We start from the raw sequence: 115,343 nt of genomic DNA on the forward strand, positions 1-115,343 counted from the left end.
CGGCGAGGACCTCGGTGACCTGCCCGGCGACGGGACTCTGGAGCAGATAGGTGCCCTCGGCGTGGGCCCGCCGTCCCGGCCGGGACGGCGGGCGCGCCGCGTGCGGAGCCCCGGTCAGAAGCCGTCCGCGTGGGACCCGGCCTCCTCGTCCGACTTCTTCATGGTGTCGGACGTCTCCTTGCCCGCCTCCGTCACCATGCCCAGTCGCTTGGTGACGTACGAGAGGGTCTCGGTCAGGTTCTCCGTGGGCCGGTCGACCTGCTTGTGGTACGTCTTGCCGATCTCGTCCTGGCCCGCCGACTCCTTGTTGATCCTGTTGATCTCCACGATCGTCCGGCTCAGGTCGCTGAGACAGCGCTGGTAGTCCTCGTAGTGGGAGAACTTGTTCTTGAGGTCGCTCAGGACCTTCAGGTCGTCAGCCATGGAACTCCTCCTGCTTCCCGGTGGGGATACGGCTCTCGGCCTCGGCCTCGAACTCGTCCTGCTTCGCCTTCTGTTCGGAGGCCCTGAGGGCGGCCTCCTCCTCGGCGGCGAACTCCTCCTGCCGGGACGCCTTCAGTTCCTCCAGGGACTCCTCCTGGCCGAAGGCGGGGGCCATCGCCCGCAGCGGCTTGAGGAGTTCGTCCATCTCGACCGGCGTGCCGACGAGCCCCGTCACGCTGCGCAGGTGGCCGCTGAAGTCCTGGAAGCCCTTGATGCGTTCGATGACCTCGCTGCCCATCCTGGCCCGCGCCTCGTTGAGGACGGTGACGAGGGCGGTGGCCAGTTCGGCCGGTGCCATCGACTGGTACGCCTTGGTGTGGAAGGTCATCGAGACCACCTGGCCCTGGGGGCCGACCGTCACGGACACCATGCGGTCCTTGGAGGTGGCGGACGCGCTCGCCGCGTCCAGTTCGCGCTTGGCCTCCAGCATCTTGTCCCGCTGCTCGTGCAGGGCGGACATCGCGTCCTTGAGGATGCTCTCGAAGTCCATGGCCATGGGGCCGCCTTTCATGGGGAAGAGGGGTCGTTCGGCGTGGGCGGGCGGGGTCAGCGTCCGATGACCCCGCTGACGGAGCCGGTGTCGGTGCCCCAGGTGTCCTCGTCCTCGGTGAGCCAGGTGGTGCGCTGCCGGTCCTTGCCCTGGTTGGGCTGGCCGCCACCGGCCGCGCCGGGGTTCATCGGCGGCATCATCGGGGACTGCGCGGTCTGCGGTCCGCCCGCGCCCGCGCCGCCGCCCGCGCCGGCACCCGCACCCGTACCCTTACCGCTTCCGGAGCCGGTGCCCGTGCCGCCGGCGGAGGCGGTGCCGCCGGAGCCCGCGGAGGAACCGGTGGGGCGGCCCGCCGGGTCCAGGAACGCGGTGGAGCCGCCGGTCGCCAGGCCGGGGATGCGCTTCGGCGCGCCGCCCGCGCCGCCGCTTCCGCCGCTTCCGCCGCCCAGCTGGTCCAGCAGCTTGTTGTGGCTGCCGCCGCCCGTCCCGCTGCCGGTCGTGGGGTGCGGCACGGGACGGGAGTTGATGGCGTGCTCGGCATTGGTGAGGAGCTGGTAGGTCCGGCTGAGGGGCTTGCCGTCCGCGCCCACGACGACGCCGTCCTTGAGCGTGGCGCCCTTGGGCAGCGCGTAGGGATTGCCGTTGGAGTCGAGGAGCGGCTTGCCCTTGGCGTCGACGACGGAGCCGTCCGGCAGGACCTTCGCCCCCTCGGGCAGCCGGATCTGGTCGAAGCCGGACCCCGGCAGCCGACCCGGCGTCTCCTCGGGGGCGGGCTGCGCCTGCCCCACTTTGGCGCCGGGCGGGGCGACGATCTGCTTGCCGTTCGAGCCCATGACGGGCTTGCCGTTCGCGTCGTAGACCTTGCCGTCCTTGCCGATGCGGGAGCCCGGCGGCAGGACGACGGGCTTGCCGTCCGCACCCATGACGGGTTTGCCGTTCTTGTCGAGCAGCGGTGCGCCCCCGCCCGGCGAACCGGTCCCCGGCCTGGTCGGCGGCGGGGTCCCGGGCAGCCCGCCGGTCCCGCTCCCGGGCAGCGTCGGGGGGAGGGGGGGCTTCTTCGTGCCGCCCGTCCCGTCACCGCCCTTGTCGAGCGGGTTCTTGCCGTCGCCGATGCCGCCCTTGCCGCCGCCGGCTCCTCCGATGCCGCCGCCGGCCCCTCCGCCCGCGCCCCCGGTACCCGGTCCGCCGGCCCCTCCGCCCGCGCCCGACCCGCCGCCCGGCGGCATCTCGGGGCCGCCCGCGCCGCCGCCGGTGGGCATCTGGAGACGGGGCTGGTAGATGCCCTCGCGCAGGGCGCCCGCGAGCGTGAGGTACGAGGTGTCCACCTTGCCCATGGAGGTCTCCGCCGCCTTGTCGAGCGGAGACAGGTGCTCCAGCCACGACTTCTTGGCGGCCAGTTCGATCTTCTCCAGCCAGGCGCTCTGACTGACGTCCATCCCCGAGCCGTCCACGACCTTGGCGTTCTCGGGGGTGTAGACCGGCTCGCCGTTGCTTCCGTCGCTGCTGGTGATGGTCCGCCAGGTGAACGAGCACGTGGCGTTGGCCATGGCCGCGTTGAGCGCCGTCCGCATGCGCCAGACCGGACTGGCCTCGAAGGTCAGCGCCTTGGCGCCCGGTAGTCTCCACCAGTTCACCAGCGCGGCCCACAGCACGCCGAGTGCCCTGTTCAGCTCGATCTGGGCGTTGTAGATGAGCGTCTCGTAGCCGCTGCCCTTGGAGTAGTCGATCGTGTCCGGGTACCCGGTGGCACCCTCCACGGGCTGCGGCTGGGCCAGGTCGAGCTGGACCTTGCTCATCTCCGTGGAGATGACGTCGAGGAACTTCCTGAAGGCCCCGGCCGCACTGCCCTTCCACTCGCTCTCGTCGGCGTCGACGCTCTCCTCCCACCGCCTCAGGACGGGAACCCACTTCGCCAGCCAGGCGTGCACGCCGTGCACCAGCTCGATCGCGGCGTCGAAGGAGGCGTAGCTCACTGCCCCCGTGTTGTGCGTGGAGGCGAACAGCAGCTCTTCCAGGGGCTTGAGCGCGTCACTGTGGAAGAGATTGAACTTGGACTGGGCGTTGTCCAGGACGTTCGGCCAGTCGAGCTGGAACCCGACCACGCACGAGTGCTGCCCGCCGTCGGTGCCGAGCGGGGTGAGGGGGATGACGAAGGAGACGTCGTAGCCCTCGGACTCCTTCTTTCCGTCGCCGGAGACGAGCTTGAGGTCGGGGGTGTCCTGACGCCTCCACTTCTCGGCCGTCACCGCCTCGCGGTTCGTCAGGGTGTTGGTGTCGGGGAGGAGGACCTTGATGGCCTGTTCCCAGGTGAAAGCTGCCATGGGGGTGCGGGGGCTCCTTCCGGGAGCTTCGGCTTCCGCTAGTTGCCGGTCGAGGGACCGCCGCCGGTACCGCCGCCGCCGGTACCGCCACCGCCACCGGCGTCGCGCTGGATGTTGTTGAGGATCTCCCACATCTCGGTGGTGTCCACGGAGTCGTCGCTGGCGTTCTGGAAGGTCTCCTTGACGAACATGAGGTCGAGGTTGGCCGCCTTGGCGATCTTGCGGAACGTATCCAGTGCGCTGTTGAGGTCCTTGGCCAGCGAGGCGAACCCCAGCTGCACGGCCTCGGCGCTCACCATCTGCTTGGGGTTCCCGGGCAGGATCTTGCTGTTGCCGGTCCCCTTCTCCCAGGAGAGCAGCGCCATCACGGACGGGTCCTGGAAGTCCTGGAGCAGCGTGCTGAACTTCCACGCGTAGTCGCGCAGTACGTCGTCCGTGATCGACGTGACGGTCTCGTCGCTCGGGGTCGTCATGAGTGCTCTCCTGCCGAAGTCGGGGTGGTACGTCGTCCGGGTCGTCCGACAGGGAGAACGCGGCCCCCGCCCGGCGGGGTTCAGCCCGGTCCGGGCACGGCGGAACCCGGCGCGCCTGCGAGGGACGGGCCGGGTTCCTGGCGGGGCGGGGCTCAGCGCTGGAACAGGTAGGCGCTCTTGCGGTCGCCGTTGCGGATGATGCCGTGGGCGTCCGCCAGCAGGTCCGCGCCCTTGTCGAACTGGTGCGACAGCGTGGAGTCCAGGTCGTGCACGACCTGCTTGAACTCCTCGAACTCCTTGGCCGCCTCACCGGTGAACTCCGACTGGATGGCGCTGAGGCGCCCCACGATGGTTTGCACGGCCGCGCTCATGGCGGCCGCGACCTGCTTCATCTGGTCGTTGGCGTCCTGGAGGGCGCCGTGCTTGATGTCCATGTCCATGGGGTCCATGCGCGTTCCTTACGGCAGAGGGGAGGAGGGGAGGGGAAGGGGAGCGGGAGACGGAGGGGACGCTCCGCCTCGATCACTTGCTGAGGATGTCGTAGACGTCGCCGTCCCACATGTCCATGTTGGACTCGGCCTCGCCGGCCGTGTCCGACATGACCTTGCTGGTCATGCCGACGGCCTCCACGAGGTCCTTGTACTCGGCCATCACCGTGCGGTAGCCGCGCTGCCAGTTCTCGATCTTCGCGATGAACTTGGTGCCGGCGGCGGACTTCATGCTGTCCCCGACCTGCCCCGCGATGTCCTCGGACTGGGTGTAGGACCGCTCCATCGTCTGGAGGTGCTCCTCCAGCTCGTTGAGGGTCTGGGTGAGTACCGCTGACGAGACCTTGAGGTTGGCGTTGGGCGCGTCGGTCACCTGAACTCCTTTGTCGTACGGGCTGGGTGGTTCCCGGCAGGAAGAACGGGCGCCTCAGGGAGCCGGGTTCACCAGCCGCTCGGCGTCGGTGGCCGTCCCCTTCGCCACCCGTACGCCCTTCACGGCCTTCCCGTCCTTCAGTTCCTCCCCGGGGCAGACCGGTGCCGGCACGCCCGCCGTCACGTCGACGACCCCCGCCGACGTCAGCGCCGACGGGTCCAGGGCCGGGCCCGCCGGCAGCAGGGACAGCAGGGTCGCCGGCACGCCCACGCCCACCGCGCCCGCGTAGCCGAGGGCCTTCGCGGAACCCGCCGTCGGCAGCGGGTACTTCACGCCGTTGTCCGCGACCAGATACGTCGTCCCGGCCGCGCCCGCCCCGGACAGTGCCCGGACCAGCGCGCCGCCGCCGGGCGGTACGGAGACCAGGTCCGCCGCGCCGCACGCTGCCGTCACGCCTGGCTGGGGCGACACCGGACGGCCCGCGACCGCCGCCGCGTCGGCCACCGCCACCAGGGTGGACGCCCCGCCCTCGGCCGAGGGCCGTACAGTCGTGCACACGCCCTGCCCGGACCCCGGTTCCACCAGCTCCGGCGGCGCCTCCGGGAGGCCCCCGTCCGGCAGCGTCCCGGCCGGCGCCGGATGGGCGGCAAGATCGGCGGCGCCCACCGCGACGGCGACCGCCGGAGCACCCGCGTAGGCCTGCCGCTGCGTGCGCGGATCGCCGCGCAGCAGCTCGAAGAAGGTCCGGTCGAGCGGCGCAAGCCCCTTCCGCGTCAGCACGTACGGCTCACTGGCAGGGCCCGTGAACAGCTGGCCGATCCGGGTCTCCCGCCCGGCCAGGGCGGGGCCGGGCGTGCCCCGCCCCGCGATCTCCGGCAGGACCAGGTCGGGTCCCGCCGGAAGGGAGTTGAGGTAGGCCGCCGCCACCGGGAACGGGGTGGCCGTGCCGTAGCCGAGCGCCGCCCCCGCGCCCGCGCCGAGCCGCAGCCGCCGTCCCTGCCACAACACGTGCCCGGTCCCGTCCGACGCGGACACCAGCACGGCCTGCCCAGGACCGAGAGCCCGGCCCGTGCCCGCCGCGCCGACGGCCACCGACACCACAGGGCCGGGCCGCCCCGACGCGGTGGCCGCCACCAGCCCGCACACCAGCCAGTCGCCGCGGGCCAGCGCGGACGCGGCCGGCAGTCCGTCCGGCGCGCCCACGATCCCCAGCGGTCCGCCGCGCGGCACCGCGCCCAGCGAGCCCAGGCCGACCTGCGTCACGGTCATCCGGTCCCCGGCCACCAGCCGGGCACTGGCCTGGTTGAGGACCGGCCGCAGCTCACCGCCGACGAACAGGTACCGGGCGCCCGTCTCCTTGACCACCACCAGGGTGCCCGGCTTCGCCCAGCCCGTCGCGCCGCCTGGCTTGATCGCCCCGTACAGGCCCATCACGAGGGCGATGACCACGGCGATGAACAGTCCGGTCCGCACCCCGCGGGTGGTCCGCCGGGGCGGGAGGTCCAGCGCGTCGGGCTCGCCCCGCAGCATGCCGGCCCCGAGCCTGCTCATCACGAACAGGTGGGCCTGCACCTGGTCGCGCCTGGACTGCATGTGAACTCCTGGGTGGGAAGGGGTGTGGGGGATCGGAAGGGGCTCGGGGCGGGTGGCTCAGCCGGTGAGCCCGCGCACCCACGCGAAGATCCCGGCCTCGGTCAGCGCCAGCGGGATCAGGCTGAGCGCCAGCGCGCTGTGCAGCAGGTCGGCGGCCCGCCCCCAGTACGGCAGCAGCCGCCGCCCCGGCACCGTCCACGAGAAGATCGCGAGCGCCGCGGCGGTGGCCGTCAGGCCCGTCAGCAGGCCCAGCCGGCCCGTCGGACCGAGGGAGAGCGCCCACCCGGTCGCGAGCAGCGCCAGCCCGTACACCCCCGGCAGGATCAGGGCCAGCCGCTGCCACCGGGAACCGACCTCGCGCACGTGCAGGACCAGCAGCAGCGACAGGACGGCCGCCAGCGTCACCGGCGCCCAGCCGGGCGCGCCCGCCATCAGCGTGAGACAGGCCGCGCACAGGGCGCCGGTCACCACGTGGAAGGCGGTCAGGTAGCCGTCGGCCACGGCGCTGCGGTCCATGACCTCCCGCGCCGGATACGGCTCGATGTCCTCCTGGAGCTCCTCCGCCCGGCGCGGCAGCGCGGGCAGCTTCATCCCCGACAGCCGGAAGGCGAAACCGGGCAGGAACGCCCCGAACGCCACCACGAGCACCGCCATTGCCCCGGCCGTCTCCGACGACGACAGCCCCGCCAGAGCGAGCGCTCCCGCGACGGAAGCGGCGACCGAGGTGACGAGCAGCCCCAGGAACAGGGGCGCGGAGCAGGCCACGGACGCCAGCGCCAGCACCGAGGCGCCCGCCGCCGCTGAACCGCCCGCCAGCAGCCGGGCGGCCGTCACGTCGCTCTCCCCCGCCGGCAGCAGCGCCCCGGCCAGCGCCAGGTAGGGCACCGCCGCCGCGCCGAGCGCCGTGCCGGCCCCCGCGTCGCCCACCGCCCGCGCGGCGCTGCCCGCGCCGATCAGCAGCAGGACTCCGGTGCCCGCCCCCGCGACCACCCGCAGCGGGCCGAGGTCTCCGGAGAGCGCCAGGAGCACGAAACCGCCCGCAAGCACGAGCAGCGCGACACCGAGCGCCAGATGGTGGGTGAGGGCGGGGGTCCAGCCGTCGCCGCGCTGTTCGAGGCCGGCCGCGACACCGTCCACGATGTCATCGAAGTGCGCCTCCGGCAGCGCCTCGCGGCGCATCCGCAGATACAGCCGCTCACCGTCGCGCAGTCCCAGGGCCTCCGCGGTCCGCTCCTCGTCCAACGGTTCCTCGCCGAGCCGCTGGAGCACCCAGCCGCCCGCCTCGACGGCCTTCTCGTCCAGGCCGTCCCCGGAGTAGCCGATGATCGTCGGCAACAGGTCCGCCAGGGGGACGTCCGCCGGTACGGAGAGCTCGACCACCTTCTGCGGCCCGTGGAACCTCAACCGGCACAGCCCCGCCACCGCGCTACCGCTCACTGCCCGTGTGTCCTTCCCGCTGTCCAGCCGAGGCCGGAAAACCCTCGGCGGACAGAGGAACGGAAACACCGCGCCGCCGGGTTCAGCTCCTCCCGGGCGAGGGGGACGGCGGGGCTCAGCCGTCCCCGCGCGCCGTGCCCCGCAGCTCCCGTACGAGCGCCTCGACGCCCTCCTCGCCGCGGTGGGCCACCAGGGCCGCGGCCAGCCCGGCCACCGACCGCCGCTCGCCCTCGGTCCAGCGGGCCGCCGACGGATGCTCGTCGACCACGAACACGCGCGCGATCAGCAGGGCCTCCGGATCCGGCGACCCGACCGGGGCCGTGGCGCCGAGCAGCCGGACGAGCGCGCCCGTCACCTCGGCCGCGGTGGCCTCCGGCACGTCGAGACCGGTCACGGTCCCGCCGAGCGGGTCCTCGTCCTCCGGGCCGACGTCCGGCAGCCACGCGCGGGGGAGCGCCCCCGCCTCGTACGCCTCGCCGATCCCGGTCGCGAACCCGTCCCCGGTGTCCTCCTGGACCTCGTCCCCGGTCCCGGTGCCTTCAACGTCCCCGCGCACTGCTCTCCTCCCGACACCGCCCCGGCGGGCGTACGCGCACCGCCTCGCCCACCCGGGCGACCGGCCGGACCGGCGCTCCGGGCGGCCCGGAATGCTTCCGTACGCGCGCACGCTCTTCTCTGATCCTCCGCTCCCTCTCCGTCGCAGTGGTCAACGGGCCTCCTCGCCGTCGGGGTTCATCCGGCGTTCACCCGGCGGCGCCGTACGGCCCGGGTTGAACCGCCCCGCACCCCCCGTCCGTTCCCGACTGACGAGGAAACCGCACGAAGTCGGCCGCCCGGCGTGCGCCAGGCGTGAGGAGCGTTGTTCGTTGAGCGTGGTGCAAGTCAACCGCCCGCCGCGGCGGCCGGGCCCCGAGATGCCCGACGGAGAGATCCAGCTCCAGGAGCCGCCCGGCCTGCCCGAGAAGCAGAGCGGCGTGGGAAGCATCATCACGATGGTGCCGATGGCGCTGTCCTCGCTTTCCATGGTCTTCATCTTCCTGCGCCCCAACGGGGGCATGATGACGTACATCGCCATGGGCACCATGGCCGTGTCCGCCATCGGCATGATCGTCACCCAGATCATGCGCGGCAACGCCGACCGCAAGCAGGAACTCACCGGCGAGCGCCGCGACTACCTGCGCTATCTCGCACAGATGCGGCGGCAGGTGCGCAAGGAGATCCTCCGCCAGCAGGAGGCCCTCGCCTGGCGCCACCCCGCCCCGGCCGAACTGCCCTTCCTGGTGCGGACCTCGCGCCTGTGGGAACGCCGCTCCTCCCACCCCGACTTCAGCGACGTGCGGATCGCGCTGGGCTCCCAGAGGCTCGCCGTCCGCCTCGCCCCCCTCGCCACCAAGCCGGTCGAGGACCTCGAACCGCTCAGCGCCCACGCGCTGCGCCGCTTCATCCACGCGTACGGCTCCATCGCCGACCAGCCCGTCGCCATCCACCTGCGCGGCTTCGCCCACGTCCTGATCCGCACCGGGGACACCGACCCCGAGACCGGCACCGCCGAGCCCGGGACGGGTGGGGAACCGGAGGACGACCGGGCCCGCGCCCTGGTCCGCGCGATCCTCGCCCAGCTGGCCACCTTCCACGCACCCGACGAACTGCGCGTCGCCGTCGTCGCCCCCGACCGGCGCGCCCGGTGGGAGTGGACCAAGTGGCTCCCGCACGCCCTGCACCCCCACGAGACGGACGGCGCCGGACCGCTGCGGCTCGTCGCCGGCAGCATCGGCGAACTGGAGCAGCTCCTCGGCGAGGAGTTCGGCGCCCGGCCCCCGTACGAGCCCGACGCCACCCCCAGCCGCGACGAGCCCTACACCGTCGTCGTCCTCGACGGCGCCGTCCTCACCGCCCCCCACCGGGCCGCGCTCGGCGGCTACCGCAACGCCACCGTCGTCGACGTCGGCTCCACCCTGGAGTGGAAGCACGGGCGCCTCACCCTCCGGCTGCGGATCACCGGCGCCCCCGGCACCCCCGGCGCCCTGGAGATGGTCGGCGCCGACCGCAACCGCAAGGACCAGGTCACCCCGCTCGGCGTCCCCGACGCCCTGACCCCCGCCGCCGCCGTCCGGCTGGCCGCCGCCATGGCCCCGTACCGCCTCGGCGACAGCTTCGACGCGGGCGAGCCCCTGGAGACCGACTTCGACCTGGCCGGCCTCCTCGGCATCCCCGACCTGCACCGTTTCGACGTCAAGGAGCAGTGGGCGCGGCGCAACCAGTCCAACAAGCTCCGCGTCCCGCTCGGCCTCGGCCCCGACGGCACCCCCATCGACCTGGACATCAAGGAGTCCGCCCAGGGCGGCATGGGCCCGCACGGCATGCTCATCGGCGCCACCGGCTCGGGCAAGTCCGAACTGCTGCGCACCCTCGTCCTCGCCCTGGCCCTCACCCACTCCTCGGAGATCCTCAACTTCGTCCTCGTCGACTTCAAGGGCGGCGCCACCTTCCTCGGCCTGGACGGCCTGCCCCACACCTCGGCCGTCATCACCAACCTCGCCGACGAGGCCGACCTCGTCGACCGCATGCGCGACGCCCTGCACGGCGAGATGATCCGCCGCCAGGAGCTCCTGCGCGCCGCCGGGAACTACGCCTCCCTCCTGGAGTACGAGACCGCCCGCGCCGCCGGCACCCCGCTCGACCCGCTGCCCACCCTCTTCGTCGTCGTCGACGAGTTCTCCGAACTGCTCGCCGCCCACCGCGACTTCATGGAACTCTTCGTCATGATCGGCCGCCTCGGCCGTTCCCTCGGCGTCCACCTGCTGCTCGCCTCCCAGCGCCTCGACGAGGGCCGCGTGCACCAGTTGGAGTCCCACCTGTCGTACCGGATCGGCCTGCGCACCTTCTCCGCCATGGAGTCCCGCGGCGTCCTGGGCGTCCCCGACGCCTACCAGCTGCCCTCCCAGCCCGGAAACGGCTACCTGCGCAGCGACATCTCCACCCTCAGCCGCTTCAAGGCCGCCTACGTCTCCGGCACCTACCGGCCCAAGCGACGTCCCGACGCCCACCGTTCGGTCATCGAGAGCCAGGTCGTCGCTCTCGGCACCGAGTACGTGGCCCCGCACGTGCTGCCCGCCGCCCCCGATCCGCAGGAGGAGACGGCCGCCGAGGAGTCCGGCACCCTCCTCGACATCGCCGCCGAACGCCTGGTCGACGCCGGTCCCCCCGCCTACCAGGTGTGGCTGCCACCGCTCGACGTGCCGCCCACCCTGGACGAACTGCTGCCCCCGATCGGTCCCGACCCCGAGCACGGCTTCACCGCCGAGGGCGAGGTCCGCGGCACCCTCAAGGTCCCCGTCGGTGTCGTCGACAAGCCCTTCCAGCAGGTCCGCGACCTGCTCGTGGCCGACCTGGGCGGCGCCGACGGCCACATCGGCATCGCCGGCGCCCCGCAGTCCGGCAAGTCCACCCTCATCCGCACCTTGATGACATCGCTCGCCCTCACCCACACCCCCGCCGAAGTGCAGTTCTACTGCCTGGACTTCGGCGGTGGCGCCCTGTCGAGCCTGCGCGGTCTGCCGCACGTCGGCGGTGTCACCGGCCGGCACGACCCCGACCGGGTCCTGCGCACCGTCGCCGAGATCAACGCGGTCATCACCCGCCGCGAGAAGTACTTCGCCGAGCTCGGCATCGAATCCGTCGCCGCCTTCCGCCGCAAGAAGGCCGCCGGCGAACTCCCCGACGACCCGCACGGCGACGTGTTCCTGGTCGTCGACGGCTGGAACACCCTGCGCCAGGAGTTCATGGACCTGGTCCAGCCCCTCACCCTCATCTCCCAGCGCGGCCTCAACTACGGCGTCCACCTCCTCATCGGCACCACCCGCTGGGGTGAGGTCACCGGCGCCCTCCGCGACCAGCTCCAGACCCGTTTCGAGCTGCGCCTGGGCGACCCCGTCGACTCCGTCGTCCACATGCGGGCGGCGGCCAAGGTCCCCAAGATCCCCGGCCGCGGCCTCACCGCCGACCAGATGCACTTCCTGTGCGCGCTGCCCCGCATGGACGGCATCGGCACCGCCCACGACCTCGGCGAGGGCGTCGCCGACCTGGTCGACGTCGTCGCCGACCACTGGACCGGCCCCCGCGCCCCCGAGGTCCGGATGCTCCCGCTCGTCCTCGACGCCGCCGACCTCCCCGAGCCCCACGGCTCCCTGCGGATCCCGCTCGGCCTGGAGGACACCGAGGTCCAGCCGCTGTGGCACGACTTCTCCCGCGACCCGCACCTGATCGTCGTCGGCGACAGCGAGACCGGCAAGACCAACCTGCTCAAGCACATCGCCACCCAGATCATGCGCGCCTACACCCCCGACCAGGGCCGCCTGATGCTGGTCGACTTCCGGCGCGAGATGTACGAGACCGTGCCCGAGGAATACCGTCTCGGCTACGCCGTCTCCGTCGACCCGCTGCGCCAGATGATCACCGGCGCGGGCAAGGCCATCGCCAACCGCATTCCGGCCGCCGACATCACCCCGGATCAGCTGCGGCGGCGCGACTGGTGGACCGGACCCGAGCTCTTCGTCCTCGTCGACGACTACGACCTCGTCAACGGCTCGATGGCCTCCCATCCCTTCGCCGCCGTCCTCGACAACCTCGCCCAGGGCGCGGAGATCGGCCTCCACATCATCATCGCCCGCTCCGCCAACGGTGCCGGCCGCGGCCTGTCCGACCCGCTCCTGCGCAGGCTCCAGGACGTCAACACCCCGGCCGTCCTGCTCTCCTGCCCGACCACCGAGGGCCACCTCTTCGGTGGCACGAAGCCGAAGGTGCTGCCCGCCGGACGCGCGCAGCACATCACCCGCCGCCGCACGGTGCAGCTCCAGACCCCGCTGCTCGACACCGACGGCCGGACCCCGCAGAACGGACACTCCGGATGACCAGTCCCGACTCCGCCCCCGCCTCCGGGACGGGCACCCACACCGTCGGCCCGCATCTGGTGATCTCCTCCCCGGAGACCGCAGCCGCCCTGGCCCCCGTTCTGGACGGACTGCCCCCGCTGTCCGGCACGCTCCTGGTGCTGGCCGCCGCCCCGGACGCGGCCCCGTTCCTCCGCCACACCCTGCCCGATCTGGTACTGCTCGCCCGGGAACGCGGCGCGTCCCGCCTCCTGCTCGCCGCCTCGGGCCTCGCCGCCCCGGGCCCCGATGGCGCCCGCCCCGTACGCGCGGTGGCCACGGCGGCGGACTTCCCGGTGATCGCCCCGGACGGTGTGGCCAGCGTCGAGCCGGACGGCACCCTGCGCCTCGCGGAACCGGGCACCTGGTGGTTGGCGGAACCGGGGGAGGAGCCGTACGAACTGGGCCCGGGCTGGCCCCCGGAGGCGGCGGCGACCACGGAACCAGAGGCCGCGGACGAGCTGCTTCCGCCCCCTTCCCCTCCCGTCCCCGTGGTGGCGGTGTCCCAGGGCGGCGCGCACCGCTTCGGCCCTGCGACGTCGGAGGAACAGGAGGAGGGCGCCCGTGCGGTTCCGGGCGGAACCTGGCTCGGAGCACTGCCCGAGGCGGTCGGGCCGCTGATCGGAGTCACCCCGGACACCTACCTCCTGGGCGTCGGATCACCTGCCCGCCCCGCGTTGCCCACCGCCGAACTCCTGGCCCGGGTGCCGGAGGCGGCAGCGGACGCCCGGCACCTCCTGCTGGCCGCGCCATGGGCCGATCCGTCCGACCTCGTCGCCATGGCGGTGGCTCTCGCGGACGACCTCGACCGCACGGTACGGGCCGCGATCGGCCTGCCCGTACGGACGGCCGACGACCACGCCACCACGTTCCTCGACGGACGGGGCGCGCCCACCTGGCAACCCCTCCTGCTCGAACTCGCCGCCTCGCCCGCTCACCACCGCGTGGTGCCGTCCGCGTGGCTGCGGCCGTCCGGACCGGAGGCGAAGGCACCGGCCGTGTACGCGTGCACGGACCCGGAGGGCTGGGCCGTCGAACTCGTCCCGGCGGGCCTGTGGCTGCGTCCTGCGGATCCACGGCCGGACGCCGCACCGCGCACGAGGTGCCCCGACCCGTCCCGCCCGGCCCTGATCGTGGGCGACGGCGAACACCCCTTGCCGCCCGAGCTCCTGCACGTCCTGCCCGGCGTCCTGGCCACGCTTCCCGACCTGGGGGCGACGGAACCGTACGGCCTGCTGTTCCACGGCGCCACGCCGGACGAGGGCCGGGCACGCTCCTGGGCGGAGGAACTGGACCTGCACTGGCTGGGATCCACCTCCTTGAGCTCACCTCATCAGGAGCAGGAGCAGGAGCAGGAGCAGGAGCAGGAGCAGGAGCAGGCATCGGAACGGGCACAAGAGCAGGCACAAGAGCAGGCACCGGAGCAGGCACCGGAACAGGAAGCAGAGCCGGCACCGGCCACCCAGGCGCCGGGGCCCTCCACCATGCCGCCCGCACCAGGCGGCCGCAGCGGCCCGGACGACCGGGCGGCCCTCCGAGACCTGCTGGGCGAGAAGTACCACATCCTCGCCAGCAAGGCGGAGCTGCTGGCCTCCCGGCTGCCGTCCCTGCGCTCCCTCGCACAGGACGGCCTCAAAGCGGACCTGGTGGCCATCGCCCTGTACCAGGCCGACGCCCCCGACCTGGGGTCCCGCTCGGGACTGGCCGAGGCGGCGAGAGCGGCCGGGACCGTCCCCTACACCCCGCTGCTGCGCTGCCTGGACTCGGGCCTGCGCCGCCTGCCGGGACACTACGGGGCCGTCATGCTCGCGGCCCCGGCGGAGGAAGTGCCGCTGGACCGGTACGCGCAGGGCTCGGTCCTCGTCGAGCCCGCGGCGGTCGCGGCCGTCCCGGCGTGCGACGCGGAACTGCAGGGCGCGGTGGAGTTCGGGATCTGGTCCACCACCGGCCGCCGCACGTCCGTCTTCCTCGGCACGGACGACGAACCGGAGGTGGTGTTCCCTCCGGGCACGGCCTTCTCCGTCCTGGCCCTGCACCTGTCGGAGGACGAGACGGCGCCGATCCGCGTGCTGCTCCGCGAGATCTCCCCCGCGGAGACCGACCGTACGGACGACCGCTTCCGCAGGCGCGACGAACAGGCCCGCACCCGCCTGACCGAATGGTTCGAGCGCAGGGACATGCTGGAACCCCACGACCGCCGCCCCCTCCCGGACGCCTCACGCTTCCACGTGGCCCCGGGGGCCGGCCCGGGAGCCGGGTCCGGCAGACGGCGGACGTGAGGCGTTCCGCCGCGGCGCCCACCCACCGCTCACAGCACGTCAGATCCAGCCCCGGCGGGCCGCGACGACACCGGCCTGGAAGCGGTTCACCGCGCCCAGAAGGTCGTGGAGGCGGCTCATGCGCCGACGCATGGTGCGGATCGACCAGCCGAGCTGCCGGGCTATGGCCTCGTCCTTGAGACCGCTGACCAGCAGGGTGAGCACCAGGCGATCCTCCTCGTCGAGCGGGTCCTCCGCGGGGGCGTCGAGCGGCAGGGCCTGCTTCCAGCACAGCTCCCAGTAGTCGGTGAGGGCGTCCAGCAGGGTGGACGGCCGGATGACCGCCGCGCGCACGCCGTCGAGGTCCAGAGAGAGCGGCATCAGCGCCAGCCGACGGTCCGCGATGGCCAGTTTGATCCGCAGTCCCGGCATCACCCGGGCCTGCTCGCCGCGGCGTACGAGCCCGCGGATGTCCTCGAGCACCCCCGGCCACTCCAGCGCCTCGGGGGCGTAGACCGCGCGGTAGCGCACACCGCGCCCCAACGCCGTGCTCTCCACCGGGTTGGAGGTGGTCAGCGCGTACGGTGGCCGGTCCAGCGTCATGACGTCCTCGCGCGCCTCCTGCTGGAGGCGGACGAACCAACGGCCGAGCGCCTCGCGACCGGTGGTGATCTCCACTTCCTCCTCTCCCGCGGTGCCGGCCTGTGCCGCCGCGAAGAGACGGGACAGCTCGTCCGCCGCCGAACGGACCCGCTCCAACTCCGCTGTCCTGTTGCGTACCAGGGACTCGACCGCGGCTCCCGGCTCGATCGCCGCGTACCGGCGGCGGGCCCCGGCGAGCCGTCCGACCAGGCCGTGGTCGTGCAGCCGGTCCAGGGCCCTGGCGGCACGGAGGGGGGAGCAGCCGAGGTCGGCGGCGAGCTCCGCCGGGGCCGCCGTACGCCGGGTCAACACGGCTCGGTAGACGCTCTCGTCGAACGGATCGATGCCTGCCGCGGTGAGCTCGTTCGTCATATGCGGATCCTGGCCCACCTGTGCCAGGTGCAGCAATGGGCCATCAAGATCCGCTGTACGGAGCGTGACTTCGGCGCTAGGACTTCTCCCCATGGCCAAGAACCCAAGAAGAAGCCGACGCCTGGTGGCCGCGACGGTCACCACCGTCGCGCTGGCCGGGACGCTCACCGCGACACCCGGCACCGCGACCGCGAAGTCGTCCGACCCGAACCAGCGGGTCATCGTCGAGCTGTCCGGAGACGCCGCCGTGGCTGCCGCCCCCGGCGGCTCGCTCACCTCTCTGACCGCCGGCACCACCTCCGCCGTCGGCGAGGCCCGACGGGCCCTGGCGGCACGGCAGGACGCCTTCGTCGGGGCCGTACGGCAAGCAGGGCTGCACCCGGCCGCACCTCGCCGACTCGGTCTGCTCGTCAACGCCGTGGCGATGACGGTTCCCGCCTCCGAGAGGGCGCGGCTGGCCGCGCTCCCGGGCGTCGTCGCCGTCCGGCCCGACACCCGGATCCAGGTGCGCACGGACGTCAGCGTCCCGCTGACCGGCGCGCCCGAGGTCTGGAAGCGCGAGGACCCGGCCGGGGTGAAGGCCACCGGCAAGGGCACTGTCGTGGCGGTCCTGGACAGCGGTGTGGACTACGGCCACCCCGACCTGGGCGGCGGCTTCGGCGAGGGGCACAAGGTCGTCGGCGGCTTCGACTTCGCCAATGGCGACGACGACCCGATGGACGACAACGGCCACGGCACCCACGTCGCCGGCATCATCGCGGGCAGGGCGGCCAAGGAGGGCGGCGTCACCGGCATGGCGCCCGACGCCCGCCTGCTCGCCTACAAGGTCACCGGCGCCGACGGCAGCGGCTACACCTCCGACATCATCGCCGGCATCGAGGCCGCGGCCGATCCGGGCAACCCCCACCGGGCCGACGTCATCAACATGAGCCTGGGCGGCCCCGGTGACGGCACCGACCCCCTGGGCCGCGCGGCGACCGCCGCCGTGCGGGCCGGAGTGGTCGTCGTCGCGGCGGCGGGCAACGAAGGACCCGGCAGCGGCACCGTCGGCACACCGGCTGCGGCCGACGGCGTCATCGCGGTCGGCGCCTCCACCAGCGGGCTGCGGGTCCCCAGCGCGTACCTGGCGGGCAAGGAGCCCGAACTGATCCAGACGTACCGGGGCGTCCTGTCCGCGAATCCGCCCCCGAAGCCGGTCACCGCGCCACTCGTGGACGTCGGCGCGGGCACCGCAGAGGACTGGAAGCGGGTCGGGGACGTACGGGGCAAGATCCTTCGGGCCGACATGCTCGTCGCCCCCAGTACGGACGTCCTGAGCCAGAGCGACATCGACTGGGCACGCGAAGCCGAGGAACGCGGCGCGCTCGCCGTGCTCGGCGGCCTCCCGGTCCAGGACGGACCCGTGTTCACCGCCAGCCGGGGAACCGTCGGGGCCCGGGAGACCCCCGCCCGCCCCGACCTCACCCGCACCGCCGCCTCCGGCGACTCGCTGCGCATGGACAGCCTGGTCGTCATGGGCATCGACGCGACCCAGTACACCCAGCTGAGCCGTGAACTGGCCGCCGGAAAGGTGTCCGTCACCCTGCGCGGCACCGACTCCACCGACGAGATCGCCTCCTTCTCGTCGCGCGGACCCGGTACCGGCTTCGGACTCAAACCCGACCTGGTCGCACCCGGCGTGGAGATCCGCTCCGCGATCCCCACGTCGATGTACGCACCCGGTGTCTACCGCATGTCGGGCACCTCGATGGCGAGCCCGCACGTCGCCGGAGCCGCCGCCCTGCTGCGCCAACTCCGTCCCGACCAGGACCCCGACGGGATCAGGTCCGCGCTCGTCGGCACCGCGAAGGAGCTCGCCGGCACCGGCCCCACCGTGCAGGGCAACGGACGGCTCGACGTGGCCGCCGCGGCGTCGGCCACCCTCACCGCCTCTCCGACGAGCGTGTCGTTCGGCCTCGCCGACCTGGCGGACCGGATCGTCGGCGGCACCGCGAAGGTGCGCCTGTCCAACCCCGGCGGAAAGCCACTGACCGTCACCCTCGGCAGTACCGGGCCCACCACCGTGTCCCCGCCCCGGGTGACCGTCCCCGCCGGCGGGTCCGCAACCGTCGAGGTCACCCTGCGCGCCGACCGCCCGGCCACCGATACGGAGATCAGCGGCCGGATCACGGCCACCCCCGCGCGAGGCCCTGCCCTCCGGGTGCCCTACCTGCTCGTCGTCCGGCACCTGGTCGTCCAGGCGTCCCCCGACCCGAGCGACGGCCGCTCCACCGTGCACATCGCCGCCCCGGCAGCCCTGAACGCGCCGCCGGAGATCAGGGTCACGCCGCCGCACGGCAAGGCCTTCACGCTGCCCACCACCATGAACGGCGCCGGCTACTACCAGGCCGACGTGACCGGGAGGGCCTCCGGCGCCTACCGGCTGGCCGTGCGGGCCACCACCACCGACGGCCGGCGGATCACCGGAACCGGTGCCTTCGAGGTCACCCCCGCCGGCAGCCGCGGCGACCGCTGGGAGCCCATCGGCCCGAACAGCGAGGCCGGTCACGTCGCGCTCTCGCCCGGCCGGCCGAAGCAGGCCGTCGTGACCCAGTTCCGGAAGGCGGCCCCCTGGCTGACCACCGACGGCGGCGCCCACTGGCGCCAGGTGGGCAGGCTGCCGATCGCCGACGGCAACGGCACCGGAGCGGTCGTCATCGACGCCCGCCGCCCCGATCGCTGGTGGTACGCCGTGAACACGGCCGCCGACCCCACCCGCCGCGGCACGATCCTGCGTACCGACGACAACGGCCGCAGCTGGCGCAAGCTCGACGTCCCCGACGCGCACATCGACGAGTTCGTCGCGGACGAGCAGACCCGTACCCTCGCCGCGATCATCGACGGCACGATGCTGGTCAGCACGGACGCGGGCGACAGCTGGGCGGCGTACCCCATCGGCGTGACCGGTGACGTCCGCGACGCGACCCTCGTCGGCGACACCCTGTACCTGGCGACCTTCGACAGCGTCTGGCGGATCGACGGCGTCGGCAAGGGCGACCCGGGAAGGGCGCAGCTCGTCCTCGACGAGCCCGTGAACACCGTCCGCGGCCTGGCCGCCGACTCCACCGTGGTGGCGGCCTACGTCCCCGGTACGGGCGTCCGCGGCTCCTACGACAAGGGCCGCACCTGGTCCACCCTGCTGCCCCTGCCGGAGGGCGGCAACGGACTGTCCGCCTCCGGCGGCGACCTGTACCTGCGCGCGCTGTTCGGCGCCGGACAGGTGAGCCACGACCACGGCAGGACCTGGAAGCCCGTGCCCGCCCCCTCGAAGGCCGCCATCGCGATGGACTACGACCGCTGGGCCGACGGCTCGGTGACCGTGTCCAGCGAACAGGACGGTCTGTACCGCGGCTCCGCCGACGGCACCGGATACCGGAGGATCGGCGTCCAGGGCCTGACCACGTACGCCCTCGCGGCCAGCGGCGACCGGCTGCTCGCCGGAACGGTGAGCGGCACCTACCGCACCGCGATTCCCGTCGCGGGCCCCGAGTGGGGTCAGAGCGGGGCGGAGGGCATGACCGGTCGTCTCACCTCGCACATCGCCGTCTCGCCGAAGGACTCCACGGTGGTGTGGCAGGTGCGGCGCACCGCGACCGGTCTCTTCGAGGTCTCCCGCAGCGGTGACGCCGGCCGGACCTGGCAGGTGAAGGGCACGTCGTCGGAGATCCCGACCTCGATCCTGGTGCATCCGGCCGACCCGAACCGGGTGGCGATCAGCTTCAGGAGCATCTTCGGCCACGGGCTGTTCTCGACGTCCGACGGCGGCAGGACGTGGAAGAACCTCTTCCACGAGAGGTCCTTCGACGCCATGGCGGGTGACCCGCGCGACCCGCGGCGCCTCTGGCTCGGCAACGCCTCGGGCCTCTACCGTTCGGACGACGGCGGCATCACCAAGACCAAGGTCGCCGAGGGCCCCGTCTCCGCGATCGTGAGGGACGGCCGACGCCTGGTCGTCGGTGGCTCGTCCGTCCGGGTCAGCACCGACGACGGCAGGACGTTCCGCACCGCCGACACCGGCCCGCTCGCGGTCCACGTCTCGGACCTGCTGCGAGTGAACGGAGCGCTCTACGCGGCCACCGCCGGCTCGACCGCGTCCGGACTCGTCCAGGGCGGCCGGGGCGTACTGCGCAGCACCGACAACGGCCTCACCTGGGAGAACATTTCGAGCGGCCTGCAGAACACCGACACCACCAAGCTGGCCGCCGCCCCCGACGGCCGCACGCTCTACGTCGGCGCGGTCGACGGCGGGGTACACCGCCTGAAGCTGCGCCGCTGACCCACGACGCGTGTGACCGCACGACCGGCGCGAGCGTCGACCCGACCCGGAACTCCCGGGCCCGGTCGACGCTCGCACCCGTTCCAGACGGCCGCAGGCCCCCGATGTGGCCAACACCGGGAACGAAGCCGCCGAGCAGGGTCGGGATGGCCCCTTCCTCATTCCGAACGGATCCGCACGGGGGCGTCGTTCGCGTCCCACGCGGGCCGGCCTCGCACATCGAATGGTCTCGTCACCGGCAAGAATCCCTCTGCCGCAGTCATCGCCGTGCTGCATTACCTCCTCGATCATCCGGTCGTGAATGAGGCACCGGAGATCGATCGACAGAAAGTTGCTCAGGCAGTACAAGTCGCACTTCCTCATGGCAGTAGCCGCACAGGGATACCGAGCGACGAAACTCGCGCATCCGAACCTTCGCCCATGGCTCGATATGGGCAATCTGCACCGGACTGCGACGACAAGTCGGGATGGCGCAGCGGTGCCCTGCTTCGGCAAGGACAGCCCGGAATTGCGCGAGTATTCCGCAACTGAGGATCCGTCAAAGCGACGCCGGAGAACGGTAGTTATCCCGTATGCCCCCTGATCGCACGACAGGTCAGCTTTATGGATCTTGAATTGGCCGCCCCGGAGTGTAGGGTGGATCCACATGGAATTCAGCAGGTCCGGGGGGCTCGTGCGGCCTGTATCGCAACTCATGCGAGTGTTGACGCTCGGCGTGCAGCTATCGCTCGGATGCGAACGATCCCCTCGGCTTGGGTGAAATCAAAGGAAGCCGTCTTCCTGTCTTTGGGGTTGACCCCATTCGGGCGGTACCTGTTCATCTGACGAGGAGGGGGACCCCGCGCGATGGTTGGGTTCCCACCTCTGCTTCCGCGCGATGAACCAACCGGCACTCTCGATACCTCAACTTCCGCCCCCCGTCGTGGAGGTGCTGCCCGTTTCGCACGGGGCCGGCATGACCGTTCTTGTCGCTACGCACGATCTGGCAGTGGTTCAGTAGGGCGAACGAACAATCTGGCGGAGTCGAGTACCGGCATGCGGCAGCGTCCCGCACGGTCATGGGTCATGCGGATCGACGAGCGTTTCAGCGCCCTGAGCGCGACGGAATTGACCACCGAGGACTTTACAAAAGACCACACAGGGTATGTGGAACTCGTATTTCCAACTGATGGAAAGCAGCGGGTAGTGCCGGCGGTCTTGGACCCCGCTCGTCCCCAGTACTTCAGGGCCATGGCCCCGCCGGATCCGAGGGGCCCGAGGAGCAAGGCGCATCACCACTCGGTTCCTCACGGAACCGATCGCCCGGGACCGGACGCCCGTCGTCCCTTCCATGACGGTGACCACCGCGCCCTCCATCGGCCTGGCGACTGGTCTGCCGCCCGGTCTGTATCGGGCTTGGAGAGCCTCCCGCAGCAAGCCGGTTGAGGCGCTGCGCCGCTGAGCCCAAGGAGCGCGGCCGGCCTGCGCCACGCACGTGGACCACCTCACGTCACGGAGAGAAGGAAGACCCATGCACGTCCTCAGGCGAACGACCGTCGCCACCACTGTCATGCTCGCGGCAATCTCGCTCGGTGCCTGTTCCTCGTCCGGATCGGCCTCCGACTCGGGCGCCGGATCGGCCTCCGGCTCGGCGAAGGACACGGCGCCGATCGATCGAGCCAACTGGCCGGCGGAGGTTCCCACTTCCGGGTTGGTCAAGGGCCTGGAGCTGCCGCTTGAGTCCTACCTGCCCTCCTACGCGGACCAGGTCGTCGTCGACACCGCGCTGCGCACCCTGCAGACGCGGTGCATGTCCGAGTACGGGCTGACCGTCGACCTGCCGCGTCCCGGCGCGAACCCGCCGCCCTACAGCAACGCCGTCTCGATCGAGCGGCGTTACGGCCTCAGCGACCGCGCACAGGCGCAGAAGTACGGGTACGGGCTGCCGAAGGAGCTGACCCGGAGCCTCGAATCCGTCGAGGGGGGGCTCTCGGGCATCGAGGTGGAGGTCCTGACCGGGCGGAAGAAGCGCGAGTCCGCCCCGCCCAAGGGCGGCACGGGCAGCGTCGGCCAGTTCGGCACGGTCCCGGAGCCCGCGCGCGCCGAGCACAACGGAAAGAAGCTGCACGAGGGCGGCTGCGCCGGCTGGTCGAAGCGGCGGCTCAAGGTGAACGAGGGGGATGCGGGCTTCGTCTCCGGGCTCGCCACGACAAGCCTCTCCGAGTCCCGGCCCTCGAAGCCGGTCGAGAAGGCCCTCAAGAGCTGGTCGGCCTGCATGAAGGAGAAGGGCCGCAAGGCCGCCGATCCGTACCGGGCGATGGAGCAGGGCTACGCCGACGGCGACGGCACCACCAAGAACGCGATCGAGCTCGCGCTGGACGACATCGACTGCAAGGAGCAGACCCGTCTGATCGCGGTCTGGTTCAAGGAGGAGTCGGCCGTCCAGAAGCGGCTGATCGAAGAGAACAAGGACCAGCTCGCCGCCGTCAAGAAGCGCATGGGCGAGGTCCTTGCGGCCGCGAAGGCAGTCAAGTAACCAGAGAAGGAACAGAGTTGAGACAGATATCCATTCGTCTGCGCGTGCCGGTCACCCTCGCGGTGACCACCGCGCTGGCGATACCGCTGAGCCTGCCCGCGCAGGCCGAGGCACCAAAGCCCCCCAAGGGCGCGGCACAAGGGTGGAGCGACACCACCCAGCAGCAGAAGAAGCTCCCCCCGAAGCCCTCCGCGATCCCCGCGAAGGACCGCGCCGCTCTGCTCGGCAAGGGCTACGAGAAGTCCGCGGACACCGCCGTCACCACGACCGGTGACGGCACCGGCTTCCACCTCCTTGCGGGCAAGGAGAAGGACGGCTACCAACTCCGCACGGTGGCCAGTCTGTTCGAGGACGGTTTCGCCTCGGACACCTGGATCGGCAACCACTGCGTCACCGAGTCCGGCAAGTACGCGGCCGTCTCGTACGCGCCGCGGATGTTCACCAACAAGCCCGAGCTGATGGTGCGCGGTGCCTTCACCGCGGTGGTCGACCTGACCTCGGGCAAGGTCACCAAGCTGCCGTTCCAGTCGTCGCTCGCCTACTTCTCGCCCGGCTGCGGCCAGGGCGATCAGGCGGTGTTCACCCAGCTCAGCCATGACGGCGACGCCAAGCAGCAGACCCGTCTGATCACCGTCGACGCGGCCACCGGCAAGGTGTCGAAGCCGGTCGCGTTCGCCGGTCAGGTCACCTCGGCGATCCCCACCCGCGAGGGCATCGTCGCCGCCCACGGCAACAAGCTGGTGCGGATCAACGGCACGGCCGAGAAGACCCTGGCGTCCACCACCGCGGTGCCGTTCCAGATCACCGCCGACGCCGACGGCGGCGTCACCTTCATCGACCGCGAGTTGGAGAAGAAGGCGTCCGTCAAGCCGGCCGCCTGGGCCAAGCACCTGGACCGTACGAAGGTGAGGCAGGGCAGGAAGACCGAGCCCGTCACCGTCGCCTCCGGCGGGCTGTACGCCTGGGACCTGACCCGCTCGGCGCGCGGCGAGGTGTTCGTCACCGGTGACGCCACGTCCAAGGCCCTGCCCAAGCGGGTGCACAACCCCGGCAGGCTCCCCAAGGGCGCGGCGATCTCCAGCCACGCCCAGGCGGCCCTGACCACCACCTGGTCCGATGGGAAGACCACCCTGGTCAACCCGGAGGACGCCGCCAAGCCGCGCTCCGCCCGTACGGCCCTGCGCATGCTGGACTCGGGCAAGTCCGTCACCCTCGACCTGCGCCCCGGAGCGCACCGCGTGGGCGACGAGGCACAGGGGCACGCCCTGTCCCCCGCCCTGCCCACCGGCGGCCCGGTCGAGTCCGGCCCGGACACGGGCAGGAAGAGCACCGACGGCCTGTCCACGCAGAGCGTCCGTACCCAGGCCCTCACCGCGCAGACCGACGACCCGAGCGAAGGCACCGGGGAACGCTACTGCGCGGTGGCCCGCAACGACGTGAAGAAGCAGGCGTTCCAGCCCACTCCGCGCCAGGTCGAATGGGCCGTGGACCAGGCCGTCGTCGGTGAGCTGAACTTCTACCGCGACAGCAACTGGAAGAACACCGGCATCGCCGGCGGCTACCAGCCCCAGGGCCTGTTCCCGCCGACCGTGCTCGCGGGTGACCCCAACGGCAAGCTCGACAACGAGGACCCGGCCGTCACCGACAAGTGGCACATTCCCGCACAGGTGATGCTCGGCATCACCGCGCAGGAATCCAACATGTGGCAGGCCACCCGCTTCGCCGTGCCCGGTGTCACCGCCAACTCGCTGATCGGCAACTACTACGGCGTCGACTACGCCGCCTCGGGCGAGCAGCTCGACCCGTGGCGCATCAACTGGGCCGATGCCGACTGCGGTTACGGCATCACCCAGGCCACCGACGGAATGCGGCTGGCGGGCAAGACCAAGCCGGGCGAGACCGCTCTGTCGACGGTCGCGCAGGAAGCCGTCGCCCTCGACTACACGGCGAACGTCGCCGCCGGTGTGCGCATCCTGTCCGAGAAGTGGAACCAGACCTACAACGCCGGCATGAAGATCAACGGCGGCCACCCCAAGTGGATCGAGAACTGGTTCTTCGCCCTCTGGGCGTACAACTCCGGCTTCTACGACACCGCCGACTCCGCGGGGCACTCGGGCGTGGGCTGGACGAACAACCCGGCCAACCCGCTGTGGAAGGCCAACCGGGTGCCGTTCCTGCAGCACGCCACCGACACCTCCAAGGACGACTACAGCCACGCCGCGCACCCGCAGGACTGGCCGTACGAGGAGAAGGTGATCGGCTGGGCGGCGCGCCCGATCTCGGCGATGTTCGCTCCCGGTGACTTCCAGGCGGGCTACAAGGGCGCATGGTGGAACAGCAACGCGGACCGCGCGAGCGCCAAGCCTCCGATCGACCTGTTCTGCAACGCGTCGAACAACTGCAACCCGGCCAAGATCGGCGACAACGACTCCAACGACCAGGGCCAGGGTGCCTGCACCCTGGACGCGGGCAACAGCAAGACCAACCCGCACTGGCTGCACTGCTGGTGGAACCAGCCGGTCACCGAGGCGCAGTGGAAGAACTGCACCACGGGGGCCAAGTGCGGCAACGGCGTGCACCGCTTCTCGACGTCCTACGGCGAGCAGCCGGATGCCGGCTCCTACCCGCCGAACTGCGCCACCACGGCTCTGCCCGCCAACGCCCTGGTGGTCGACGACGTGGCGGACGGGACCATACCCGCCGGCGTGGACGCCAAGCGGGGATGCGGGGCGGTGAAGTCGAGCGGCACGTTCAACTTCACGTACGTCCCGTGGGACACCCAGATGGATCTCACCAACGACGGTACGGACAACCCGACCACCGTCACCACGTATCCGGGGAAGATCGACACGCATCAGATCGGTGCGGGCTACGGAAACCACTTCTGGTTCACGCACACCCGCTCGCCCGAGTCGGACCCGGCCGCCGCCGAGCGTCTGAAGGTGACCGGCACGTGGAAGCTGAACGCTCCGCTGACCAACACCACGCGCCAGGCGAAGATCTTCGCGCACATACCCGACCACGGGGCGCAGACCGCCAACGCCGTGTACCGGATGCAGACCCCCGAAGGGGAAGTGGAGGCGACGATCTCGCAGACGGCGAACCAGGCCAACAAGTGGGTGGACCTGGGTGCCTACGAATTCGGTGACCAGATCCCCGAGGTGAGGCTCGACAACTTCAACGGCGGCGACGGGTCGGCGGACATCGCCTTCGACGCGGTGGCGTTCGTCCCGGGCACGTACGAAGGCCAGGCGCTGACCGGCAGTATGAAGGCCGACCCGACCGCTCCGGATCCTGCGCCGGTCGAGCCGGAGGAGGACATCACCAACGGCACCTTCTCCGCGGCCCGCAGCTCCTCGGCGAAGACCGCCACGGTGGCGTCGAGGGCGATGGCCGCCACGACCACCGCGACGTGCTCGACGATCAACCACAACCTCGCCCGCAAGCGCACCACCGCCTGTATCCACAGCGACTACGGGATGACGGAGTACTCGAACACCGTCCCGGTCGTCCCGCTGGGGAGCGCGAGTTTCGACCTCTACATGACGTACTACCTCGACCCGAAGAGCGACGCGTTCTCGCAGGTCGCCGAAATCCGGCTGAAGTCGATGGACGGTTCGGTGAACTCCGCCACCTTCGACTTCGCGGCCAAGTGCCGAGGTTACTGCGACGTCACCAGCGTCGACTGGAACGGGTCGAAGACCTTCGCCAAGGGCGACACGCTCCGGCGGACCGTGACCACGCGGTTCAAGTGGTCGCCCAGTGGCGCCGCCACCAAGAACTCGATCATGCCGTACCTGTCTCTCGGCGGTAGGGTCAACAGCACTTCGGTCGTGAATCCGTCCGAATTCGAGAGCGCCAAGCTGAACATCCGCTGCGACAAGGAGGTCGTCAACGCGGGTACCGGCTGTGTGTTCTCCGGCTACAAGCCGACATATGTCATGAACTCCAAGAAGTTCCCCGGGGCCGCGGCACACATCGACATGATGTGGCGCAAGACCAACGTCAAGTGGGGCAACAGCAACGGTGGACAGCCGCTCACCTACCTGGACAACAAGCTGTCCGCCGACGGCACCGGCAAGACGCAGCAGTACCGCAACCGTCAGGTCATCTGCGGCAGAAAGTGGACGAAGTACCGGGGCACCGGCCTGTTCAGCGACTTGTGGACCCTGGACGCGGGCGAGCCGCGTACCGACGTGGAGAGCTGCGACGAGTTCGCCTTCGCCAACGCCCACCAGAGCGCCGGAAACCTCCACAGCACCACCAGCCCGCACGTCGGCTACAGCGGGGCGGAATGCGTACAGACCTATGTCAAGCGCAACCAGGACGACACCATGACGCTCCGCCTGCGCCCGGATGCCACGGCACCGACGTGGAAGGAGCTCTGCGGCCGGTCCTCGATGTCGAACTGGCAGAACACCCAGTCGATGCAGCCGTTCGGCGGGTTCGTCAAGGAACAGCGCCTGATGGAGGACGACGACTACTGGGTCGACCTCGACGGATTCACCGCGCCCACTCCGTAACCGGATCATGAGCAGTGCCCCCCGGCCGATCTTCGGTTCCGGGGGGCACTTCCGTTTCGCGGCCTCGCAGCCTCACGACCAGACAAGTCGCCCTTCGGCAACGGAACAGACCGGATAGTCCCCCGCGCCGATCCTGGTCAGCATCTCCGCCACGGTGTCGAAGTAGTCAGCCAGTGACGCGTACTCGCCGGTGACCGTGGGCGCACCCACGAACCATCTGCCGATGCGTCCGTCCCTCGCGTCGATGAACTGTCCCATCCAGCCGTCACGGTCCGACTGGAACGGGATCCACTCCTTGCGCCATTCGTCCCCACCGGACAAGGGGTGGTTCGCGTAGAGCTTCTCCATCGCCCGGATGCCCAGAAAGAAGCTGCCCTCGTCCGGGAACCCGTCGTAACCGCAGCAGGCGACGTCGTCGTCCACCTCGTCCTCGGGCAGATCCAGGTTGTTCTGCAGCAGCCACGCCCGCAGGTCCTGGGGCAAGGGGACACCCATGCGCTCCTCGGCGGCCACGAGTGTCCGCTCGGGGGCCGGGCCGGGCAGGTCCGCGTGATCGGCCGGAGCATACTCCCGGAGGAGCTCCATGACGCGGGACCAGCTCTCCACCGCACTCATTCCCCGCTGCCCCTCTCTGCACGGATTCGCCAGGCCACTCGACAGGCTCACCTACTGTAGCCGGACCCCCGCGCCTGCACCGGCGCCTGGATCACGGATTCCGGTCCCCGCCGCGTGGGGCCGCTCGGCTCTCGGTGGCGCCGGACGGACCCGGTGAGGGCTCGCCCGCCGCGAGGTGCTCCAGGACCTCCGCCAGTTCCTCGCAGGCGCGGCGCACCGACCGGCGGGTCGCACGCTGCTCGGTGATGACGGAGGCGAGCAGCAGGGCGGTCAGGGCGGCGGAACCGTTGAACGCCTGGAGCTTGGCCATGATCTCGACGTCCGTGAGGTGGAGGAACGCGCCCTGTCCGGAAGTCGCCTCGAAGGTGGCGAGCACGGAGGCGAAGAGCGCGCACAGCATGCTTCCGGCGAGCTGGAAGCGGAGCGCCGCCCAGATCAGCAGGGGGAAGACGAGGAACAGCATGCTCATCGGGCTGAGCACGGCCATCGGCATGAGGACCAGGGTCGCCAGCCCCAGAAAGACCGCCTCCTTCCACCGCCGTGCCCGGAGCCGTCCGTGCGGCCCCGCGAGGACGAGCAGGAGCGGGGCGACGAGCAGCACGCCCATCGTGTCGCCCACCCACCAGGCCAGCCAGACGGGCCAGAACTCGCTCTCGTCCAGGGAGCTCTTCGCCACCTGGAGTCCGACCCCCGCGGTGGCGCTGATCATCATGGCGCCGAAACCGCCGAGGAAGACCAGGGAGAGTCCGTCCCGCAGCCGCGCCATGTCGCGCCGGAAGCCGGCCAGTCTCAACAGGAGGAAGGCACACAGTGGCGCGACGGTGTTGCTGACCACGGTGACCACGGTGGTGGGCCCCGGAGTGGTGAGGGAGGCGATGACGAGGAAGGAGCCGAGGGCGATCCCGGGCCAGACCCGCGCGCCGAGCAGCAGCAGGGCGGCGACGGCGACGCCAGTGGGAGGCCAGATGGGGGTGACCACCACGCCTTCGACGACGAGGCGTCCCATCAGGCCGAGCCGTCCGGCCGCGTAGTAGCACACCGCCACGGCCAGCGACATCAGAGCCGTCTCGGTAGAGGACCGGTACTGCCGAGTATCCAACACGTCAGCCATCAGACACCGGCCGGGCCGCTACGACCGGGCAAGGCCCCTGCGTGTCGGGCGCCGCCGTCCGGCACGGGCCCGGGCCGGTCCGAGGACCGACCCGGCCCGAGGCGAGCCCCCGCCCCTCACTCCTCGGCCGTCGTCCGGGCCGGACCGCCGTCATGGCCGACGACCAGGACGGCCGCGTCGTCCTCGTGCCCCACCGTGGCCGCCAGCTTCATGACGGCGGTGGCGAGCGCGTCGACGTCCATCCCGGCGACGGCGGTGATCCCGGCGAGGCGCGTCACCCGGTCCAGACCCTCGTCGACGTGGAGGGAGGGCCCCTCCACCACCCCGTCGGTCAGGAGGACGAAGACACCGTCGGAGGTGAGCCGGTGGCGCGTGGCCGGGTAGTCGACGCCGCGCAGCACACCGAGTGGAGGCCCGCCCTCGCTGTCGTCGATGCCGGAGCGGCCGTCGGTGGTGGCCCAGATGTGGGGGATGTGACCGGCCCGGGCACAATCCAGGGTGCCGGCAGCGGGGTCGAGCCGCAGGAAGGTACAGGTGGCGAAGAGGTCGGCGCCCAGAGAGATGAGCAGGTCGTTGGTGCGACCGAGCAGCTCTCCCGGGTCTCCGGTGACGGAGGCCAGCGCGCGCAGTGCCACACGGACCTGTCCCATGAAGGCGGCGGCCTCGATGTTGTGTCCCTGCACGTCACCGATGGACATGCCGATCTGCCCGCCGGGCAGGGAGAAGGCGTCGTACCAGTCACCGCCGACGTTGAGCCCGTGGTTGGCGGGCTCGTAGCGGACGGCCAGCCGGGCGCCCGGAATACTGGGCAGTTCCGACGGCAGCATGTCGCGTTGCAGGGCCACGGCGAGCTCGACACGGGAACGCTGCGTCTCGGCCAGCTCCCGCGCCCTGGCGGTCAGCGACCCGAGCCGGACCAGAAGGTCCTCGCTCGTGTCGGCCGGCCGTCTGCGGAACATCGATCACTCCGACGTCACGACAATCCTCGCTTTGCTTCGTCCCGGTCTCCAGTACGCGGGACCACAGGGGACCACCTCGGTACGAACAGGTCCTTCCCCACTCTGCCCGGAGGGGACGGCGTCCGCATCTCATCGGCGCAGAACGCGGCGGATTCCGGTGTGATCACCCCACACCGCCGGAACGAGCAGCGGTTTCGGCGAGATCGTCGGCATCGCCCTGCCCCTGACCTGCGTCCGGACCGAGCAGGCCGATGCCGCGCGAATCAACGCGTTCTCCATCACCCTGTGTGCCGACCGAGACGAGCCGGCCGCGCGCACCGCGTGCGGCGAGCTCCGAATGGCTGCCGGCCAGCAGGTCCGAGGGCCCGATCGCGTTGCCGGCAAGCGACGACGACCCTGTGGCGCCCCACCGGCCCCAAGGAGCTGGATGTGGTTCGGGAGCTGAACTGGCGCGCCTGGCCGCCCCGGCTGCCCGGACCGGCGGCGAGAGCTCGTCCGGAAATGGTCCGGGACGAGGTCGTGGATCGGAGACCGCGTCAGCCCACCCGGAGACCGACCGCCAGCGTCAGTTCGAGAACCCGGTGCGGCGACCCGAGATCCGGAAACAGCTCCCGCAGCTGCGACATCCGGTACCGGACGGTCTGGGGGTGGACGAACAACGTCGCCGCCACCTCGTCCCGCCTGCCCTGGTGCAGCAGCCACGCCCGCAACGTCTCCTCGAGCCGCCGCGCGGTCGCGGCCGACAAGGTCCGCAACGGTGCGAGGGCTCGGACACGCAGGTCGGCGAACGCGTCCGCGTCGGCGCTCAGTACCAGCTCGGGCAGGTGGTCCTCAGTGTCGCGGATGTCGCAGGAGAGGGAGCGCGCTCGTACGGCTCGTGCGTACGAGGCGGACGCACGCGTCCACGGCCGGGCCGGGCCGACCACGGCGGTGCGGTCGGGCAGCTGCCTCAGGAGGTGCGCCCGGTCGGCATCGGGGACGAGCAGCACGCCGGAGGCGTCCGGAAGATCGTCGAGGACGAGGGTGCCCGGGTCGAGCGCGCGGTACGCCGGCCGGGCCTGGGCGGCGGGCAGCAGGACTGCGGTCAGCGAAGCCGGCGGCTGCCACGCGGCCCGCCCCGCAGCGGCAAGGAGCACGTCCGGGCTCGCGCCGGAGAGGAGGTCACGGGCCAGCTGTTCCAGGTGGCGCTCGTGGGCCCGGCCCCGCGCGGCCAGTTCGTCGGCGTGGCCCGCGGCGCTCGCGGCGGAGAGCTCGTCGATGTAGGCGAAGGTCAGCTCGGCGAACTTGGCCACCTGCGCGGCGGGCAGACCCGCGGGTACGGCTCCTGCGGCCAGGCCTCGCCAGGCCACGCGGGCGCCGACCCGGTAGGCGCTGAGCAAGGCGTCCATCGAACGGCCGTCGCGGACCTCGCCTCGGCCCAGTTCGTAGGCCGCGTCGCCGGCGTCGCCGCCCGTGGCGTTTCCGCTCGCGAGGTCGAGGTAGTGGCCCAGGGCGGTGCGGACGGCCCGGCGGATGGTGACGCCCATACGGCCCGAAAGCGCGTTCGCGTAGGACGGGACCTCGTCGATGATCGCCTGGACGACCTCGTCGGCGGTGGTCCTCAGCGCGGCCCGAAGCGCGGTGACTGTCGTCTCATCCAGGACCAGTTCGCTGGCCCTCCGGACTGCATGGCTCACGTTTTTGTTCCCTGCGAACAATTCGACCGATCAGATTCACGTCCTGCGGACAGGACTTTACCTCCCGAAGCGCATCAAGCTGGGGTCATGACGAGTGCAGCCGTCCGCAGTGGGGCGTGGAAACTGCTGGAGATGGTCACGACGCCGCTGCTGCCGTCGGACTACCTGGACCTGGTGAGCCCGCTGCGTGCGGGCGGCGACCTGCGGGGGCGCATCGAGGCCGTGCACCCCGAGACGGGTGACGCCGCGACCATCGTGATCAGGCCGGGACGGGGCTGGCGCGGCCACACAGCCGGTCAGTACGTGCGGATCGGGGTCGACGTCGACGGGGTGCGCCTGTGGCGTGCCTACTCGGTCACCTCGCCGACGAACCGTCCGGACGGCCGGATCACGATCACCGTGAAGGCGATCCCGGGCGGCAAGGTCAGCAGCCACCTGGTCCGCAGGGCGGAACCGGGCACGCTGATCCAGCTCGACCAGGCGACCGGTGACTTCGTGTTGCCGGAGGCCAGGCCCGCCAAGGTGCTCTACCTGACGGCCGGCAGCGGCATCACGCCGGTGATGGGCATGCTGCGCGACAGCGAGTTCGACGACGTCGTCATGGTCCACTCCGCACCGCGGCCGCACGACGTGATCTTCCGCAGCGAGCTGCACGACCTGGTCGCGGACAGGAAACTGCGTCTCACCGAGCTGCACACCGACACGGACGGCATGCTCGACATCGCCCGTCTGGGCGAACTCGTCCCCGACTGGGCCGAGCGCGAGACCTGGGCGTGCGGGCCCGCAGGCCTGCTCGATGCCGCCGAGGACCACTGGACGCAGCACGGCGTCCCGGAGCGCCTGCACACCGAACGTTTCCGCCCCGGCGTTGTCGTCGGCGGCGACGGTGGCCAGGTCAGGTTCAGTGCCTCCGGCAGGACCGTCGACGCGGACGGCGCCACGCCGTTGCTGGAAGTCGGCGAGGAGGCCGGCGTACTCATGCCGTCCGGGTGCCGCATGGGCATCTGCTTCGGCTGCGTCACACCGCTCACGGCGGGCGCCGTCCGCGACCTGCGCACCGGCGAGATCACCGAAGCCGAGCCGGGCGTCCTCATCCAGACCTGCGTGTCCGCCGCGGCGGGCCCCTGCGACATCGAACGGTAGGAGCACCTTGACCGCCATCGACCCCACCGCCCACCTGACCGCGGAGCAGATCGAGGAGCTCGGCCGCGAGCTGGATGCGATCCGCGACGAGGTGATCGCCGGCCGTGGCGAGAAGGACGCCGCCTACATCCGCAAGGTCATCTCGGCGCAGCGCAAACTCGAGCTGGTCAGCAGGGGCGTCCTGTTGTTCTCGATCTTCCCGCCCGCGTGGCTGATCGGCACCGCCGGCCTGTCCGTGGCGAAGATCATGGAGAACATGGAGATCGGCCACAACGTCCTGCACGGGCAGTGGGACTGGATGCGGGACCCGAAGATCCACTCCACCACCTGGGACTGGGATCACGTATCGCCGGCGGATCAGTGGAAGCACTCGCACAACGAGCTGCACCACACGTACACCAACGTGATCGGCAAGGACAACGACCTCGGCTACGGCATCATGCGCGTCGACGAGGACCAGAAATGGCGCCCGTTCCACCTCGGCCAGCCGCTGTGGAACTTCATCAACGCCTGCTTCTTCGAGTACGGCATCGCCGCCTACGACCTTGAACTCGGCAGGAATCTGCACAAGCGCCGCCGCAACAACCCGGAGTTCCGCGCGCGGGCCAGGGCCGTGGGCCGCAAGATCCGCAAGCAGGTGCTCAAGGACTACGTGATCCACCCGCTCCTCTCGGGCCCGTCGTTCCTCACCACGCTCGCCGCCACGTTCACCGCGAACCTGGTCCGCAACATCTGGTCCCACTCGGTCATCATGTGCGGGCACTTCCCCGAGGGCGTTCAGGTCTTCGAGCGCCGGTCGATCGAGGGCGAGACGCGCGGCCAGTGGTACCTGCGCCAGATGATGGGCTCGGCGAACATCAGCGGCAGCAAGGCCATGCACTTCATGACCGGCAACCTGTCGCACCAGATCGAGCACCACCTCTTCCCGGACCTGCCGAGCAACCGGTACGCCGAGGTCGCGGTGAAGGTGCGCGCCCTGTTCGAGAAGTACGAGCTGCAGTACGTCACCGGGCCGCTGCCCAAGCAGGTGTACTCCGCGTGGCGCAAGGTCTTCCGGCTCTCGCTGCCGAACAGGACGCCCAAGGCCACGACGTCGGACCGCGAGCAGGCGCTCGCCGCAGCCTGACTCCCGGTGGAACCGAGATCAAGAACCACGGTAGGTCCCGGAGCAGATCCCGCTCATGCCAACCGACACGTCACGGCAGGTCACCTCGTCATCGGTTCCTTGCGTGCCGGATCCTGTGACGCGTCGGCTGGTGGCGGGCTGAGTCTTTTCGACACGACATAGGCGACCACGACCGTGACGATGACGAGTGGCATGACGGTGAGGCCCTGCGATCCCAGCAGCAGGGTGGCCAACAGCACCGAGGTCAGCGGGAGCCCGAGCATGGTGACCGACATGCCTCCGATCCCCATCGCGAACGCGGGGGTGAGCTCCAGCCCAGGGAGGTGGGACAACGCGATTCCGCCCGTCGCCCCCAGGAACATCGCCGGGAAGATCGGGCCTCCTCTGAACGCGCTCAGTGAGGCGCAGTACGCCAGCCCCTTGCACGCGACGAGCAGGGTCAACGTACCGACGGAGTAGTCAGCGCTGTTCGCGAGCAGCGGGCCCATGGCGGCCTGCCCCGAGTACAGCACGTCGGTCGCGGCCTTCCCCGTGCCTTCGGCGAAGGCGATGGCGAGCCCCGCGACCGCCAGGCCCATCAACACGGTGGCCGTCACCCGGCGCCGCTCGACATGGGGCTGCGCCAGGAGGGCGAGCCGCCGGATGCCCGTGCCGACGAGGGCCGCCGCCAGTCCGATGACGAGTGCCCAGCCGAACTCGGCGACATCGGGCCTGTCGGCGTGCGGGACCTCCGGAAGCGCCAGCGAGTACGTGCCGAGACCGGTCCAGCTGTCCAGCCCGATGAAGACGAGCGAGCCGATGCCGGCGGCGAGCAGGCCAGGTACCAGCACGACCCCGAGCATCGGCCCGCCGATTCCCGAAGCCTCCATGAGGAGGAACGCCCCGGTGATGGGTGACCCGAGCAGGGTGCTCACCGCGGCGAAGCTTCCGGTGGCTCCGACGACGGCCCCGGCCTGCTCCGGCAGGTCCGGCTTGAGCAGGCGTACGAGCCAGATGGCTGCGCCGCTGCCGAGGGCGATGAGCGGTGCCTCGGGACCGAGTACGGCACCGAGGGCCAGCGTGGCCACGGCGGCGATGAAGATGCCGGGAAGCTCGCGCGGCTTCGGCGCGCCGGTCGTCGACAAGCCTTCGGCGGGCTTGTGGCCGGCGGTTCCCGGAAGGTACCGGATGCTCGCTCCGACCAGCAGGCCTGCGACGGCGAGCAGCGGCAGGGGCCACCAGGGAGGGGTGGACTGGAAGCCCAGCGTCCTGGGCAGGTCGGTGTAGGTCCACGGCTGGAGCTCGTTGACCAGGGCGAGGAAGCCGTACGCGGCTGCCGAGATCGGCACTCCGAGCGCCGCCGCCATGACCAGGAGCCCGACGTAACCCCGTGTCCTGACCAGGGCAAAGGAATCCGGCGCCGGCTCACCCGGTCCTCCGACAGGTCTGTCGGCCGACATGCGCATCAGCTCCTTGGCTCGACATTCATAGGGATCGCGGCAGTCCACCGGCGTCTTCCTGACGTGGTACCACGCGGCGGCCGCCGTACCGGGTGGGCTCACCGCCTCGGTGCGGTGATGGAGTGCTGGTCATTCAGGCGGACCAAGGTCCGCGTCGGGCGGCCGGCCCGATCGGGCCCGCACCGTCGGCGCCTTGTCGGAGCGGCGCAGCGGCAGAGCTCCCGTCATCGCCCGGTGCGACTCGCTCGCCAGGACGGGACGACACCGTCGGCTTAAGCTGGCCGAATGGTGCCTGGTCCACCTCGGTTGCCGTGTAACGGTGCCCGATCGTTGTCCGACGGCGCCGAAAGGGGCTCAGTATGGACGACTATCCCCTGATCGAGAACCACGGCCTGATCGGTGATCTGCAGACGGCGGCCCTCGTGACCACCGATGCGACGATCGACTGGTTCTGCTGTCCGCGCTTCGATTCGCCCAGCCTCTTCGGCGCTCTGCTCGACCGGCGGAAGGGTGGCCATTTCACCGTCAGGCCGGCCGCGGACACCTACACCACCAAACAGCTCTACCACCCGGACACGGCCGTTCTGGTGACGCGTTTCATGACCGAGGCCGGGGCCGGCGAGGTGGTCGACTTCATGCCGGTGACCGGCACGACGGCGACAGACCGGCACCGTCTGGTCCGCATGCTGCGCTGTGTGCGGGGCAGTATGACGTTCGAAGGGGAGATCGCTCCGCGCTTCGACTACGGGCGCAAGCCGCACAAGCTGCACATCACGGAGCACGGGGCCCTGTTCACCTCGGAGGACATGGACCTCGCCATCCACAGCGTCCGTGAGCCGCAGGACGAAAGGCTGCTGGACATCCTCTCGGGTGACAACGACCTCCGCTTCCGACTGACCCTGCAGGCGGGGCAGCAGCGCGGATTGGTCATGGAGTCGTCCCCCGCCGGGCCGCCGCGCGAAGTCCGCCTGGCGGAGTTCGATCAGCTGTTCGGCGAGACGGTCGGCTTCTGGCGCTCGTGGCTCGGTCAGTCCACCTACTCGGGTCGTTGGCGGGAGGCGGTGGAACGTTCCGCTGTGACGCTGAAGCTCATGACCTACGCGCCGACCGGCGCCCTGGTCGCCGCGCCCACCACGGGTCTGCCGGAGCAACTGGGTGGTGAGCGCAACTGGGACTACCGGTTCACCTGGATCCGTGACGCGTCGTTCTCGGTGTACGCCTTGCTGGGGCTGGGCTTCAAGGAGGAGGCGTCCGCGTTCATCGGCTGGCTGCACGACCGGGTGAAGGAAGAGGCGGCGGGCCGAGGAAGCGGCACTGGGCCTCTGAAGATCATGTACCGCGTCGACGGCACCTCCGACCTGGTAGAGGAGACCCTGGAACACTGGGAGGGGTACTGCGGCTCCGCCCCCGTCCGCATCGGCAACGGAGCGGCGACCCAGCTGCAACTGGACATCTACGGTGAGGCGCTCGACAGCATCTACTTCGCGCACCGCCACGGCATGCATCTGGACAACGGGGGCTGGAAGGCGCTGCACGTTCTGCTCGACTGGCTGGTCGACCACTGGGACCAGCCCGGAGAAGGGCTGTGGGAGACCCGCGGCGGCCGGAAGGACTTCACCTACGGCCGCGTGATGTCCTGGGTGGCCTTCGACCGTGCCCTGCGGATGGCCTACGAGGACGGCCGTCCCGCGGCCGGCGGTCGCTGGGTGGACGCGCGCGACGGGATCTACGCGCAGGTACTCAGCCGGGGCTGGGACCCGCGGAAGCAGGCCTTCGTGCAGCACTACGGTGATGATGTCCTCGACTCGTCGTTGCTGCGCATGCCGACGGTCGGTTTCATCACGCCGGACGATCCGACGTGGAAGTCCACCCTGGACGCGATGGAGCGTGAGCTCGTCAGTGACAGCCTGGTCTACCGCTACAACCCCGAGGCGTCACCCGACGGACTGCGCGGTGCCGAAGGAACCTTCTCCCTGTGCACGTTCATGTACGTCGACGCCCTCGCCCGGGCCGGGCGAATCGACATGGCCAGGCTGGTCCTGGAAAAGATGCTGTCGTACGCCAACCACCTCGGCCTGTACTCCGAGGAGATCGGCCTGACGGGGCGACAGCTGGGCAACTTTCCGCAGGCCTTCACTCACCTGGCCCTGATCGATGCGGCGATCACCCTGGACGCGAAGCTCAACGGGACGCCCGGGGGCGGGAGGTAGTCCCACGGAACCTGCGTCACGGGGTTCTTTCCTCGGATTCCAGGCGCGCGGAGGACCGGGCGGTCAGCCGTTCGGTGCCGCGCTCTCACCGTCCGTGCCGCTTCCTCTGCGCAGATCGGTGTCGGCGAGCTCTTCCAGTTCTTCGTGGGTGTCCAACCAGTAGAGGAAGACGACGGCCGGCACGACGAGCACCAGGGCCACCAGGGTGACGATCGCCAGCCACGTCAGGGTGGCGGGTGCGCCGGCGGCGTCGGCCACGGTCAGCGAGGTGGGGACGAGGTAAGGGCGCTGCGCCATGCCCCAGGCGATGACGGCGGACGCGACGACGCCGACCGCCGTGACGCGCACCCACGTGCCCGGCGTCCGCAGGAGCAGCCAGGCTGTCGCGAGCGCCGCCACCCCGGCCACGACGACGAAGAGCAGCCCCAGGCCGTGGCTGAGTCCGTGCCAGACGTAGGGGGAGTCCTCGTGGGTGACGAAGCCGGTGATCACCGACAGGACGGTGAGCGCGCCGAGCGTGCTCAGCGCCCGATGCCTGAAGTAGCCGACCAGATCCGGCGCGTCGAAGCGGCGGGCGTCGCCCGTGAGGAAGACCGCGCCGAGGAAGGCGGTGGTCGCGATGGCGACCAGCCCGAACATGATGGAGGTGGGGTTGGACCAGGCGTCAGCCGAGGCCGCGGTTCCGGGCGCCACTCGTCCCGACGCGACCCCGCCGACGGCGGCACCGAGGAAGAACGGCGTGACGACCGAGGACACGGCGAACACGGCACCGTACAGCCGCCGGCCCGCGAGCCGCCGGGACGGCTTGCGGAACGCGAAGCCGGCGCCGCGCAGCACCAGGCCCATGGAGGCCAGCGCCAGGGGGAGCCACATCGCGGAGAACACGGTCTGGAACAGGAGGGGGAAGCCGGTCCACATGATGACGAGAACGAAGATCAGCCAGACGTTGTTGACCTCCCACACGGGAGCCATGGCGTGGTCGATGAGCCATCGGGGCCGCCGGCCGCGCTCGGCTCCCCCGGCCGTCAGATCCCAGAAGCCGGCCCCGTAGTCCGTGCCGCCCGCGCAGGCGTACGCGGCCACGGCGAGGAGCAGCACCACGGCGATGAGGTCGGCGGTCATGGGTGGCCGTCCCCGGCCCGGGCGGCTCCGCCGTCGTAAGGGGCGTCACCCGCGGGGACGGGGGCCCGCGGCCCGTAGGGGGTGTCCGCCTCCGGTACCTGCGCAGTACCTCCCGCCGCCTGCTGTTCGTCGGCCAGCCGCCAGCGCGTGCGCATCTTGAGCAGGATGACGAGGAACGAGCCGAACAGGAAGACGTACACCGACATCACCACACCGAGCGTGATCCACAGGGTCGTGGAGCGGGTGGAGGTCACGGCCTCGGCGACCCGCATGTTCTGGTAGACGATCCAGGGCTGACGGCCCACCTCGGTGGCGATCCAACCCGACTCGACGGCCAGGACGGAGGCGACGCCCGCACAGGCAGCCGGGCCGTAGAACCACTTCGAGGCGGGAAGTCGACGGTGCCGCAGCCAGACCAGGCCGTACCAGAGGGCGAGCAGCACCAGGGCGGACCCGATCAGGACCATGAGGTCGAAGGCCCAGTGGGCGATGGTCGCCTGAGTGGCCGTCGGCCGCTGGTCCGCCGGGACGGAGGTCAGTCCCACCACCTCGGTGTCCGCGCTGAATCCGGCGAGGAACGAGTCGAGCAACGGGATCCTGATGCCGCCCTTGATGCTCCCGTCTTCCTGCAGACGCCCGAAGAGGTACTCCGGCACACGGGTGTCGGTCTGCCAGACGATCTCCATCGCGGCGAACTTCACCGGCTGCTTGTGGAACACCGACCGGGCGATGGAGTCGCCCAGGACGAACTGCACCGGTGTGGCCACCGCGGCGATCGTGAACGGAACGGCGAAACCGAGCCGGTGGTAGTGGTCCCGGCGGCCGCGCAGCCAGCCCACGGCGTAGACACCGGACACCACGAAACCCGCGGTGAGGATCATCCCCACGACGAAGTGCCAGTACTGCGGCCCGAACATCGGTGTGAAGATCGCCTTCCAGACGTTCACGTCGACCGGGTTTCCCCCGGAGTCGAGGGCGAAGCCCCGTGGCGTGTTCATCCAGGAGTTGGCGGCCAGGATCCCGAAAGCACCGAGAAGCGCGGCGAACGGCAAGGGCAGCCCCAGCAGGAAGTGCGTACGGGGCTTCAGCCGTCGCCACCCGTACAGATAGATGGCGATGAGCACCGCCTCCAGGAAGAACGCCCAGGCCTCGACGCCGAATCCGATGCCGAAGACATCACCCCACCTGCCCATCAGGCCGGGCCAGAGCAGGCCGAACTCGAAGGAGAGCACGGTGCCGGTGACGATGCCGACCGCGAACTGCACCGCCATGACGGCCGACCAGCGCCGCGCCAGGAGGAGTGCCGTGGCGTCCTTGCGGCGCAGCCCGCGGTAGTGCATGACCAGGGTGATGAAGGGGAAGGCCACGCCCAGGGGCACCAGGATGATGTGGGACGCCAGGGTGAAGGCCATGAGTTCCCGAGCCGGCAGCAGCTGGGCCGGGGCATCCGCCAGCAGGTGGAACGAGGTGGACATACGCGCCTTCGCTGATCGTGACGTACGGGAACAGGATCAGCCGCCGGTGGCGAAGCCCGGGAAGAGGGTCATCCCGCCGTCGACGTAGAGCGTGGCTCCCACCACGTAGTCCATGAGATCGGAGGAAAGGGCGACCACGGCGTTGGCGATGTCCTCGGGGTCGCCGATCCGGTCGTACGGGATCAGCCTCAGCAGGTCCTTTCGGGCCTCGGCCGTCTCCCAGGCGGCGCGGTTGATCGGCGTTCTGATCGCCCCCGGGGCGACGGCGTTGACCCGGATCCTCTCCGGCGCGAGCTCCTGGGCCAGGGTCTGCATCATCATCTGCACGCCCCCCTTGGAGGACGCGTAGTTGACGTGGCCCGACCAAGGGATGATCTGGTGCACCGAACTCATGCAGATGATCTTCCCGGCGGCGCGGGAGACCTCGGGTACCACGCCGCGGCGCCGGAACTCCTTGGCCGCCTCCCGGGCGCACAGGAACTGACCGGTGAGGTTGACGTCGATGACCTTCTGCCACTGGGCGAGGGTCATGTCGGTCAGCCGGGCGTCCCGCTGCAGTCCCGCGTTGGCGACCAGGATGTCGATGGTCCCGAACTCCTCGACCATCCGGTCCATCATGGCCGTGACCTGGTCCTCCCGCGACACGTCCGCCTCGTACGCCGCCGCGCGCACCCCGAGCGAAGCGATCTCCTTGACCACTTCCTCGGCCGCGTCACGGTCGGCCACGTAGTTCACGACCACGTCGGCGCCGGCTCGGCCCAGACCGATGGCCGTGGCCTTGCCGATGCCCGAATTGGCCCCGGTGACCAGTGCCTTCTGGCCCTGCAGCAGACGTGCGGGGATCACACCCTCCGGTGTCTCCACGGTGGAACCCATGTTGCCCTGCCTCCTCGCTGCGCGACCGGGCCCCGCCCGGCTGCCGTCCGGCGGGGCATGGCGGTCACGCAATCACCACCATCGGCGGGCGGCATGCGAGGAGAACCACTGTTGGGCCGTTGGGCCGATCATCTTCGTACGATCGGCCCAACGGATCCCGGATTCTCAGCTCAACCGAGCCAAGAGGTGGTCTCCGACGCGGAGGGCATTGGCGATGGCTGTCAATGACGGGTTGACCGCGCCGATGCTCGGGAAGAAGCTCGTGTCGACGACGTAGAGGTTGTCGAGGTCGTGTGCCTTGCAGTGGACGTCCAGCGCGGAGGCGGCGGGGTCGGTGCCGAAGCGTACGGTGCCCGCCTGGTGCGCTGTCGCACCGATCGGCATGCCCTTGTGCAGATAGATGCTGTGGGACAGCAGGTGGTGCTCGTGCATGCCCAGGTGGCCGAGCATGCCCTGCAGCTTGTGCCGCAGCCGCTTCAGGCCTTCGGTGTTGTTCTTCTCGTCGAGAGCGAGGTGGATGCGGGCGTCACCGTCGAGGGTGACCCGGTTGTCGGCCAGGGGCAGGTCTTCGCCGCACAGCCAGAAGTCGACGGCATGGTGTGCCAGCACCTCGAACGGCATGTCCGGTGTGACCGCACCGGCCCACCGCGGGGCCTCGCCGTGGATCTGCTCGGCGTCCGATTTGCCCAGCATCTGGATGCCGCCGAGCGGGTAGTCCCAGTCGTCCGCCCCCAGGTACCAGTCGTGCAGGGCCAGGGTCTTCTGGAACCGGGTGTCGTTGGGCTCCTTCGACACCGCCATCAGGGCCAGGTTGTTGTGCCGCATGTAGAAGCGGCCGACCACGTCCGAGCTGTTCGCGAGACCGTTCGGATGGTGCTCGTTCGCCGAGGCCAGGAGCAGCGCGGCGGAGTTGACCGCCCCGCAGGAGACGACGACCACGTCCGCTGTGAACCGGACCTCCGAGCCGTCGGGCAGTCGGCCGACGACCGCGCTGACAGTGCGGCCGCTCGCATCGGTCTCCAGGCGGACCACGTGTGTGTCCGTGACCATCTCGACGTTCGGATGCCGCAGGGCCGGTTCCACGCAGATGACCTCGGCGTCCGACTTGCCGCGTACCAGACACGGAAAGCCGTCCACCCGGTCGCACCGGATGCAGACACTGGAGTGGGTGGCCCGCCCGCCTGCCTCCTGGCTGAGATGGACACCGATCGGCAGATGGAAGGGGTGGAGGCCACGCTTCTCGAGGTCGTCGCTCAACTGCTGGATGCGCGGCTCGTGCTCCACGGGCGGATGGGCGTACTGGGCGCTCGCCGCGCCCTCGGTCGGATCCTCGCCGTGCCGCCCGTGCACGAGGTAGAGGTGCTCGGCCTGCGTGTAGTACGGCTCCAGATCCTCGTACCGGATCGGCCAGGCGGGGGAGAGGCCGCCGTGATGGCGGAGCTCGCCGAAGTCCTCGGGCCGCAGTCGGAAGAGGGCGGCCCCGTAGAACTTGGTGTTTCCGCCGACGTAGTAGTTGACCTCGGGAGGGAACTCGCTGCCGTCCTTGTCCAGCCAGAACTCCGGCGCCCGGTACTTGCCCTTGACGAACACGGCCGTCGAGTCCCAGTTGTCCCGCTCGCGCGGCAGGTAGCCGCCACGTTCGACGAGGAGTACGCGCTTGCCGGACGGGGCGAGCCGATGGGCGACGGTGCCACCGCCGGCGCCGGTACCGATGATGATGACGTCGTAATGAGGGGCGTCGCCCACGGCGACCACCGTCCTTGTGATCACGGCCTTGAACTGGGGGCGGGCGCTGTCTGCCCGCTGTGCGGGCAGCGCGTCCCACCCCTTCGAACGTATCCATCCTCCTTCCGGTCGGCGACCGGAAGGAGGGAGGCCGACCGGCCCCGTCGGTCACAGCACCGCGATGGGGTTCACCGGCGAGCCGGTGGCTCCGGGCAGCCGCAGTGGGGCGACCGTACACAGGAAACTCCATCGCCCCGCCCGCCCGCAGAGGCGGCGCAGGTCCTCGAACTGCAGGTAGTCCATCAGGGGGATGCCCAAGGCATGGACGGCCAGGACGTGCACGGGAAAGGAGATGCCCTGCACCGCGCTGGGCGCGGTGTCGTTGTTGCCGTCTCCGCCCAGGACCGAGACCTCGCGCTCGGCCAGGAACTGCACGGCGGTCGGATGAAGGCCGGCCCGCGCCGTGGCCGTGTTCCACGGCCCGAGTGCGGTGCGCCGAAGACGATGGCCCGTCCTGACGAAGAGCAGGTCTCCCGGTGCGACGCGGACTCCCTGCACGGCCTCGGCGGCCCTCAGGTCGCCCGAGGTCACATGGTCGCCCGGTTCCAGCCAGGGCACGCCACGCAGCCGCGGGACGTCCAGCAGTACGCCGCGACCGACGATGCCGTCCGCGGCCAGGTCGACGGAGAGGGCACGGGCACCCTCGGGCGTCACGCTGCTCGCAGGCACCCCGCCGTACAGCTCACCGTCGAGCAGCACGTGGCAGAGCGCGTCGAGATGGCTGTCCGCGTCCCCGTGCACGTTCATGGCGAAGCGGTCGGTGGCGAAGTGCAGCCCCTCCGCGGCGAGGTCGTCCGGAGCAGGCCCGGTCATCCGGTGCACCGCGGGCTCGGGGTCGTCGGGGCCCGGCACGGTCTCGATCGGAGCGGCCAGTGACACCGTGCGTCCGAGGCGGACCTCCGCAGCGGCCGCTGCCACCCGCTCGGGCGTCAGATGGCTGAGCGCGCCGCACCGGCCGTCCGCTGTCGGCTGGGCCGTCGCCCGGCTCCGAAGGTGCTCGTAGAGTGCGCGGAAAGCCTGGGCGGTCATCTCGGCTGCCACCGGCGGCTCCATGGGTGATGTCATGCATACCCCCAGGGGCTCAGACCCCAACGGAGCACGTGGGTCGCGCCCGGCTCCAGGACGGTGAGGTCCGTGCCACTGCGAAAGGCGTCCGGTGGACAGGACATCGCCTCCACGGCGACTCCGCGGCGCCGCCGTTCGGGGTCGGCCAGGGTGTCTCCCGTGTACACCTGGACACAGCGGGTTCCCTTGCCGAGCCAGAGATCCACCCCCCGCTCTCCGGAGGGGTGCGCCAGTCGCACGATCGCCCGCCCGTCAGAGCCGCGGTCAAGTCCGGTGAAGGCGGTGTCCAGTCGCAGATCGCCGATGGGGCGGGCGACGCGGAGGTCGTACGGGGTGCCGTGTACGGACTCCCGGCCGATGGGCAGGCCCCGGTCGTCGGTCTGCAACAGGTACCTGGCGGGAACGGTCAGCAGGGCGGTGTCGACGAGGTCGGTGCCGACCGTCAGATAGGGATGCTGCCCCACTCCGTAAGGTGCGGGCCGCTGACCGGTGTTGGTGGCGTGGACGGTGACGCCGAGCCCGCCCGGGCCCAGCCGGTACTCGACACCGACATCGAGGAGGAACGGATATCCGGGCTGGGGGCAGAGCGTCGTGCCGAGCATCACCGCGTCGTCGGTGCGGGCGAGCAGCTGCCACAGGGTCCAGCGGAGCAGTCCGTGGATCGCGTTGTTCCTCTCGACTTCGGTCACGGGGAGTTGGAGAATCCTGCCGTCGAAGCCGTAGCGTCCGTCGCCCACGCGGTTCGGCCAGGGGATGAGCAGTTGCCCCCTCCCGCCCGTGATGGCGGACCCGGCGGAGGGCCCGTCGAGCAGGGGTCGGCCCTTCACGGCGTCATCGCGCAGGGCACCGCCCAGCTGGACCACCACCGCACTCTGCTCTCCGCGGACCAACTGCCACGACTCACCCGTGGGGCTGCCGGGGGACGCGGAAGGACCGTCGTGCGCAACGGCTTGGACGGTCCGCTCCGTGTCCGATGCGGACGACCACTCACCGGAAGGGGATTCCGGGCGCATCAGCGAAAGCACCGCTGTGACGACGGCCTCCGGAGGCTGGTCGATCTCCACCACCAACGGGTGCTCGTCGGGCTCAGGCTCCTGGAGAACCGCGAGCTGGGTGTCCAACAGGTTCGTCGGGAAGAAGTGACCGTGCCGCCCGGCCAGCCGGGCCCCCAGCAGCTCGCGCGAGCCGTGCAGGTACACCAGAAGAACCTCGGGGCGCCCTTCCCGCAGCGTGTCCCGGTAGTCACGCTTGAGCGCGGAGCAGGTCACGACGGCCTGCCGACGGGCTGCGATCGCCCCGTCCATCCACGCGCCGATCGCTTCGAGCCACGGCGCCCGATCGCTGTCCGTGAGGGCATGGCCGGCGGCCATCTTGGCGCGATCGGCCTCGGAGTGGAACTCGTCTGCGTCCCGGTACTCCCACCCCAGCCGTGCGGCGAGGAGACGTCCCACGGTCGATTTGCCCGAGCCGGCGACGCCGACGACGAGCAACAGCCGCGGCAGCCCCCCGGCCGCTGTTCCGTGTTCCACGACAGTTCCTCCATGCCGTGTGCCCGCAGAGGTGTCTCCGTCCGGTGGACCAGACACCTCCCATGTGACCCCCGTTCGACCGCCGACGCATGTCGACCGGACCAGAATGCCCGTGTCACAGCCCTCCAGCGCGGCGGGAAGGCCGCCCCGCGCCGGACTGCCAGCGCATCATCGCCGCCGTGCGACAGGCCGCTGGACCGGTCACGGCCCGCGCGGGCATCTCGTAAACGCGACCCTCGCCAAACAGGGCGAACGAGAGGCGCCTGACGGGCGAAACACCAGGTCAGGCGCCTCTTTTCGTGCCCCTGGAAGAGCTGGTCCGGGTATGGCTCGGGATCTTGGTCGGCCTCGTCCCCAGCCCCGAAGAGCGACCGCCATGCGGAAGCAGTTCGCACCGAAGGGCGACAGCCGCTGAGCCCCGCCCCTCTTGTGGCCACGATGATCCGCGAGTTGTGATCCCTACACCCCCGCTCGCGCCGGACCACGCCGTCGACACCCCCGTCACTGACATGCACGACGGAACATCCCCGCTCGACCCGGGAGCGGACATGCCCGAGGCCCCGCGGGACGACTCTCCGCGGGGCCTCGGCGATCACCGGCTCAGATCACGAGCGGTGCCTCCGACCAGCGGCGCACCCGGTACGGCGCCCACCACAGGTGGTCGCCGAAGCGCAGGACGAGGGTCTCCGCCATGAGGTCGTCCAGGATCGGACGCCCGATCGCGTCGACGGTCGCGCCGTCGGTGAGGGCCGCGACGGCCTCGTGGTACTCCGGTTCGTCGATGGTGAAGCGGCGCAGCTCGCCGTACCGCCGGTCGCGGACCTGGATGAACCCGGGGCCGTACCGGAAGATGCACTTGCAGATGTAGTACGTGGTGCGCCAGGCGAGCGCCGTCGCCACCGGGTCCGCGGTGCCGAGGACGGCGGTCGGGGGGTGGAGGTGCCCGAAGTGGCGCCAGGCGTCCGGGTCGGAGCCGGTGTGGATCTGCCAGTCGACCGAGACGGCCAGGCTGGAGAGGTCGCCCACGAAGCTCAGCGCCCTGACCGTCCAGGCCGCGTCGGCGGTGTCCGTCAGGTCCACGGGGCGGGGCAGGGTGACGTGCCGGGCCCCGGCGGCGAACAGCCGCCGGGCGGCCTCGCCGCCGGACATGTCGATCTCGAAGCGGCCCAGGGACATGGCGGGCAGGGTGCCCACCTCGGGGTCGTAGTCCCGTGAGGCGGTCACGGTGAAGGGGGCGGTGCCGGTGAGAACAGGAGTCATCGTCGTCCCTCGGTCGGGCGGTCGGGCGGTCGCGCGGTCGTCAGACGGTCGTCGGGGCGAGTTCCGCCTCGCGGGCGGCGGTGTGCCGCATGAAGTCGATCCGCAGGAACTCCTCGTTCAGGGCCGGCGGCGCGATCTGCACGAACTGCCCGCTGTCCTCGAACACGATGCCGAGCTCCCGCCACCGCTTGAGGACTCCCAGCAGGGCGGCCTCGCCGAAGTGGTGGTCCGCCTCCAGCTTGCGCGCGGCCGCCTTCACCGTGTGCGGCTGGTCGAGCAGCCGGAACAGGGCCAGTTCGCCCGGGTCGGTCAGTTCCAGGCGCGTCCAGTCGAAGGCCCGTCGCCTGCTGACCAGGATGATGCGGTCCTCCAGGTCGCAGTGGGTGAGGCGGCTGCCGGCGTAGTTCCGCTTCCAGTGCCCGATGCCCTCGTCGAGCCGGGCGACGACGTCCTCGCCGATTCCCCGGGGCGGTACGTCGAAGACGTACGCCAGGTCGAACATCTCGGCGTCGGGGAGGTCGTAGGTGAGCCGGTACGGCTCGGCGGGGCGCAGCTCGGAGAAGCCGAGGCCGGGGTTGTCGAAGTACGGGCTGAACCGCTCGATCGCGATCCGGGAGGAGGGACCCACGGGCGGGTTCAGGTGTTCCAGCGCGGCGAGCTGGTCCACCACGTCGTCGTAGTCCTCGGTGTCCTCGCCCGGGAAGCCGTGCAGGTAGTTCCAGGCTACCGAGAGGCCGACGGTGGCCGCGTCGCGGAGCATCCGCACGTTCTGGCCGCCGGTCACACCCTTGTCCATCAGGGTCAGCACCCGGCTGTTGAGACTCTCGATGCCCGGCTGGACGAAGATCAGCCCCGCGTCCGCCAGGGTCTGGAGCTGTCCGCGCCGCATGTTGGACTTGATCTCGATGTGCATCCGCAGGTCGTACCCGCTGTCGATGATGCGGGGCAGCACCGACTTCACGTACCCCATGTCCAGGATGTTGTCCACGACGTACATGTCCAGGACCCGGTGCCTGCGCGCCAGTTCCATGATCTCGTCGTAGAACACGTCGGGGCTCTTGCTGCGGAACTCCATGAACGAGCCGTTCAGCCCGCAGAAGGTGCAGTGGTGCTTCTCGCCCCACCAGCAGCCCCGCGCGCCCTCGACGACCAGCTTCGGCTCGACCCAGTTCCGGGCGTGGGAGGAGGCGAGCCGCTCGAAGTACCCGGCGTAGTCCGGCGGCAGGATGGCGGCGGGCGGCAGCGGCTTGGTGTTCATGGCGTTCACCACGGAGGTGCCGTCCGTGTCGCGCCAGCACAGCCCGGGGATCTCCGACAGCGGCTCACCGGCGTCCAGGGCTCTGACCAGCGCGGGGAACGACACCTCGCCCTCGCCGCGCAGCACATGGTCGACGAAGGGGAAGTTGCGGTGGACGGCCTCGCCCTGCTTGCCGTCGCAGTTGGCGCCGCCCATGGCCGTCACGATGTGCGGGGCGAGCCGCTTGACGTACTTGGCGGCCGCCAGGGCCGCCGTGTTCTGCTGGAACGTCGAGGTGAACCCGACGACGTCCGGGGCGAGTTCCACGATGCGTTCCGCGATGTGCCGGACGAAGTCGGGCGCGGTGACGTGCAGTGCCTGCGTCATCTCCATGCGGGCCCCGCGCACCCGGTTGGCCATCGCCTCGGTGAACTCGGGTACACGCCATTCGGGATCGTCGTAGAGCGCGGAGGAGAAGACCCAGTCGCCGCATCCCAGGAAATAGGAGCCGAGGGCGTAGTAGGAGTAGTCCTCCAAAGTGAATTCCGTGTTCTTGGTGATCCAGTCGACGTATTCAATATTCGCGTGCAGAACGTCCGCCGTGGCGTTCGGCACGCGCTCGTCGACACTGCGCTTGAGAATTCCGAGAGCCAGCGACGGGAGATCGATCGGGGCCCAGGGCATGTTCACCAGGAGTACGCGCACGGCTCGCCTCTTCTCATGTGATCAGTGCACGGAACGACGTGTCGGTCGGGCATCGGCCGGGAAGTCGTCGGGCGCCGGGCAGGGCGCCCGACGACCTCCGTGACCGGACGCCGGCCGGGAGTCCGGCCGGGATTCCGTCCGGATGGGGGCCGGCCGCGCACGGATGCGGACCGGCCCCTGGGGCCTCGCGTGCGGATCCTGGCGGGCTCGCGTGCCCTGATCCGGACGAAAGGCCCTGGCCGCTACTTGTCCTCGTCCTCCATCTCCTCCGCGGAGCGGAGGTAGACGACGACGCCGACGCCGGGCTTGCGGCTCTCCTCGTCGCCGTCGAGCGGGTCTCCGTGGATGATGTCCTTCTGCATGATGTTCACCTCCTCTCCGGGGGTGGGAGCGGCTCGGCCTGATCGGGCGCGGAAGGCAGCCCGCCGCCGAGAAACTGGAGGGACCGCCGTATGACGGCCAGGTGCTCGGCTCCGTCGTAGCCGTCGTGGCCCGAGTCCAGCCACATCACCTCGTGGGGGACACCGCCCGCGCGCAGCACGGCCAGGTACGCCTCGATCTGCTCCGGCGGGCACTTGGCGTCCCGTCGCGCGGCGACGACCAGCAGCGGGGAGCGGATCGCGGCGGCGTACGAGGACGGGGAGGCGTGCGCGTAGGCGTCGGGCACCTCGTTCGGAGTGCCGCCGAACAGCGAGGTGTCCAGCGCCTGGAGGGCGGGCGTGGAGTGCCGGAAGGCGGTGGCGCAGTCGGCGAGCGGCTTGACGGCCACCCCGACGTCCCACAGATCGGGGCGGGCGCCCATGGCCAGCAGCGTCAGATAGCCGCCCCACGAGGTGCCGCACAGGCCCACGGCGCCGGCTCGGCCGATGCCCCGGTCCAGCAGGTCGGCGCGGGCCCGCACCAGGTCGGCGACCTGCGTGTGGCCGACGCCCTCGGACCAGGCGGAGCGCCAGCGCGGCCCGTAGCCGGTCGAGCCCCGGTAGTTGACGCGGGCCACGGCGTACCCCGAGCCGACGAGGGCCTGCACCATCGGGTCGTAGGCGTCGCGGTCGTGGTCGGCCGGGCCGCCGTGCACGAGCAGCACCAGCGGGTGCGGCGCGGGGCGGTCCGAGGGCGTGGTGACGAAGGTGTGCACGGGCCCGTCGGGCCCCGGGGTCCACAGGTCCCGGCGGTGGCCGAACCGGGGGAGGCGCCACTCGCTCTGCCCCGGCAGCGACGCACCCGACAGGGACATCGCGCGGGGCACGTTCACCGCGTCGGTCCAGATGAGGTGCACGTCGCCGTCGGCGGCGGGCGACGCGGCCAGGATGCTGCCCTCGGGGGTGGGCACCCGGGTCAGCTCGCCGCGGTCCAAGTCGGCGGTGAACAGCCTGCTGCGGCCGTGCCGGTCCTGTCGCAGCAGGACCCGCGCGCTCCCCGGGCCGGGGTACCAGCGGGCGGTCGTCTCGGTGTCGAAGGAGCACCAGGGCAGCAGCTCCAGTCCGCCGCCCGGGGTCCAGACCCCCAGGTGGTAGCGGCCGGCCCGTTCGCGCATGACCAGCAGCAGCGTGCGGCCGGACGTACCTCCGAGGCCGGAGGCCGACGCGGCAGCGGGCGCGAAGCCGAGCGCCCAGGTGCGTTCCGCGGTGCCGGAGAGCACCGCGGCGGTGGCACCGTCCGGGGTCAGCAGCGTCACGGCTCGGGCGGAGTGCGCGGGCCCGGACACCGCCAGCAGTCCGCCGTCCGGCGCCAGATCGCACAGGGTGGCGGAGTCCGTCGTGCGCAGGACGGGGGTGCCCCTGCCGCCGCGCCGGCCCAGGTGCACGCTGAATCCCTCGGCGCCGCGGATCCCGACGGCCACCGTGCCGCGTTCCGTCAGCGCCAGCCCGGCGGGCCGCCCGGCCGGCACCCCGGCCAGCGCCGTACGGTCCGGGCCGCCGTCGAAGTCCTGGGTGCGCCAGGCGCCGCTGCCGCCGCGGTCCTCGTCGAACCACCACACGGCCTCGTCGCCGTCGATGTCGCACAGCAGCGTGCCGTGCGGACGGTCCGTCAACTGCCGTCCGCTGCCGCTGGACCGGTCCCAGGTGAAGATCTCGCACCGGCCGTCGGCGTCCCCCGTGTACACCATCCGATCCGGGTTGCGGGGGCTTGTCACCGGCAGCACCGGGCGGTAGACGCCGTAGGTGCGGGTCGCTGTTCTCGGCGCGGGCGGTGTCACGGCGCCTCCCGGACGACGAGTGCGGACCTGGCCGTCGCGTACAGGGCCAGCCCGGCGAACGCGCCGGCGCAGCCCAGCGCCACCGAGCGGCCCCCGTACGCAGCCACCAGCACCCCGGCCAGCACCGGGGCGAGCACGGCGACGCCCTGTCCTGCGGTGCCCAGCACCGTGCCCATCCGGGCCAGCAGACGGTCGGGGGTCACCAGCACCGCCCGGGTCTGGAGCACGACCGCCACCGACGGCACGATCAGCGACACCCCGCTCAGCAGCAGCCCGTAGGCCCAGGTCTGGGAGGCGAAGGCGAGCCCGGCCGCCGTCGGCACCATGGCCCACGAGGCGCCCGTGACGATCCGGGTGGCCGGCACCCGTCGCACCAGCCACGGTGCGGCGAGTGCGCCCAGCAGCCCGCCGACGCCCGCGAGGGTGAGGATGAGACCGATCGAGGAAGGCCTCGCGCCCTCGGCGTGCGAGGCGAAGACCGCGTGGAAGTACAGCGCTCCCAGCAGGGCGTTGATCCCGGCCGTCCACACGACCACGAAGCGCAGGAACGGCTCCGCCCACACGAAGCGCAGGCCCTCGGCGAGCTCACGGGTGAAGGACGCCGCGGGCCCCTCCCGTTCGGGCGTCAGGTCCGCGCGGATCGCCCGGCTCAGCACGGCCACCAGCAGGAACGACACCGCGTCCGCGAGCAGCGGCACCCACCGCGCCATCTGGTAGAGCACACCGCCCAGCGTCGGCCCGACGATCTGCACCGCCTGGTCCCGCGCCTGGAGGTACCCGATCGCCCGGGAGTACTCCTCGGGGGGCACGAGCCGCCGGATCATCCCGGAGGCGGCCGCCCCGTAGGTGGCGCTCGCCGCCTGCTCGACGACGGCCGCGACGAGGATGTGGACGAGGACGACATGGCCGAGTGCCACCGCCACGAACACCGTGCCCGTGGCGCCCGCGGCGACCAGGGCCGCCGCGTACATCATCGGCTTGCGCGGCAACCGGTCGGCGAACACGCCCGCGATCGGCGAGACGACGAGCCCGCTGACCAGGGCCACCGAGGCGACGAGGCCGGCGAGCCCGGACGAGTATCCGGCGCCCAGGAGGATCAGCGGAAGGAAGAGCGACGACGCACAGGTCCCGAGACCGTCGATGGCGCCCGCCGCCCAGAAGAGCGAGAAATCCCGTCTTCGGAAAGGAGAAGAAAGCGAGTCTTTCGATAATCGCTCGTCTTCTGTTAATTCAGGGCCGGAAGGCGCGGATTTCCCCTCGACCTCGCCCATCAAGAATCCCGCTCGGGGAGTAATTCTGACGCTGACGCACCCACATCGCCCCCTGCAATGAGCGGACTTACGGCCGGTGAGGGTTGCGATCGTAGCGAAGGGATTCTCGTGGCACAATACCGTCCCTGGAATGGCGTTTTCGATCAAGAAAGGCCCCGCCAATGCCCGGTGACAGGTGTCTGGTGCTGCCGTGCCGCGTCGCCCGGCCGGAAATTCCGGAACGGGCGCGAGCGTGTGAGCGGCGGCCGCGCTGCGGTCGCCCGCCGGCACGTTCCGGCGGGCACCGGCCGCTGCTCCCGCGGGTGATCGCGCCTGGCCGGATGCCCCTGGCCGCCGCCGCGTGGGGGTCCGTACCCACCCGCGGCGTCCACCGCGGACGGGGCCGCCCGCGCCTCACGGAGTAACGGAGTCCCCTTCCGTTTGCGCGGGACCCCGGTCGGCACCGAGACGGAGCGGGTGGTGCACGGGCCGTGGCCGGTCCGGGCCGGTGGGGTGCGGCTCGGCGTTGCCCGGGCGTCCCGCTCCCCGGACGCCTTCGCCGGCGGTGCGGGGCAGATGGATCGCGACTTGCGGCAGCTGCGCAGCAGGCTGGGGAGCGGCCCTCATCTGGAGGCGTTCTTCGGCTGCCTGTACTACGCGGCTATGCGGCCGGCAGAGGTCATACGCCTCCGGCGGGAGCAGTGCCATCTGCCCGAGGCGGGGTGGGGCAGGCTCAACCTGACGGGTGGTGTCGTCACCGCAGGCAAGGGACGGACAGACGACGGCGCGGTGCACTACGTGCACTCGCTCAAGCGTCGCGCGGCGGTTCCTGGACGGCGTGCGAGAGCGGGCCAACCGCCTCATCGAGCAGTCCATGGAGGAGTGGGACTCGTTGTGGTGTGAGAGAGGCGTCCGACGGGGGAAAGTGCAGGTCAGACGCCTCTCTTCGTGCCCCTAGAAGAACCCGAGCTTCTTTGGCGAGTAGCTCACCAGCAGGTTCTTCGTCTGCTGGTAGTGGTCCAGCATCATGCGGTGGGTCTCGCGGCCGATGCCCGACTGCTTGTAGCCGCCGAAGGCCGCGTGGGCCGGGTAGGCGTGGTAGCAGTTCGTCCAGACGCGGCCCGCCTGGATCGCGCGGCCCGCGCGGTAGGCGGTGTTCGTGTCGCGGGTCCAGACGCCGGCCCCGAGGCCGTACAGCGTGTCGTTGGCCGTGCGGATCGCGTCGTCGAAGTCGGTGAAGGAGGTCACCGCCACCACCGGGCCGAAGATCTCCTCCTGGAAGATCCGCATGCGGTTGTCGCCCTCGAAGATGGTGGGCTGTACGTAGTAGCCGCCGGCCAGCTCGCCGCCGTGCTCCACGATCTGGCCGCCCGTCAGGATCTTCGCCCCTTCCTTCTGGCCGATCTCCAGGTACGAGACGATCTTGCGGAGCTGGTCGGCGGAGGCCTGTGCGCCGATCATGGTGTCCGTGTCCAGGGGGTGGCCCGGGACGATCTTCTCCGTGCGGGCGACCGCCGCCTCCAGGAAGTCGGCGTAGTGGCCGCGCTGGACCAGGGCCCGCGACGGGCAGGTGCAGACCTCGCCCTGGTTGAGGGCGAACATCGTGAAGCCTTCGAGCGCCTTGTCGCGGAAGTCGTCGTCCGCCGCCCACACGTCGTCGAAGAAGATGTTGGGGGACTTGCCCCCGAGTTCCAGGGTGACCGGCTTCAGGTTCTCGGAGGCGTACCCCATGATGAGGCGGCCCGTCGTCGTCTCGCCGGTGAACGCGATCTTCGCGACGCGCGGGCTGGACGCCAGCGGCTTGCCGGCCTCCTCACCGAAGCCGTTGACGACGTTCAGGACGCCCGGCGGCAGCAGGTCCGCGACCAGGCTCAGCCAGAAGTGCACGGAGGCCGGGGTCTGTTCGGCCGGCTTGAGCACCACCGCGTTGCCCGCGGCCAGCGCCGGGGCGAGCTTCCACACCGCCATCAGGATCGGGAAGTTCCACGGGATGATCTGCGCGACCACGCCCAGCGGCTCGTGGAAGTGGTACGCGACGGTGTCGTCGTCGATCTCGCTCAGCGCGCCCTCCTGGGCCCGCAGCGCCCCCGCGAAGTAGCGGAAGTGGTCGATCGCCAGCGGGATGTCGGCGGCCAGCGTCTCCCTGACCGGCTTGCCGTTGTCCCAGGTCTCGGCGACCGCGAGCGCCTCCAGGTTGCGCTCCATGCGGTCCGCGATGCGCAGCAGCACGCCCGCCCGCTCCGCCGGTGCCGTCCGCCCCCACGCCGGGGCCGCCGCGTGCGCCGCGTCCAGGGCGCGCTCCACGTCCTCGGCGGTGCCCCGCGCGACCTCCGTGAAGGGGCGGCCGTCGACCGGACTGGGGTTCTCGAAGTAGCGGCCGGCCGCCGGGGCGACGTACTCGCCGCCGATCCAGTGGTCGTAGCGGGCCTGGTACGACATGAGCGCGCCCTCGGTACCGGGTGCGGCGTAACGGGTCATCGGCGTGGCCTCCCTGGAGCGCGCCGGCCGTCCCTGGCCGGCGCTCACGCCCGAGTGTGGCGAGCCGTACGTTGCAAGTCCGTTGCACCGGAGGACAGTTCCGCCTCCAGGGTGTCCAGCCTCGCCCGTACCGGAGGAAGCCGGGCCGCCGGCACCGCCGCGCACAGCGCCCGCCACACCACCACGTCGTCCTCGCCCCACGCGCTGTACGCCCAGTCCGCGAGCAGCCCCGGGTCGGCACGGTCCACGAGCGCCGCCCGGAGCCGGTCCGCGAGCCGCTCCCGCAGCCGTACGACCCCGGGCGCCGCCGACGCCGGCAGCAGCGGGCCCGTGTATTCCCCGGCCGCAGCCGCGACGGCCCCCGAGGCGAGCCGCCGCTCGACCGTCGCGAAGTCCGCGTCCACCAACCCGGCGAGCCGGTACGGCCGCGACCGCAGCACGTCCGGCCCCAGCAGCGCCCGAAGCCGCGACAGCTCCGCGCGCAGCGTCACCGGGGTCACGGACTCGTCCTCGTACAGAAGGGTGAGGAGCTCGTCGCCTCCCACCCCGTCCGGGCGGTGCGCGAGGACCACCAGGATCTCGCTGTGACGGCGGCTCAGCCGCAGCCTCCGCCCGCCCACCGACAGCACCGCCTCGTCCCGGCCCAGCGCCGACAGCCTCAGACGCCCCGGTTCCGGGGCGGGACCGAGCAGGGCCAGCTGCGACTCGGCCGCCCGCGCCACCGCCTGCACGAAGCCGAGGCTGTGCGGGTGCGCGAGCCGCTCCCCGCCCGTGATGTCCACGGCGCCGAGCAGCCGCCCGCTGCGCGGATCGTGCACCGGAGCCGCGGCGCACGTCCACGCCCGCACCGAACGCCGGAAGTGCTCCGCCGAGACCACCTGCACCGGACGGTCGACCGCCAGGGCGGTGCCCGGCGCGTTCGTACCCGCCGCCGCTTCCGACCAGCGGGCCCCGGCCACGAAGTTCATCGCCCGCGCCTTGCGCAGGGTGCCCGGGTGGCCCTCGACCCAGAGCATCCGCCCGGCGGCGTCGCACACCGCGAGGAGGTGCTCCCCGTCCGTGGCGTACGCGCCCATCAGCTCCCGGATCACCGGCATCGCCGGGGCGAGGGCATGAGCCTCCCGGTACGAGGCGAGCTCGCCCCCGTCCAGTTCCACCCGCGCCGCCCCGTCGGGGCTCACGCGCGCGCGTACCGACCTGCGCCAGGACGCGGCCACCAGCGGCCGGGCCGCCGTGCCCGGATCGACGTCCCAACCCGGATCCCAGGCGCGTGCCCGCCCCGTTCCCGGCTCCCCGGCCATCACCCACGCATCGCTCAACTCGGCCTCCTCGTCGAGGTCGTCCCGGCCCGTCGCGCCCATGGTGGTGCGCCCGGCCGCGGCCGACAAGCTCCCGCGCGCCCCGGCATATGCACCCTGTCCGGGACCGCACCCCGACCCCTCACGTACAGTGGGGCCCGGGCCGTGACTGGCGCTTGAGGTGGATCACCACCGGGGAGCGGCCCGGCGGAGCGCGCCCGACGGCGCGACCGTGACGCTGCCGTGCGCCTGGGCGAGAAACCAGTCAGAGACGACGCCCAGGAGTTGCCATGTCCACCAGCACCGCCACCCTCATGGACGGCACCGCCCTCGCCCGCCGCACGGTCGAGGAGACCGCCGCCCGCGCCGCCGAGGTCACCCGCCGCACCGGCGTCACGCCGTGCCTCGCGACCGTCCTGGTCGGCGCGGACCCGGCTTCCGTCACGTACGTGAAGATGAAGCAGAACCGCTGCGCGAAGGCCGGAATCCGCTCCCGGCACGTCGAGCTGCCCGCCGAGACGACGACCGAGGAACTCGTCGCCGCCATCACCGCCCTGTCCGAGGACCCCGAGGTCCACGGCATCCTCCTCCAGCACCCGGTCGGCCCGCACATCGACGAGCGCGCCGCCTTCGAGGCCATCGCCCCCGAGAAGGACGTCGACGGCGTCACCATGGCCTCCTTCGCCGCCATGGGCTTCGGACTGCCCGGCTTCGTCTCCTGCACGCCCGGCGGCATCATGCGCCTCCTCGACGCGTACGACGTCGAACTCAGCGGCAAGCGCGCCGTCGTCGTCGGCCGCAGCGCCATCCTGGGCAAGCCCGCCGGACTGCTGCTCCTCGGCCGCGACGCCACCGTCACCTACTGCCACTCCCGCACCAAGGACCTCTCCTCGGTCGTCCGCGAGGCCGACGTCCTCGTCGCCGCCGTCGGCAAGCCGAACTTCATCAAGGGCGAGGACATCAAGCCGGGCGCCGTCGTCATCGACGCCGGCTACAACCCGGGCAACGTCGGCGACGTCGACTTCGCCTCGGCCGCCGAGCGCGCCTCCCTCATCACCCCGGTCCCCGGCGGCGTCGGCCCGATGACCATCGCCGTGCTCCTGGCCCAGACGGTCGAGGGCGCGGAGCGCCAGCTCGGCCTGTAGGCGGCTGTGACCGGGCGGGGCGGCGGCGACGCGGAGGGGACCGTTACGGGGTGGCGACCGTGGACGGGGAGGGCCGTGACGGGGGAGTGGCTGTGACCGGCGGCGCCGTGACGGGCCGGCTGCTGTGAGGGGCGGCGACCCTGATGGGGGGAGCGGCCGTGACGGGCGGCGCCGTGACGGGCCGGCGGCTGTGAGGGGCGGCGACCGTGATGGGGGAGCGGCCGTGACGGGACGGCGTCCGTGACGGGCGAGCCGTCGCGGCGGGGGCGCGTGCGGTCCGCGATGGTCACGATTCCGTACCTGCCGCGCCCGGCGGCCGGTGAAGGCTGGCCCCGCCGCCGTCGAACGGCGAACCTGGTCCCTGTGCCCCACCCGTCCACCGACACCCCGCCACCCGAGCCCGGCCGTCCGGGCGCGTCCGACACGCCCGGCGCACCCGACGCGACTGGGCGGCCCGGTCCCGCCGCGCCCGGTCCGGACGGGACCCGCGCCGACGAGCCCCTCGTCGCCGGTGCCGAATCGGCCTGGTCCGCCGCCCGCTTCGTGCGGCTCGGCGCGGCACGGCCCGGACCGGCGGCGCGGCGCGCACGCTGGTTCGGCGTGCCGCTGGTGCCGCTGCTCACGGCCGCGCTGGTGGCGGGCGCCTTCCTGAGCGTCCGGGGCGGCCCGGACGGCGTCGGACTCGCCGACGGGCACCCGGGCGGGGACCCGATCGGCGCGCCGTCCGCCGTCGACGAACGCGGTGCGGCCCCGGCCGAGCCCACCCGGACAGCAGACGGGGCAACGGCCGACACGCCCGGCGCGGCGACGCCCACACACACCGCGGGCACGGACGGCCCGCCGACGCGCCCTGCGCCGGAGGACCGTGCGCGGACGCCGCGGGCCGGCACGTCACCCACGCCCCTCCGGTCCGGGAAGACCGCCCCCGGGCCGGTCGCCACGCCGTCGACAGGCGCCACGCCCACCGGACGCCCGAGCGGCGACCGGCGCCCCGGGCACGCCGTCTCCTTCGAGGCGCTCCGCGTCGGCGAGTGCTTCGACATCGACCGCGACGCGCCGGGCACCGCCCTCCGGCGGCGCTGCGACACGCCGCACCACGCCGAACTGATCGCCCGTCCCCGCCTGGTCGGCACCTTCGCCACCGACCAGGCGGTACGGGAGGCGGCCACGCTGCTCTGCCGCGAGCCGCTCCGCCGGAAGGCCGCCCGGCAACCGCTCGGCACGCGCTGGAAGACCTTCGTCCAGTACCCGTACCGGACGAGTCACCTCCTCGGCGCGGACACCGTCGCCTGCAGCCTGGCGGCCACGTCCGGCCGGCTCACCGGCCGACTCCAGTAGCGTTCGGCCGGCTCCAGGGGCACCCGGCGGCTCCGCTGCCCAACGGCCTGACGGCAGCCTCCGGCACGCTCACTCACCCGCTCCCGCCGCTCCCGCCGCGAACGCCGTCGCCAGGGCCGCCGCCGGGTCGCGTTCCGCCGGGCCGGCCGGCGACCAGCGCGCCCCCGCCTTGAGGTACGGCCACCAGCGACCGTCCTCACCGAGCCGCAGCTGCGCCTCCGCACCCACGACCGTCCACCGCGCGCCGCCGGCACGTCGCAACACCGGCCGCTCGTCCTCCGCCCAGGCCTCGGCGAGCCGCATCCCGGCCCGGTCGAGCGCCCCCGCGTCCGGCGTCCACTCCTCGTCCAGTACGGCGAGGGCCGCGGCGCCCCCGAACCGCCACGCGCGCGTGGCCAGCTCCAGCTCCGCCCGCGACCTGCCCGAACCGGACGCGAGCCGCGCGGCGATCCAGGGCACGGGAGCGCCCGCGGCGAGCCTGACCGCGTCCTGGGCGACCGTGAGACCACCCCCGGCCGGCCCTGCCTGCTCGCCGAGCAGCCGGTGCGCCCGTGCCGCCGCGTCCGCCGCGAGGAACTCGAGGGCCGCCGGGTCGACGCCCGGCTCCGGAGGGGTGTCGGTGTCCAGGGACGGCGTCCGGCCCGGGGCGTCCGGGACGACCGGGGGGGCGGGCAGCGGCGGCACGAGGAACCCGGCGGCGAACGCCTCCTCCGCCGACACGCCCGGCATGCCACCGACCTCCTGGACCCCGGCGCCCGCCTCCCCGTCCTCTCCGTTGTGCGCGGACGGCGCGGCGGCCCGTGCGGCACTGCGCGACTGCAACTCCTCCAGGAGGGTGCGCTCGCCACGCCCTCGCATCAGGAGGAGGACGAAGGGGTCCTCGTCGAGGAGGCGGGCGACCTGGTAGCAGAGCGCCGCCGTGTGCGGACAGTGGTCCCAGGCCTCGCAGGCGCATTCCGGGTCGAGGTCCCCGATGCCCGGCAGCAGGTCGAGCCCGGCGGCCGCCGCGTCCTCCACGAGGTGCGGCGGCATCTCGCGTTCGAGGAGCGCCGCGATGTGCCCCGCGCTGTCCACGGCGAGGTCGAGGAGGCGGTCCCACTGTTCCTCGGAGAACTCCCGTACGAGCACGTCACCCCGGTACGCCGTGCCGTCACGGTCCTTGACCAGCGCGGTGATCCGGCCGGGGCGCACCGACACGGCGCCCACCGCCCCCGCGCGCGCGTGCCGACGTCCCGCCTTGAGCTGCTGCCCGTCGAGCGCCGAGTCCTCCAGGGCCTTGAGCCACGCCCGTCCCCACCACGTGCGGGTGAACCCTCCGTGCGCGGGCGGCAGTGCGTCGAACGTCCGCTCGTCGTCACCGTGACCGTGACCGTGACTCTGTCCGTATCCGCTCATCGTCCGTCTCCCCGCAGTCGCACCAGCTCCGCCAGTTCGGCGTCGGTCAGTTCGGTCAGTTCCGGCGGGGCGTCCCCGCCGGCACCGAGGACGGTGTCCGCCAGCTCGCGCTTGCGGTCGAGCATCGCGGCGATCCGGTCCTCGATCGTGCCCTCGGCGATCAGCCGGTGGACCTGCACCGGCCGGTCCTGCCCGATCCGGTACGCGCGGTCGGTGGCCTGGGCCTCCACGGCCGGGTTCCACCAGCGGTCGTAGTGCACGACGTGTTCGGCGCGGGTCAGGTTGAGCCCCGTGCCGGCGGCCTTCAGGGAGAGGAGGAAGACCGGGACCTCGCCGCTCTGGAAGCGGGCGACCATCGCCTCGCGTTCGGCCACGGGGGTCCCGCCGTGGAGGAACTGCGTCCGTACGCCCCGGGCCGCGAGGTGCGTCTCCAGGAGCCGGGCCATCCCCACGTACTGGGTGAAGACCAGGGTGCACGCCCCTTCGGCGGTGATCGTGTCGAGGAGTTCGTCGAGCAGTTCCAGCTTGCCCGAGCGGCCCTCGATCCTCGGCCGCTCCTCCTTGAGGTACTGCGCGGGGTGGTTGCAGATCTGCTTGAGGCCCGTCAGGAGCTTCACGACGAGGCCCCGCCGTTCCATGCCGTCCGCCTCGGCGATCGCCGCCAGCGTCTCGCGCACCACCGCCTCGTACAGACCGGTCTGTTCCGGCGTCAGGGAGACGGTCCTGTCGGTCTCGGTCTTCGGCGGCAGTTCGGGGGCGATGCCGGGATCAGACTTGCGCCGGCGCAGCAGGAAGGGCCGGACGAGCGCGGCGAGCCGTGTGGCGGCGGCCGGGTCCTGTCCGCCCTCGACGGCCGCGGCGAACCGGTTCCTGAACGCGCCCAGGGTGCCGAGCAGGCCCGGTGTGGTCCAGTCGAGGATCGCCCACAGTTCGGAGAGGTTGTTCTCCACGGGCGTGCCGGACAGCGCCACGCGCGCGCGTGCGCCGATGGTGCGCAGCTGCCGGGCCGTCGCGGAGTACGGGTTCTTGACGTGCTGCGCCTCGTCAGCGACGACGAGTCCCCAGTTCCGGTCGGCGAGCCGCTCGGCGTCGAGCCGCATGGTGCCGTACGTGGTGAGCACGAAGCATCCGTCGGTGAGCCCCTCCAGGTCCCGGGCCGCTCCGTGGAAGCGCCGCACGGGGGTGCCGGGCGCGAACTTCTCGATCTCCCGCTGCCAGTTGCCCATTAGTGAGGTCGGGCAGACGACGAGCGTGGGTCCGGCCGATTCCGGGTCCGCCTGACGGTGCAGGTGCAGGGCGATGACGGTGATCGTCTTGCCGAGGCCCATGTCGTCCGCGAGACAGCCGCCGAGACCGAGCGAGGTCATCCGGTGCAGCCAGTCGAGCCCGCGCAGCTGGTAGTCGCGCAGGGTGGCGGTGAGCGCCGGGGGCTGGACGATCTCCGGCCGGTCGCCCTCGGGCTCGGCGATCCGCTGCCTGAGCCGCTCCAGCCAGCCCGTCGCGGCCACCTCGACGCGGCGTCCGTCGACCTCGGTCGTGCCGGTGAGGACGGCCGCGAGCGCGTCCACCGGGGTGACCTTGCGGTCCTGTTGGGCACGAGCCCGGCGTACCTCGGTCGGGTCGACGAGGACCCAGCGGTCGCGCAGCCGGACGAGCGGGCGTCCGGCCTCGGCGAGCCGGTCGAGTTCGGCCCGGGTGAGTGCGTGGTCGCCCACGGCGAAGCGCCAGTTGAAGGCGAGCAGGGAGTCCGCGCCGAGGAAGGAGGGCAGGGCGGAGGCGCGGGCGGCGTCGGCGAGGCCCGGAGCGGGGCTGCCGTCGGCGTCCGCGCCCCCCTCTCCGCCCGTGCCCGAGTGCGCCGGCCGGACCGTCCCGACCGGCCCGATCTCCGCGTGGGCGGTGAGGCGGTCGGCGAGTTCTCTCGGCCAGTGGACCTGGACCCCTGCGGCGGCGAGGGCCTCGGCCGCCGGCCCCAGGAGCTCCGCGACCTCCTCGTCGGCGAGTTCGACGGTGTCGGGCACGGCCGCCGACAGGAGCGGCGACAGCGGGGGCCAGGCCCGGGCGGCGCGTCGGAGCGCGACGAGGGCGTCCATCCGGGCCCGGGGGCCGAAGGCGGTGCCGGCCCGGCCGGACCCGGCCCACACGTCCGCCGCGTCGGCGATCAGGGTCGGGTCGGAGACCCCCTGCAGCTGGAGCACCGCGAGGAAGGCGGGCGCCTCCTGGGCTTCTGCGGAGAAGCCGGGGAGTTCCAGCCGGAGCGAGAGCCGGACGCCCGCGTCGTGCACCGCCGCCACGTCGGCGGCCCACGCCCGCTGTTCGGGAACGCGCTGCGGTGTGTCGTCCGCGAAGGCGGGGCCGCCGGCCGCGAGCGGGGCGGCCGGGGTGCGCGGCAGCGTGTCGGCCACCGCGTCGGCGAAGGCGCGCAGCAGTGCCTCGGGTTCGGGGAGCAGCAGCGGCTCGTCGAGGGACAGGGGTACGGAGTGCGCGACGGGCGGCATCGCCGCGGCGAGCGCGCGGAGGTCGGCCAGCTCCCCGGGGCCGAGCGGCCCGGCACGCCAGGCGTCGTGGTCGCCGGCGGTGACGCCGGGCAGCAACAGGCCGCGGGCGACGAGGTCAAGGGCGAGGAGGGAGGCGGCACCCCAGAACGCGGCGGCGGGGGAGGCCGCGTCGGAGAAACGGGCACGGGCGAGCAACGGCAGGGCGTCGCGTACGGACAGCGTGCGGGCGGGGACGGTCACGGCCTGGAGCGTGTCGCCGTCGACGACGGTGATCACCGTGTCGTCCGGGGTGGCGTCGTCGCCGATGGCCACGGCCTGGAAGGTGTCGCCCTCGACGACCGTGTTCGCCGTGTCGTCCGGCGAGGCGTCGGTGCCGTCCGGCCACGGTTCGCCGTCCGCCGACCAGAAGGCGACCCGTCCGGAGCGGGGCGGGTCGGCGGGGAGGAAGACGGCCGGATGACGGAGGAGTTCGTGCGGTGGGAGGGAGGTTTCCAGAGCGGGTTCGCGGGCCGATGCATCGGATCCGTGCGAGAGCGACAACGCATTCCTCAAATTTGACTACTGGGAGACCGAGTCGCCGATGGTACCCGAGAGGATCCCCGGACGAGCACCCTTGCGAAGTGATCCGCGCCACACTCACGCCTCACCCGCGCGTGGTCCGGAAGGGGTAGGGCTCGCCCCACCCCCGCCCCCCGGCGCACCCCCGGCGGTGGACGGGTGGTGACGCCATGGCCCCGGACGATCACCGATCCGTAGGTTCTCGGTAGGCGCCCACCGACCGAGAACCGACCCGCACCGATCCGTCAGAACGACAGAAACCGGAGCCCGCCATGTCCCAGGCCACCGTCCTGCCCCCGGCCGCCGCACCCCGTGCGGCGTCCGAACGCGCCCGGGGCGCCAGCGAGTTCAGCCCGCTCCTGCGGACGGTCAGGGAACAGGGCCTCCTCGAACACCGCCCCGGCTGGTACGCCCGCGGCATCGTGGTCAACCTCCTCGGCATCGCCGCCGTCGTGGCCGGCCTCGCCCTGATCGGGTCCTCCTGGTGGGCCCTGCCGCTCGCCGTGCCCCTCGCACTGTTCTCCGCCCGCGCCGCCTTCGTCGGTCACGACGCCGGCCACGCCCAGATCACCGCCGACCGCAGGGTCAGCAGGATCCTCCAGCTCGTCCACGCCAACCTCCTGCTCGGCATGAGCAGGGAGTGGTGGAACGACAAGCACAACCGCCACCACGCCAACCCCAACCACCTCGACAAGGACCCGGACGTCGTCGCCGACATCCTGGTCTTCGCCGAGCACCAGACGACGGGCCGCACGGGCCTGCGCGGGTTCCTCACCCGCCACCAGGCCTGGCTGTTCTTCCCGCTGACCACGCTGGAGGGCATCGCGCTCAAGGCGTACGGGATCCAGGCCCTGCTCGCCGAGGACGGCCCCTGCCGCACCCGGAAGGAGCGGCTCGTCGAAGGAGCGATGCTCCTGGCCCACTTCGCCGGCTACGCGACCCTGCTCCTCACCCTCCTGACGCCCGCCCAGGCCCTCGTCTTCGCGCTCGTCCACCAGATGCTCCTCGGCGTGCACCTCGGCATGGCCTTCGCCCCCAACCACAAGGGCATGGACCGGCCGGACGAGCACGAGGACGGCGACAGCTGGGGCCATCTGCGCCGCCAGGTGCTCACCTCGCGCAACATCCGGGGCGGCGTCCTGACCGACTGGTTCCTCGGCGGCCTGAACTACCAGGTCGAGCACCACCTCTTCCCGAGCATGCCGCGCCCGAACCTCCGCCTGGCCCAGCCCGCCGTCCGCGCCCACTGTGCCGCTCTCGGCGTCCCGTACACGGAGACCGGCTTCGTGGACTCGTACCGCCAGGCCCTCGGCCATCTGCACGAGGTGGGCGCGCCGCTGCGTGCCGAGGGCGCGGCGTAGGGTCGTACGGCGAGGCGCGATGTGATCATCGGTCCGGGCGGGCGGCGTGCCGCGGCCCGGGGCGGCAGAGAAAGGGGACCTCTCACCATGAGCGACGCCACCGTCACCACGGTCAGCAGCAACGGCACGTACTCGTTCACCAAGCCCAACAGGGAGGGCATCACCCTCCTCGCCGGGCTCGGAGTGGAGGGCGACGTCCACGCCGGAGTGACGGTGAAGCACCGCTCCCGTGTGGCGCAGGACCCCACCCAGCCCAACCTGCGGCAGGTCCACCTCATCCACTCCGAGCTCTTCGACGACGTCGCCGGTGCCGGCTTCGAGGTCGCCCCCGGCGACCTCGGGGAGAACGTCACGACCCGGGGGATCGACCTGCTCTCCCTGCCCACCGGCACCCTCCTGCACCTCGGCGCGGAGGCCGTCGTCGAGGTCACCGGCCTGCGCAACCCCTGTGCGCAGATCGACGACTTCCGGCACGGCCTGCTCAAGCAGGTCGTCGGCCGTGACGAGAACGGCCGGGTGGTGCGCAAGGCGGGCATCATGGGCGTCGTGCGCACCGGCGGCGAGGTGCGGCCCGGCGACCCGATCCGGGCCGAACTCCCGGCGGAGCCGCACCGTCCGCTGGAGCGCGTCTGACCGTCCGGTTCCTCACCCCTCCAGTGCGCAGGAGTTGACCACGTCACCGCTCGCGGGCCGCGCGATCGTCCGGTCCGCGGGCGGCGCCGTGCCCTCCTCGACCCAGCGCGTCAGGGCGTCGAACGCGGAGCGGTAGCACGGCAGGATCGGCCGGAGCCGGTCCGGGTACGTGTCGTACAGGCCGTCCGTGTGCGTGCCGTCCTGCACCGTGTAGTACCGGTGCAGCCCGCCCCGGCCCCGCCCGTCGATCATCCGCGCGTACACGTCGGAGTCCGTCGCGATCGGCAGCAGGGTGTCGAGGTCGCCGTGGAGCGTGATGAGCGGCTTGCCGATCCGCCCGGTGAGCGCCACCTTCGCGACCGCGCGATGCACGGCCGCCGGCCGGGTGGCGTAGTCGTACGAGGCGTCCGAGGCGCAGGGCGCGAAGATCTGCTCCACGGTCCCGCCGGCCGTCGAGCCGGGGCAGGACGGATCGTACGAGGGGTCGAACTCGGCCCGGAAGAGCTTCTGCGTCAGGCCCCAGTAGGCCTTCTCGTGATACGGCCAGAGGAACCGCGAGCCCGGCGCGAAGCCCGCCGCGATCAGGTCCTCGTCGGTGGCGAGGCCCTGGGTCCTGGCCACCGTCACCGGCAGGCTCGTCAGGAGGTTCGGGCCGCGCGTGGTCCACAGCACGCCCTCCCAGTCGACCCCGCCGTCGTACAGCTCGGGCCGGTTCTCCAGCTGCCAGCGCGTGAGGTACCCGGCGTTGGAGATGCCGGTCATGTACGTGCGCTCCGGCGCGTGGCCGTAGCGCTGCCGCACGGCCTTCTTGGCGGCCCGGGTCAGCTCGGTCACCCGGCGGTTCCACTCGGCGACCGCGTCTCCCGGCTCCCGGCCGTCGGTGAAGAAGTCCGGACCGGTGTTGCCCTTGTCGGTGGCGGCGTACGCGAAGCCCCGGGCGAGGACCTGGTCGGAGATCAGCGCGTCCGTGGAGTACTGGCGGCGGCTGCCGGGCGAGCCGGTGACGACGAGCCCGCCGTTCCAGTGGTCGGGCAGCCGGATGACGAACTGCGCGTCATGGGCCCAGCCGTGGGTGGTGTTGAGCCGGGAGTCGTCGGGGAAGTAGCCGTCGATCTGGACGCCCGGCACCCCCGAGGGGTTGCGGGTCGCCTTGGCTGCGAGCCCCGCCTGGTCCGCCGGATCGGTGTACGGCGTGCCGGCGAGCCCGGCGGTCGTGAGGTCGTCCAGACAGGCGGACTGCTGGCGCTCGGCGCCGGGCACGCGGACCCGGTCCTGGCGCGCGCAGTGCGCGGCGGACGGAGCCTCGGCCCCGGCGGGGCTCGCGGGCCCGAGGACGGTGACCCCGGTGAGGAGCGCGGCGAACAGGGAGACGCCTGGGATCAGGCGCATGATGAGCCTCCGGTGGGACGGCGGAAAGGGGGTGCGGCGCCACATCGTGCGGTGCACCCCCACCGCCGGGCCATGGTGTGGAACCACACCACGGGCCATCGCCCTATGGGGAGCGGAGACGGGTCGGACTATGGGGAGCGGAGACGGGTCGGACCGGCGGAAGCCCTCAGGCGGGGCGCACGGCCATCGCGTCGAGCGCTTCGAGGAGGGCAGGCAGCCTGGGCCCCCGGATCACCGGCAGGACCTCGCGCGGCAGGTCGTCGAGCAGGACGAACGCCATGTCGTCGGTCCTGGCCACGAGCGACCAGCCGGGGCCGTCGGCACGCAGCATCCCGGAGTCCGCGCGCACGCGGCCCACCGGCGGGGGCTCCTCCAGATAGCCGCGCAGCTCCGCCAGGACCTTCCGGACGCCCGTGTCGGGGCCGGGGCCGGGGGCGGGGGCAGGAGCGGGGGCGGCATCGGCGGCGGGTGCGGAGTCGGCGTGGCCGCTCTCCCGGCCCGCGTCGCTCACCCGGGACCTCCAGGTGTCCCAGTGGAGTGCCACCTCGTCGGCCCCGAGACGGCGGTGGGCGGGACCCCACCCCTCGCCGGAGGGCGGTGTCAGGGGTGCGGGGTCGCCCTCCTCCGGCTCCGGGTCGTGCGGGGCGGGGACGCCCGGGGCGACGGTCGCCACGGGCAGCGGCCAGCCGGGCAGCCCCGCGACCACCGAGTTCTCGTCCGGGGAGAGGTCGTAGGCCATGCCGCAGTCCCACGAGGAGATGGCCACCGCGACGAGCGACACGTCGTCGACGACGACCGTCCACCGGGCCCCGAGCCCGTCCTGGCCGAACACGAGCCCGTACCCCTCGGCGTACGGCTGCAGGCCCAGTGCGGCGCAGGCCGCCGGGTAGTCGTCACCGAGCACGCTCGGGAAGCGCGCGGGCGTCAGCAGTGCCGCGGTCAGCACAAACAGCGCGTCGGCATCCGCCTCGGCGATCGGGTCCGTCCCGGTCACGGCATCCTCCCCATCGGTCGTCGGCGCACCGTACCAGTGGGTAACCCGTCCGTCGAGGGTCTCCACCAGGGAACCCCGACGCTTCGGGACGCCTCCGTCAGGTGTCGGCGGGCCGGCGGGCCGGCGACTGGTCCCGCAGACCGAGCAGCGAGCGGGCCACGGTGCGGGGTGACTGGTTCCGTTCCCGCGCGAGGGTCAGCAGCGCCCGGCAGGCCAGCTCGTTGACCCCGAAGGACAGCATGCCGGGGGAGACCCGGCTCGCCGCCTCCTCCGCCCGCGCGGGGTCGTCCTCGGCGCAGGCGGCCACGTACTCGGCGGCCGCCTCGAAGAGGTTGTGGCCCTGCCGGGGGCGCGGTGGCGCCGGCGCGGCGGCTTCGGGGGCCTTCCGGCCGGAGGGGAGGAGTCTGCGCAGTCTTTCCGGAACTCGTGCCACGGCCCGCCGCCTTTCCCGGGCACGACTGCCCGGCAACTCCACGGTAGACAGTGAAGTGCCGGTAAAGAAGGGTGCGTTGGTATCGGTGAGGGGAGACGGTCGGAGATCACTCCGGAAGCGGGGGCTTGTCGGGCCGCAGGAGCGGGAGGTTCTTCTCGACGGCCCTGTTCCAGGAACCGTCGCCGACCATCCGCGCGAGCGCCTCCTGGACCTCCGTCCGCAGGGCGCTGCCCTTGCGGAGGCCGATGCCGTAGCGCTCCTCGGTCAGACGGAAGCCCGCGAGCTTGAACCGGGCCCCGGAGCCGTCCCCCGTCGCGTACCCGGCCAGGAGCGCGTCGTCGGCGGTCACGGCGTCGACCTGGCCCGTCTTCAGCGCGGTCATGCACTGCGTGTACGTGTCGTACGTCCGGACCAGTGCCTGCGGGGCGATCAGGGTGCGGATGGTGAGGGCGGAGGTGGTGCCGGTGGCCGTGCAGACCTTGCGACCGTTCAGGTCGGACCGTTCGGTGACGGGGGAGTCCGCCATGAGCAGGACGTCCTGGTGGGCGACGAGATAGGGCCCGGCGAAGTCGACCTGTTTCTTCCGCTTCTCGTTGATCGCGTACGTCGCCACGACGAGGTCCACGTCGCCGCGGGTGAGGAGCGACTCGCGGGTGGACCCGAAGGCTTCCTTCCACGTGATGTCGGCCGGTTCGTGGCCGAGGGCACGGGCGATGTAGGTGGCCACGTCCACGTCGAGCCCCGCGTAGGTGCCGTCCGGCTTCTTCCACCCCATGCCGGGCTGGTCGAACTTGATGCCGATCGTGATGCCGGGGGAGCCACCGGATGGGGGCTTCGTGGTCGAACCGGTCGAGCCGGTCGAGCCTGACGTGCTCGTCGGGGTGACGGGGGAGGACGGCTGAGCGCTGCGCGGGCCGGCGGCGCGGCCGTCGTCCGTACCGCCGTCGCCGCCGGGCAGGAGCCTCCAGCCGAGTACGCCGCTCAGCACCACCGCCGCCGCGGCTCCCGCGTACACCGCACTCCGCCGCTTCCCCGGCGCGGACGGTTCCGGCGCGGACGGGTCGGGCGGTGCGATCCGGTAGGACGTGGCGGTGTCGGGCGCGGAGGCGGCGCCCGCGTCTGAGGCGGCTCCGACGGGTGGCTCGGCTGTCGCTGCGGCCGTCGCGTCAGCGGTCGCCCCAGCTGTCGTTTCCGCTCGTGCCTCCGCTTCGGCGAGGAGCCGGTCCAGCGTCTCGCCGTCGGGGCGCGCCGCCGGGTCCCGTACCAGCACTGCCGTCAGGGCCCGCGTCAGCGGCCCCGCACGGCGGGGCGGCGGCACGTCCTGTCCGAGTACGGCCGCGAGCGTGGCCAGCGTGTTGGCGCGCCTCAGCGGATGGCGGCCCTCCACCGCGACGTACAGCGTCATCGCCAGCGACCAGAGGTCGGCGGACGGACCGCCCTCCTCGCCGCCGACGCGCTCGGGAGCCATGTAGTCGGGCGTACCGATGATCGAGCCGGTGGCGGTCAGGGCGGTGGCCCCGTGGATCGCCGCGATGCCGAAGTCGGTGAGGACCGGACCGTCCTCCCGTCGGAGCAGGACGTTGGCGGGCTTGATGTCCCGGTGCTGGATGCCCGCCGCGTGCGCGGCGCGCAGGCCCGCGAGGATCCCGCGCCCCAGCGTGGCCGCCTCACCGGGCGTCAGGGTGCCCACGTCGAGGCGGTCCTGGAGCGAACCGCCGTCGACCAGCTCCATCACGAGCCAGGGGTACGTGCCCTCGCCGCCGTCCACGATGTGATGGATGGTCACCACCCGGGGATGCGCCACGCGCGCGAGTGCCCTCGCCTCGCGCAGGACCCGGATGCGGAGCTCCCGGGCCGCCCCGGGGTCGTACTCGGCGAGAGCCGGGTCCGGCGGGCGCACCTCCTTGAGGGCCACCTCGCGGTGCAGGGCCAGGTCCCTGGCCCGCCACACGGTCCCCATGCCGCCCCCGCCGAGCCGTGCCACCAGCTCGAAACGGCCGTCCACCACGCGCGCCACCCGCTGCTCCCTCACCCCGAAACGGCCCCCGGCGAGGACGTGGTGAGTCCCCGGGGTCCGAACGCCGGCCCCGCACCGACTCTGCCACACGACGCCCTCCCGTCCGACGCGTATGCCCGGCCCGGGCGCAGCGCGTTCAGCCCGGACGCAGCGCGTTCAGTCCTCGCGGACGGCGACGGCCAGGAAGCGGGTGTCCTCGTCGACGTAGCCGACGAGCCGCCACCCCGCCTCCGCGAGCAGCGGGCGCAGCCGCGGCTCGGCGCGCAGGTCGTCCGGCGTGATCTGCCGGCCGTGACGGGCCGCCAGGGCCGCGCGCCCGATGGGGTGGAAGAGCGCGAGGCGGCCCCCGGGCCGTACCACCCGGGCGAGCTCCCGCAGATCGGCGAGGGGTTCGGCGAGGTGGGAGATGAGCCCGGCCCCGAACACGGCGTCGAGCGCGCCGTCGCGCACCGGGAGCCGTCCGACGTCGGCGAGCAGCAACGTGCCGCCGTCCGCCCCGCCTCGCCCGGCGCCGGCGGCCTGGTCGAGCATCTCGGGGGTGAGGTCGGCCCCGAGCACCGTGCCGGAGGGACCGACGGCGGTACGGAGCGGGGGAAGCGCACGCCCGGTACCGCAGCCGGCGTCGAGTACGGCGTCGCCGGGGCGCAGGCCGAGCTCGCTCACGGCGGCGGCGTACGCGGGGCCGTCGTCGGGGAACCGGCTGTCCCAGCCGGCGGCGCGGGCGCCGAAGAACTCTCGTACGCGTGTGGGGTCATCGCTCATGGCCTCATGATCCCGCACGGTTCCACACACGAAGGGGTGAACCTTCTGTGTGCACGTTCGAGCCCGGCCTGATCGTTCGGGACCATCTCTTTGTCATATTCCAGCAGCTTTCGAAATGCGCCCCCAGTGCGCCCCCTGATGCGCACTAGCGTCCCTGGGCCATGGGACACCTGGACCACGCCGCCTTCGGCTGGCTGACACCCGCGCTGTCGTACGCGATGGCCTGCATCGGCGCCGCCCTCGGGCTGCGCTGCACCGTTCGAGCCCTCGACGCGACCGGCCGGTCGCGTCGCAACTGGCTGATCACCGCCGCCTCCGCGATCGGCACCGGCATCTGGACGATGCACTTCGTCGCGATGCTCGGATTCGGCGTGACGGGCACCGACATCCGGTACGACGTCCCGCTCACCCTCCTCAGCCTCGTCGGCGCCATGGGCGTCGTCGGCGTCGGCGTCTTCGCCGTGGGCTACGGACGCGACCGGGTCCGCTCGCTCCTGATCGGCGGACTGACCACGGGGGTCGGCGTGGCGAGCATGCACTACCTGGGCATGGCCGCACTCCGGCTCCACGGCCAGGTGCGGTACGACCCGCTGCTCGTCGGGCTCTCCGTGCTCATCGCCGTCGTCGCCGCCACGGCCGCGCTCTGGGCGGCGCTGAACATCCACCGGCCGGCGGCCGTGGCCGTCGCCTCGCTCGTGATGGGCGCGGCCGTCAGCAGCATGCACTACACCGGGATGTTCGCCGTGCGGGTCGAGGTCGTCCCTTCGAGCGCCCCGCTCCCGGGAGCGTCGCTCATGCAGTTCATCTTCCCGCTCGCGGTCGGCCTCGGCTCGTACCTCTTCATCACCTCCGCCTTCGTGGCCCTCTCCCCGACCGCCCGGGAACGCGCCGCGTACGCCTCCGCCGGGCGCCTCACCGAACCCGACGAGCGCGCGGTCGACGTCGCGCCTCCCGGCTTCCGCGCCACGGAAGCGCCCCGCACGTCCCTGACCTGACCGACCCCCGACGGACGACCCACCGCACCAGAGACAGACGCAGCCGGAACGAGGAGGCCATGCGAACTCCCCGCAGGACCAAGGACACCGAGGCGGCCACGCCGCCACCGGTGGCCGCGCGCGGGCGGCGCGCACACGCGGGCCCGCCCGCCGACGAGCCGGGGGAGCCGACCCCCGACGCCTCCCGAACGGCCGACGGCTCCCGACGACCCGCCGAGGCCCCCGGATCGGCCCGGGCCTTCGGAACGGCCGAGGCCTCCGGCTCTGCCCGGTACTCCCGGGCCGACGAGCCGTCCCGGGCCTCCCGGGTCTCCCAGGGCTCCCAGGCCTCCCGGGCCTCCCAGAGCTCCCAGGCCTCCCAGGTCTCCCGGACCACCGGCCGCGCGGGTACCTCCCAGCCGGGCCGGACCGCACACGACGGCGCCGAGTCCTTCGCCGCCGCAGCCGACGGGACCGGGCCCTTCGGGCGGCCGCACGCGCCCGACGAGTTCCGCCTCGGCTCGGCGTTCCAGGGGCTGCGCCCCCGCACGGTCCGCGCCAAGATCGTCTCGCTCCTGATGGTGCCGGTCGTCTCGCTCCTCGCCCTCTGGGGCTTCGCCACGGTCACCACCGCGCAGGACGTCGCCAGGCTCCGCCAGCTCCAGCGTGTCGACGCCGAGATCCGCGAGCCCGTGACGGCGGCCCTCGGTGCCCTCCAGGCCGAGCGGCGCGCCGCCGTACGGCAGGTCGCGGCGCCCGGAGCCACCCGCTCCGCCGAACTCAAGGACCGGATCCGCCGGACGGACGAGGCCGTCGACCGGCTCCGCCTGGACGGCGCGCACACCGTCGGCGACACCGGCGACCTGCCCGACGACGTCGCCACCCGGGTGAGCACCTTCGTCGGGAAGGTCGAGGGCCTCGCCCGGCTCCGCACCGCCGCGACCGACGGCCGCGCCGACTGGGACCAGGTGTACGCGGAGTACACCGACACCATCACCGCCGCCTTCGCCGTCGGCGGTGCCCTCACCGGCATCCAGGACGCCCAACAGGGCTCCGACGCGCGCGTACTCCTCGAATTCGGCCGGGCCGGCGAGATGCTCTCCCGCGAGGACGCCCTCCTCACCTCCGCCCACCTCACCGGCCGGCTCACCGCGGACCGCCTCCGGGCGTTCTCCGGCGCCGTCGAGACCCGGCGCACCCTCACCGCGTCCGCCACCACCGACCTGCCCGCCGCCGCACGCGCCGACTGGGCCCGGCTCTCCACCGACGGCGACCAGGCCCGCCTCAACCGCGCGGAGGACCGGGTCAGCGCCGCCGACCCCGGCCGCCCGGCCGCACAGGCGGTCACGTCCGCCGAGTGGGACGACACCCTCGCCGCGGTACGAGGCGGGCTCACCGCGATCGAGACCGACGCGCGCGGTGCGGTCGCCGACCGCTCCGACCCCTTCGCCGGAGGCGCCCTCACCGCGGGCGGAGCGGCGGTCGCCCTCGGCCTCGCGGCCGTCGCCGCCTCGCTCGTCATCTCCGTACGGATCGGCCGCGGCCTCGTCGTCGAGCTCGTCAGCCTCCGCAACACCGCCCTCGGCATCGCACGCGGCAAACTCCCCGCCGCCATGCGCCGGCTCCGCGCCGGCGAGGAGATCGACGTCCTGGCCGAGGCCCCGCCGGGACCCGTCTCCCAGGACGAGGTCGGACAGGTCGGCGAGGCCCTCACCACCGTCCACCGCGCGGCGCTCTCCGCCGCCGTCGAACGCGCCGAGCTCGCCAGCGGCATCTCCGGCGTCTTCGTCAACCTCGCCCGCCGCAGCCAGGTCCTCGTCCACCGGCAGCTCAACCTCCTGGACAGCATGGAACGGCGGGCCGACGACCCCAACGAACTCGGCGACCTGTTCCGGCTCGACCACCTCACCACCCGCATGCGGCGCCACGCCGAGAGCCTGATCATCCTCTCCGGCGCCGCCCCGGGCCGCGCCTGGCGCATGCCCGTCCCGCTCACCAACGTGGTCCGCGCCGCCGTCTCCGAAATCGAGGACTACGCGCGCGTGGAGGTACGCCGACTCCCCGAGACAGCCGTCGTGGGCGGGGCCGTCGCCGACCTCACCCATCTCCTCGCCGAACTCATCGAGAACGCCGCCCAGTTCTCCCCACCCCACACCAAGGTGCGGGTCAGCGGCGAACCCGTCGGCAACGGCTACGCCCTGGAGATCGAGGACCGCGGGCTCGGCATGGGCAAGGAGACGCTCGCCGAGGCGAACGCCCGTATCGCCCAGTCCGAAGCCCTCGACCTCTTCGACAGCGACCGGCTCGGCCTCTTCGTGGTCAGCCGCCTCTCCTCGCGCCACGACATCAAGGTCCACCTGAGGACGTCTCCGTACGGGGGGACGACCGCTGTCGTACTGCTCCCGACCGACGTGCTCCAGGGCGCGCTGCCGTCCGGCCGCGGGCCGTCGGCGGGCGGCGGCGGCACCGACACGCCCCACGCGGGAACCCCGCGCGCGGGGCACCCCGGCCCGCACGAGGCGGGACGACCGGGTGGACCGGGCGCCGTCGACGCACCGCGCACCGGCGGCGAGCGTGCGGCGCGGGAGCACGAGGAGGCACAGCGCGCCGAAGCCCGCCGCTTCGCCCGGCCCCAGGTCCCGCACCCGGCCCCGAAGCCGGGCCCCGCCGCTCCGTCGGGCCCCGCCGCTCCGTCGGGCCCCGCGCTCACCGGGCGACCGGCCTCCCCCGCGGCCTCGGGACGCCCGGCCCCCCAGCCGTCACCGGGCGCGCGTCCCGGGAGCCCGCAGGCGGCGACGGAAGGAGCTCGCCCGTCGAGCCCGCCGCCCCCGCCGCCCGCCCGTCCGCAACCGCCGGCACGTCCGACCGTCGTGCCCGCGCTCACGGCACGACCGGAGCCCGGACCCGGCCCCGCTCCGGCACCGTCGGGCGTCACCGAGCTGCGCCGCCGCGGCCCCTCCGTACCACCGCCGTCCGCCCCGACGCCCGCTCGGGAACACGCGCCCGCGACGCCGACCGGCGAAGGGCCCGCCGGGCACGGTGAATCCGAGGGCGAACTGCCCCGACGCGTACGGCAGGCGAGCCTCGTGCCGCAGCTGCGGCAGGCACCGGCCCCGGAGCCGGTGCCCCTCCCCGCCGCACCCGGCACGGACGCACGCACGCCGGAGCGGGTCCGGGACCGCATGACGGCGTACCGGGACGGCTGGCAGCGGGGTGGTGGCGCGGCCCCGGGCGCCCGGCGCGCCCTCGGCACGGGCATCGGCACCGACACGGGCCGCGCCCCCGGCCGCGCCCCTCTCGAACCTCGCTCCGAAGGAGACGACGCATGATCGACCACGAGCGGATCTCGCACCACCGGTCCGGGGAACTGGACTGGCTCCTCGACGACCTCGTCATGCGGGTCCGCGAGGTCCGCCACACGGTGGTGCTCTCGAACGACGGGCTCGCCGTGGGCGCCTCCAGCGGACTCAGCCGTGAGGACGCCGAGCACCTGGCCGCCATCGCGTCCGGCTTCCACAGCCTCGCCAAGGGCGCCGGACGCCAGTTCCACACCGGCGGCGTCCGCCAGACGATGGTCGAGATGGACGACGGCTTCCTCTTCGTCGCCGCGGCGGGCGACGGCTCCTGCCTGGCCGTCCTCAGTTCCGTCAGCGCCGACATCGGCCTCATCGCCTACGAGATGGCCCGCCTGGTGAAGCGCGTCGGCGAGCACCTGCACACCCCGCCGCGGGTCACGGCGACCCCGCCTGCCACCGGCTGACCCGGAGAGACCCATGGACGACGACAGCAGCGGCCACGGCCCGTCCGTACCGGGGGGCCAGTGGTACGACGCCGAGGCCGGTCCGCTCGTACGCCCGTACGCGATGACCGGAGGACGGACCAAGCCGGGACCCAGCAACGTACGGTTCGACCTCATCGCGCTCGTCGTCGTGGACGACGAGCCGCCGGGACCGGCCGAGGAAGCACTCCTGGGTCCCGAGCACCGGTCCCTGCTCACCCTGTGCCGGGCCGAGACGCAGTCGGTGGCCGAACTCGCCGCCGACGCCGACCTGCCCGTCGGAGTCGTCCGGGTCCTCCTCGGCGACCTTCTCGAATCGGGCTTCGTGCGCGTCAGCCGGCCCGTCCCGCCCGCCCAACTCCCTGACGAAAGAATCCTGAGGGAAGTAATCGATGGCCTTCGAGCGCTCTGAGAGCAGCGGCCCCGGCGACGACGCGGACACCTCCGCGCTCGCCCTGAAGATCCTGGTCGCCGGCGGGTTCGGGGTGGGGAAGACCACCCTCGTCGGCGCGGTCAGCGAGATCCGGCCCCTGAGGACCGAGGAACAGCTCAGCAGTGCGGGCGAACTGGTCGACGACACCGGGGGCGTGGACCAGAAGACCACCACCACGGTCGCCATGGACTTCGGGCGCATCACCATCCGCTCCGGGCTCTCCCTGTACCTCTTCGGCACGCCTGGCCAGGACCGTTTCTGGTTCCTCTGGGACGAGTTGTCACAGGGCGCCCTCGGGGCCGTCGTCCTCGCCGACACCCGCCGCCTGGAGGACTGCTTCCCCGCGGTCGACTACTTCGAGCACCGGAAGATCCCGTTCGTGGTCGCGGTCAACTGCTTCACGGGCGCGCGTACCTACGGGGCGCACGACGTGTCCCGGGCGCTCGACCTGGACCGCGGGACACCCGTCGTGCTGTGTGACGCGCGCGACCGCGATTCGGGCAAGGAGGTGCTGATCCGGCTGGTCGAGTACGCGGGCAGGATGCACACCGCCCGGCTCCTGAACTCGGTCGGCTGACGGCCGCGGGGCGGCCGTGTCCGGAGCCGGCTCGGCGGAACTCGCGTCACCGCGGCACGCGCGGGCGTGGTGGAGTGCTTGCCCTGCCCACGACAGTGCGTAAGGCTTGCGGCGATACGCGGACCACGACGGTACGGACCACGAACGCCGACGGACCACCCGGTCCGGGCCGAGGGGCCGCACCGGCTAGGGGGAGGACCACTGATGGCGCTGGACAAGGAACTGGACTGGCTCCTGGACGACCTGACCCAGCGGGTCGGATTCATACGGCACGCGCTGGTCCTGTCGAACGACGGACTGGTCACGGGGGCGAGCAGCGGACTCGTCCGCGAGGACGCCGAGCACCTCGCGGCGGTCTCCTCGGGCCTGCACAGCCTCGCCCGTGGCTCCGGGCGGCACTTCCGGGCGGGCAGGGCACGGCAGACGATGGTGGAGTTCGACGACGCGCTGCTCTTCGTGACGGCGGCGGGCGAAGGCAGCTGCCTGTGCGTCCTGAGCTCGGCCGAGGCCGACGTCGGTCAGGTGGCGTACGAGATGACGCTGCTGGTCAACCGGGTCGGGGAGCACCTGGGCGTGGCGGTCCGACAGCCCGGGATCCCCGGCGGCGGCGCGGTCTGACGCTGCCTCGGGGCGGTTGTCCACAGGCCGTTGTCCACAGGCCGTGCGAGTGTCGTCACTCTGCGTTACGTTCTCTTCGTGGGTCCGTAAGGTCCCGCGAGCCCGAGACGCAACGAGCACAGGGGAGGGCCGCGTCATGGCGGTGGACGAAGGAGCGCGCACGGTCACACCGGGGCGGGCCGCGCAGGAACTGGAGCTGAGGCGCGACGAGTTCCGCCTCGCGGTCCAGCTCGGCCTGGTGAGGACGGTCACGGTCGGTGAGGGCGAGCGGCGGCGGATCGAGCGGAGCGAGCTCGACCGGCTCAGGGCCGCCCCGGACTTCCCCGCGGGCCTGCGCGAGCGGGTCCGCGCGGTCGGTACGGGGGAGGCGGCCGCCCTCCTCGGCATCACCGCCGACCGGTTCACCCGGCTCGCCCGGTCCGGACACCTCAGCCCGGTGCGGTTCTCCCTGAACCGCTATCGGGCGGTGGTGTGGATGTATCTGGCTTGGGAGGTCGTCGAGTTCGGCCTCACCTGTCCCGGCCTCCTCACCAGTCGGCTGCCGGTGGACCTCCGGGAGCGGCTCGCCGCGCACGAGGACCGGAGGCCCAGGAACTGGCGGGCGCGGCGGCTCGGCCTGCTGCTCCGGACCACCGAGGACCCGTGGGCGCGGGCCGCCGCCATCGCCTCGCTCCTCGACCCCGTCCAGCTCGCCGAGGTCGTCGACGACCCGTACGAGCGTGCGCACCTGGACCGGCTGAGGCCGCCACCGCCGCCCGGGATGCCGGTGTCGCCGCCCGGGCGCGAGGTCGCCGGACGACTGATGCTCGCCGACGATCCGGACGAGATCCTCTGGCACCGACTGAGTCTGGCCCTGGCTCTGGACGAGGCCCGCACGGACCGTCAGGCACCCCATCCGGGGGAGCCACGGGTGCCGGTGCCGGCTCGTTCCGGGGAGGTTCCCGCAGGGCACGTGCCGGTGCGCACGGGGTGGCGGCCGGTATCGGTCGACGCGGTGCCGTACGTCGGGGCGGTGCCCGTGCAGGCGCGGGTGCCGGCGCGGGCGCAGGTGCCGGTGGTGGCGGTCCGTGGAGCGCCGGTGACGGCCGGGCGGGCTGCGGGGCCCGGGGATCCCTCGGGGCGGAGGGTGCGGGCCAGGTTGCTCGATCGGCTCCGTCGGGGAAGGGCGTCGAGTGGGGTGCCTTCCCGGAGGCGGAGGCGTCCCGTGGGGTGGCCTTGACGCGACGCCTTGGCGCGAGGGATCTGACGCGAGGCTGTGATGCGAGGTTCTGACCTGAAGCTCTGACCTGAAGCTCTGACACGAAGCTCTGACACGAAGCTCTCACAGGGGGCTCTGACATGCGGTCGGGGCGGGGTGTGGGGAGGATGGGCCCATGCTGCTGGCGCGTGTGGCGGAAGTGTCCCGGGAGGTCGCCGCCGTCTCCGCGCGCTCGCGGAAGATCGCCCTGCTGGCCGAACTGTTCGCGGAGGCCGGGCCGCAGGAGAGCCCGCTCGTCATCGCGTATCTGTCCGGACGGCTGCCGCAGGGGCGGATCGGGGTCGGGTGGAGCGTCCTCAAGGAGGTCGTCCCGCCGACCGTGCCGCCCGCCGGCGGCCCCGGTCTCACGCTCGCCCGGGTCGACGAGGCGATGACCGAGCTCGCCGCCGTGTCCGGAGCCGGGGCGCGGGCCGAGCGCACGCGGCTCCTCCGCGATCTGATGGCGGCGGCGACCCTCGACGGACAGGAGCTGCTGCTGCGGTTGCTGTCGGGCGAGGTGCGCCAGGGGGCTCTCGACGCGGTCGCCCTGGAAGGTGTCGCCCGTGCCGCCGGGGTGCCGGCCGGAGAGCTCAGGCGCGCGGTGATGCTGGAGGGCTCCTTGCCTCCGGTCGCCCAGGCCGTGCTGGCCGGGGGAGCGGCGGCGCTGGAGCGGTTCACGCTGCGGGTCGGCAGCCCCGTTCAGCCGATGCTCGCGCATACGGCCGCCTCCGTCACCGAGGCGATCGCCGCCCTGGGGGCCTGCGCCGTCGAGGAGAAGCTGGACGGGATCCGCATCCAGGTGCACCGGCGGGGCGACGACGTCCGGGCGTACACCCGCTCGCTCGACGACATCACCGGCCGGCTTCCCGAGGTGGTGGCGAGCGCGCGTGCCGTCGCGGCCGACGCGTTCATCCTGGACGGGGAGATGATCGCCCTCGACCCGGGGACGGGGCGCCCCGTGTCCTTCCAGTCCATCGCCGGCCGCGTGGGCTCGCGCGCCGATGTGGCGGGTGCGCACGCCGCCCTTCCCCTGACCGCGGTGTTCTTCGACGTCCTCGCGGTGGAGGGCGAGGCGTTGATCGACCGGCCGGGCCCTGAGCGGCATGCCGTCCTCGCGCGGCTGCTGCCGGAGTCCCAGCGGGTCCGCCGCACCGTCGTCACCGATCCGGCGGACCCCGCGCAGACAGAGGCCGCCGAGCGGTTCTACGCGGACACCCTCGCCCGGGGACACGAGGGCGTGCTCGTCAAGGCGCTGGAGGCGCCCTACGCGGCCGGTCGCCGGGGGCGCAGCTGGCTGAAGGTGAAACCCGTCCACACCGTCGACCTGGTCGTGCTGGCCGTGGAACGCGGCCACGGCCGCAGAACCGGGCTGCTGTCCAACCTCCATCTCGGCGCACGGGCGGCCGACGGCGGCTTCGTGATGCTCGGCAAGACCTTCAAGGGGCTCACGGACGAGATGTTGCGCTGGCAGACCGAGCGGCTCGGGGAACTCGCCCTCTCGGACGACGGCTTCACCGTGCGCGTGAGGCCCGAGCTCGTCGTGGAGATCGCGTACGACGGACTCCAGGCCTCGACGCGCTACCCGGCGGGGATCACGCTCCGCTTCGCCCGGGTCGTGCGGCACCGCCCCGACAAGAGCGCCTCGGACGCCGACACCGTGGAGAGGATCACCGGCGGCACCTGACCACCGACGACGCCCCTCGCGGGGCGGGCCCCCGCGAGGGATGCTGGAGACGTGGCACGAGGAGCGCTCGTCACGAGGAGCGCGTGGCACACGAGCGGCTCGGCCGCGAGGAGATGAGCGACGTGTACGACAGGCACATCGACACCGACGTGATGGTGCAGCTCAACGACTGCTCCAAGGAGGACGCCCAGGCCGTCTTCGACGTGCTCGACCGGTTCTACCAGCTGGAGGACACGGCGACGCCGATCCCCGAGGGGGCCACCGGGCCGACTCCCACCGTCTGGACCGCCACGTTCGACACTGCCGGCGGGCGGCACGAGGAAGCGGGGCCCACGCGTCTGACCGCCCCGGTCGGAGCCACGCTCAGCGGTGGTTACCGCGCGGTCGACGACGTCGAGAAGGTGCTGGCCGCGGGCTTCGACATCCAGTCCATGCAGGCCGTCTCCGGTGACCAGGAGACCGAGGCCCGACTGCTGCTCGCGTCCCGCTGACGGGACGCCCCAGGCTCCGGGCGGCGCGGACGGGCGCCGCCCGGGGCTCTCGTGTGCTCATGAGCAGGGGTCCGTGATCGCGCAGACGGTCGCGCCCGTCGCCGCGCCCGTCGCCCCGTTCCTCGTCGCGCCCGTGTTCGCGCCCGTGATCGTGCATCCCTGATCGGGTGGGTGGACCCCGCCGACAGTCCCCGTATACACCGTGTGTAGAGTGCCTTCCGGCCTTGCGCACCGCCTGACCAGCGGTGATGGCCGTACCGAAGACATTCACGGGGAAAGCGGGTTCACCATGTTCCGATCCAGGCCTGGCCGAAAGAGGACGGTGACCGCCCTCCTCGCCGCGGCGTCACTGATGCTGACGCTGGGGGCCTGTGGAGTCGACCCGATCACGCCGCAGGACGCACGGGAAGACGCCGGGTCGGACGACAAGGCGGGCCAGGGGGCCCGCCGCGTGGACTGCGCCGAGGTGAAGTGCATAGCCCTGACCTTCGACGCCGGGCCGGGCAAGGACACGCCCCACCTCCTCGACGTCCTGAAGGAGGAGAAGGTGCCCGCCACCTTCTTCCTCCTCGGCAGCAAGCACGTCGACCGCTACCCCGACGTGGTCAGGCGCATCGCCGACGAGGGGCACGAGGTGGCGAACCACACCTGGTCGCACCGGATCCTGACCGACCTCGACGAGTCCGAGGTCCGGGAGGAGCTGTCCCGCACCCAGGACGCGATAGAGAAGATCACCGGCCGGAAGCCGACCCTCATGCGCCCGCCGCAGGGGCGCACCGACGGCACGGTCTCCGACGTCAGCCGCGAGCTCGGGCTCGCCCAGGTCCTGTGGAGCATCACGGCCAAGGACTACTCCACCACCGACTCGGCGCTCATACGGCAGCGCGTCCTGGAGAACGCGCACCGTGACGGGATCATCCTGCTCCACGACATCTACGACGGGACCGTGCCGGCCGTGCCGTCGATCATCGCCGAGCTCAAGCGGCGCGGCTTCACGTTCGTGACGGTGCCGGAGCTCCTCGCCCCCGGCAGGGCCGAGCCGGGCGAGGTCTACCGGCCCGAGAAGGACTGACGGGACCTGCCGAAACCGGGTGAGGTGACTCACATCGCCCACCCGGGAACCCTCGGAACATTCGGGAAAGGTTTACCGTTCATACGTATGTGACTGCGAAGGGGCCCGGTCCCCAAGGTCCCCCCCCATGTGGTGACCGCTCTTCGCCGGTCACGGCGATCGGCCCCGGTTGGAATCCCCCGTCCAACCGGGGCTTCGTCGTTCCCTGGCGTTCCCTTCGCCCCACCGTTCCCTTCGCCCCACCGTTCCCTTCGCCTCACCGTTTCTCTTCGCCCGACCGTTCCCCTTCGCTCGTCCGCCCCCTCCCGCACGGCACATGAACGGCGTGTGAGGGGCGCGCACCCCGGCGCGTTCGACCCGTTCGAGTGAGCCTCGGCATGGTGGCCCCGCCCTCGGGCAGTGATCTTCCAGAGCCGGCGAAGACGATCACCCGCCGGGCCCCGACCAGGGACGATCGAAGGGGGGACCCATGGTCCGCACCAGCTCCCGTGCCCGCCGCGCACTCCTCGCGGCGACCGCCTCGCTCCTTCTCGCGGGCTGCGCCACGGTCGGCCCCGGTGGACCCGCGCACCGGGGGCCTCCGGCGAGCAGGGCGGCCCAGGACGCGCTGCTCAAAGCGGCGGAGAACCGATTGGTGACGGACTGCCTCGACGCCCGGGGGCTCACCCTGACGGCCCGGCCCCGCGCCCCTGACCAGGACCGTGTCTTCCAGGCGGCGCTCTTCGGCGAGGGGCCCCGCGAGCTCTCCGTCACCCTCGCCACGGGCGCCACCGTCACCGCGAACGACGACGGGTGCCTCGCCACCGCCCGCCACCGGCTCTACGGCGACCAGCGCCGCTGGTTCCGGGCCCAGGTCACCGTCGACAACCTCCGCGCCGAGGCGCAGGCCCGGATGCGCGCCGACCCCGACCACCGAGCGGCGCTCGCCCGCTGGACCCGGTGCGCGAGCCCGCCCGGCCGGCCCCGCCCGGACCGTCCCGACCCCGCCGTGGCCGCCCGCTGTGCCCGGGAGACCGGACTCGACGACGTCCGCGCGCGACTTGAGGCCGCCGAGCTGGCCACGGTGCGCACCCTGCGCCGCGACGAGCTCACCACCTACCGGCAGCTGCGCGACCGCGCACTGCGGCGGGCAGTCGAACTGTCCGCCTCCACCCATCCACAGAAAGGCCCCACTCCCTCGTGAAGCGACTCATCGCCACCTCCGCCGCCGCACTCCTCGCCGTCACCGCCGGCGTCGCCCTCGCCACCGCCGCCCGAGCCGCCGAATGCCCCTCCGGCGAGTTCTGCGTCTGGCAGGACTCGAACTTCGGCGGCCAGCGCGCCAACTGGAGCGGGGACGACGGCTGGTGGGAGAGCTGGATCGCCGACACCGACTCCTCCTGGGCGAACCACGGCATCTCGGGCCCAGGCATCAAGGACCACGTCAAGGTCTACGAGAACGCCTGGCAGGGCGGCAGCATGACCATCTGTCTCGCCCCCGGTCAGGAGGTCGGATACAACGGCGCCGCCAACGACCGCGGCGACTCCCACATCTGGTCGACCGGCTGCTGATCCCCTGTCAGCCGCGGGGCAGGGCGCCGGTCGGATGACGGAGGGCCGAGGCCAGCATCAGACCGGCGCCCCGGACGACGCTGGTGGACGGGTCGCTCGCCAGGCGGAGCCGGGCGCGCAGCAGCTGGGCGAGGCGCCCCGTCACGTCGAGCCGCAGGGCGCCGCCGCCCGTCACCAGGACGCCCCGGCGCAGCGCACCGCGGACGGCGCCGGTCCGGTCGTGCCGCCACATGTCGCTCACCATGTCGGCGGTCGTCGCGGCGATGGCGTCCGGCGCACTCCCCGACCCAGGGAGGTCGTCGAGGCCCACCTCGGCCAGCCGGGCGTCCTCGACCAGGCCGTCGACCACGAGGGTGACCTCCGTCAGCTGGGCGCCGAGGTCGACGACGAGCAGCGGGCCACCGCCGGACGGAGCGGCGTAGGCGGCGGCCGCGCGGGCGCTGTCCACGGCCATGACCCGTACCGGGCCCAGACCGTCCACGATCCGCTTCGCGACGGCCCGCTCCTCCGGTCCGGCGAGCACCGGATGGGTCAGCATCACGACGGTGTCGTGTCCACCGTCCCCCGGGGCGGAGGCCGCCAGGCGCCGGAGCAGACGGAGCTGGGAGTCGGCGTCGGTCACCCGGCCGCGCCGTACCGGACCGCTCGGCACGTCCGCGAAGACCCCCGCTCCCGGTGCCCAGGCGCGGGTGCGGGAGCTGCCGATGTCGAGGGCGATCCCGCGCACCGGCCGCCGCGCGCCACGGCCGGCCCCTGCTGCTCCGAACGTTCCCATCGCTACCGTCCATTTCCTGCGAACCCGCTGATTGCGAGGTTGATCTGGCCCTCACTATGCAATATCCGTGACGGTGACGCCATGGTGCTTGGGGATCGAAGGACTCGGCCGCTGAGGGTGGGTCAGTCCCGGGCTCCGAGCCAGAGGTCGGGGCCGAACACCTCGTAGTGGATGTCGGCGGCGGCCGTACCCCGGCCGAGGAGGTCGCCGCGGACCGCGCGCAGGAACGGGAGCGGGCCGCAGAGGTACGCGGTGGTGCCGGCCGGCAGGTCGACGAGCGTGAGGTCCGCGCGGCCCGGCCGGGCGCCCGAGTCGCCCGGCTCCTCGTACCAGAGGTGCAGCGTCCCCTGCGGAAGGGCGTCCACGAGGCGCCGCAGCTCCGTGGCGTGCGCGTGGGACTCGGGGGAGCGGTCGGCGTGCACCACGACGACCGGGCGCGCCGATCCCGTGGCGGCCAGGTGGTCGAGCATCGCCAGCATCGGAGTGCTGCCGATTCCGGCGGAGGCGAGGAGGAGGGGGCCGTCGCCCTCGGGCAGGACCAGGTCGCCGAACGGGGCCGACACCTCCACGGTGTCGCCGGCGCGGCCGCGGGCGTGCAGCCAGGAGGAGACCTCGCCCGCCGGGTCGCCGTCGACCCGCTTCACCGTGATCCGCCACTGCGGGCGCCCGGGCGCGGCGGACAGGCTGTACTGGCGGATCTGCCGGGCGCCGTCGGGCAGGGAGACCCGGACGCTGACGTACTGGCCCGGTCGGAACGGGGTGGTCGGGGTCCCGTCGGCGGGGCGCAGGACGAAGGACACCGTGTCGGCGGTCTCCTCGCGACGCTCGGTGATCTCCATGGACCGCCAGATCTGGCCCTCGGGGACGCCGGTCTCCTGGTAGAGGCGTGCCTCCACGGCGATGAGCGCGTTCGCCATCAGCCAGTAGACCTCGTCCCAGGCCTGCGCGACCTCGGGGGTCACGGCGTCGCCGAGGACCTCCACGATGGCGGCGAAGAGGTGCTCGTGCACGGTCTTGTACTGCTCGGAGGTGACGCCGAGCGAGGCGTGCTTGTGCGCGATGCGGGACAGCATGGCGTCGGGGCGGCTGTCCGGCTTGTCGAGCAGGGCGGCGGCGAAGGCGGCTATCGAGCCGGCGAGCGCCTGGCGCTGCTCGCCGTTGGCCTGGTTGCCCCGGTTGAAGAGGTCGCGCAGCAGTTCGGGGTGGGCGGCGAAGAGGCGCCCGTAGAAGCGCTCGGTGATCTCGTCGAGGGCGCCGCCGACGGCGGGCAGAGTGGCGCGGACGACCGGGACGGCCTGCTCGGACAGCATGAGAACTCGCAATCTGGTAGATGATCTTCGTATTTAAAGGTGTGCGGCGGGTGCGCGGATGCCCCCGAAGGGGCAGGCGCGGTCAGGGGGAGTGCGGGGGGCGCGGGTCGAGGGTCAGGAGCAGCGGACCGGTCGGCGAGGACACGAGGTCCGCCACGGTCAGTGGGTCGAGCGCGCGGTAGAAGGCCTCCTGGGCCTCGCGCAGCGCCCCGCGCAGCCGACAGGCGGTGCGCAGCGGGCACGGTGGATCGCCCTCACAGGCGACGACCTCCTCCTCGCCCTCCAGGGTCCTGGCCAGCCAGCCCACCGAAGAGCGGCGCCCCGGTTCCGTCAGGGCGAGCCCGCCGCCGCGGCCGCGCCGCGCCTCGATCACGCCGAGGTGCTGGAGCCGGGTCACCACCTTCGCCATGTGGGCGTAGGGCACGTCCATCGACTCCGCCACCTCGCGGGTGGTGACGGACTCCTCCGGTGCGGTGACCGCCAGGCGCATCACGGCACGGAGCGCCAGGTCGGTGAACTTCGTCAGCCTCACGAGCCGACCGTATCAAAGAGGTATCTCGTGTGCGTATTAAGGGGGTGGTGCTTCGCGTCGCCGTCGATGGCGGCGCCACAGCCACCAGCCGCCGGTGAGGAGGCAGCTGGCCGCGAGGATGATCCCGGCCACCGGCAACTGGCCGCCGGCGATCCGGGTGTCCGTGGCGGCGACCACGAGCAGGCCGGCCAGCGGGAGCACCATCGATCCCAGCGCGCGCAGCCCCGCCGCGGCCATGGCGGCGTCGAGGCGGACACGGCGGGGCGGGGCCAGGTCCCGCGAACCGACGTAGAAGACGGTGGCGCGGTCCATCAGCCGTGTCGTGGCCCGGTTGTACGAGACGGCCATGTAGGGCAGCCAGACGAGGGGCGCCACCAGGCCCACCAGGAACACGCAGGCCACGAGCACCCACTGTCCCACCCGCACGAGTCGGCTCGGGGAGACGTCGTCGGGCGTGAGCAGCCCGAGGAGCTTCGCCATGCGCATGATCAGGTCCCACAGCGTGGCCGTCCGTCCCCGTCCGGCCTGGGTGCGGGGCCTGGGGGAGCGCGTGTCCAAAGCGGCCATGGCCTGCGCGGTGTCTTCGTACACCCCTTGCAGGACGAGCAGTTCGGCGGCCCGCTCCGGATCCGCGGGATCCCGTCCCTCGGCGGCGGCGAGTTCGAGCACCGTACGCACCTGGGAGAGGAGTGCGCCGCAGAACGCGAGGGGGATGAAGAGGAGGAACGGGCCTCCGACGAAGGCGCCTTCCGTGACGACCCGGCGGCGTCCGCGGCCGGCGATGAGGGACCGCAGAGTCGCCGGGTCTGCGTCGGGATGGGCGGCGCGGAGGCGTTCGACGGCGGGCCCGGCTCCCGGCCCGAGGTGGCGCAGCGCGAAGGAGGCGAGCGCCTCCGGGAGCCTCGTGGGTTCCGCCGCGACCTCTCGCAGCAGGGAACCCGTGAGCCCGGCATCGCGCCCGCCCGTCTCCGGGCTCGCCGCCCGCCGCCTCCGGTGTCTCAGGACAGGACCTTGGCCTTGGCCTTCTCGAACTCCTCGGCTGTGATGGCACCGCTCTGCTTGAGATCGGCGAGCCGGGCCAGTTCTTCGGTGGCGCTGCCGCCGCCCTGCGGTCCCGCGGCCTTGCGGATGTAGTCCTGGAACGCGGCCTCGCTCTCCTTGGCCTGCTTGACGTCCCGCCGGCTCATGCCCTTGCCGCGGGCGATGACGTAGACCAGCACGCCGAGGTAGGGGAGCAGGATGCAGAAGATCAGCCAGCCCGCCTTGGCCCAGCCGTTGAGTTCGTGGTCCCGGAAGATGTCGGTGATCACCTTGAACAGCAGGAAGAGCCACATGATCCAGAGGAAGAACCACATCATGGTCCAGAACACGTTGAGGAGGGGATAGTCGTCCATTCCTGCACACTCCGTTCCCGCGCGGGCCGAGGTGGGCCCGGCGTTGGAGTGAGTCTCACCCAGCCCCCGCGCGCCCGCACTTCGTGGCGACTGCGCGTGCGAACCCCGCGGCGCCGTGTTCGGATGGAGGCCGCGGACCGTCGCCGGAGCCGGGCCCTGTGCGCCCGCGCGGGCGGAGCTGCGGCCCCGCCCCGTCAGGTGGTGCGCAGGGCGGTCAGGGCGCGGTCCGCGTGGGCGCTCATCCGCAGTTCGCTGCGGACCACCTCGCGGACCCGCCGGTCCTGGCCGATCACGAAGGTGACCCGCTTCGTGGGCGCCAGCGAGAACCCGCGCTTCACGCCGAACCGCTCCCGTATGGCGCCGTCCGGGTCGGACAGCAGCGGGTAGCCGAGCGAGTGCCGCTCGGCGAACTCCTGCTGCCGCTCCACCGCGTCGGAGCTGATGCCGACCGGCGTCGCCCCCACGGCGCGGAACTCGGACGCGAGGTCACGGAAGTGACAGGCCTCGGCGGTGCAGCCCGGCGTGAGGGCCGCCGGGTAGAAGAAGAGGACGACCGGGCCCTCGGCGAGCAGACCGGTCAGCGAGCGAGGGGTGCCCGTCTCGTCCGGAAGGGTGAAGTCCTCGACGAGGTCACCGATGTTCATTTCAGGCCCGCCCCGATCCGTCCCGGTGGTGCCACCGGCGCCTCCGGTGACCGGCCGGTGACGTTACCGCACGGTAGAACCGGCGTCACCCCCGGTGTGCCGCCTCCGGGGCCATGGCCCGCGCGGCGGCGCGCCGGTCGAGCACCGCGAGCGCCCGCGCGCCCCAGCGGAGGTTCTCCTCCTCGAAGAACCGGCCCCGCATCAGCGTGAGGTACGGTCCGACGCGCTCCGCCTCGACCAGGTACGTTTCCTCGTCCCGTCCGGCGAGCATCCACTCCCGCAGCCGGTCGTAGCGGGCCAGTTTCGCGCGCGCCGTCTCCATGCGCCGGGCCACGAAATCGCGGACGGCCGTGGTGTCGCCCTCGTCGCAGGCCTGCACCTGGACCATCAGTTCGTCGCGGACGGCGCTCGGACGCGGCGGCGTCGCCGTGTAGGCGACCAGATCCTTCCTGCCCGGCTCCGTCAGGCTGAACATCCGCTTGTTGGGGCGCCGTTCCTGCTCCACGACACGGGCCGTGATCAGACCGGCCTCCGCGAGCCGCTCCAGCTCGCGGTAGAGCTGCTGGGGGGTGGCGGCCCAGAAGTTGGCGACGGACACGTCGAAGATCTTGGCCAGGTCGTATCCGGAGGCCTCGCCCTCCAGGAGAGCTGCGAGGACGGCGTGCTTGAGGGACATCCGGACACGCTAGCAGCACGTTGAATAGTTTCCTTCGCACCTATTCAACCGATCCGGCACCCGCGGCGCCGGCCCACCGGAGGCCCGACGGTTCCGGCTTCGGTCGACCGGAGGCCCGACGGTTCCGGCATCGGTCGACCGGAGGCACGACGGTCCTGGCATCGGCGAGCGCCGGACGGCGGCCCTTCGCTGGCACGTCCGTCGGGCGACTGCCTAGGCTGGAGAGGGGCAGGCCGCGGGGGAGAGCAGATCCGAGGGGCAGCGCGATGGACAGCGACACGTTCGTCTACACCACCTACATCAGGACCACCCCCGAGGAGCTGTGGCAGGCGCTCACCGAGCCGGAGCTGACCCGCCGCTACTGGGGTGTGTCCTTCGAGACGACGTGGACCCCGGGGGCCTCGATGGTCTGGGACGAGGCCGGCCGCAGGACCGTGGACGCGGACCAGGTGGTCCTGGAGGCCAGGCCCGGTCGTCTCCTCTCGTACACCTGGCACACCTTCACCCCGGACTGGGCGGACGCGGTGCGCCTCGAACGGGAGGTGTACGAGCGCCTCGTCCGCGAGCGCAGGTCCCGGGTGACCTTCGTGATCGACCCCTCGGGCGACACGGTCAAGCTCACCGTCACCCACGCCGACCTGGAGCCCGACGGCCTCATGAAGGGCATGATCGCCGAGGGCTGGCCGGCGCTGATCTCCAGCCTCAAGTCCCTGCTGGAGACCGGAGAGGAGCTTCCGGAGCCCGCCCGCTGACCCATTCGAGTCGTCTCGCCCCCCACTCCGCCGCCACGCCCGGCGCCTTGATCATCTTTTCGTCCTCTCATCCGTTTTGATGCTGGGGTCGGCGACGTCCGCCGGTGCCGCCGCATGAAGGGGAGGGGTCCGACGTGTCGTCACGCCGCTACGCACGAGGGTGGGGGGCGCTCTCCCTGGCCGTCGGAGCCGTCCTCGTCGGCACCGCGGCCCAGTCACCGGACCGGGACTCCCTACGGGAGCAGCGGACCGCCACGCCCCAGGGCGTCGGCGCCGTCGTGTCGGTGGACGGCTGCGCCGCCGACCGTCTGTGCTCCTCCCCGCCGCACGCGATCGCGCTCGAAGGCGACCGCGTACTGACGGGCCGGCCGTTCACGCTCGGCCCGAAGTCCACCGGAGCCGTGGAACTCGTGCTCCGCACCCCCGGCGTACTCGCCGACGTCAACGTCACCGACCAGCGCGGCCGGCGGATCGCCGGCACGCAGAGCGCGGACCACACCCGGTGGACCAGCGCCGCACCCCTGCCGGCCGGGGCCCGCTACGCGGCCCGGCTCGTCGTCGACGGCGCGCGGCCCGGCACCCCGCGTCGCGCCCGACTCGACTTCCGGACCGCGCCTGCGCCGGCCGGGGAGCGGCTCACCGTCACCTTCGGCCCGGAGCACGGAGGCACCTACGGGGTGGGCCGGCCCGTCACCGCCGAGCTCAGCCTCCCCGTCCCGGAGGACGCCCCCGACGCCCGCCGCGCGGTGGAAAGGGCGCTCGACGTGCGGGTGGAGCCCCATGTCGAGGGCGCCTGGCACTGGGTGGACGACAGCACGCTCCACTACCGGCCCCGCACGTACTGGCCGGCCCGCGCCACGGTCCGCGTGCACAGCGGTCTCGACGGCGCGCGCATCGGCGCGGGCCTCCACGGCGGCCCCTCGCGCCCGCTCACCTTCACCACCGGAGCCCGGATCGAGGCCGTCACCGACGTCGTCGCCCACGAGATGAGCGTGTTCCGCGACGGGCAACTCCTGCGGGTCCTCCCGGTCACCACCGGCAAGGCCGGGTACCGCACCAGGAGCGGCATCAAGGTCGTCCTCGGCAAGGAGCCGATGGTCCGGATGCGCGGCGACTCCATCGGCATCACCAAGGGCAGCAAGGAGTTCTACGACCTCAAGGTCCGTTGGGCCACCCGGGTGACCTGGAGCGGGGAGTACCTGCACGCCGCGCCCTGGTCGCTGGACTCCCAGGGCAGCGAGGACGTCAGCCACGGGTGCACGGGGATGAGCACCGAGGACGCCGCCTGGCTCTTCGGCACCGTTCGCGAGGGCGATCTCGTACGGGTCGTCCACGGGTACGGACAGCCGATGACGCCCTTCGACAACGGCTTCGGCGACTGGAACCTCGGCTGGCCCGAGTGGCTCAGGGGCAGCGCCCTCGCTTCGGCCGCCACCGGCGCCGCCGGCTCGGGAGCGCGGTCCGCCGCGGGAGCCCTGCGCCCCACGCTCTGACGCCGAGCGGTCAGCGGCCGGGTTCCGTCCCGGTCGGCTCCGTCGCCGTCCGTTCCGGCCCCGTCCGTTCCGTCTCGTCCTCCGGCGCGGGTGCCGGGCTCGTGGGGACGGGTTCACCGAGGCTCACCCGGGGGCGTCGCTGGAGCCCGGCGCCCACGAGCACGCCCAGGGCGATCGACGCCACCGTGATCACCATCGTCACCAGGCTGTCGAGTCCGCCCGCCGTGTCCCCCTGCACGATGATCTCCGAGACGCTCGTCAGGCCGACGGCACCGGGCACCAGCAGCCAGAAGCACGGCAGGAACACGACCTGGTCCGGCGTGTGCGAGCGCCGCTCGATCCAGGTGGCCATCGGCGGCAGCAGCATGCCCGCCGCGAACGCGCCGAAGGTCGGGCCGGCGAACTCCGAGGCCACCGACTGCACCAGGCGCTCGACGAGCAGCGCGCCGAGGAGCCAGCCGGTGACGCGCGGCGGGGCGGAGAAGTACAGCAGGAAGCCGAAGCCGAGCAGCAGCACCCCGGCCCAGGGGGCCCAGGCGCCGAGCTGCCCGGACGCGGGACCGCCCGGCGGGCGGGCCCGCAGGAGTTCGGTGCCGACCAGGATGCCGAGGGCCAGGAGCAGCAGGACGTTCACGGCTCCGGCGAGCCGCGCGATGCCCGACAGGGCCGCTCCGGTGGCGAGTTCGATGGCGCCGAGGGTCAGCGCGGCACCCGGCAGGAACGCGATCAGCGGCGGGATGTACAGGACGGTGGGGTTCTCGTGCAGGAGCGGCCCGGCCCAGCGCAGCGAGACCGCCGTGACCAGGATCGCGGCGATCACCGGCAGCGCCGTGCGGACGGCCGGGAGCCGGTCGCCGAAGAGCCTCAGCAGGCCGACGCCCAGGCCGAGCACCGCGTACCCGATGACGGCCGGGACGGTCGCGTGCCGCATCGCGCCGAGGCCGACGGTGAGGAGCACGTATCCGAGGACGGTGGCCGCCGGGCTGAACCGCTCGGGCCGGTCCCTGACCTCCCGCAGGGTGCGCCGTGCCTCCTCGAAGGGCACCTCGCGCGCCCGCATCCGCTCGACCAGCGTCTGCAGCGCCTCCACCTGGTCGAGGCGGAGGGCGGGACCGTCGACCGGGGCGAAGTCCATCTCGCCGCCCCGCCCGTCGGGGCCGCCGCCGACCCGTACGAAGAGGCCCGTGGGGACCACGAAGGAGCGCATCCGCATCCCGTAGCGGGCCGCCACGTCATGGAGCACCCGCTCCACCTCGGCGGTCCGCTCCCCGGCGCGCAGCAGTTCGGCACCGAGCTCGCACAGCAACGCGGCCAGGTCCCGGAGCCGTTCGCGTCCCGCGCTCTCCGCCTCCGGCACGGTGACGATGTCCCCGCCGCGCCGGCGGGGACGCAGCGCGGCGACGCGGCGGGCGAGGGCGCGCACATCAAGGCGGGACAAAAGGCGCATTCGGGAAAACTAGCAGGGCGGTACCGCCACCGCCGTCCTGCCGCCCGCACACGCAGCCGTCGTCGAGCGCACCCGCCACGGCACCCCCGGCGGTGCGCCCGTCACGGACCCGGCCGGACGCGCCCGCCCCAAGGCGCACCCCGCCGGTCGCGCCTACACCCGCCCGCCGCCCGGTGTGTCCGCCGAGAGCCGCTGTGCCGCGTAGATGGGGATCACCGAGAGCAGGACGAGCGCCGCCGCCACCACGTTCACCACGGGGGCCTGCTGAGGACGAGTCATGTTGTTGAAGATCCACACCGGCAGCGTCTCCACCCCCGGCCCCGCGGTGAACGTCGTCACCACGATCTCGTCGAAGGACAGCGCGAACGCGAGCAGACCGCCCGCCAGCAGCGCCGAGCGCAGCAGCGGGAAGGTGATGTCCCAGAAGACGCGGAACGTGTGCGCCCCCAGGTCCATCGCCGCCTCCTCGTACGAGCCGGGCAGCCGACGCAGCCGCGCCACCACGTTGTTGAAGACGACGACGATGCAGAAGGTGGCGTGGCCCACGACGACCGTGAACATGCCGAGTCCCACGCCGAGGGGTTCCAGGACCGTCCCGAAGGCGGAGTTGAGCGCGATGCCCGTGACGATGCCGGGCAGCGCGATCGGCAGCACCACCGCGAAGGAGACGGCCTCGCGCCCGAAGAAGGAGTACCGCTGCACCGCGAAGGCGATGAGCGTGCCGAGCACGAGCGCCACCGCCGTCGCCGCGAGACCTGCCCGGACCGAGGTCCACAGTGCCGCCCGGGCGCCCTCGTTGTCCCAGGCGGCCGCCCACCAGTCGAGCGTGAGTCCCGGCGGCGGCCAGCTCGCCGAGCGGTCCGGGTTGAGCGAGCCGAGCAGGACGAGCAGCAGCGGCAGGTAGATCGCCGCGAAGCCGAGGCCGGCGGCGGTGCGCAGCGCGATCCGCGCGGGACGGGAGAGGTTCATCGGTCGCGGTCCTTCCGGCCGGTCACAGGCTGCGCAGCGCACCGGAGCGCCGCACCGCGAGCAGGTACACCACGATGACGGCGACCGGCACGGTGCCGAGCGCGGCCGCCAGCGGCAGGTTCAGGGTGACGTTGGAGTAGACGAGGTTGCCGATCAGCTGGGTCTTGCCGCCGACGATCTGCACCGTGATGTAGTCGCCGAGACTGAGGGAGAAGGTGAAGACGGAGCCCGCGGCCACCGCGGGCCACGCCAGCGGCAGCACGACGGAGACGAACGTCCGCCAGGACCTCGCCCCGAGGTCCGCCGAGGCGTGCAGCAGGCTGTCGGGGAGCTGGGCGAGCGCGGTGTGGATCGGCAGCACCATGTACGGCAGCCAGAGGTACGTCAGGACGAGCACGGTCGCCGTGAGCCCGTACCCGGGGCCGCTGAGACCGAACGGCCGCAGCGCCCAGTCCAGCGGTCCCCCTTCGGAGAGGATCAGCCGCCACGCGTACACCTTCACGAGGTAGCCCGCCCACAGCGGCATCAGCATCGCCACCACGAAGAGCGGCCGGCGGCGCGGATGCGCCACCCGAGCGGTGTAGAAGGCGAGCGGGAAGGCGATGACGGCGCAGAGCGCGGTCACGGCGACGGCGACGCCGACGGTGCGCAGGGCGACCGTGCGGTAGACGGGGGAGCTGACGAGTTCCTCGAAGTTCTGCCCGGTCCAGATCCGCACGACCTCGGACGTGAAGGTGTCGGTGGACCAGAACGCGGAGAGGAACAGGGCCGCGAGGGAGCCGAGATAGGCGAGGACCAGCCAGAGCAGCGGGGCGGTGAGCAGGGCCGCGAGCCGCAGCCGGGGCCGCCGGTGCAGGGCCCCGGCGAGCCGCCGGACGGCGTCCCGCCCCGGGCCGGCGGCTCGCTTCGCGGACTCGGGGGAGAGACCGGGGGAGAGTGCGGTCATGGCGCCGGGGTCAGCCCTTGATCTCGGTCCAGGCCTGGACCCACTTGGCGTACGGCACGCAGCGCGTGTCCGTCCGGCCGTCCAGGCACTGCTCGATGGGCGTGGTCCAGAAGTGGACCCGCTTCCAGTACGTCTCGTCGGCGGCGTGGAAGACGGCGCAGTGGTTCTTGTCGGCCGTCTCGGCGCAGGACTTCGCGTTCGCGGGGGCCTCGCCGAAGTACTCGGCGACCTGCGCGTTGGTCTTCGGCGAGACGATCCAGTCGAGCCACTTGTAGGCGCACGTGGGGTGCTTGGCCTTCGCCGATACCATCCAGGTGTCGGACCAGCCGGTCGAGCCCTCCTTCGGCAGGACGGCCTCGACCTTTCCGCCCTCGGCCTTGGTGAGGTTGGCGATCACCTGCCAGCTGGTGCCGACGACCGAGTCACCGCTCTTGAAGGCGGAGATCTCCTTCAGGTAGTCGCTCCAGTACTCGCCGATGTGCGCGTTCTGCTCCTTGAGGAGGCCCACGGCGGCGTCGAACTGCTTCGCGTCGAGGGCGTAGGGGTTCTCGATGCCGAGCTCGGGCTGGGTGGCCTTGAGGTACAGGGCCGCGTCGGCGAGGTAGATCGGGGAGTCGTACGCGGTGACCTTGCCGCTGTGCGCCGAGGCCTTGTCGAAGACGGCGGACCAGGAGTCGGGCGCCGGCTTCACCTTCTCGGTGTCGTACATGAGGAGGTTGGCGCCCCGGCCGTGCGGGACGCCGTAGGCGACGCCCTTCACGGAGTTCCACTCCTTGTTCTTGAGCCCGGCGAAGACGTCGGCGTAGTTCGGGACGAGCGAGGTGTTCACGGGCGCGGCGTCGCCGGAGGCGATCAGCCGGAGGGAGGCGTCACCGGAGGCGGAGACGGCGTCGTAGGCGCCGGTCTTCATCAGCGAGACCATCTCGTCGGAGGTCGCGGCGGTCTTGGCGTTGACCTGACATCCGGTCTGCTTCTCGAAGGCGCTGACCCAGTCGACCTTCGGGTCGTTGGAACCGTCCTCGACGTATCCGGCCCAGGCGATCAGATTGACCTCGCCCTCGGCCTCGCCGAGGGCGGTCGGCGCCTTGAGGTCGGGCGGGTTGAGTCCGCCGGACTTCCCGGAACCCGCCGGGTCGGCCGATCCGCAGGCGGTCACGAGGAGCAGCCCGGAGAGGGCGGCTGCGGTCAGGAGGGAGCGGTGCGGGCGCACGTGGTTCTCCATTGCGTGAGGAGGGGGACGGAAGCGGTGGTCAGGGGGTCTCGGGGACCCGCACGGCGTGGCTCGGGTGCCATTGGAGGCCGATCCGGGCGCCCCGGAAGGCGGCGAGGTCGGCGGACGAGGTCTCCAGGTTCTGCTGGAGGGCGGTGAGCCGTCCGCCGCCGTCGAGGTCGACCAGGAAGCGGGTGGCGTCGCCCAGGTAGACGACCTCGGCGACCGTGCCGGCGGCGGTGGCGTGCCCGGGGTCGCCGGGGGCCTTGAGGTCGGAGAGGATCCGGATCTTCTCCGGACGGATGCTGTACGTGCCGGGGGCCCCGACCACCCGTCGTGCGGTGTCTCCGCTCAGCAGGTTGGAGGTGCCGACGAAGCCGGCGACGAACGGGCTCGCGGGGCGCTCGTAGATCTCGGCGGGGGCGGCGACCTGTTCGATCCGGCCCTGGTGGAAGACGGCGATCCGGTCGCTCATCGTGAGGGCCTCCTCCTGGTCGTGGGTGACGAACACGAACGTGATGCCGACCTCGCGCTGGATCGCCTTGAGTTCGACCTGCATCCGCTCGCGGAGCTTGAGGTCGAGCGCGCCGAGGGGTTCGTCGAGGAGGAGCACACGGGGGCGTCCGACGAGGGCGCGGGCCAGGGCGACCCGCTGGCGCTGCCCGCCGGAGAGCTCGGCGGGCCGGCGCCGGCCGAGACCGTCGAGGCCGACCTGGGCGAGGGCGGCCCGGGCGCGCACCAGGCGCTCCGCGCGGGGCACGCCGCGGACCTTGAGGCCGTAGGCGACGTTCTGCTCGACCGTCATGTGCGGGAAGAGCGCGTAGTCCTGGAAGACGGTGTGCACGTCCCGCTCGAAGGGGGCGAGCCGGGTGACGTCGCGTCCGGCCAGCTCGACGGTGCCGGCGGTGGGTGTCTCGAAGCCCGCGATCATCCGCAGCACGGTGGTCTTCCCGGAGCCCGAGGGGCCGAGCATCGAGAAGAACTCGCCGTCGGCGATCTCCAGGTCCACCCCGGCCACGGCCTCGGTCCGGCCGTAGGTCTTGCGCAGTCCCGTCAGCCGGATCGCCATTCCCTCCATGGGCGGGAACCTTTCTGGTGCGGTGGAGCGTTGCTCGGGTGGGCGTAAACATATGAAGTCATAGTTCAAATCTCAAGACCCCTTTAAGGTAAAGCCTGAGTCAACGCTCGACGCGCGAGGTGGTTAACCGTGAGACCGAACGGCAGGCCGGACGACGGCGGCGGCGCGGCCGGGACGGGCACGGCCCGCCGGGCCGTCTTCAGCCCCGTCGACACCCGGGCCCGGGTCGACACCGTCGCCCGCCGCATCGGCGACGCCATCGAACTCGGACTCCTCGCCGACGGGGAGCAGTTGCCCGGCGAGACCGAACTCGCCGGTCAGCTCGGCGTCTCCACCGTCACCCTGCGGGAGGCCCTCATGGCCCTGCGCCAGCAGGGCCTCGTCACCACCCGCAGGGGCCGGGGCGGCGGCAGCTTCGTCACCCTGCCCGACAGCCCGCCCGAGGAGCGCCTGCGCGCCCGCCTCGCCGACTGGTCCACCGAGGAACTCCGCGACCTCGGCGACCACTGGGCCGCCGTCTCCGGCGCCGCCGCCCTGCTCGCCGCGCGCCGCACCCAGCCCGGTGACCTGCGCCCCCTCACCCGCACGGTCGAGGAACTCGCCGCCGCCGCGGACCCGGCGACCCGCAGCCGTCTCTACGGCCGCTTCCACGTCGAGCTGGCCGCCGCCGCGCAGTCCGCCCGCCTCACGCGCGAGGAGATCGCCCTCCAGACCGACCTGGGCGCGCTGCTCTGTCTCGTCCTCGACGACCCCGCGCATCTCGCCCATGTGTCGGATCGTCACCGCGCCGTGATCTCCGCCGTGCAGGATGAGGCCGACGAGCGGGCCAGAACGCTCGCCGAGACGTGCGTACGGGACTCAGTGGGGCGGCTGATCGCGCTGCGCCTCGGCGATCCCGGCCGCGCGACCGAGCCTCGTCCCGAGGAGGACACGCATGGGCAGGAGCACCGGGCTCGCGGGCCCCGCCGGGGCCGTCACTGACACGGCGGGCGGGCCCGCGGACGGAGTCCGGGACGCGGACCCGGTAGGGGAGGTCGTGCGGCGCGTCCGGGACACCCTCGAAGAGGTCTTCGCCGCCGTCGCCGAGACCGGCGCCGACACCGGCGCGCTGCTGACCGAGGTGGCCGATACCGGCCGCGAGCCCGTCGCCGCCGACCTGGCGGCCCTCCGCGCCGGACTCCGCGCCCGGCTCGCCGCGCATCCGCTCGTCTCCGGGGTGGGCTTCGTCGCCGCCCCGGGCCTCCTCACCGACGTTCCCGGCTGCCTGGAGTGGTGGCAGCGCGGCCCCGGCGGAGCCGTCCGGCCGCTCCTGCTCGACCTGGACCCCGAGCACTCGGCCTACTCCGACTACACGCACTGGGACTGGTACACCCTGCCCCGGGAGACCGGGCGCAGGGCCGTCGCCGGGCCCTACGTGGACTACCTGTGCTCCGACGAGTACAGCCTCACGCTGTCCGCGCCCGTCCGGATCGACGGCCGGTTCGTGGGCGTGGCCGCCGCCGACGTGTATCTGCGGCACTTCGAGGCGGCCGTGCTGCCCGTGCTCCAGCGGCTGCCCGCACCGGCCCGGCTCGTCAACGCGCGGGGCCGCGTCGCGGCCTCCACCGACCCGGGACACCTCGCCGGATCCCTCACCAGGGGACCCGACTTCAGCGCCGTGCTCGCGGGTCCGGCGGCCGGGCACCGAGCCGGCGGACTGCGGCTGCGGCCCTGCGCCGACACCCCGCTCGTGCTGGTCACGACGGACGGCTGACGGGCGCGCCGAAGCCGTCCGGGCCGGCGGCGTACGGCACGGGTCACAGGCTCCCGAGGAGGTCCTCCAGCGGCGCCGGCACCCGCGCGCCGTCGAGGGCCTCCACCAGCAGCGTGCCGTAACGGATCTTTCGGCCCTTCTTCGTGCCGAGGAAGCGCCGCAGCTGCTGGTGGCGGGGCCGGCCGTGCTGCGCGGGCTGGTTCAGGAACGTCTGCCAGGGGCGCAGGTCGCCCTCCGCCTCGATGATCTCCTCGACCCGCGCCGTGCCCAGCGCCCGGATCAGCTCGTCCTCCAGGTCCGCCACGCAGACGAAGAAGTCCTGGTCGGGCGCTCCGGCCCGGCGCAGTCCACGCTCGTAGAAGCCCTGCTCGCGCACGTCGCACAGGCCGGTCAGGCGCAGGTCGAGCCCGGGCGGCCCGAGCAGCTCGGCGTACCGGGCGATGCTCATCGCCCCGCCCATCGACACCACGCACACGCCTTCCGCGGCGAGGTCCCGGCCCCGAGCGGCGGCGAGCGCCTCCACGGCCGCGTGGTCGCTCGGCCCCTCCAGGAGAACCGCCGTGCGCAGACCGAGGCTCACGGACAGCGCCCCGGCCGTGTCTCCGCCGGTGTCGCCGGCCGCCCAGCGGCCCACCTCGTCCAGGAACGCCCTCGTGTCTGCCATGGGGCGAGTCTGCACGTCCCCGCACCCGGGCGGCACCGAATTTCCTCCGGTGCTCAGTCGTTCACGGCCGTCAGCAGCACCACCGCGTCCTCCAGCGCCGTCAGCCCGTGCCGCTCCTTGGGGATCATCCGCAGTGTGCCCGCCGGCAGCTCCTCCGCCCACCCGGCCGCCGTCAGGTTCACCCGGCCCCGCAGCACCTGGAGGCTCGCCGCCGGGGGCGCGTTGTGCTCGTCCAGGGAGGTGCCCGAGGTCAGGGCGATGACGGTCTGCCGCAGCACCCCGTCGTGCATGATCCGGTGGGCGCTGCGCCCGTGCGGTGCCGTGCGGGCCGCTGCCAGGTGCTCGTCGGCGAGGGCGGTGAGGTCCAGCATCATGACTCTCCCTGCGGGATGCGCGGGCGGATACCCCCAGCCTCCCGTGTGACGTCCCGGACGCAAGTCGAGGCCGCCGGTCGTGCCGCGACCACCACCACGAGCCCGGCGACGGCGACGCACGCCCCGGCCGCGAGCAGCGCGGCGAGCCAGCCGTGCACCGCGTACAGCCAGGATCCCGCCAGGGAGCCGAGCGCGCCGCCCGCGAACGTGGCGAGCATGAAGACCGTGTTGACGCGCGCCGCCACCGCGCGGCCGATCCCGAGGATCCGCGCCTGGCCGGCCACCTGGCAGGAGCTGACCCCGGCCACCAGCAGGTTCGCCCCGGCCACCAGGGCCACGGGGGAGTACGGGGCGAATCCGGCCGTCGTGAGGCCGAACCCCGCGCAGGCCAGGCCCCCCACGCTCACCGCCGAGGCGCCGTACCGGTCGGCCAGCGGTCCGGCCGCCGCCGACAGCAGCGCCGCCGGCAGCGTCAGCAGCCCGAACAGACCCGCCGCCCCGGGCCCGTACCCCAGCGGCGGGGCCGCCAGGTGGAAGGCGAGCACGGACCAGAAGACGCTGAACGCGGCGAAGACGCACGCGCCGAGCAGCGCCGAGACCCGCAGCTCCCGGTGGACCGCGAGGAGCCGCGGGAGCCCGGCCAGGAGCGCGCCGTACGAGGTGCGCGCCGGCTGCCCGAGACGCTCGGGCAGCCGCCGGGGCAGGACGGGCAGCAGCGCCGCCGTCGCCACGGCCGCGACCGCGTAGGCGCACCGCCAGCTGCCGCTCGCGTCGGTCACGGCGCCCGACACCGTACGCGACAGGGTGGAGCCGAGGGTCAGTCCGAGGCCCACCAGACCCACGACCCGGCCCCGCCGCCCGGGGTCCGCGAGCACCGCCGCGACGGGGGTGAGGATCTGCGGCAGCACCGTCGTGGTGGAGAGCGCGAGCGTCGCGACCGCGAGGGTGAGCACGTCGGGCGCCGCCGCGGCGACGAGCAGGGCGGTACTGGTCAGGGCCAGCAGCACCGAGGTGAGGCGACGCAGGCGCGCGGAGTCGGCGAGCGGCACGAGCAGCAGGATCCCGAGCGCGTAGCCGATCTGGGCGGCCGAGGCGATCAGTCCCGCCGTCCGCTCCGTCACGTCCAGGCCGTGTGCCACGGCGGCGAGCAGCGGCTGCGGGAAGTAGATGTTGGCGACGGTGACCGCGCCCGCCACGGCGAGGAGCGGGACGTTCAGGGGCCGGGCAGGGGTGGGGGACATGAGGGAGTGTGGGGCCACGGAGGCTCTTCCGTACGGGGGAGGGGGACGCCTCAAGGCTCCTCGCCGCGGTCCCGGTGGATCAAGATGGCATCATGAAACCGGCGTTGAGTCACGCTCAACGATCAGCGGAGAGGGAGGGGCGGGGCCGGTGCTCGAACGGTACGAACTGGAGGCGTTCCTCACGCTCGCCGAGGAACTCCACTTCGGGCGCACCGCCGAGCTCCTCGGTGTCTCCACCGGCCGGATCAGCCAGACCGTGAAGAAGCTGGAGCGCCGCGTCGGCACCCCGCTCTTCGCGCGCACCAGCCGCAGCGTGCGGCTCACACCGGTCGGCCACGCCCTGTACGAGGACCTCCTGCCCGCCTACCGGCGGATCGGAGCCGCTCTCGACCGTGCCACCGCCGCCGGGCGCGGCGTCCACGGCCGGCTGCGGGTCGGCTTCGGCACCCCCTGGGGCGCCGAACTGCTCACGGCCGCCGCCGACACCCTGCTCGCCCTGCACCCCGGCTGTGAGATCACCGTCCACGAGGTCCCCTTCGACGCCGGGGTCCGCGCCCTCCGGGAGGGGACGCTCGACGTGCAGTGCGCCGCGTTCCCGGTGCGCGAGCCGGACCTCAGCACCGGCCCCGCGGTCGTCACCGACGAGCGGGTGCTGCTCCTGCCCGCCGGTCACCCCCTGGCCGGCCGGACCTCCCTCTGCCCGGAGGACCTCGCGGGCCTCGACCTGATCGCCCCGGGCGGGGCCTCCCCCGACCGCTGGCTCGACCACCACTACCCCCGGGCCACCCCGTCCGGAGCCCCGGTGGGACGGGGACCGTCCGCCGCCACCTGGCAGGAGGTCCTCTCCCATGTGACCGCCGGCCGGGGCGCCTCCCCCGGGGCGGCGCGAGGCGCCCGCTACCACCCGCGTCCCGGCGTCGCCTACGTCCCCCTGCGTGACGTCCCGCCCCTCGAGTACGGCCTCGTGTGGCCCACCGCCTCCGCATCGGCCCTGCTGAGGGCCTTCGTGGCAGCGGTCGGCACGGCTCCCTAGGGGCTGGTCGCCGGGGGTGCTCGTCAGGGGCTGCTCCCTAGGGGGTGTCCCGCCGCTCCGCGAGCAGCGCACCCGTCAGGTGGTCGTACGCCACGTGCGCGTGGAGACGGACGCCGGTGACGAGAGTGGCGTCGTCCGCGTAGAAGCGCGGGTTGTGGTTGGTGACCAGACCGCGCCCGCCCTCCAGCGGGACCGGCCGGCCGGAGGTGTCCAGGACGGCGTCCTGGACGCCGAGCATCACGTACAGGCCGCCGAACCGGCCGATCAACTCGGAGACGTCGTCGTACCCGAGGGTCGCGCCCGTCTCCCGCACCCGGTCCGCGCCGACGACCCGGCGGAGGGTCGGCAGCCCGGCCTCCACCCACGGGGCGCTGTTGTGCACGGGCGGCACGGGCTGCAGGTAGCTGACCGTGGCCGTCGCGCCGTACGCCGCCGCCGAGTGCTCGACCAGCGTCGTCAGCCGGCGCCGGACCTCGGCCATGTCGGACTCCACGGCACAGCGGACCGTGCCCCACAGGGTCACCGTCTCGCCGATGATGTTGAAGCGGCCCACGTCCTCGACGTGCCCGATCGTCACCGTCACCGGGTCGAAGGCCGAGACCTGCCGGTACAGCTGGCCGATGCCCGTGAGGATCGCGCCGGCCGCCGGCATCGGGTCGACGCCCTCCCACGGCGTGGAGCCGTGCACCTGCTTCCCGGTGACGACGACGCGCACGAGGACGGACGCCCCGTACTGGTTGCCGGTCCTGTATCCCACGTACCCCTTCGGAAACGGCGTCACGTGCAGGCCGAAGGCCATGGTCGGCACGGGGTCGGCGAAGGCACCGGCCCCGACCATCGCCCGCGCCCCGCCCTCCTCCGTCACCGGCGGGCCCTCCTCGGCGGGCTGGAACACGAAGAGGACCGTGCCGGGAAGCCGGTCGCGGACACCGGCCAGCACCGTGGCCGCACCCATCAGCATCGCCGTGTGGCAGTCGTGCCCACAGGCGTGGGACACGGGGAAAGGACCTCCGGGATAGTCGGCGTCCACCACCGCGGAGGCGAACTCCGCCCCGCACAGGTCCTTCACCGGCAGCGCGTCCATGTCCGCCCGCAGCGCCACGACCCGCCCGGCGTCCGGCGCGCCGCCTTCCGGTGCCGCCGCGCCCGGCCCCGAGCCGCGCAGGACGCCCACGACCCCGTGCCCGGCGATGCCGGTCCGGACCTCGTCGAGGCCCAGGGCGCGCAGATGGTCCGCCACCGACCGGGCCGTGTTCACCTCCCGGTTGGACAGCTCCGGGTACTGATGCAGGTGGTGCCGCCAGGCCACCACCTGATCGGCCACCCCGGCCGCCCGCTCGTCGAGTTCGTCGTGGATCGCCTCGCCGCCCAACGGGGACTCCCTCGTGCCGGCCGGAGCCCATGGCCCCGGGAACCGTGTCCGACCAGACTGCCACCCGGAGCGGGCCACGGCGCCCCGGTCAGCCCGTCGGGCGCACCGGCGCGCTGCTGCGGCCCTCGTCCCTGCCGCCGAGTTCGGCGTCGAGCGTCTCCTGGGCCACCCGCATGGTCTCCGCGTACACCGGGTCAGCGAGCCGCCGCCACATCTCGTCCTCCGCGACCTCCTCGACGAGACAGCTCACCCACCAGATGTTGCCGAAGGGGTCGCGGACCCGCCCGCCGCGCTGTCCGAACGCGTCGTCGGCGAGCGGGGTGACGACCCGGGCGCCCGCCGCGGTCGCCCGGGCGAACGCCTCGTCCGCGTCGGCGACGAACACGCGCAGCAGACTCGGCAGGGCGGGCCAGTCCGCGCGTCGGTCGAAGGCCAGGACGACGGTGTCGCCGACCCGGATCTCGCCGTGACCGACCGCCCCGTCCTCGGTCACCACCCGGGCCAGCTCCTCACCCTCGAACGCCCGGGTGACGAAGTCGAGGAAGGCCCCCGTGTCCTCGGTGACGACCCAGGGCGCCACGGTCGTGTACCCCTTCGGTACGGTGCCGTTGTGCTCGGACATCTTCCTGATCCCTTCGCCGATGTGCCTCTCGCTGCCGTACGGGAGTCACGCTAGGCGCGAAGTAGGTCAGGCCCTGTCCGACATGACGGCTCAGGCCGGAACGCTGACCGCCTCCGGGCCGCTGCGCGCGATGATGGCCGCCGTGTCCACGCCCGCCGGCAGCGTGCCGAAGGCCAGGCCCCGGTCGCCGTCGAGGCGGGACGCGCAGAACGCGTCGGCGACCGCCGGGTGGCCGTGCCGGACGAGCAGGGACCCCTGGAGGACCAGGGCGAGGCGCTCCACGAGCCGTCGCGCCCCGTACGCCGCCGCGTCCGGGTCGCCCAGCCCCGCGAGGTCCTTGCGGAGACCCGCGACCGCCACGTCGAGGCGCCGGTCGGCCCCCGCGCCCCGGTCGACCTCCGCGAAGTACGCCTCCACCGCCTCCGGCTGACGGGCCATCGCCCGCAGCACGTCGAGCGCGGCGACGTTACCGGAACCCTCCCAGATGGACGGCAGCGGCGACTCCCGGTAGAGCCTCGGCAGGCCCGAGTCCTCGACGTAGCCGTTGCCGCCCAGGCATTCGAGCGCCTCGGCCGCGTGCGCGGGCGCCCGCTTGCAGACCCAGTACTTGGTGACCGCGAGCCCGAGCCGCCGCAGCAGCTCCTCCTCCGCGTCGCCGCGCGCGGCCCGGTCCACCGCGCCCGCGAGGCGCAGCGCCGCCACGGTGGCGGCCTCCGCCTCGACGGCCAGGTCCGCCAGGACGTTCCGCATCAGCGGCTGGTCCACGAGCCGCGCCCCGAACGCCTCGCGGTGGGTGGCGTGGTGCACGGCCTGGACGAGCCCGAGGCGCATCCCGGACGCGGAGCTGACGGCGCAGTCGAGCCGCGTCATGTTGACCATCCGGATGATGGTGGCCACCCCGCGCCCCTCCTCGCCGACCAGCAGGCCGAGGGCGCCCTCGTACTCGATCTCGGAGGAGGCGTTGGAGCGGTTCCCCAGCTTGTCCTTGAGGCGCTGGAGCCGGATCGCGTTGCGGCTGCCGTCGGGCAGCACCCGGGGCACCAGGAAGCAGGACAGGCCGCCGGGCGCCTGCGCCAGGGTGAGGAAGACATCGGACATCGGCGCCGAGGTGAACCACTTGTGGCCGGTCAGCGCGTACTGCCCCGGCTCGCCCGTGGGCACGGCCCGGGTCGTGTTCGCCCGGACGTCCGAGCCGCCCTGCTTCTCGGTCATCGACATCCCGGCGATGATGCCGCGCTTCTCCGTCGGCACCCGCAGCCCGAAGTCGTACGAGGAGGAGGTGAGCAGCGGCTCGTACACCTCGGCCAGCTCGGGCTGGACGCGGAGCGCGGGCACCGCCGCGTACGTCATGGAGACCGGGCACAGGTGCCCCGCGTCGGCCTGTCCCCACACGAACAGCTTGGCCGCGCGCGCCACGTGCGCCCCCGGCCGCTCGTCGCGCCAGGGAGCCGCGTGCAGCCCGTGCCGTACCGCCGTGTCCATCAGCTCGTGCCAGTACGGGTGGAACTCGACCTCGTCGATCCGGTGCCCGAACCGGTCGTGGGTGTGCAGGACGGGGGAGTGGCGCTCGGCGAGCCGGCCCCACTCCTGGGCCTCCTCGCCTCCCGCCTTCGCCCCGAGCTCGCGGACCTCGGCCTCGGCCCAGCCCGCGCCCTCCCGGCGCAGCGCCTCCAGGAGCGCGGGGTCGGCGGAGACGTCGTAACCGGTCAGCGGCGGTACCTGATTGGTGACCTCATGCGTGGTCGGCATCGGGAACTCCCAGTGCTCGCAGGGTGAAGGTGACGAGTGCGGGTACGGTCTCGGGCCCCACGGACCCTTCCGCCAGCGGCCCGACGAGCGCCTCGGCGCCCGCCCCGACCAGGGCCGAGGCCGTCAGGGCCGGGTCCTGGGGCGGTAGCTCGCCCGAGCGGACGCCTTCCTGGACGCGCGCGGCGAACACGTCCCGGAACGCGCGCCGGAAGACGAGCCGCTCCGCGTCGACGGCCGGGTCGACCGGTTCGGCGAGCAGGGCGTAGGCGAGGCGGGGCGACTTCAGGGCCCGCTGGGCGAAGGTCTCGATCACGGCGACCACCCGCTCGGCCGCCGACCCGTGCCCGGGATGCCCGGCCGCCGCGGAGACGGCCGCCACCTCCCGGCTCACCACGGTCCTGAACAGCTCGACGGCGAGTTCGGCCTTGCTCGGGAAGTGGCGGTACACGCTGCCCGTGGCGATTCCGGCGCGCGCGGCGACGGCGGCCATCGTGCAGCCCGCGTACCCCTGCTCGGCGAGCAGCCCGAGGGCGGCGTCGACGACCGAGGCGCGCTGGGCGTCGAGCCGCGCCTGCACGGCGGGGGTGCGTCGGTAGGGCATGGAAGGAGTGAAGCAGTGATTCATTCCTTCATCAAGGGGCCGCGCACGCCCCCTCCCGGAACGGCGAACGCCCCCTCCCCTCCCGGAACGGCGCACGCCCCCTCCCGTCCAGGGAGGGGGCGTGCGCCGGACAGGGGGTGCGGTCAGCCGGTGAAGACCTCGGTCAGGGACCAGATCGCGAGGCCCGCCATGCAGATGCCGCCGATGCGCTGCACGGTCTTGAGGGGGACGCGCTTGGCGATGAAGCGGCCCGCGACCAGAGCGAGGGCGGAGACCGTCGTGAGGGCGGCGAAGGAGCCGATCGCCGTCGACCAGGTGCCGTTGGTGGCGGCCAGGTTGGCGGTGGTGATCTGGGTCAGGTCGCCCCACTCGCTGATGAAGACGGCCATGAACGCGGTGGAGAAGACGGGCCAGAAGCCGCTGACCGTCCGGCCGCCCGCGTCTGCCTCGTCGTCGTCGCCACCGGCGCGCAGCAGCATGAACGCGCCGAAGCCGAACATCAGGGCCGAGACCAGCTTCACGGTCCAGCCCGGGAGCAGTCCGAGGAGGCTGCCGGCGCCCACCGCGATGGCGACATGGGCCAGGAAGGCGGTGGAGGTGCCGATCCACACGTACAGCGGACGCATGCGCGTGCCCATGGCGAGGGACGCGAACATCGTCTTGTCGGGGAGTTCGGCGAGGAAGATCAGCCCGAAGGCGGTGAGGATCGCCAAGGGGTCGAGGTGCATACCGGGGGCTCTCTGCTCGGTCCGGGCCCCGCGGCTCCGCACGACACCTCGGTGGGCGACGGGAGGACCACTCGGCCCGGCATGACGGACCACGCCCACGGAAGACGCGGACGCGGCTGTTGCCTGGCCGAAGGTCTCGCCCGTCCGCACGGTGCGCGGACCCGGTCACCGGGAACCCGGGGGTTCCAGTGTGTCGACGACCGGTTCGCAGGGCTACTCCCCTTCGCTGTCGCCCAGTGTAACGGACGAGGGCGTGAAGGTGGGTAGACAGTGTCTACTCGATCTTGGTAGACAGTGTCTATGAACCCGGTCGATCACAGCGACGAGAACGAGAACGAGAACGAGACGGGGAGCGGGGGTGGAGACAGGAACGAGGACGACGGGCTGCGCACCCGGCTCGTCCGCGTCGGCGTCGAGCTGGTGAACTCCGAGGGCGCCCAGGCCCTCTCGCTGCGCGAGATCGCCCGCCGCGCGGGCGTCTCCCACGGAGCCCCCCGGCGGTACTTCCCGGCCCACCTGGACCTCCTGTCCGCCATCGCCCGGCAGGGCTTCGCCGAACTGGCCGCCCGCGTCGCCGAGGCGGACCCCGAAGAGGCCCCGGCCCGCGCGCGGATCGAGGCGCTCGCGCGCGTCTACCTCGACTACGCCGGCACCCGGCGCGGCATGTACGAGCTGATGTTCCGGCACGACCTGCTGGAAAGCGGCCGCCTCGGGCTGCGCGAGACCAGCCTGCCGCTCTTCGCCCACCTCGCCGCGCTCGTCGCCCAGGCGCGCCCCGGGACCGAACCCACCGTCCTCGCCGGCGCCCTCTGGGCCAACCTGCACGGCATCGCCCAGCTCTGGCACTGGGGCAGCCTCCGCCTCGCCACCGGCGGGGACGACCCCGAGCCCTTCCTGGCCGCCGCCCTCGACGCCCACCTCGGCCCCGTGGAGTCCGCCCCGTGAACCGCACCCTCGCCTGCAGCGTCGTCGGCGCCGCCGTGGTCGCCCTCGACGGCACGGTCCTCACCGTCGCCCAGCCCGCGCTCCAGCGCGACCTGCACGCCCAGGTCGGGCAGGTCCAGTGGACCAGCACCGGCTATCTCGTCGCCGTCGCGAGCCTCCTCGTCCTCGCGGGCCGCCTCGGCGACCGGTACGGCCACCGGCGGGTCTTCGCCGTCGGTGCCCTCGGCTTCGCCGCCGCCTCGACCGGGATCGCCCTGGCCCCCGGCATCGGCACCGTCATCGCGCTCCGCGTGCTCCAGGGCGTGTGCGGGGCGCTGCTCCAGCCCGCCACGCTCGGCATGCTGCGCACGGCCTACCCACCGGAGCGGCTCGCGACGCCGATCGCCGTGCGCACGGCCGCCATCGGACTCGCCGCCGCGGCGGGCCCGCTCGTCGGCGGCGCGCTGGTCTCCTCGTACGGCTGGCGCGCGGTCTTCCTCCTCGGCGTGCCCCCGACCCTCGCGATCGGCCTGCTCGCCCTGACCGCACCGGAACACCCCCGCACGCCCCCCGCCGCCGAGCCGGCGCCCGTCGCCGCCCCCGGCCGGAGGACGCACGACCTCTCCGGGCCGGCCCGCCCGGCGCCCGGCCCCGCCGCCCCCGCGCACTCGGCGCCTGTTGTCGCCGACCCGGCCCGCCCGGCGCCCGTCCCCGCCGCCCCCGGCCGCACGGCGCCCGGTCTTGCCGCGCTCGATCCGCTCGGTGCGGTGCTGCTCGCCGCGACGCTCGGGCTGCTGGTGTACGGGCTCGACGCGGCCGCGCGGCCCGGCCACGCGGGGGCCGCCGTCCTCGCCTGCGGCGCCGCCCTGGGCGCCGGGGTCGCCTTCGCCCGGCAGGAGCGCAGGGCCCCGCACCCCCTGCTGCCCCTCGCGCTGCTCCGGAGCGTCCCGGTCGTCGCGGGGCTCGCCGCGCTCCTCGCCGCCTCCGCGGCCCTGTCCGGCGCGCTCTTCGTGGCGACGTACTTCCTCCAGGACGTCCAGGGAATCGACCCCCTCGGCTGCGCCCTGCGCTTCCTCCCGCTCGCCGCCCTCATGATCATCGGCGCCCTGTTCTGCCCGCCGCTCCAGCGCCGCTTCGGCCCCCGGCGCACCGCGACCGCGGGCGCCGCGCTGCTCACGCTCGGGGTCCTGCTGCTCGCCCGGCTCGACGCGAGCGCCGGCGCGCTCCCCGTCGGTTGCGCCTCCGCGCTCATCGGCGCCGGATTCGTCACGCTCATGATCACCGCCACCTCCGTCGTCGTGCACCGCGCCCCGGAGGCCCACGCCGGAGTCGCCGGAGGGCTCCAGCAGACCGCGATGAACACCGGACCGGCGCTGGGCGTCGCCCTCGCGACGCTGCTCGTGGCGCTCGTCCCGGACGCCGGCTTCGAACCGGTCCGGGGCGCGGCCCTCCCCGCCCTGGCGGTGGTCGCCGCGCTCGCCGTTCCCGCCGCCCTCGCCCTGCCCGGCCGCGCGGAACGCCGGGGGACACGCCCGGAGCCGACGACACCCGGGTCCCGCCGAAGGCCCTGCGTACGATCATGAGATGCCCTCAGCAGGTCACCGCCGCCCTCCCGGCACGGCGGCGCGCACCCAGTTCAACCTCGGTCGCGCCCTGCCCTTCCTGGTCCTGGTGGTGACGGTCGTCGCCGACCTGGTCACCCCCGACCGGGAGCGGTTCGACCGTCTCCTGGTCGCGGCGCCCGCCCTCGCCGCCGTCACCTGGCCGGTCCGCGGGACCATCGCCATCGGACTCACTGCGATGGGCGTCCGTGCCCTGCTCAGCTTCAGCCGGGGCGAGGGCTTCGCCTCCGAACTCCTCTCCAGCGAGATCGTCCTCGCGCTGGTGACCGCGGCCGCGGCCTGGGTCAGCCGGGCCAGGACCCGCTACGAGCGGGACCTGCGCGAGGTCACCGCCGTCGCCGAGGTCGTCCAGCGGGTCGTCCTGCGCCCGCTGCCCGAGCGCCTCGGCCGCTTCGAACTGCACCTGCTGTACGTGGCGGCCGCGGCCAAGGCGAGGATCGGCGGCGACTTCTACGAGGCCGTCAGGATTCCCGGCGCGGTGCGCGTGATGCTCGGCGACGTCCAGGGCAAGGGCCTCGGCGCCGTCGAGACCGCCTCCGTCCTGCTCGGCTCCTTCCGCGCCGCCGTCAACGACGCCGTCGACCTCGGGGCCCTCGCGGACCGGCTCGACGAGGGCCTGGCCCGGTACGGCGCGTGGGACCCCGACTCGGACGCGGCCGAACGCTTCGCCACCGTCGTCCTGGCGGAGCTCCCCGACGAGCACGACGTCGTACGGCTCCTCAGCTGCGGCCACCCCGCCCCGCTGCTCCAGCGCGCGACCGGCGTCGAACCCGTGCGGTTCGCCGACCCCTCGCTGCCGGTCAACCTCGCGGGGCTCGCCGAGAACCACCACCGGATCGAGGAGGTCCCGTTCGGGCCGGGTGACCGGCTGCTCCTCTACACCGACGGCGTCAGCGAGACCCGAGACCGGGCGGGCACGTTCTACCCGCTGGAGCTGCGCCTGCGCGGCTGGGTCCGGGAGCCGGCCGCCGCACTGCCGGAGCTGCTCCACCGCGACCTCTCCGCGTACGGGGCGGGCGGCCTCGACGACGACGTCGCGGCCGTCGTCGTGGCGTGCCCGCCCCGAACCGGCTAGGCCCAGGGCACGGGCCGGAACGTACCCCCGTACATGGGCAGTTCGATCCGGTCGCCGTAGCGGGCGAGCTGGGCCCAGGGCCGGTTGATGCCGGCGGAGCCGTAGGTGCGGACGCGGGTGACGGTGTCGAGGTCGAGGACGTCGACCAGGACCTCCTCGCCCGTGCCCGCCTGCTGCCGGACGATGCCCTCCGGGTCGACGACGACGCTGGCGCCGACGCCGGCCGGATCGGCGGCGTTGACGTTCACGACGTACAGCTGGTTGGTCCAGGCGTTGGCCCGGGCGCAGACCAGCTCCATCTCGCGGTCCCGGGTGGTGGTCAGCGTCGGCTGGATGATCACCTCCGCGCCCAGCCAGGCCAGCTGTCGCGCCGTCTCGGGGAACGAGCCGTCGTAGCAGATGGCCAGCCCCGCGCGGCCGATCCCGGGCAGGTCGAAGACGACGAACTCGCCGCCGGGACGCGTCTGCTCGTACGGCTGCCAGGGGAACACCTTGCGGTATCGGGCGACGATCTCGCCCGTGGGGGAGACGGCGAGGGCCGTGTTGTGGACGTGGCCGTCGTCGCCGCGCTCGTAGACGCTGCCGGGGACCAGCCAGAGCCCGGTCTCGCGGGCCAGGGCCCCGAGGAGATCCGTGAGCGGCCCGGGAACCGGCACGGCGGCCTCCCGCATCCACTCGGCGCGCGCCCGGAGCAGCGGTGCCTCCGCCGAGAGCAGGAGTTCCGGTACGACGACGAGCTGGACGTGCGGGAAGGTGTCGCGGACCGCGCGGACCTGGTCGGCGAACCGGTCCCAACTGGCCTTCGGGTCGTGGGCGACGGGGGTGGTCTGGACGGCGGCGATGGCGAGGGTGCGCATGGGGCTCAGTTCTCCGTGACGGTCAGGGCGGTGACGGCCGTGCGGCCGTCCTGGAAGAAACGCGGGTGGCGGGCGCGGACGAGCAGCATCACGACGCCGCCGAGGACGAGGGAGCCGACGCCGAGGAGGAAGACCCCGCCGACCCCGCCGAGCGAGGTGGAGCCGTAGTCGGGATCGGCCATGTCGTAGGCGCTGCGGACGAACGCCGCCAGCATCATCAGGCCGCCGGTCGCCGGCAGGACGCCCTTGAACAGCAGGTCGCGGGCGGAGTTCCGCAGCTGCCGACGGAAGTACCAGGCGCAGGCGAAGCCCGTGACGCCGTAGTAGAACGCGATCAGGAGGCCGATCGACAGGATGGCGTCGCCGAGGAAGTCGGCCGAGACCAGGGTGAGTAGGACCAGGGCCGCGGCCGCCGCGGCTCCGCAGGACACCGTCCCGAACGCGGGGGTGCGGAAGCGCGGGTGCATGCGCCCGAACGCGGCGGGCAGCGCGCCGTGCGCGCTCATCGACAGCGCGCTCCGGGGCGTGGAGCCGGCGCAGGTCAGCAGGGCGCCCACGGCCGAGACGGCGATGGCGAGCGAGACGATCCGGCCCCCCCGCGCCGCCGAGGACGGTGGGCGCGAGGTGGGTCAGGACGTCGGCCGCGTTCTCCTCGGCGCCGAGGCCGAGCCCTCCGGTGCCCGTACCGGCGAAGGTGATCGCCGCGAACGCGGTGAAGAGGTAGGTGACGAGCAGGACCACGGTGGAGGCGACCGCGGCCCTGCCGGGGGTGCGGTCGCTGTCCACGGTCTCCTCGTTGAAGGTGATCAGGGCGTCCCAGCCCCAGTAGACGAACAGGCACAGGAGCACGGACTGGGCGAACGTGCCGAAGTCGTCGAAGCCGAAGGGGTCGATCCAGCTCAGGGACGGGGTGGCGGCGCCGTCACGGGCGAAGGCGGCGATCCCGAAGGCGAGCAGGGCGAGGAGCTGGAGGGCGAGCATCGCGTACTGCGCGTGGGCGGCGAGCCGGACGCCCCGGTAGGCGACGGTCACGACCAGGGCGATCAGGAGGACGGCGACGGCGGTCACGGCGAGGGTGCCGCCGGCCGCGCTGTCGAGCCCGAGGAAGGCGAGCAGCGCGGCGGCCCCGACCTGGGCGAGCGCGGTCATCGCGAGGACGGTCGCGACCAGGACCGCCCAACCGCCCGCGACCCAGCCGACGGCCGGGCCGAACGCCCGGGTGTTCCAGACGAAGGTCGTGCCGCAGTCCGGCATCCGCCGGTTCAGTTCCCGGAACGCGAAGGCCGTGAGGAGGATCGGCACGAAGCCCAGGACCAGGGCGGCCGGGGCCCGGTCGCCGACGACGAGGGTCACGAGGCCCAGGGTGATCGCGATGCTGTACGCGGGGGCGACGGAGGCGAGCCCGAGGGCGATCGTCGCGAGAAGACCGACGGAGTCTCCCCGCAGACCCTTGCCGAGGGGTGGTGCCGGAGCGGGTGACGGATCGGACGCGCTGGTCATGAGGGGCCTCCTGGTGAGGGGCGTACGGACATCCCGTATTCGTTAAACGCAGATTTAAGGAAAGAGTCGTGGTCCGGTCAAGGCCTGGGGTTGTATCTTTTGGTATCGGTTCAGATCACGAGACGCGGAGGGACCCGTTGGCGCGGAGCAAGGACCAGGAGGCCCGGCGCGCCCAGCTCGGCGAGGCGGCGGCGCGGGCCCTGCTCAGCCGGGGGCTCGAAGGGGTCCGGCTGAAGGACGTCGCCGCGGAGGCGGGGGTCACCCCGGCCGCGGTCCTGTACTACTACGAAGACCTCGACGCCCTGATGTACGAGACCTTCCGACAGGCCATCGAGCGGTTCTGCGCGGAGCGCGAGACGACGGCGGAGGGGGATTCCGACGCGCGGGCGCGACTGCGCAGCTGCATCGCGTCCGGCGTGGCCTCGGGCCCCCAGGACCGGCTTCCCCGGCTGCTCTTCGAGTACTGGCCCCGCACCTTGCGGGACCCCAAGGCCGCCGCGCTCGACAGCGTCCTGACCGAGCGCCAGATCGGGGTCTACCAGGGCATCCTGGTCCTCGGCGAGGCTCAGGGACACTTCACCCTCTCGGACCCGGCCCGGCTCCTCGCCGCCAACTTCGTGGCGATGGAGGACGGCTACCAGATGGACGTGCTCGCCGGCCGCCGCTCGCCCCGGGAGGTGATCGCCGCCCTGCACTCCTACGCCCGCGCGGCGACGGGACACCTGCCGGAGGCTCCGTAGGGTGACGCGCCGATCAGGGCGGGCCCGTGACGCCCGGCAAGTGCCCCGGGGCATTCGGGGCGCGGAGGCGGAGCGGCAAACATCGACCGCCGGGCGGCTTGTGTCGTTGCCGACCGGTTGCGCGTCCCGTGCGCCGTTCGTGCGCTCTGGTCGCTCCGTTCCCGGTACGTGAGGCTTGCGACCATCCGCAGCGCGGACCGCTGACAGCCCAGTCGAGAGGATCGGGTGCTCGTGCCCCAGGACAACCCCTTCGCCCCTGCACCGTCCGAGGAATTCCCCGGCTTCCCGGGCGTCACGGCGGGTCTGACCGCCGCAGAGGTCTCCCGCACCGCCGGCCGCGGCCTCTGGACCGCCGACGCGACCGTCGACCCCGACGTCGTACGACTGGCCCAGACCCTCACCACCGCGCTCCTGAACGGGGCCGGTGACGCGCCCCCGCTGCCCGCCGAGGTCGCCGCGCCCCTCGAAGAGGTGCGGGCCCTCGCCGTCCCCGCGTACCACCGCGTCGAGGCCACGGACGGTATCAGGCTCTCCGCGTTCAGCCTCCGGCAGCGGGGCCCCGGCCCGCACCCGCTGGTCGTCGTCCCGGCCGGATGGACCCCGTTCGGCTGGCCGCTGTTCCTCTGGTGCTACCTCTCCCTCGCCCGCCGGGGCTACCACGTCCTCGCCTACACGCCCCGCGGCCTCGGCATCCCGGGGCTGCCCTCCACCTCCGAGGGCTTCGTCGACGTCGCCGGACCCCACGACTGGGCCGACGGCTCCGCCGTCATCGACTTCGCGACCGACCACCTCGCCCCGAGCGTGATCGGCTTTCTGGGCGAGTCCTACGGCTCCGGGATCAGCCAGCTCGTCGCCGCCCACGACGACCGCGTCGCCGCCGTCGTCGCGCTCAGCACCTGGGGGAACCTGGCCACCAGCCTGCTCGACCACGACACCCGTCACCTCGCCGCCGTCAAGGCGCTGCTCGCGCTCACGGGCGGCCCGGTGGAGAGCAAGTTCGACGCGGCGAACCAGGAGGTCCTCGCCGACTTCCTGGCCGACCGGAACCTGGACCGGGTCGTCGAGTGGGGCCGGCTGCGCGCCCCGGAGTCGTACCTCCACCTCACGAACGACAACGAGACCCCCACCTTCCTCTCGAACACCTGGCACGAGGGCCTCTTCGCCGTCAACCAGCTCCTGACCACCTTCGAGGGCCTCGACGTCCCCAAGCGCCTCAACCTCTGGATCGGCGACCACGCCGCCCCCGAGGGCCCGGGGCTCGTCGGCACGGAACCCCGCGGGACCGGCCTCCCCCTGGCCGAGGCGTACGCCTGGCTCGACCACCACCTCAAGGGCGAGCGCAACGGCGTCGAGGAGTGGGCACAGGTCTGCGGCGAGGTCATGTTCACCCACGTCACCGAACCCGTCCTGGACCCCGGCACCGGCGAGCCCACCGGCGAGAACCGGATCGTCGAGGAGGCCGTCCGGGAACACCGCGCGGACTGGAGCCGGGTCACCACCGGCGTCGAGGTCCTCGGCCTCACCGGCGACGGGGCGGGCTGCACCGACGGCCGGCTGCTCCCCGCGGGCGAGACCTCGGCACCCTCGGAGGTCACCGGGTGGCGCCGCGCGTTCCTCGCGGGAGTCGACACCGAGGCCACCGCCATGGACGCGCTCATGGGCACGGGCCGGGCGGAACGCACGGGCAACCCCAAGATCTACGACACCCGCAAGATCGACCGGCGGCACGCCCTCGTGTGGACGACCGCGCCGCTCACCTCCCCGCAGGGGGAGGGCGTCGCCGGCCGCCGGGTCCGGGGCGTCCCGCGGCTCCGCCTCACCGTCCGCTCCACGGCCGCGTCGGCGGGCCTCGTCGCCCACCTCTTCGACGTCGCCGAGGACGGCACGGCCCGGATCATCACCCACGAGCCGCTCAACGTGTACGGGCTGACGCCCGACGAGGACCGCACCGTCACCTGGCGGCTCCAGGCCGCCGCCTACGACATCGCCGCCGGGCACCGGCTGACGCTGGTCGTCGACAGCAAGGACCCGCTGTACGGCGACGCCTCCGTCACCTGGACCCAGACCACGGTCACCTCCCCGGAGGACGCGCCCGCCTTCCTCGAACTGCCGCTGGGCTGAGCGCCGTGCGGCGGGGAGGGTGCCCGGCGGTCCGGGCACCCTCCCCGCGGCGTCACACCGCCGGCGCGAGACCCAGGTGCTCGCGGAGCGTCGTCCCCGTGTACGCCGTCCGGTACACGCCCCGCTCCTGGAGCTCCGGCACGAGCAGCTCGACGATGTCGTCGAGACCGTCCGGCACCAGATACGGCGAGATGTTGAAGCCGTCGACGGCGCCGTGCCGGGCGAACCGGGCGAACTTCTCGGCGAGCCCGGCCGGTGTGCCGACGTGACCGCGCTGCGGACCGAGCTCGATGACCGTCTCGCGCAGGGACCAGCCGTGGGCGTCGGCCTTCGCCCGCCACTCGGCCACCGTGTCGAGGGTCTCGCCCAGCTGGCGGGTGCCGAACCTCCCGTCGTACGCGGCGACCACCGGATCCTCGGCGGGCAGCGGCCCGTCCGC

The 115,343-nt window shown here is 72.7% G+C and carries 91 protein-coding genes, 1 pseudogene and 1 riboswitch (1 of these 93 running past the window's edge); of the genes and pseudogenes, 34 read left to right on the forward strand and 58 right to left on the reverse strand.

All coding sequences use genetic code 11. The annotated features are described in order from the left end of the window. Positions 1-114: 114 nt before the first annotated feature. From ABTY59_RS14315 to ABTY59_RS14355, 9 genes are all read right to left on the reverse strand, one after another. Positions 115-423, reverse strand: coding sequence for a hypothetical protein (locus ABTY59_RS14315; RefSeq protein WP_352019228.1), 309 nt, complete (start codon positions 421-423; stop codon positions 115-117). Then, positions 416-979, reverse strand: coding sequence for a YbaB/EbfC family nucleoid-associated protein (locus ABTY59_RS14320; RefSeq protein WP_352019229.1), 564 nt, complete (start codon positions 977-979; stop codon positions 416-418). The genes ABTY59_RS14315 and ABTY59_RS14320 overlap by 8 nt, the downstream gene beginning before the upstream one ends. Positions 980-1,029: 50 nt before the next feature. Beyond that, positions 1,030-3,294, reverse strand: coding sequence for a hypothetical protein (locus ABTY59_RS14325; protein WP_352019230.1), 2,265 nt, complete (start codon positions 3,292-3,294; stop codon positions 1,030-1,032). Between the two features lie 38 nt (positions 3,295-3,332). After that, positions 3,333-3,767, reverse strand: coding sequence for a hypothetical protein (locus tag ABTY59_RS14330; protein WP_352019231.1), 435 nt, complete (start codon positions 3,765-3,767; stop codon positions 3,333-3,335). 152 nt (positions 3,768-3,919) lie between these two features. After that, a complete protein-coding gene (locus ABTY59_RS14335) occupies positions 3,920-4,216 on the reverse strand; it encodes a hypothetical protein (RefSeq protein ID WP_030748940.1) in 297 nt (98 codons plus the stop codon). Positions 4,217-4,289: 73 nt separating this feature from the next. Beyond that, complete coding sequence (locus ABTY59_RS14340; RefSeq protein WP_352019232.1) at positions 4,290-4,628, reverse strand: hypothetical protein; 339 nt, start codon at positions 4,626-4,628, stop codon at positions 4,290-4,292. 54 nt (positions 4,629-4,682) lie between these two features. Then, positions 4,683-6,221 (reverse strand): type VII secretion protein EccB, encoded by a 1,539-nt coding sequence (gene eccB / locus ABTY59_RS14345; RefSeq protein ID WP_352019233.1) that lies wholly within the window; start codon positions 6,219-6,221, stop codon positions 4,683-4,685. 57 nt (positions 6,222-6,278) lie between these two features. After that, positions 6,279-7,658 (reverse strand): type VII secretion integral membrane protein EccD, encoded by a 1,380-nt coding sequence (gene eccD, locus ABTY59_RS14350; protein ID WP_352019234.1) that lies wholly within the window; start codon positions 7,656-7,658, stop codon positions 6,279-6,281. 115 nt (positions 7,659-7,773) lie between these two features. Further along, positions 7,774-8,214, reverse strand: coding sequence for a hypothetical protein (locus ABTY59_RS14355; protein WP_352019235.1), 441 nt, complete (start codon positions 8,212-8,214; stop codon positions 7,774-7,776). A 358-nt stretch (positions 8,215-8,572) separates the two neighbouring features. Between ABTY59_RS14355 and eccCa the strand changes: the two genes are divergently transcribed. Next, positions 8,573-12,568, forward strand: a complete 3,996-nt coding sequence (gene eccCa, locus ABTY59_RS14360; RefSeq protein WP_352019586.1) for a type VII secretion protein EccCa — start codon at positions 8,573-8,575, stop codon at positions 12,566-12,568. Continuing rightward, positions 12,565-14,865 carry a hypothetical protein gene (locus ABTY59_RS14365; protein WP_352019236.1) on the forward strand — a complete coding sequence of 767 codons (2,301 nt, stop codon included), beginning with the start codon at positions 12,565-12,567 and terminating at the stop codon, positions 14,863-14,865. The genes eccCa and ABTY59_RS14365 overlap by 4 nt, the downstream gene beginning before the upstream one ends. 39 nt (positions 14,866-14,904) lie before the next feature. Here ABTY59_RS14365 and ABTY59_RS14370 read toward each other — a convergent pair whose 3' ends face one another. After that, positions 14,905-15,858, reverse strand: a complete 954-nt coding sequence (locus ABTY59_RS14370) for a helix-turn-helix domain-containing protein (protein WP_352019237.1) — start codon at positions 15,856-15,858, stop codon at positions 14,905-14,907. A gap of 91 nt (positions 15,859-15,949) precedes the next feature. Between ABTY59_RS14370 and ABTY59_RS14375 the strand changes: the two genes are divergently transcribed. The 3 genes from ABTY59_RS14375 (at position 15,950) to ABTY59_RS14390 (ending at position 27,211) form a co-directional block, all read left to right on the forward strand. Further along, entirely contained in the window at positions 15,950-20,173 is a 4,224-nt protein-coding gene (locus ABTY59_RS14375) for a S8 family serine peptidase (protein WP_352019238.1), read from the forward strand. Positions 20,174-21,683: 1,510 nt separating this feature from the next. Then, positions 21,684-22,688: a hypothetical protein gene (locus tag ABTY59_RS14385; RefSeq protein ID WP_352019239.1), complete on the forward strand. Its 1,005-nt coding sequence runs from the start codon at positions 21,684-21,686 to the stop codon at positions 22,686-22,688. A 17-nt stretch (positions 22,689-22,705) separates the two neighbouring features. Further along, positions 22,706-27,211, forward strand: coding sequence for a hypothetical protein (locus ABTY59_RS14390; RefSeq protein WP_352019240.1), 4,506 nt, complete (start codon positions 22,706-22,708; stop codon positions 27,209-27,211). A gap of 72 nt (positions 27,212-27,283) precedes the next feature. On the opposite strand, the gene ABTY59_RS14395 is transcribed toward ABTY59_RS14390, so the two are convergent. The 4 genes from ABTY59_RS14395 to ABTY59_RS14410 all read right to left on the reverse strand — a co-directional run bounded on the left by ABTY59_RS14395 (position 27,284) and on the right by ABTY59_RS14410 (position 31,572). Further along, positions 27,284-27,826: an SMI1/KNR4 family protein gene (locus tag ABTY59_RS14395; RefSeq protein WP_352019241.1), complete on the reverse strand. Its 543-nt coding sequence runs from the start codon at positions 27,824-27,826 to the stop codon at positions 27,284-27,286. 91 nt (positions 27,827-27,917) lie between these two features. Then, positions 27,918-28,883 carry an MASE1 domain-containing protein gene (locus ABTY59_RS14400; protein ID WP_352019242.1) on the reverse strand — a complete coding sequence of 322 codons (966 nt, stop codon included), beginning with the start codon at positions 28,881-28,883 and terminating at the stop codon, positions 27,918-27,920. A 170-nt stretch (positions 28,884-29,053) separates the two neighbouring features. Continuing rightward, positions 29,054-29,896 (reverse strand): PP2C family protein-serine/threonine phosphatase, encoded by an 843-nt coding sequence (locus ABTY59_RS14405; RefSeq protein ID WP_352019243.1) that lies wholly within the window; start codon positions 29,894-29,896, stop codon positions 29,054-29,056. Between the two features lie 536 nt (positions 29,897-30,432). Continuing rightward, complete coding sequence (locus ABTY59_RS14410) at positions 30,433-31,572, reverse strand: PucR family transcriptional regulator (protein WP_352019244.1); 1,140 nt, start codon at positions 31,570-31,572, stop codon at positions 30,433-30,435. An 87-nt stretch (positions 31,573-31,659) separates the two neighbouring features. Here ABTY59_RS14410 and ABTY59_RS14415 point away from each other — a divergent pair, with 87 nt between their 5' ends. Together ABTY59_RS14415 and ABTY59_RS14420 are read left to right on the forward strand one after the other, a co-directional pair. Beyond that, complete coding sequence (locus ABTY59_RS14415; protein WP_352019245.1) at positions 31,660-32,715, forward strand: ferredoxin reductase; 1,056 nt, start codon at positions 31,660-31,662, stop codon at positions 32,713-32,715. A 7-nt stretch (positions 32,716-32,722) separates the two neighbouring features. Then, positions 32,723-33,841 (forward strand): fatty acid desaturase family protein, encoded by a 1,119-nt coding sequence (locus tag ABTY59_RS14420; protein WP_352019246.1) that lies wholly within the window; start codon positions 32,723-32,725, stop codon positions 33,839-33,841. Between the two features lie 80 nt (positions 33,842-33,921). Here the strand turns inward: ABTY59_RS14420 and ABTY59_RS14425 are convergent, their stop codons facing one another. Then, the gene (locus ABTY59_RS14425) at positions 33,922-35,280 is read right to left on the reverse strand and encodes a chloride channel protein (RefSeq protein ID WP_352019247.1); all 1,359 of its coding nucleotides are present in this window, start codon (positions 35,278-35,280) and stop codon (positions 33,922-33,924) included. A gap of 326 nt (positions 35,281-35,606) precedes the next feature. Here ABTY59_RS14425 and ABTY59_RS14430 point away from each other — a divergent pair, with 326 nt between their 5' ends. After that, positions 35,607-37,490, forward strand: coding sequence for a glycoside hydrolase family 15 protein (locus ABTY59_RS14430; protein ID WP_352019587.1), 1,884 nt, complete (start codon positions 35,607-35,609; stop codon positions 37,488-37,490). 63 nt (positions 37,491-37,553) lie between these two features. On the opposite strand, the gene ABTY59_RS14435 is transcribed toward ABTY59_RS14430, so the two are convergent. From ABTY59_RS14435 to ABTY59_RS14495, 12 genes are all read right to left on the reverse strand, one after another. Continuing rightward, the gene (locus ABTY59_RS14435) at positions 37,554-38,612 is read right to left on the reverse strand and encodes a cytochrome d ubiquinol oxidase subunit II (RefSeq protein ID WP_352019248.1); all 1,059 of its coding nucleotides are present in this window, start codon (positions 38,610-38,612) and stop codon (positions 37,554-37,556) included. Beyond that, a complete protein-coding gene (locus ABTY59_RS14440; RefSeq protein ID WP_352019249.1) occupies positions 38,609-40,087 on the reverse strand; it encodes a cytochrome ubiquinol oxidase subunit I in 1,479 nt (492 codons plus the stop codon). Before ABTY59_RS14440 ends, ABTY59_RS14435 begins: the two co-directional genes overlap by 4 nt. A 36-nt stretch (positions 40,088-40,123) precedes the next feature. Beyond that, positions 40,124-40,963 (reverse strand): SDR family oxidoreductase, encoded by an 840-nt coding sequence (locus ABTY59_RS14445; protein WP_352019250.1) that lies wholly within the window; start codon positions 40,961-40,963, stop codon positions 40,124-40,126. Positions 40,964-41,128: 165 nt separating this feature from the next. After that, entirely contained in the window at positions 41,129-42,709 is a 1,581-nt protein-coding gene (locus tag ABTY59_RS14450; RefSeq protein WP_352019251.1) for a GMC oxidoreductase, read from the reverse strand. Between the two features lie 147 nt (positions 42,710-42,856). Next, positions 42,857-43,777: a cyclase family protein gene (locus ABTY59_RS14455; RefSeq protein ID WP_352019588.1), complete on the reverse strand. Its 921-nt coding sequence runs from the start codon at positions 43,775-43,777 to the stop codon at positions 42,857-42,859. Positions 43,778-43,809: 32 nt separating this feature from the next. Next, entirely contained in the window at positions 43,810-45,342 is a 1,533-nt protein-coding gene (locus ABTY59_RS14460; RefSeq protein WP_352019252.1) for a gluconokinase, GntK/IdnK-type, read from the reverse strand. A 600-nt stretch (positions 45,343-45,942) separates the two neighbouring features. After that, complete coding sequence (locus ABTY59_RS14465) at positions 45,943-46,602, reverse strand: DUF5825 family protein (protein ID WP_352019253.1); 660 nt, start codon at positions 46,600-46,602, stop codon at positions 45,943-45,945. A 40-nt stretch (positions 46,603-46,642) separates the two neighbouring features. Then, positions 46,643-48,544 (reverse strand): RiPP maturation radical SAM C-methyltransferase, encoded by a 1,902-nt coding sequence (locus tag ABTY59_RS14470; RefSeq protein WP_352019254.1) that lies wholly within the window; start codon positions 48,542-48,544, stop codon positions 46,643-46,645. 367 nt (positions 48,545-48,911) lie between these two features. Next, positions 48,912-50,741, reverse strand: a complete 1,830-nt coding sequence (locus ABTY59_RS14475; RefSeq protein ID WP_352019255.1) for a S9 family peptidase — start codon at positions 50,739-50,741, stop codon at positions 48,912-48,914. Continuing rightward, positions 50,738-52,012: an MFS transporter gene (locus ABTY59_RS14480; RefSeq protein ID WP_352019256.1), complete on the reverse strand. Its 1,275-nt coding sequence runs from the start codon at positions 52,010-52,012 to the stop codon at positions 50,738-50,740. Before ABTY59_RS14480 ends, ABTY59_RS14475 begins: the two co-directional genes overlap by 4 nt. Positions 52,013-52,945: 933 nt before the next feature. After that, positions 52,946-54,469 (reverse strand): acetaldehyde dehydrogenase ExaC, encoded by a 1,524-nt coding sequence (gene exaC / locus ABTY59_RS14490; protein ID WP_352019257.1) that lies wholly within the window; start codon positions 54,467-54,469, stop codon positions 52,946-52,948. Positions 54,470-54,513: 44 nt separating this feature from the next. After that, complete coding sequence (locus ABTY59_RS14495; RefSeq protein WP_502995373.1) at positions 54,514-55,788, reverse strand: GAF domain-containing protein; 1,275 nt, start codon at positions 55,786-55,788, stop codon at positions 54,514-54,516. A gap of 134 nt (positions 55,789-55,922) precedes the next feature. Further along, a riboswitch (ZMP/ZTP riboswitch) is annotated at positions 55,923-56,029 on the forward strand. 28 nt (positions 56,030-56,057) lie between these two features. Between ABTY59_RS14495 and ABTY59_RS14500 the strand changes: the two genes are divergently transcribed. Further along, positions 56,058-56,912: a bifunctional 5,10-methylenetetrahydrofolate dehydrogenase/5,10-methenyltetrahydrofolate cyclohydrolase gene (locus ABTY59_RS14500; protein ID WP_352019259.1), complete on the forward strand. Its 855-nt coding sequence runs from the start codon at positions 56,058-56,060 to the stop codon at positions 56,910-56,912. Between the two features lie 363 nt (positions 56,913-57,275). After that, positions 57,276-58,250 (forward strand): hypothetical protein, encoded by a 975-nt coding sequence (locus ABTY59_RS14505; RefSeq protein WP_352019260.1) that lies wholly within the window; start codon positions 57,276-57,278, stop codon positions 58,248-58,250. Between the two features lie 69 nt (positions 58,251-58,319). Here the strand turns inward: ABTY59_RS14505 and ABTY59_RS14510 are convergent, their stop codons facing one another. Beyond that, the gene (locus ABTY59_RS14510) at positions 58,320-59,645 is read right to left on the reverse strand and encodes an SWIM zinc finger family protein (protein WP_352019261.1); all 1,326 of its coding nucleotides are present in this window, start codon (positions 59,643-59,645) and stop codon (positions 58,320-58,322) included. After that, positions 59,642-62,680 carry an SCO1167/SCO6262 family helicase gene (locus ABTY59_RS14515; RefSeq protein WP_502995367.1) on the reverse strand — a complete coding sequence of 1,013 codons (3,039 nt, stop codon included), beginning with the start codon at positions 62,678-62,680 and terminating at the stop codon, positions 59,642-59,644. The genes ABTY59_RS14510 and ABTY59_RS14515 overlap by 4 nt, the downstream gene beginning before the upstream one ends. Before the next feature lie 290 nt (positions 62,681-62,970). On the opposite strand from ABTY59_RS14515, the gene ABTY59_RS14520 reads away from it, so the two are divergent. Further along, positions 62,971-64,059: a fatty acid desaturase family protein gene (locus tag ABTY59_RS14520; RefSeq protein WP_352019262.1), complete on the forward strand. Its 1,089-nt coding sequence runs from the start codon at positions 62,971-62,973 to the stop codon at positions 64,057-64,059. Between the two features lie 87 nt (positions 64,060-64,146). Then, positions 64,147-64,692, forward strand: a complete 546-nt coding sequence (locus ABTY59_RS14525; protein ID WP_352019263.1) for an MOSC domain-containing protein — start codon at positions 64,147-64,149, stop codon at positions 64,690-64,692. Positions 64,693-64,704: 12 nt separating this feature from the next. Here ABTY59_RS14525 and ABTY59_RS14530 read toward each other — a convergent pair whose 3' ends face one another. From ABTY59_RS14530 to ABTY59_RS14550, 5 genes are all read right to left on the reverse strand, one after another. Then, on the reverse strand, positions 64,705-66,081 hold the full coding sequence (locus ABTY59_RS14530) for a tannase/feruloyl esterase family alpha/beta hydrolase (RefSeq protein WP_352019264.1): 1,377 nt from the start codon (positions 66,079-66,081) through the stop codon (positions 64,705-64,707). 166 nt (positions 66,082-66,247) lie between these two features. Further along, a complete protein-coding gene (locus ABTY59_RS14535) occupies positions 66,248-67,075 on the reverse strand; it encodes a hypothetical protein (protein ID WP_352019265.1) in 828 nt (275 codons plus the stop codon). A gap of 97 nt (positions 67,076-67,172) precedes the next feature. Continuing rightward, positions 67,173-67,508, reverse strand: a complete 336-nt coding sequence (locus ABTY59_RS14540) for a hypothetical protein (protein ID WP_352019266.1) — start codon at positions 67,506-67,508, stop codon at positions 67,173-67,175. Between the two features lie 106 nt (positions 67,509-67,614). Then, complete coding sequence (locus tag ABTY59_RS14545) at positions 67,615-69,468, reverse strand: bifunctional serine/threonine-protein kinase/glutamate ABC transporter substrate-binding protein (RefSeq protein WP_352019590.1); 1,854 nt, start codon at positions 69,466-69,468, stop codon at positions 67,615-67,617. Positions 69,469-69,681: 213 nt separating this feature from the next. Then, on the reverse strand, positions 69,682-70,287 hold the full coding sequence (locus ABTY59_RS14550) for a class I SAM-dependent methyltransferase (RefSeq protein WP_352019267.1): 606 nt from the start codon (positions 70,285-70,287) through the stop codon (positions 69,682-69,684). A gap of 161 nt (positions 70,288-70,448) precedes the next feature. Between ABTY59_RS14550 and ABTY59_RS14555 the strand changes: the two genes are divergently transcribed. The 12 genes from ABTY59_RS14555 to ABTY59_RS14610 all read left to right on the forward strand — a co-directional run bounded on the left by ABTY59_RS14555 (position 70,449) and on the right by ABTY59_RS14610 (position 82,702). Continuing rightward, a complete protein-coding gene (locus ABTY59_RS14555) occupies positions 70,449-71,282 on the forward strand; it encodes an MHYT domain-containing protein (RefSeq protein ID WP_352019268.1) in 834 nt (277 codons plus the stop codon). Positions 71,283-71,341: 59 nt separating this feature from the next. Continuing rightward, positions 71,342-74,590 (forward strand): sensor histidine kinase, encoded by a 3,249-nt coding sequence (locus ABTY59_RS14560; protein ID WP_502995368.1) that lies wholly within the window; start codon positions 71,342-71,344, stop codon positions 74,588-74,590. Further along, on the forward strand, positions 74,587-75,021 hold the full coding sequence (locus tag ABTY59_RS14565; protein ID WP_352019269.1) for a roadblock/LC7 domain-containing protein: 435 nt from the start codon (positions 74,587-74,589) through the stop codon (positions 75,019-75,021). The genes ABTY59_RS14560 and ABTY59_RS14565 overlap by 4 nt, the downstream gene beginning before the upstream one ends. A 13-nt stretch (positions 75,022-75,034) precedes the next feature. After that, on the forward strand, positions 75,035-75,451 hold the full coding sequence (locus tag ABTY59_RS14570; protein ID WP_352019270.1) for a DUF742 domain-containing protein: 417 nt from the start codon (positions 75,035-75,037) through the stop codon (positions 75,449-75,451). After that, positions 75,432-76,049, forward strand: coding sequence for a GTP-binding protein (locus tag ABTY59_RS14575; protein ID WP_352019271.1), 618 nt, complete (start codon positions 75,432-75,434; stop codon positions 76,047-76,049). Before ABTY59_RS14570 ends, ABTY59_RS14575 begins: the two co-directional genes overlap by 20 nt. A 204-nt stretch (positions 76,050-76,253) precedes the next feature. Then, positions 76,254-76,667 carry a roadblock/LC7 domain-containing protein gene (locus ABTY59_RS14580; protein WP_352019272.1) on the forward strand — a complete coding sequence of 138 codons (414 nt, stop codon included), beginning with the start codon at positions 76,254-76,256 and terminating at the stop codon, positions 76,665-76,667. A gap of 136 nt (positions 76,668-76,803) precedes the next feature. Then, positions 76,804-77,886: a DUF6397 family protein gene (locus tag ABTY59_RS14585; protein ID WP_352019273.1), complete on the forward strand. Its 1,083-nt coding sequence runs from the start codon at positions 76,804-76,806 to the stop codon at positions 77,884-77,886. A gap of 154 nt (positions 77,887-78,040) precedes the next feature. Next, positions 78,041-79,588 (forward strand): ATP-dependent DNA ligase, encoded by a 1,548-nt coding sequence (locus ABTY59_RS14590; protein WP_352019274.1) that lies wholly within the window; start codon positions 78,041-78,043, stop codon positions 79,586-79,588. An 83-nt stretch (positions 79,589-79,671) separates the two neighbouring features. Next, entirely contained in the window at positions 79,672-80,079 is a 408-nt protein-coding gene (locus ABTY59_RS14595) for a hypothetical protein (protein ID WP_352019275.1), read from the forward strand. Positions 80,080-80,368: 289 nt separating this feature from the next. Beyond that, positions 80,369-81,151, forward strand: a complete 783-nt coding sequence (locus tag ABTY59_RS14600; RefSeq protein WP_352019276.1) for a polysaccharide deacetylase family protein — start codon at positions 80,369-80,371, stop codon at positions 81,149-81,151. A 469-nt stretch (positions 81,152-81,620) separates the two neighbouring features. Continuing rightward, a complete protein-coding gene (locus ABTY59_RS14605) occupies positions 81,621-82,334 on the forward strand; it encodes a hypothetical protein (RefSeq protein WP_352019277.1) in 714 nt (237 codons plus the stop codon). Next, the gene (locus ABTY59_RS14610) at positions 82,331-82,702 is read left to right on the forward strand and encodes a peptidase inhibitor family I36 protein (RefSeq protein WP_352019278.1); all 372 of its coding nucleotides are present in this window, start codon (positions 82,331-82,333) and stop codon (positions 82,700-82,702) included. Before ABTY59_RS14605 ends, ABTY59_RS14610 begins: the two co-directional genes overlap by 4 nt. Before the next feature lie 7 nt (positions 82,703-82,709). Here ABTY59_RS14610 and ABTY59_RS14615 read toward each other — a convergent pair whose 3' ends face one another. From ABTY59_RS14615 to ABTY59_RS14645, 7 genes are all read right to left on the reverse strand, one after another. Further along, positions 82,710-83,477 (reverse strand): rod shape-determining protein MreC, encoded by a 768-nt coding sequence (locus tag ABTY59_RS14615; protein ID WP_352019279.1) that lies wholly within the window; start codon positions 83,475-83,477, stop codon positions 82,710-82,712. A gap of 122 nt (positions 83,478-83,599) precedes the next feature. Beyond that, entirely contained in the window at positions 83,600-84,787 is a 1,188-nt protein-coding gene (locus ABTY59_RS14620; protein ID WP_352019280.1) for a globin domain-containing protein, read from the reverse strand. 82 nt (positions 84,788-84,869) lie between these two features. After that, complete coding sequence (locus ABTY59_RS14625; RefSeq protein WP_352019281.1) at positions 84,870-85,319, reverse strand: RrF2 family transcriptional regulator; 450 nt, start codon at positions 85,317-85,319, stop codon at positions 84,870-84,872. Between the two features lie 36 nt (positions 85,320-85,355). After that, positions 85,356-85,988: a hypothetical protein gene (locus ABTY59_RS14630; protein ID WP_352019282.1), complete on the reverse strand. Its 633-nt coding sequence runs from the start codon at positions 85,986-85,988 to the stop codon at positions 85,356-85,358. Positions 85,989-86,317: 329 nt separating this feature from the next. Further along, on the reverse strand, positions 86,318-86,713 hold the full coding sequence (locus ABTY59_RS14635; protein ID WP_352019283.1) for an SHOCT domain-containing protein: 396 nt from the start codon (positions 86,711-86,713) through the stop codon (positions 86,318-86,320). 194 nt (positions 86,714-86,907) lie between these two features. Further along, positions 86,908-87,357, reverse strand: a complete 450-nt coding sequence (locus ABTY59_RS14640) for a peroxiredoxin (protein WP_352019284.1) — start codon at positions 87,355-87,357, stop codon at positions 86,908-86,910. A gap of 85 nt (positions 87,358-87,442) precedes the next feature. Then, positions 87,443-88,033, reverse strand: coding sequence for a PadR family transcriptional regulator (locus tag ABTY59_RS14645; protein WP_352019285.1), 591 nt, complete (start codon positions 88,031-88,033; stop codon positions 87,443-87,445). A gap of 266 nt (positions 88,034-88,299) precedes the next feature. Between ABTY59_RS14645 and ABTY59_RS14650 the strand changes: the two genes are divergently transcribed. Both ABTY59_RS14650 and ABTY59_RS14655 read left to right on the forward strand, forming a co-directional pair. Next, on the forward strand, positions 88,300-88,785 hold the full coding sequence (locus tag ABTY59_RS14650) for an SRPBCC family protein (protein ID WP_352019286.1): 486 nt from the start codon (positions 88,300-88,302) through the stop codon (positions 88,783-88,785). A 134-nt stretch (positions 88,786-88,919) separates the two neighbouring features. Beyond that, positions 88,920-90,278 carry a L,D-transpeptidase gene (locus tag ABTY59_RS14655; RefSeq protein WP_352019287.1) on the forward strand — a complete coding sequence of 453 codons (1,359 nt, stop codon included), beginning with the start codon at positions 88,920-88,922 and terminating at the stop codon, positions 90,276-90,278. Positions 90,279-90,288: 10 nt separating this feature from the next. Here the strand turns inward: ABTY59_RS14655 and ABTY59_RS14660 are convergent, their stop codons facing one another. The 5 genes from ABTY59_RS14660 to ABTY59_RS14680 all read right to left on the reverse strand — a co-directional run bounded on the left by ABTY59_RS14660 (position 90,289) and on the right by ABTY59_RS14680 (position 95,928). Further along, the gene (locus ABTY59_RS14660; RefSeq protein WP_352019288.1) at positions 90,289-91,725 is read right to left on the reverse strand and encodes a threonine/serine exporter family protein; all 1,437 of its coding nucleotides are present in this window, start codon (positions 91,723-91,725) and stop codon (positions 90,289-90,291) included. 153 nt (positions 91,726-91,878) lie between these two features. Further along, positions 91,879-92,694 (reverse strand): ABC transporter permease, encoded by an 816-nt coding sequence (locus tag ABTY59_RS14665; protein ID WP_352019289.1) that lies wholly within the window; start codon positions 92,692-92,694, stop codon positions 91,879-91,881. Between the two features lie 22 nt (positions 92,695-92,716). Continuing rightward, positions 92,717-93,640 carry an ABC transporter permease gene (locus ABTY59_RS14670; protein WP_352019290.1) on the reverse strand — a complete coding sequence of 308 codons (924 nt, stop codon included), beginning with the start codon at positions 93,638-93,640 and terminating at the stop codon, positions 92,717-92,719. Positions 93,641-93,650: 10 nt separating this feature from the next. Beyond that, positions 93,651-94,862 carry an ABC transporter substrate-binding protein gene (locus ABTY59_RS14675; RefSeq protein WP_352019291.1) on the reverse strand — a complete coding sequence of 404 codons (1,212 nt, stop codon included), beginning with the start codon at positions 94,860-94,862 and terminating at the stop codon, positions 93,651-93,653. A gap of 28 nt (positions 94,863-94,890) precedes the next feature. Beyond that, positions 94,891-95,928 carry an ABC transporter ATP-binding protein gene (locus ABTY59_RS14680; protein ID WP_352019292.1) on the reverse strand — a complete coding sequence of 346 codons (1,038 nt, stop codon included), beginning with the start codon at positions 95,926-95,928 and terminating at the stop codon, positions 94,891-94,893. Positions 95,929-96,057: 129 nt separating this feature from the next. On the opposite strand from ABTY59_RS14680, the gene ABTY59_RS14685 reads away from it, so the two are divergent. Together ABTY59_RS14685 and ABTY59_RS14690 are read left to right on the forward strand one after the other, a co-directional pair. Next, positions 96,058-96,909 (forward strand): FadR/GntR family transcriptional regulator, encoded by an 852-nt coding sequence (locus ABTY59_RS14685; RefSeq protein WP_352019293.1) that lies wholly within the window; start codon positions 96,058-96,060, stop codon positions 96,907-96,909. Continuing rightward, positions 96,863-97,681, forward strand: coding sequence for a cache domain-containing protein (locus ABTY59_RS14690; protein WP_352019294.1), 819 nt, complete (start codon positions 96,863-96,865; stop codon positions 97,679-97,681). The genes ABTY59_RS14685 and ABTY59_RS14690 overlap by 47 nt, the downstream gene beginning before the upstream one ends. Positions 97,682-97,724: 43 nt before the next feature. Here the strand turns inward: ABTY59_RS14690 and ABTY59_RS14695 are convergent, their stop codons facing one another. From ABTY59_RS14695 to ABTY59_RS14705, 3 genes are read right to left on the reverse strand one after another with little or no spacing between them, the layout of a single operon-like run. Beyond that, positions 97,725-98,345: a TOPRIM nucleotidyl transferase/hydrolase domain-containing protein gene (locus tag ABTY59_RS14695; RefSeq protein ID WP_352019295.1), complete on the reverse strand. Its 621-nt coding sequence runs from the start codon at positions 98,343-98,345 to the stop codon at positions 97,725-97,727. A 53-nt stretch (positions 98,346-98,398) separates the two neighbouring features. Continuing rightward, positions 98,399-98,716 (reverse strand): cupin domain-containing protein, encoded by a 318-nt coding sequence (locus ABTY59_RS14700; protein ID WP_352019592.1) that lies wholly within the window; start codon positions 98,714-98,716, stop codon positions 98,399-98,401. Beyond that, complete coding sequence (locus ABTY59_RS14705) at positions 98,716-99,960, reverse strand: MFS transporter (protein ID WP_352019296.1); 1,245 nt, start codon at positions 99,958-99,960, stop codon at positions 98,716-98,718. Before ABTY59_RS14705 ends, ABTY59_RS14700 begins: the two co-directional genes overlap by 1 nt. A 148-nt stretch (positions 99,961-100,108) precedes the next feature. Between ABTY59_RS14705 and ABTY59_RS14710 the strand changes: the two genes are divergently transcribed. Further along, positions 100,109-100,993, forward strand: a complete 885-nt coding sequence (locus ABTY59_RS14710) for a LysR family transcriptional regulator (RefSeq protein WP_352019297.1) — start codon at positions 100,109-100,111, stop codon at positions 100,991-100,993. A 37-nt stretch (positions 100,994-101,030) separates the two neighbouring features. On the opposite strand, the gene ABTY59_RS14715 is transcribed toward ABTY59_RS14710, so the two are convergent. From ABTY59_RS14715 to ABTY59_RS14735, 5 genes are all read right to left on the reverse strand, one after another. After that, positions 101,031-102,365, reverse strand: coding sequence for a M20 metallopeptidase family protein (locus ABTY59_RS14715; RefSeq protein ID WP_352019298.1), 1,335 nt, complete (start codon positions 102,363-102,365; stop codon positions 101,031-101,033). Between the two features lie 88 nt (positions 102,366-102,453). After that, positions 102,454-102,987, reverse strand: a complete 534-nt coding sequence (locus tag ABTY59_RS14720) for a VOC family protein (RefSeq protein WP_352019299.1) — start codon at positions 102,985-102,987, stop codon at positions 102,454-102,456. 90 nt (positions 102,988-103,077) lie between these two features. After that, positions 103,078-104,736 (reverse strand): acyl-CoA dehydrogenase family protein, encoded by a 1,659-nt coding sequence (locus ABTY59_RS14725; RefSeq protein WP_352019300.1) that lies wholly within the window; start codon positions 104,734-104,736, stop codon positions 103,078-103,080. Beyond that, a complete protein-coding gene (locus tag ABTY59_RS14730) occupies positions 104,720-105,337 on the reverse strand; it encodes a TetR family transcriptional regulator (RefSeq protein ID WP_352019301.1) in 618 nt (205 codons plus the stop codon). The genes ABTY59_RS14725 and ABTY59_RS14730 overlap by 17 nt, the downstream gene beginning before the upstream one ends. 143 nt (positions 105,338-105,480) lie before the next feature. Beyond that, on the reverse strand, positions 105,481-106,065 hold the full coding sequence (locus ABTY59_RS14735; protein WP_352019302.1) for a TMEM165/GDT1 family protein: 585 nt from the start codon (positions 106,063-106,065) through the stop codon (positions 105,481-105,483). A 300-nt stretch (positions 106,066-106,365) separates the two neighbouring features. On the opposite strand from ABTY59_RS14735, the gene ABTY59_RS14740 reads away from it, so the two are divergent. From ABTY59_RS14740 to ABTY59_RS14750, 3 genes are read left to right on the forward strand one after another with little or no spacing between them, the layout of a single operon-like run. After that, positions 106,366-107,010, forward strand: a complete 645-nt coding sequence (locus ABTY59_RS14740) for a TetR/AcrR family transcriptional regulator (protein WP_352019303.1) — start codon at positions 106,366-106,368, stop codon at positions 107,008-107,010. Next, positions 107,007-108,572, forward strand: a complete 1,566-nt coding sequence (locus tag ABTY59_RS14745; protein WP_352019304.1) for an MFS transporter — start codon at positions 107,007-107,009, stop codon at positions 108,570-108,572. The genes ABTY59_RS14740 and ABTY59_RS14745 overlap by 4 nt, the downstream gene beginning before the upstream one ends. A gap of 1 nt (position 108,573) precedes the next feature. After that, positions 108,574-109,686, forward strand: coding sequence for a PP2C family protein-serine/threonine phosphatase (locus ABTY59_RS14750; protein ID WP_352019305.1), 1,113 nt, complete (start codon positions 108,574-108,576; stop codon positions 109,684-109,686). Here ABTY59_RS14750 and ABTY59_RS14755 read toward each other — a convergent pair. The 3 genes and pseudogenes from ABTY59_RS14755 to ABTY59_RS14765 form a co-directional block, all read right to left on the reverse strand. Then, positions 109,683-110,543 carry a carbon-nitrogen hydrolase family protein gene (locus ABTY59_RS14755; protein WP_352019593.1) on the reverse strand — a complete coding sequence of 287 codons (861 nt, stop codon included), beginning with the start codon at positions 110,541-110,543 and terminating at the stop codon, positions 109,683-109,685. The two genes, ABTY59_RS14750 and ABTY59_RS14755, sit on opposite strands and share 4 nt — an antisense overlap. 5 nt (positions 110,544-110,548) lie before the next feature. Next, positions 110,549-111,100 carry an APC family permease gene (locus tag ABTY59_RS14760; RefSeq protein WP_352019594.1) on the reverse strand — a complete coding sequence of 184 codons (552 nt, stop codon included), beginning with the start codon at positions 111,098-111,100 and terminating at the stop codon, positions 110,549-110,551. A 199-nt stretch (positions 111,101-111,299) separates the two neighbouring features. Then, positions 111,300-112,043 (reverse strand): annotated as a pseudogene (locus tag ABTY59_RS14765) (amino acid permease); the annotation flags it as partial. Positions 112,044-112,180: 137 nt separating this feature from the next. Here ABTY59_RS14765 and ABTY59_RS14770 point away from each other — a divergent pair. After that, positions 112,181-112,783 carry a TetR/AcrR family transcriptional regulator gene (locus ABTY59_RS14770; RefSeq protein ID WP_352019306.1) on the forward strand — a complete coding sequence of 201 codons (603 nt, stop codon included), beginning with the start codon at positions 112,181-112,183 and terminating at the stop codon, positions 112,781-112,783. 231 nt (positions 112,784-113,014) lie between these two features. Next, the gene (locus tag ABTY59_RS14775; RefSeq protein ID WP_352019307.1) at positions 113,015-114,904 is read left to right on the forward strand and encodes a CocE/NonD family hydrolase C-terminal non-catalytic domain-containing protein; all 1,890 of its coding nucleotides are present in this window, start codon (positions 113,015-113,017) and stop codon (positions 114,902-114,904) included. Positions 114,905-114,956: 52 nt separating this feature from the next. On the opposite strand, the gene ABTY59_RS14780 is transcribed toward ABTY59_RS14775, so the two are convergent. Beyond that, positions 114,957-115,343: the final stretch of an NtaA/DmoA family FMN-dependent monooxygenase gene (locus tag ABTY59_RS14780; RefSeq protein WP_352019308.1), read on the reverse strand. It continues 978 nt past the right edge of the window; only the last 387 of its 1,365 coding nucleotides appear in the window; its start codon lies off the right edge, out of view — the gene reads right to left on this strand; it ends in the stop codon at positions 114,957-114,959.

It is taken from the genome of Streptomyces sp. NPDC096079 (assembly GCF_040303145.1).
GTDB lineage: Bacteria > Actinomycetota > Actinomycetes > Streptomycetales > Streptomycetaceae > Streptomyces.

Excerpts from the sequence above, each read along its gene's own strand:
- ABTY59_RS14520 (WP_352019262.1), top strand. The coding sequence starts at position 62,971 with ATGTCCCAGGCCACCGTCCTGCCCCCGGCCGCCGCACCCCGTGCGGCG.
- ABTY59_RS14680 (WP_352019292.1), bottom strand. The coding sequence starts at position 95,928 with ATGGAGGGAATGGCGATCCGGCTGACGGGACTGCGCAAGACCTACGGC.
- ABTY59_RS14615 (WP_352019279.1), bottom strand. The coding sequence starts at position 83,477 with ATGGGAACGTTCGGAGCAGCAGGGGCCGGCCGTGGCGCGCGGCGGCCG.
- ABTY59_RS14335 (WP_030748940.1), bottom strand. The coding sequence starts at position 4,216 with ATGGACCCCATGGACATGGACATCAAGCACGGCGCCCTCCAGGACGCC.
- ABTY59_RS14555 (WP_352019268.1), top strand. The coding sequence starts at position 70,449 with ATGGGACACCTGGACCACGCCGCCTTCGGCTGGCTGACACCCGCGCTG.
- ABTY59_RS14395 (WP_352019241.1), bottom strand. The coding sequence starts at position 27,826 with ATGAGTGCGGTGGAGAGCTGGTCCCGCGTCATGGAGCTCCTCCGGGAG.
- ABTY59_RS14560 (WP_502995368.1), top strand. The coding sequence starts at position 71,342 with ATGCGAACTCCCCGCAGGACCAAGGACACCGAGGCGGCCACGCCGCCA.
- ABTY59_RS14440 (WP_352019249.1), bottom strand. The coding sequence starts at position 40,087 with ATGTCCACCTCGTTCCACCTGCTGGCGGATGCCCCGGCCCAGCTGCTG.
- ABTY59_RS14465 (WP_352019253.1), bottom strand. The coding sequence starts at position 46,602 with ATGACTCCTGTTCTCACCGGCACCGCCCCCTTCACCGTGACCGCCTCA.
- ABTY59_RS14400 (WP_352019242.1), bottom strand. The coding sequence starts at position 28,883 with ATGTCGCTGGCCGTGGCGGTGTGCTACTACGCGGCCGGACGGCTCGGC.
- ABTY59_RS14640 (WP_352019284.1), bottom strand. The coding sequence starts at position 87,357 with ATGAACATCGGTGACCTCGTCGAGGACTTCACCCTTCCGGACGAGACG.
- ABTY59_RS14690 (WP_352019294.1), top strand. The coding sequence starts at position 96,863 with ATGGGCAGGAGCACCGGGCTCGCGGGCCCCGCCGGGGCCGTCACTGAC.
- ABTY59_RS14705 (WP_352019296.1), bottom strand. The coding sequence starts at position 99,960 with ATGTCCCCCACCCCTGCCCGGCCCCTGAACGTCCCGCTCCTCGCCGTG.
- ABTY59_RS14605 (WP_352019277.1), top strand. The coding sequence starts at position 81,621 with ATGGTCCGCACCAGCTCCCGTGCCCGCCGCGCACTCCTCGCGGCGACC.
- ABTY59_RS14545 (WP_352019590.1), bottom strand. The coding sequence starts at position 69,468 with ATGGGGACCGTGTGGCGGGCCAGGGACCTGGCCCTGCACCGCGAGGTG.
- ABTY59_RS14620 (WP_352019280.1), bottom strand. The coding sequence starts at position 84,787 with ATGCTGTCCGAGCAGGCCGTCCCGGTCGTCCGCGCCACTCTGCCCGCC.
- ABTY59_RS14590 (WP_352019274.1), top strand. The coding sequence starts at position 78,041 with ATGCTGCTGGCGCGTGTGGCGGAAGTGTCCCGGGAGGTCGCCGCCGTC.
- ABTY59_RS14730 (WP_352019301.1), bottom strand. The coding sequence starts at position 105,337 with ATGCCCTACCGACGCACCCCCGCCGTGCAGGCGCGGCTCGACGCCCAG.
- ABTY59_RS14750 (WP_352019305.1), top strand. The coding sequence starts at position 108,574 with ATGCCCTCAGCAGGTCACCGCCGCCCTCCCGGCACGGCGGCGCGCACC.
- ABTY59_RS14425 (WP_352019247.1), bottom strand. The coding sequence starts at position 35,280 with ATGTCGGCCGACAGACCTGTCGGAGGACCGGGTGAGCCGGCGCCGGAT.
- ABTY59_RS14645 (WP_352019285.1), bottom strand. The coding sequence starts at position 88,033 with ATGTCCCTCAAGCACGCCGTCCTCGCAGCTCTCCTGGAGGGCGAGGCC.
- ABTY59_RS14550 (WP_352019267.1), bottom strand. The coding sequence starts at position 70,287 with ATGAGCGATGACCCCACACGCGTACGAGAGTTCTTCGGCGCCCGCGCC.
- ABTY59_RS14675 (WP_352019291.1), bottom strand. The coding sequence starts at position 94,862 with ATGGAGAACCACGTGCGCCCGCACCGCTCCCTCCTGACCGCAGCCGCC.
- ABTY59_RS14740 (WP_352019303.1), top strand. The coding sequence starts at position 106,366 with ATGAACCCGGTCGATCACAGCGACGAGAACGAGAACGAGAACGAGACG.
- ABTY59_RS14720 (WP_352019299.1), bottom strand. The coding sequence starts at position 102,987 with ATGTCCGAGCACAACGGCACCGTACCGAAGGGGTACACGACCGTGGCG.
- ABTY59_RS14435 (WP_352019248.1), bottom strand. The coding sequence starts at position 38,612 with ATGACCGCCGACCTCATCGCCGTGGTGCTGCTCCTCGCCGTGGCCGCG.
- ABTY59_RS14500 (WP_352019259.1), top strand. The coding sequence starts at position 56,058 with ATGTCCACCAGCACCGCCACCCTCATGGACGGCACCGCCCTCGCCCGC.
- ABTY59_RS14455 (WP_352019588.1), bottom strand. The coding sequence starts at position 43,777 with ATGACCGCCCAGGCTTTCCGCGCACTCTACGAGCACCTTCGGAGCCGG.
- ABTY59_RS14735 (WP_352019302.1), bottom strand. The coding sequence starts at position 106,065 with ATGCACCTCGACCCCTTGGCGATCCTCACCGCCTTCGGGCTGATCTTC.
- ABTY59_RS14670 (WP_352019290.1), bottom strand. The coding sequence starts at position 93,640 with ATGACCGCACTCTCCCCCGGTCTCTCCCCCGAGTCCGCGAAGCGAGCC.
- ABTY59_RS14330 (WP_352019231.1), bottom strand. The coding sequence starts at position 3,767 with ATGACGACCCCGAGCGACGAGACCGTCACGTCGATCACGGACGACGTA.
- ABTY59_RS14650 (WP_352019286.1), top strand. The coding sequence starts at position 88,300 with ATGGACAGCGACACGTTCGTCTACACCACCTACATCAGGACCACCCCC.
- ABTY59_RS14575 (WP_352019271.1), top strand. The coding sequence starts at position 75,432 with ATGGCCTTCGAGCGCTCTGAGAGCAGCGGCCCCGGCGACGACGCGGAC.
- ABTY59_RS14525 (WP_352019263.1), top strand. The coding sequence starts at position 64,147 with ATGAGCGACGCCACCGTCACCACGGTCAGCAGCAACGGCACGTACTCG.
- ABTY59_RS14375 (WP_352019238.1), top strand. The coding sequence starts at position 15,950 with ATGGCCAAGAACCCAAGAAGAAGCCGACGCCTGGTGGCCGCGACGGTC.
- ABTY59_RS14405 (WP_352019243.1), bottom strand. The coding sequence starts at position 29,896 with ATGTTCCGCAGACGGCCGGCCGACACGAGCGAGGACCTTCTGGTCCGG.
- ABTY59_RS14565 (WP_352019269.1), top strand. The coding sequence starts at position 74,587 with ATGATCGACCACGAGCGGATCTCGCACCACCGGTCCGGGGAACTGGAC.
- ABTY59_RS14325 (WP_352019230.1), bottom strand. The coding sequence starts at position 3,294 with ATGGCAGCTTTCACCTGGGAACAGGCCATCAAGGTCCTCCTCCCCGAC.
- ABTY59_RS14510 (WP_352019261.1), bottom strand. The coding sequence starts at position 59,645 with ATGAGCGGATACGGACAGAGTCACGGTCACGGTCACGGTGACGACGAG.
- ABTY59_RS14315 (WP_352019228.1), bottom strand. The coding sequence starts at position 423 with ATGGCTGACGACCTGAAGGTCCTGAGCGACCTCAAGAACAAGTTCTCC.
- ABTY59_RS14700 (WP_352019592.1), bottom strand. The coding sequence starts at position 98,716 with ATGCTGGACCTCACCGCCCTCGCCGACGAGCACCTGGCAGCGGCCCGC.
- ABTY59_RS14755 (WP_352019593.1), bottom strand. The coding sequence starts at position 110,543 with ATGCGCACCCTCGCCATCGCCGCCGTCCAGACCACCCCCGTCGCCCAC.
- ABTY59_RS14585 (WP_352019273.1), top strand. The coding sequence starts at position 76,804 with ATGGCGGTGGACGAAGGAGCGCGCACGGTCACACCGGGGCGGGCCGCG.
- eccCa (WP_352019586.1), top strand. The coding sequence starts at position 8,573 with ATGCCCGACGGAGAGATCCAGCTCCAGGAGCCGCCCGGCCTGCCCGAG.
- ABTY59_RS14320 (WP_352019229.1), bottom strand. The coding sequence starts at position 979 with ATGGCCATGGACTTCGAGAGCATCCTCAAGGACGCGATGTCCGCCCTG.
- ABTY59_RS14365 (WP_352019236.1), top strand. The coding sequence starts at position 12,565 with ATGACCAGTCCCGACTCCGCCCCCGCCTCCGGGACGGGCACCCACACC.
- ABTY59_RS14415 (WP_352019245.1), top strand. The coding sequence starts at position 31,660 with ATGACGAGTGCAGCCGTCCGCAGTGGGGCGTGGAAACTGCTGGAGATG.
- ABTY59_RS14580 (WP_352019272.1), top strand. The coding sequence starts at position 76,254 with ATGGCGCTGGACAAGGAACTGGACTGGCTCCTGGACGACCTGACCCAG.
- eccB (WP_352019233.1), bottom strand. The coding sequence starts at position 6,221 with ATGCAGTCCAGGCGCGACCAGGTGCAGGCCCACCTGTTCGTGATGAGC.
- ABTY59_RS14600 (WP_352019276.1), top strand. The coding sequence starts at position 80,369 with ATGTTCCGATCCAGGCCTGGCCGAAAGAGGACGGTGACCGCCCTCCTC.
- ABTY59_RS14725 (WP_352019300.1), bottom strand. The coding sequence starts at position 104,736 with ATGCCGACCACGCATGAGGTCACCAATCAGGTACCGCCGCTGACCGGT.
- ABTY59_RS14370 (WP_352019237.1), bottom strand. The coding sequence starts at position 15,858 with ATGACGAACGAGCTCACCGCGGCAGGCATCGATCCGTTCGACGAGAGC.
- ABTY59_RS14385 (WP_352019239.1), top strand. The coding sequence starts at position 21,684 with ATGCACGTCCTCAGGCGAACGACCGTCGCCACCACTGTCATGCTCGCG.
- ABTY59_RS14530 (WP_352019264.1), bottom strand. The coding sequence starts at position 66,081 with ATGCGCCTGATCCCAGGCGTCTCCCTGTTCGCCGCGCTCCTCACCGGG.
- ABTY59_RS14570 (WP_352019270.1), top strand. The coding sequence starts at position 75,035 with ATGGACGACGACAGCAGCGGCCACGGCCCGTCCGTACCGGGGGGCCAG.
- exaC (WP_352019257.1), bottom strand. The coding sequence starts at position 54,469 with ATGACCCGTTACGCCGCACCCGGTACCGAGGGCGCGCTCATGTCGTAC.
- ABTY59_RS14445 (WP_352019250.1), bottom strand. The coding sequence starts at position 40,963 with ATGGGTTCCACCGTGGAGACACCGGAGGGTGTGATCCCCGCACGTCTG.
- ABTY59_RS14480 (WP_352019256.1), bottom strand. The coding sequence starts at position 52,012 with ATGGGCGAGGTCGAGGGGAAATCCGCGCCTTCCGGCCCTGAATTAACA.
- ABTY59_RS14660 (WP_352019288.1), bottom strand. The coding sequence starts at position 91,725 with ATGCGCCTTTTGTCCCGCCTTGATGTGCGCGCCCTCGCCCGCCGCGTC.
- ABTY59_RS14665 (WP_352019289.1), bottom strand. The coding sequence starts at position 92,694 with ATGAACCTCTCCCGTCCCGCGCGGATCGCGCTGCGCACCGCCGCCGGC.
- ABTY59_RS14635 (WP_352019283.1), bottom strand. The coding sequence starts at position 86,713 with ATGGACGACTATCCCCTCCTCAACGTGTTCTGGACCATGATGTGGTTC.
- ABTY59_RS14695 (WP_352019295.1), bottom strand. The coding sequence starts at position 98,345 with ATGGCAGACACGAGGGCGTTCCTGGACGAGGTGGGCCGCTGGGCGGCC.